Annotated in this window: 99 protein-coding genes, 2 tRNA genes and 2 pseudogenes; 56 read left to right on the forward strand and 47 right to left on the reverse strand. The window is 65.3% G+C overall.

Annotated features, from left to right (window positions below):
- Positions 1–604: 604 nt before the first annotated feature.
- Positions 605–1,684 carry an Mrp/NBP35 family ATP-binding protein gene (locus IE126_RS18015; protein ID WP_189381790.1) on the reverse strand — a complete coding sequence of 360 codons (1,080 nt, stop codon included), beginning with the start codon at positions 1,682–1,684 and terminating at the stop codon, positions 605–607.
- A 266-nt stretch (positions 1,685–1,950) separates the two neighbouring features.
- Between IE126_RS18015 and IE126_RS18020 the strand changes: the two genes are divergently transcribed.
- A complete protein-coding gene (locus tag IE126_RS18020) occupies positions 1,951–2,166 on the forward strand; it encodes a DUF1127 domain-containing protein (protein ID WP_054302233.1) in 216 nt (71 codons plus the stop codon).
- Between the two features lie 557 nt (positions 2,167–2,723).
- Positions 2,724–3,869, forward strand: a complete 1,146-nt coding sequence (locus IE126_RS18025) for a benzoate/H(+) symporter BenE family transporter (RefSeq protein WP_108129284.1) — start codon at positions 2,724–2,726, stop codon at positions 3,867–3,869.
- Positions 3,870–3,935: 66 nt separating this feature from the next.
- On the opposite strand, the gene IE126_RS18030 is transcribed toward IE126_RS18025, so the two are convergent.
- Positions 3,936–6,356 (reverse strand): ATP-dependent helicase, encoded by a 2,421-nt coding sequence (locus IE126_RS18030; RefSeq protein ID WP_054302283.1) that lies wholly within the window; start codon positions 6,354–6,356, stop codon positions 3,936–3,938.
- 219 nt (positions 6,357–6,575) lie between these two features.
- Here IE126_RS18030 and IE126_RS18035 point away from each other — a divergent pair, with 219 nt between their 5' ends.
- Positions 6,576–10,016, forward strand: coding sequence for a pyruvate carboxylase (locus tag IE126_RS18035; RefSeq protein WP_189381791.1), 3,441 nt, complete (start codon positions 6,576–6,578; stop codon positions 10,014–10,016).
- 63 nt (positions 10,017–10,079) lie between these two features.
- On the opposite strand, the gene IE126_RS18040 is transcribed toward IE126_RS18035, so the two are convergent.
- On the reverse strand, positions 10,080–10,280 hold the full coding sequence (locus IE126_RS18040; protein ID WP_054302236.1) for a CsbD family protein: 201 nt from the start codon (positions 10,278–10,280) through the stop codon (positions 10,080–10,082).
- A gap of 213 nt (positions 10,281–10,493) precedes the next feature.
- On the opposite strand from IE126_RS18040, the gene IE126_RS18045 reads away from it, so the two are divergent.
- The 5 genes from IE126_RS18045 to IE126_RS18065 all read left to right on the forward strand — a co-directional run bounded on the left by IE126_RS18045 (position 10,494) and on the right by IE126_RS18065 (position 13,027).
- Positions 10,494–10,568: transfer RNA gene (locus IE126_RS18045), tRNA-Gly, on the forward strand.
- 18 nt (positions 10,569–10,586) lie between these two features.
- A tRNA-Gly gene (locus IE126_RS18050) sits at positions 10,587–10,661 on the forward strand.
- A 131-nt stretch (positions 10,662–10,792) separates the two neighbouring features.
- Positions 10,793–11,380, forward strand: coding sequence for an imidazoleglycerol-phosphate dehydratase HisB (gene hisB, locus IE126_RS18055; protein WP_054302237.1), 588 nt, complete (start codon positions 10,793–10,795; stop codon positions 11,378–11,380).
- Positions 11,381–11,477: 97 nt separating this feature from the next.
- Positions 11,478–12,116, forward strand: coding sequence for an imidazole glycerol phosphate synthase subunit HisH (hisH, locus tag IE126_RS18060; RefSeq protein ID WP_189381792.1), 639 nt, complete (start codon positions 11,478–11,480; stop codon positions 12,114–12,116).
- Positions 12,113–13,027, forward strand: a complete 915-nt coding sequence (locus tag IE126_RS18065; protein ID WP_189381793.1) for a glutaminase — start codon at positions 12,113–12,115, stop codon at positions 13,025–13,027. Before hisH ends, IE126_RS18065 begins: the two co-directional genes overlap by 4 nt.
- On the opposite strand, the gene IE126_RS18070 is transcribed toward IE126_RS18065, so the two are convergent.
- Positions 13,024–13,875 carry a DMT family transporter gene (locus IE126_RS18070; protein WP_108129408.1) on the reverse strand — a complete coding sequence of 284 codons (852 nt, stop codon included), beginning with the start codon at positions 13,873–13,875 and terminating at the stop codon, positions 13,024–13,026. The two genes, IE126_RS18065 and IE126_RS18070, sit on opposite strands and share 4 nt — an antisense overlap.
- A 64-nt stretch (positions 13,876–13,939) precedes the next feature.
- The gene (locus tag IE126_RS18075; protein WP_189381794.1) at positions 13,940–14,323 is read right to left on the reverse strand and encodes a DUF2147 domain-containing protein; all 384 of its coding nucleotides are present in this window, start codon (positions 14,321–14,323) and stop codon (positions 13,940–13,942) included.
- A 148-nt stretch (positions 14,324–14,471) separates the two neighbouring features.
- On the opposite strand from IE126_RS18075, the gene hisA reads away from it, so the two are divergent.
- The 3 genes from hisA (at position 14,472) to IE126_RS18090 (ending at position 16,361) form a co-directional block, all read left to right on the forward strand.
- Positions 14,472–15,191, forward strand: coding sequence for a 1-(5-phosphoribosyl)-5-[(5-phosphoribosylamino)methylideneamino]imidazole-4-carboxamide isomerase (gene hisA / locus IE126_RS18080; protein WP_189381795.1), 720 nt, complete (start codon positions 14,472–14,474; stop codon positions 15,189–15,191).
- Between the two features lie 100 nt (positions 15,192–15,291).
- Positions 15,292–16,053, forward strand: a complete 762-nt coding sequence (gene hisF, locus IE126_RS18085) for an imidazole glycerol phosphate synthase subunit HisF (protein ID WP_189381796.1) — start codon at positions 15,292–15,294, stop codon at positions 16,051–16,053.
- Positions 16,050–16,361 (forward strand): phosphoribosyl-ATP diphosphatase, encoded by a 312-nt coding sequence (locus IE126_RS18090; RefSeq protein ID WP_189381797.1) that lies wholly within the window; start codon positions 16,050–16,052, stop codon positions 16,359–16,361. The genes hisF and IE126_RS18090 overlap by 4 nt, the downstream gene beginning before the upstream one ends.
- A gap of 4 nt (positions 16,362–16,365) precedes the next feature.
- Here the strand turns inward: IE126_RS18090 and IE126_RS18095 are convergent, their stop codons facing one another.
- Complete coding sequence (locus tag IE126_RS18095; protein ID WP_189381798.1) at positions 16,366–17,433, reverse strand: RluA family pseudouridine synthase; 1,068 nt, start codon at positions 17,431–17,433, stop codon at positions 16,366–16,368.
- On the opposite strand from IE126_RS18095, the gene IE126_RS18100 reads away from it, so the two are divergent.
- The 7 genes from IE126_RS18100 (at position 17,432) to IE126_RS18130 (ending at position 24,677) form a co-directional block, all read left to right on the forward strand.
- Positions 17,432–17,737 carry a DUF6476 family protein gene (locus IE126_RS18100; protein WP_189381799.1) on the forward strand — a complete coding sequence of 102 codons (306 nt, stop codon included), beginning with the start codon at positions 17,432–17,434 and terminating at the stop codon, positions 17,735–17,737. The genes IE126_RS18095 and IE126_RS18100 overlap by 2 nt on opposite strands.
- Positions 17,738–17,824: 87 nt before the next feature.
- Positions 17,825–19,276 carry an amidase gene (locus tag IE126_RS18105; protein ID WP_189381800.1) on the forward strand — a complete coding sequence of 484 codons (1,452 nt, stop codon included), beginning with the start codon at positions 17,825–17,827 and terminating at the stop codon, positions 19,274–19,276.
- A gap of 71 nt (positions 19,277–19,347) precedes the next feature.
- Positions 19,348–20,412 (forward strand): ABC transporter ATP-binding protein, encoded by a 1,065-nt coding sequence (locus IE126_RS18110; RefSeq protein ID WP_189381801.1) that lies wholly within the window; start codon positions 19,348–19,350, stop codon positions 20,410–20,412.
- A gap of 3 nt (positions 20,413–20,415) precedes the next feature.
- Entirely contained in the window at positions 20,416–21,324 is a 909-nt protein-coding gene (locus IE126_RS18115; protein WP_054302248.1) for an ABC transporter permease, read from the forward strand.
- Positions 21,317–22,120 carry an ABC transporter permease gene (locus tag IE126_RS18120; RefSeq protein WP_054302249.1) on the forward strand — a complete coding sequence of 268 codons (804 nt, stop codon included), beginning with the start codon at positions 21,317–21,319 and terminating at the stop codon, positions 22,118–22,120. The genes IE126_RS18115 and IE126_RS18120 overlap by 8 nt, the downstream gene beginning before the upstream one ends.
- Before the next feature lie 39 nt (positions 22,121–22,159).
- On the forward strand, positions 22,160–23,185 hold the full coding sequence (locus tag IE126_RS18125) for an ABC transporter substrate-binding protein (protein ID WP_054302250.1): 1,026 nt from the start codon (positions 22,160–22,162) through the stop codon (positions 23,183–23,185).
- Between the two features lie 67 nt (positions 23,186–23,252).
- Positions 23,253–24,677, forward strand: a complete 1,425-nt coding sequence (locus IE126_RS18130; RefSeq protein WP_229825639.1) for an amidase — start codon at positions 23,253–23,255, stop codon at positions 24,675–24,677.
- On the opposite strand, the gene IE126_RS18135 is transcribed toward IE126_RS18130, so the two are convergent.
- From IE126_RS18135 to IE126_RS18145, 3 genes are all read right to left on the reverse strand, one after another.
- Entirely contained in the window at positions 24,659–24,919 is a 261-nt protein-coding gene (locus IE126_RS18135; RefSeq protein ID WP_054302251.1) for a hypothetical protein, read from the reverse strand. The two genes, IE126_RS18130 and IE126_RS18135, sit on opposite strands and share 19 nt — an antisense overlap.
- Positions 24,903–25,391, reverse strand: coding sequence for a hypothetical protein (locus IE126_RS18140; protein WP_189381802.1), 489 nt, complete (start codon positions 25,389–25,391; stop codon positions 24,903–24,905). The genes IE126_RS18135 and IE126_RS18140 overlap by 17 nt, the downstream gene beginning before the upstream one ends.
- Before the next feature lie 135 nt (positions 25,392–25,526).
- Positions 25,527–26,564 (reverse strand): cytochrome-c peroxidase, encoded by a 1,038-nt coding sequence (locus IE126_RS18145; RefSeq protein WP_189381803.1) that lies wholly within the window; start codon positions 26,562–26,564, stop codon positions 25,527–25,529.
- 172 nt (positions 26,565–26,736) lie between these two features.
- Between IE126_RS18145 and IE126_RS18150 the strand changes: the two genes are divergently transcribed.
- Entirely contained in the window at positions 26,737–27,978 is a 1,242-nt protein-coding gene (locus IE126_RS18150) for a 3-deoxy-D-manno-octulosonic acid transferase (protein WP_189381804.1), read from the forward strand.
- On the opposite strand, the gene thpR is transcribed toward IE126_RS18150, so the two are convergent.
- The 3 genes from thpR to IE126_RS18165 are packed head-to-tail and all read right to left on the reverse strand — an operon-like array spanning position 27,945 to position 30,233.
- Entirely contained in the window at positions 27,945–28,508 is a 564-nt protein-coding gene (gene thpR, locus IE126_RS18155; RefSeq protein ID WP_189381805.1) for an RNA 2',3'-cyclic phosphodiesterase, read from the reverse strand. The genes IE126_RS18150 and thpR overlap by 34 nt on opposite strands.
- 55 nt (positions 28,509–28,563) lie before the next feature.
- Positions 28,564–29,697, reverse strand: a complete 1,134-nt coding sequence (locus IE126_RS18160; protein ID WP_229825641.1) for an arginase family protein — start codon at positions 29,695–29,697, stop codon at positions 28,564–28,566.
- The gene (locus IE126_RS18165) at positions 29,694–30,233 is read right to left on the reverse strand and encodes a glutathione peroxidase (protein WP_189381806.1); all 540 of its coding nucleotides are present in this window, start codon (positions 30,231–30,233) and stop codon (positions 29,694–29,696) included. Before IE126_RS18165 ends, IE126_RS18160 begins: the two co-directional genes overlap by 4 nt.
- Before the next feature lie 273 nt (positions 30,234–30,506).
- Here IE126_RS18165 and IE126_RS18170 point away from each other — a divergent pair, with 273 nt between their 5' ends.
- Genes IE126_RS18170 through IE126_RS18180 form a run of 3 tightly spaced genes read left to right on the forward strand, consistent with a single transcriptional unit; the run spans position 30,507 to position 32,121 of the window.
- Positions 30,507–30,983: an NUDIX hydrolase gene (locus IE126_RS18170; RefSeq protein WP_229825642.1), complete on the forward strand. Its 477-nt coding sequence runs from the start codon at positions 30,507–30,509 to the stop codon at positions 30,981–30,983.
- 53 nt (positions 30,984–31,036) lie between these two features.
- Positions 31,037–31,465 carry a DUF1178 family protein gene (locus tag IE126_RS18175; protein WP_108129274.1) on the forward strand — a complete coding sequence of 143 codons (429 nt, stop codon included), beginning with the start codon at positions 31,037–31,039 and terminating at the stop codon, positions 31,463–31,465.
- Positions 31,465–32,121 (forward strand): SDR family NAD(P)-dependent oxidoreductase, encoded by a 657-nt coding sequence (locus IE126_RS18180; protein WP_189381807.1) that lies wholly within the window; start codon positions 31,465–31,467, stop codon positions 32,119–32,121. Before IE126_RS18175 ends, IE126_RS18180 begins: the two co-directional genes overlap by 1 nt.
- Before the next feature lie 42 nt (positions 32,122–32,163).
- Here the strand turns inward: IE126_RS18180 and IE126_RS18185 are convergent, their stop codons facing one another.
- On the reverse strand, positions 32,164–32,487 hold the full coding sequence (locus IE126_RS18185; protein WP_054302260.1) for a 2Fe-2S iron-sulfur cluster-binding protein: 324 nt from the start codon (positions 32,485–32,487) through the stop codon (positions 32,164–32,166).
- Positions 32,488–32,645: 158 nt separating this feature from the next.
- Between IE126_RS18185 and IE126_RS18190 the strand changes: the two genes are divergently transcribed.
- Genes IE126_RS18190 through IE126_RS18200 form a run of 3 tightly spaced genes read left to right on the forward strand, consistent with a single transcriptional unit; the run spans position 32,646 to position 34,404 of the window.
- Entirely contained in the window at positions 32,646–33,215 is a 570-nt protein-coding gene (locus IE126_RS18190) for a peptidoglycan-binding domain-containing protein (protein ID WP_108129272.1), read from the forward strand.
- Positions 33,212–33,853, forward strand: coding sequence for an HD domain-containing protein (locus IE126_RS18195; protein WP_054302262.1), 642 nt, complete (start codon positions 33,212–33,214; stop codon positions 33,851–33,853). Before IE126_RS18190 ends, IE126_RS18195 begins: the two co-directional genes overlap by 4 nt.
- A 5-nt stretch (positions 33,854–33,858) precedes the next feature.
- Positions 33,859–34,404: a L,D-transpeptidase family protein gene (locus IE126_RS18200; RefSeq protein WP_108129271.1), complete on the forward strand. Its 546-nt coding sequence runs from the start codon at positions 33,859–33,861 to the stop codon at positions 34,402–34,404.
- On the opposite strand, the gene IE126_RS18205 is transcribed toward IE126_RS18200, so the two are convergent.
- The 9 genes from IE126_RS18205 to IE126_RS18245 form a co-directional block, all read right to left on the reverse strand.
- Entirely contained in the window at positions 34,401–34,808 is a 408-nt protein-coding gene (locus IE126_RS18205; RefSeq protein ID WP_054302264.1) for an acyl-CoA thioesterase, read from the reverse strand. The genes IE126_RS18200 and IE126_RS18205 overlap by 4 nt on opposite strands.
- 128 nt (positions 34,809–34,936) lie before the next feature.
- Positions 34,937–36,385 carry a DegQ family serine endoprotease gene (locus IE126_RS18210; protein ID WP_189381840.1) on the reverse strand — a complete coding sequence of 483 codons (1,449 nt, stop codon included), beginning with the start codon at positions 36,383–36,385 and terminating at the stop codon, positions 34,937–34,939.
- Positions 36,386–36,549: 164 nt separating this feature from the next.
- A complete protein-coding gene (locus IE126_RS18215; protein WP_189381808.1) occupies positions 36,550–36,759 on the reverse strand; it encodes a DUF2065 family protein in 210 nt (69 codons plus the stop codon).
- Between the two features lie 5 nt (positions 36,760–36,764).
- On the reverse strand, positions 36,765–37,640 hold the full coding sequence (gene hflC, locus IE126_RS18220; protein ID WP_054302267.1) for a protease modulator HflC: 876 nt from the start codon (positions 37,638–37,640) through the stop codon (positions 36,765–36,767).
- A gap of 1 nt (position 37,641) precedes the next feature.
- Complete coding sequence (gene hflK, locus IE126_RS18225) at positions 37,642–38,808, reverse strand: FtsH protease activity modulator HflK (RefSeq protein WP_054302268.1); 1,167 nt, start codon at positions 38,806–38,808, stop codon at positions 37,642–37,644.
- Positions 38,809–38,911: 103 nt separating this feature from the next.
- Entirely contained in the window at positions 38,912–40,270 is a 1,359-nt protein-coding gene (gor, locus tag IE126_RS18230; protein ID WP_189381809.1) for a glutathione-disulfide reductase, read from the reverse strand.
- A gap of 1 nt (position 40,271) precedes the next feature.
- Positions 40,272–41,060 (reverse strand): ribose-5-phosphate isomerase RpiA, encoded by a 789-nt coding sequence (gene rpiA / locus IE126_RS18235; RefSeq protein WP_108129266.1) that lies wholly within the window; start codon positions 41,058–41,060, stop codon positions 40,272–40,274.
- A 90-nt stretch (positions 41,061–41,150) separates the two neighbouring features.
- Entirely contained in the window at positions 41,151–43,478 is a 2,328-nt protein-coding gene (locus IE126_RS18240; RefSeq protein WP_189381810.1) for a calcium-binding protein, read from the reverse strand.
- A gap of 137 nt (positions 43,479–43,615) precedes the next feature.
- A complete protein-coding gene (locus IE126_RS18245) occupies positions 43,616–44,344 on the reverse strand; it encodes a DUF3108 domain-containing protein (RefSeq protein WP_229825644.1) in 729 nt (242 codons plus the stop codon).
- Between the two features lie 181 nt (positions 44,345–44,525).
- On the opposite strand from IE126_RS18245, the gene meaB reads away from it, so the two are divergent.
- Positions 44,526–45,500: a methylmalonyl Co-A mutase-associated GTPase MeaB gene (gene meaB, locus IE126_RS18250; protein ID WP_189381811.1), complete on the forward strand. Its 975-nt coding sequence runs from the start codon at positions 44,526–44,528 to the stop codon at positions 45,498–45,500.
- A gap of 42 nt (positions 45,501–45,542) precedes the next feature.
- On the opposite strand, the gene IE126_RS18255 is transcribed toward meaB, so the two are convergent.
- The 4 genes from IE126_RS18255 to argE form a co-directional block, all read right to left on the reverse strand.
- Positions 45,543–46,469 carry a DMT family transporter gene (locus tag IE126_RS18255; protein WP_229825647.1) on the reverse strand — a complete coding sequence of 309 codons (927 nt, stop codon included), beginning with the start codon at positions 46,467–46,469 and terminating at the stop codon, positions 45,543–45,545.
- A 143-nt stretch (positions 46,470–46,612) separates the two neighbouring features.
- Entirely contained in the window at positions 46,613–47,986 is a 1,374-nt protein-coding gene (locus IE126_RS18260; RefSeq protein WP_189381812.1) for an L-serine ammonia-lyase, read from the reverse strand.
- A gap of 134 nt (positions 47,987–48,120) precedes the next feature.
- A complete protein-coding gene (gene mnmH / locus IE126_RS18265) occupies positions 48,121–49,170 on the reverse strand; it encodes a tRNA 2-selenouridine(34) synthase MnmH (RefSeq protein ID WP_189381813.1) in 1,050 nt (349 codons plus the stop codon).
- A 42-nt stretch (positions 49,171–49,212) separates the two neighbouring features.
- Positions 49,213–50,391 carry an acetylornithine deacetylase gene (argE, locus tag IE126_RS18270; RefSeq protein WP_268245824.1) on the reverse strand — a complete coding sequence of 393 codons (1,179 nt, stop codon included), beginning with the start codon at positions 50,389–50,391 and terminating at the stop codon, positions 49,213–49,215.
- A 111-nt stretch (positions 50,392–50,502) separates the two neighbouring features.
- Between argE and IE126_RS18275 the strand changes: the two genes are divergently transcribed.
- Entirely contained in the window at positions 50,503–51,120 is a 618-nt protein-coding gene (locus IE126_RS18275) for a hypothetical protein (RefSeq protein ID WP_189381815.1), read from the forward strand.
- A 17-nt stretch (positions 51,121–51,137) separates the two neighbouring features.
- Here the strand turns inward: IE126_RS18275 and iolG are convergent, their stop codons facing one another.
- The 3 genes from iolG to IE126_RS18290 form a co-directional block, all read right to left on the reverse strand.
- A complete protein-coding gene (gene iolG, locus IE126_RS18280; RefSeq protein WP_189381816.1) occupies positions 51,138–52,139 on the reverse strand; it encodes an inositol 2-dehydrogenase in 1,002 nt (333 codons plus the stop codon).
- A gap of 72 nt (positions 52,140–52,211) precedes the next feature.
- Positions 52,212–54,722: an ABC transporter permease gene (locus tag IE126_RS18285; RefSeq protein WP_189381817.1), complete on the reverse strand. Its 2,511-nt coding sequence runs from the start codon at positions 54,720–54,722 to the stop codon at positions 52,212–52,214.
- Positions 54,719–55,405: an ABC transporter ATP-binding protein gene (locus IE126_RS18290; protein ID WP_054301238.1), complete on the reverse strand. Its 687-nt coding sequence runs from the start codon at positions 55,403–55,405 to the stop codon at positions 54,719–54,721. The genes IE126_RS18285 and IE126_RS18290 overlap by 4 nt, the downstream gene beginning before the upstream one ends.
- Before the next feature lie 94 nt (positions 55,406–55,499).
- Here IE126_RS18290 and IE126_RS18295 point away from each other — a divergent pair, with 94 nt between their 5' ends.
- Positions 55,500–56,099 (forward strand): arylesterase, encoded by a 600-nt coding sequence (locus IE126_RS18295; protein WP_189381818.1) that lies wholly within the window; start codon positions 55,500–55,502, stop codon positions 56,097–56,099.
- Here IE126_RS18295 and IE126_RS18300 read toward each other — a convergent pair.
- Positions 56,096–56,959: an RNA polymerase factor sigma-32 gene (locus IE126_RS18300; RefSeq protein ID WP_082400682.1), complete on the reverse strand. Its 864-nt coding sequence runs from the start codon at positions 56,957–56,959 to the stop codon at positions 56,096–56,098. The two genes, IE126_RS18295 and IE126_RS18300, sit on opposite strands and share 4 nt — an antisense overlap.
- A 113-nt stretch (positions 56,960–57,072) precedes the next feature.
- Between IE126_RS18300 and cobU the strand changes: the two genes are divergently transcribed.
- The 4 genes from cobU to IE126_RS18320 all read left to right on the forward strand — a co-directional run bounded on the left by cobU (position 57,073) and on the right by IE126_RS18320 (position 60,661).
- Positions 57,073–57,573 carry a bifunctional adenosylcobinamide kinase/adenosylcobinamide-phosphate guanylyltransferase gene (cobU, locus tag IE126_RS18305; RefSeq protein WP_229825648.1) on the forward strand — a complete coding sequence of 167 codons (501 nt, stop codon included), beginning with the start codon at positions 57,073–57,075 and terminating at the stop codon, positions 57,571–57,573.
- On the forward strand, positions 57,570–58,145 hold the full coding sequence (locus IE126_RS18310; protein ID WP_108129256.1) for a histidine phosphatase family protein: 576 nt from the start codon (positions 57,570–57,572) through the stop codon (positions 58,143–58,145). Before cobU ends, IE126_RS18310 begins: the two co-directional genes overlap by 4 nt.
- Before the next feature lie 73 nt (positions 58,146–58,218).
- The gene (locus tag IE126_RS18315) at positions 58,219–59,097 is read left to right on the forward strand and encodes a glutathione S-transferase (protein ID WP_189381819.1); all 879 of its coding nucleotides are present in this window, start codon (positions 58,219–58,221) and stop codon (positions 59,095–59,097) included.
- A gap of 43 nt (positions 59,098–59,140) precedes the next feature.
- Positions 59,141–60,661, forward strand: a complete 1,521-nt coding sequence (locus IE126_RS18320) for a YifB family Mg chelatase-like AAA ATPase (RefSeq protein WP_189381820.1) — start codon at positions 59,141–59,143, stop codon at positions 60,659–60,661.
- 11 nt (positions 60,662–60,672) lie between these two features.
- On the opposite strand, the gene gshB is transcribed toward IE126_RS18320, so the two are convergent.
- Genes gshB through rsmI form a run of 3 tightly spaced genes read right to left on the reverse strand, consistent with a single transcriptional unit; the run spans position 60,673 to position 62,923 of the window.
- The gene (gene gshB, locus IE126_RS18325; protein ID WP_189381821.1) at positions 60,673–61,617 is read right to left on the reverse strand and encodes a glutathione synthase; all 945 of its coding nucleotides are present in this window, start codon (positions 61,615–61,617) and stop codon (positions 60,673–60,675) included.
- Positions 61,618–61,670: 53 nt separating this feature from the next.
- A complete protein-coding gene (locus IE126_RS18330; protein ID WP_189381822.1) occupies positions 61,671–62,042 on the reverse strand; it encodes a YraN family protein in 372 nt (123 codons plus the stop codon).
- A gap of 2 nt (positions 62,043–62,044) precedes the next feature.
- On the reverse strand, positions 62,045–62,923 hold the full coding sequence (gene rsmI, locus IE126_RS18335) for a 16S rRNA (cytidine(1402)-2'-O)-methyltransferase (RefSeq protein ID WP_189381823.1): 879 nt from the start codon (positions 62,921–62,923) through the stop codon (positions 62,045–62,047).
- 85 nt (positions 62,924–63,008) lie between these two features.
- On the opposite strand from rsmI, the gene IE126_RS18340 reads away from it, so the two are divergent.
- Genes IE126_RS18340 through murJ form a run of 3 tightly spaced genes read left to right on the forward strand, consistent with a single transcriptional unit; the run spans position 63,009 to position 68,554 of the window.
- Positions 63,009–64,220 carry a penicillin-binding protein activator gene (locus IE126_RS18340; RefSeq protein ID WP_108129251.1) on the forward strand — a complete coding sequence of 404 codons (1,212 nt, stop codon included), beginning with the start codon at positions 63,009–63,011 and terminating at the stop codon, positions 64,218–64,220.
- A gap of 35 nt (positions 64,221–64,255) precedes the next feature.
- Positions 64,256–67,006: a [protein-PII] uridylyltransferase gene (locus IE126_RS18345; RefSeq protein WP_108129400.1), complete on the forward strand. Its 2,751-nt coding sequence runs from the start codon at positions 64,256–64,258 to the stop codon at positions 67,004–67,006.
- Positions 67,007–67,009: 3 nt separating this feature from the next.
- Positions 67,010–68,554: a murein biosynthesis integral membrane protein MurJ gene (murJ, locus tag IE126_RS18350; RefSeq protein WP_189381824.1), complete on the forward strand. Its 1,545-nt coding sequence runs from the start codon at positions 67,010–67,012 to the stop codon at positions 68,552–68,554.
- Here the strand turns inward: murJ and IE126_RS18355 are convergent.
- Positions 68,551–69,270 (reverse strand): rhomboid family intramembrane serine protease, encoded by a 720-nt coding sequence (locus tag IE126_RS18355; protein WP_229825649.1) that lies wholly within the window; start codon positions 69,268–69,270, stop codon positions 68,551–68,553. The two genes, murJ and IE126_RS18355, sit on opposite strands and share 4 nt — an antisense overlap.
- A gap of 60 nt (positions 69,271–69,330) precedes the next feature.
- Here IE126_RS18355 and trpS point away from each other — a divergent pair, with 60 nt between their 5' ends.
- Positions 69,331–70,374, forward strand: a complete 1,044-nt coding sequence (gene trpS / locus IE126_RS18360; protein WP_054300704.1) for a tryptophan--tRNA ligase — start codon at positions 69,331–69,333, stop codon at positions 70,372–70,374.
- 121 nt (positions 70,375–70,495) lie between these two features.
- On the opposite strand, the gene IE126_RS18365 is transcribed toward trpS, so the two are convergent.
- The 4 genes from IE126_RS18365 to IE126_RS18380 all read right to left on the reverse strand — a co-directional run bounded on the left by IE126_RS18365 (position 70,496) and on the right by IE126_RS18380 (position 73,524).
- Positions 70,496–70,951: a universal stress protein gene (locus IE126_RS18365; protein WP_054300702.1), complete on the reverse strand. Its 456-nt coding sequence runs from the start codon at positions 70,949–70,951 to the stop codon at positions 70,496–70,498.
- 82 nt (positions 70,952–71,033) lie between these two features.
- Positions 71,034–71,723, reverse strand: a complete 690-nt coding sequence (locus IE126_RS18370; RefSeq protein ID WP_108129248.1) for a site-2 protease family protein — start codon at positions 71,721–71,723, stop codon at positions 71,034–71,036.
- 10 nt (positions 71,724–71,733) lie between these two features.
- On the reverse strand, positions 71,734–72,609 hold the full coding sequence (locus IE126_RS18375; protein WP_189381825.1) for a branched-chain amino acid aminotransferase: 876 nt from the start codon (positions 72,607–72,609) through the stop codon (positions 71,734–71,736).
- Positions 72,610–72,675: 66 nt separating this feature from the next.
- Positions 72,676–73,524 (reverse strand): helix-turn-helix transcriptional regulator, encoded by an 849-nt coding sequence (locus IE126_RS18380; RefSeq protein WP_189381826.1) that lies wholly within the window; start codon positions 73,522–73,524, stop codon positions 72,676–72,678.
- Positions 73,525–73,626: 102 nt separating this feature from the next.
- Here IE126_RS18380 and IE126_RS18385 point away from each other — a divergent pair, with 102 nt between their 5' ends.
- Complete coding sequence (locus IE126_RS18385) at positions 73,627–74,520, forward strand: DMT family transporter (protein ID WP_108129245.1); 894 nt, start codon at positions 73,627–73,629, stop codon at positions 74,518–74,520.
- 3 nt (positions 74,521–74,523) lie between these two features.
- On the opposite strand, the gene IE126_RS18390 is transcribed toward IE126_RS18385, so the two are convergent.
- Positions 74,524–75,015 carry a VOC family protein gene (locus tag IE126_RS18390; protein WP_054301457.1) on the reverse strand — a complete coding sequence of 164 codons (492 nt, stop codon included), beginning with the start codon at positions 75,013–75,015 and terminating at the stop codon, positions 74,524–74,526.
- 123 nt (positions 75,016–75,138) lie between these two features.
- Positions 75,139–76,248, reverse strand: coding sequence for a hypothetical protein (locus IE126_RS18395; RefSeq protein ID WP_108129243.1), 1,110 nt, complete (start codon positions 76,246–76,248; stop codon positions 75,139–75,141).
- A 100-nt stretch (positions 76,249–76,348) separates the two neighbouring features.
- Between IE126_RS18395 and IE126_RS18400 the strand changes: the two genes are divergently transcribed.
- The 12 genes from IE126_RS18400 (at position 76,349) to IE126_RS18455 (ending at position 86,106) form a co-directional block, all read left to right on the forward strand.
- Positions 76,349–77,035 carry an aspartate/glutamate racemase family protein gene (locus IE126_RS18400; protein ID WP_189381827.1) on the forward strand — a complete coding sequence of 229 codons (687 nt, stop codon included), beginning with the start codon at positions 76,349–76,351 and terminating at the stop codon, positions 77,033–77,035.
- Positions 77,032–77,520: a DUF2867 domain-containing protein gene (locus IE126_RS18405; RefSeq protein WP_054301460.1), complete on the forward strand. Its 489-nt coding sequence runs from the start codon at positions 77,032–77,034 to the stop codon at positions 77,518–77,520. Before IE126_RS18400 ends, IE126_RS18405 begins: the two co-directional genes overlap by 4 nt.
- 109 nt (positions 77,521–77,629) lie before the next feature.
- A complete protein-coding gene (locus IE126_RS18410; protein WP_158640707.1) occupies positions 77,630–77,800 on the forward strand; it encodes a hypothetical protein in 171 nt (56 codons plus the stop codon).
- A gap of 85 nt (positions 77,801–77,885) precedes the next feature.
- Complete coding sequence (locus IE126_RS18415; protein ID WP_054301461.1) at positions 77,886–78,449, forward strand: NifU family protein; 564 nt, start codon at positions 77,886–77,888, stop codon at positions 78,447–78,449.
- Positions 78,439–79,047 (forward strand): tRNA (adenosine(37)-N6)-threonylcarbamoyltransferase complex dimerization subunit type 1 TsaB, encoded by a 609-nt coding sequence (gene tsaB / locus IE126_RS18420; protein WP_189381828.1) that lies wholly within the window; start codon positions 78,439–78,441, stop codon positions 79,045–79,047. The genes IE126_RS18415 and tsaB overlap by 11 nt, the downstream gene beginning before the upstream one ends.
- On the forward strand, positions 79,044–79,478 hold the full coding sequence (locus tag IE126_RS18425; protein ID WP_108129240.1) for a GNAT family N-acetyltransferase: 435 nt from the start codon (positions 79,044–79,046) through the stop codon (positions 79,476–79,478). Before tsaB ends, IE126_RS18425 begins: the two co-directional genes overlap by 4 nt.
- A gap of 160 nt (positions 79,479–79,638) precedes the next feature.
- Positions 79,639–80,634, forward strand: coding sequence for a BMP family lipoprotein (locus IE126_RS18430; RefSeq protein WP_054301464.1), 996 nt, complete (start codon positions 79,639–79,641; stop codon positions 80,632–80,634).
- Between the two features lie 5 nt (positions 80,635–80,639).
- The gene (locus IE126_RS18435; RefSeq protein ID WP_054301465.1) at positions 80,640–82,208 is read left to right on the forward strand and encodes an ABC transporter ATP-binding protein; all 1,569 of its coding nucleotides are present in this window, start codon (positions 80,640–80,642) and stop codon (positions 82,206–82,208) included.
- 1 nt (position 82,209) lies between these two features.
- Entirely contained in the window at positions 82,210–83,304 is a 1,095-nt protein-coding gene (locus IE126_RS18440; RefSeq protein WP_189381829.1) for an ABC transporter permease, read from the forward strand.
- On the forward strand, positions 83,301–84,269 hold the full coding sequence (locus IE126_RS18445) for an ABC transporter permease (protein WP_108129237.1): 969 nt from the start codon (positions 83,301–83,303) through the stop codon (positions 84,267–84,269). Before IE126_RS18440 ends, IE126_RS18445 begins: the two co-directional genes overlap by 4 nt.
- Positions 84,270–84,418: 149 nt before the next feature.
- A complete protein-coding gene (locus tag IE126_RS18450; protein WP_189381830.1) occupies positions 84,419–85,342 on the forward strand; it encodes a sulfite exporter TauE/SafE family protein in 924 nt (307 codons plus the stop codon).
- Positions 85,339–86,106 carry a TIGR02186 family protein gene (locus IE126_RS18455; protein WP_054301468.1) on the forward strand — a complete coding sequence of 256 codons (768 nt, stop codon included), beginning with the start codon at positions 85,339–85,341 and terminating at the stop codon, positions 86,104–86,106. The genes IE126_RS18450 and IE126_RS18455 overlap by 4 nt, the downstream gene beginning before the upstream one ends.
- Before the next feature lie 18 nt (positions 86,107–86,124).
- Here IE126_RS18455 and IE126_RS18460 read toward each other — a convergent pair whose 3' ends face one another.
- Genes IE126_RS18460 through IE126_RS18470 form a run of 3 tightly spaced genes read right to left on the reverse strand, consistent with a single transcriptional unit; the run spans position 86,125 to position 88,398 of the window.
- Positions 86,125–87,435, reverse strand: coding sequence for an MATE family efflux transporter (locus IE126_RS18460; RefSeq protein WP_189381831.1), 1,311 nt, complete (start codon positions 87,433–87,435; stop codon positions 86,125–86,127).
- A gap of 4 nt (positions 87,436–87,439) precedes the next feature.
- On the reverse strand, positions 87,440–87,952 hold the full coding sequence (locus tag IE126_RS18465; protein WP_054301470.1) for a PaaI family thioesterase: 513 nt from the start codon (positions 87,950–87,952) through the stop codon (positions 87,440–87,442).
- Positions 87,949–88,398, reverse strand: coding sequence for a PaaI family thioesterase (locus IE126_RS18470; protein WP_054301471.1), 450 nt, complete (start codon positions 88,396–88,398; stop codon positions 87,949–87,951). The genes IE126_RS18465 and IE126_RS18470 overlap by 4 nt, the downstream gene beginning before the upstream one ends.
- A gap of 143 nt (positions 88,399–88,541) precedes the next feature.
- Here IE126_RS18470 and IE126_RS18475 point away from each other — a divergent pair, with 143 nt between their 5' ends.
- The 4 genes from IE126_RS18475 to IE126_RS18490 all read left to right on the forward strand — a co-directional run bounded on the left by IE126_RS18475 (position 88,542) and on the right by IE126_RS18490 (position 91,601).
- A complete protein-coding gene (locus IE126_RS18475) occupies positions 88,542–88,916 on the forward strand; it encodes a MerR family transcriptional regulator (protein WP_189381832.1) in 375 nt (124 codons plus the stop codon).
- A gap of 171 nt (positions 88,917–89,087) precedes the next feature.
- A complete protein-coding gene (locus tag IE126_RS18480) occupies positions 89,088–89,507 on the forward strand; it encodes a MerR family transcriptional regulator (protein ID WP_054301473.1) in 420 nt (139 codons plus the stop codon).
- A 39-nt stretch (positions 89,508–89,546) separates the two neighbouring features.
- Positions 89,547–91,322 (forward strand): acyl-CoA dehydrogenase C-terminal domain-containing protein, encoded by a 1,776-nt coding sequence (locus IE126_RS18485; protein ID WP_189381833.1) that lies wholly within the window; start codon positions 89,547–89,549, stop codon positions 91,320–91,322.
- A 66-nt stretch (positions 91,323–91,388) separates the two neighbouring features.
- On the forward strand, positions 91,389–91,601 hold the full coding sequence (locus IE126_RS18490; RefSeq protein WP_054301475.1) for a hypothetical protein: 213 nt from the start codon (positions 91,389–91,391) through the stop codon (positions 91,599–91,601).
- A gap of 63 nt (positions 91,602–91,664) precedes the next feature.
- Here IE126_RS18490 and IE126_RS18495 read toward each other — a convergent pair whose 3' ends face one another.
- On the reverse strand, positions 91,665–93,089 hold the full coding sequence (locus tag IE126_RS18495; RefSeq protein WP_108129233.1) for a sensor histidine kinase: 1,425 nt from the start codon (positions 93,087–93,089) through the stop codon (positions 91,665–91,667).
- A 136-nt stretch (positions 93,090–93,225) separates the two neighbouring features.
- Here IE126_RS18495 and IE126_RS18500 point away from each other — a divergent pair, with 136 nt between their 5' ends.
- Positions 93,226–93,975: an acyl-homoserine-lactone synthase gene (locus IE126_RS18500; RefSeq protein WP_152968344.1), complete on the forward strand. Its 750-nt coding sequence runs from the start codon at positions 93,226–93,228 to the stop codon at positions 93,973–93,975.
- A 60-nt stretch (positions 93,976–94,035) separates the two neighbouring features.
- Here the strand turns inward: IE126_RS18500 and IE126_RS18505 are convergent, their stop codons facing one another.
- On the reverse strand, positions 94,036–94,431 hold the full coding sequence (locus IE126_RS18505; RefSeq protein ID WP_189381834.1) for a response regulator: 396 nt from the start codon (positions 94,429–94,431) through the stop codon (positions 94,036–94,038).
- A 535-nt stretch (positions 94,432–94,966) separates the two neighbouring features.
- A complete protein-coding gene (cls, locus tag IE126_RS18510; protein WP_308429993.1) occupies positions 94,967–96,397 on the reverse strand; it encodes a cardiolipin synthase in 1,431 nt (476 codons plus the stop codon).
- A 262-nt stretch (positions 96,398–96,659) separates the two neighbouring features.
- Here cls and IE126_RS18515 point away from each other — a divergent pair.
- Positions 96,660–96,937, forward strand: a pseudogene (locus IE126_RS18515) (transposase); the annotation flags it as partial.
- On the opposite strand, the pseudogene IE126_RS18520 reads toward IE126_RS18515, so the two are convergent.
- Positions 96,923–97,250: pseudogene (locus tag IE126_RS18520) on the reverse strand (transposase); the annotation flags it as partial. The pseudogenes IE126_RS18515 and IE126_RS18520 overlap by 15 nt on opposite strands.
- Positions 97,251–97,454: 204 nt before the next feature.
- Between IE126_RS18520 and IE126_RS18525 the strand changes: the two are divergent.
- Positions 97,455–99,524: a bifunctional DedA family/phosphatase PAP2 family protein gene (locus tag IE126_RS18525; protein ID WP_189381835.1), complete on the forward strand. Its 2,070-nt coding sequence runs from the start codon at positions 97,455–97,457 to the stop codon at positions 99,522–99,524.
- The last annotated feature ends 367 nt before the right edge of the window (positions 99,525–99,891 follow it).

Here is a 99,891-nt window from a genome sequence, read left to right on the forward strand (position 1 = left end):
TCGTATGGTCGAATGACGGAGGTGCCTGTATGAAACCTGCTTTTCGCCTTTGGGGTCTTGCTGCCCCGTGCTTTTTCATTTCCGCCGTCATTCGATAGCCAAGGGATGCCATGGGACTACATGGTAATCAATGGGATTTTTCGGGATGCAGCCGGAAGATGTTGAGACGCCGCGCTTTGCCGCACAGCATCTGGTAGGAAAGAGCGCGGATTTTCGGCTAATTGTGGCGAAACCTGCAACAAGCGCCCACTAGATATAGCGGCGTGTTTTTTTCGCCACGCACAGGGATCTTCCGCCTCATGGGATCGCATGGCACCGCCACAAATGACCCGAAAGGCACATTTCATCCCCGGAATCGCCCCATTCGCCCCCGACTCGGGGATGAATCACGCCTCAGTGATTCGTGACCACGCGCGATTCCGCGTGTGTCCCGGTTCGATCCCATGGGATTCCATAATTTCAGGAGGACCATTCCCATGATTTCCCGGCAGTACCATGCTTTCCCGCCCGTGCCCTGCCATGCTGGCCCGGAAAATCCCGCTCAGCCCGCGAAAACGAAAACGCCCGCCAAAAGGCGGGCGTTCGGGATCACATGGGAAAGCGCTCAGGCCATGCCGCCGTCGATCAGGCGGCGGGCAAGCCGGGCATAGGCCTCGGCCATCGGCCCCTGCCCGGTGGCGATCGGCCTGCCCGCATCTCCCGCCAGCCGCGTGTCCAGATCCAGCGGCAATTCTCCTAGGAAGGGCACGCCAAGCTTCGCGGCCTCGGCTGCCACGCCGCCATGACCGAACAGATGCGCCTCATGCCCGCAATTGGGGCAGACATAGGTGGACATGTTCTCGATCAGGCCCAGCACCGGCACTTTCAGCTTGCCGAACATGTCAAGCGCCTTGCGCGCATCCAGCATCGCCACATCCTGCGGGGTAGAGACCACGACCGCCCCGGTCAGCGCGAAACGCTGGCTCAGCGTCAGCTGGATATCCCCCGTTCCAGGCGGCAGGTCGATCAGCAGGATATCCAGATCGCCCCAGGCGACCTGCTCGATCAACTGTTGCAGCGCCCCCATCAGCATCGGGCCACGCCAAATCACCGCCTCGTCCTCTTTCAGCATGAAGCCGATGGACATGACGGTGACACCATGCGCCTGAAGCGGGATGATGGTTTTGCCGTCAGGGCTGGCGGGGCGCTTGTTCACCCCCATCATGCGCGGCTGACTGGGGCCATAGATATCAGCATCCAGCAGACCGACGCGCCGCCCCTGCCGGGCCAGCGCCACAGCAAGATTGGACGAGACGGTGGATTTCCCCACGCCACCCTTGCCCGAGCCGATGGCCACGATCCGGTCAATCCCGCTGACCCGCTTCGGCCCACCCTGATGCGGCGCGGCGTGGCCACCGATCTTGAGGCCCTGCGGCGGCGGCGCCTTGGGGGCGGCGGGACCATGGGCCGTCATCACCACCTGAACGGACCCCACCCCCGGTAGCGCCCGCAGAGCCGCCTCTGCCGCGGCCTGCACCGGCGCCAGCGCCTGCGCCTCGGCCGGGCTGGGCGCCTCGATCACGAAGGCCACGCTGTCGCCATCGACCCGCAGCGCCCGAATCAAATCCCGGCTCAGCAGATCGCCGCCACCGGGCAGCGCGACCCGCGCCAGAACGGCCTGAACCTCTTCGCGTGTAACCGCCATGCGGACCTCCTGTCTTGCGCGCAGAGCCTTGTTCACGTTACGTCAAAGTGCAAGACCCGTTTACCATTTGCTCAAAAAACTGGCGATGCGCTTGGAAATGATCAAGATTTTCCTCGCGTCAGCCATGCGGAAGCCGCATAGCTGCAATGCGGCGAAGCGGGATTGTGCAGTTGCAGCATTTGCCCCATCTTGGCTTCAACAGCGCAGAACACGGATCGACAGACCCGAAGATGTGAGCGCTAAACCGAGACTTGAGGCTGACTGAAATGGCTTATGTAAACACCACCCGCGTCGCACATATCAGCGTTGCCGACCGCATCATGGGTCTGGTGGACGGGTTCCGCAAGATGCAGGCGCGGCGGGCGATCTATCGCCAGACCCTGCGCGAGCTGAACGCCCTGTCGGGCCGTGAACTGGCCGATCTGGGCATCCATCGCTCGATGATCACCCGTCTGGCGCAGGAAGCTGCCTACGGCAAATAAGTTTCTTTGCCGGGTTCCACTTCCTCCCGGAACCTGATGCAAAAGCGGCGACATCGCTCCTCCTCCCTAGATGTCGCCGCCTCTCTCTACCGGAAGCCACGGCTTCCAGAGTTTGCGCGGCCCCTCCTCCTCCCTGGGCCAGTCGCAAGAGCGGCGATCCCCTCTCCTCCCTGGGATTGCCGCAAGCCATACGGGCCTTATATGCCCGGAACGGTTCCCTGGCCCCTCCTCCTCCCTGGGCCGTGGGATCGGCGACAGCCCCCTCCTCCTCCCTGGGGTTGTCGCAACTCTTTCGGGCCGAAAGGCCCAACAGGTTCCTGGCCCCTCCTCCTCCCTGGGCCATGGAAAATGCGGCGCCCCCTCCTCCTCCCTGGGGTGTCGCAACCATAGCAGCCGCCCCTCCTCCTCCCTGGGCGGATGTTGAAAACGGACGGCGACACCCCTCCTCCTCCCTGGGTGTCGCCGTTTCCGTTTTCGGGCCCCACCTCCCTGCGCCCTCTTGCATCGCCCCGCGCCCGCGCTCATGGTCCGGCGGATTGCCGCCAGAGGATGCGCCCTTGCCGATTTCCGTCTTTTCCGCCGCCCTTGTCGCCGCGCTGGTTGGCTATGGCTCTACCATCGCGCTGGTTCTGGCGGCCGCGGCGGCACTTGGTGCCACGCCCGCACAAACCGCAAGCTGGGTGCTGGCCATCTGCATTGGCAAGGCTGTCGGCTCCGCCTGGCTGAGCTGGTCGAATCGCATCCCCGTCGTGCTGGCCTGGTCCACCCCCGGCGCCGCGCTGATCGCCGCGACCGAGGGCATCGGCATGGCGCAGGCAGCGGGGGCCTTCGTGCTGGCCGGGCTTCTGGTGCTGGCAACCGGGTTGATCCAGCCGCTTGGCCGGCTGGCGCAGCGCATCCCCGACGGCATTGCCGGCGGGATGCTGGCGGGCGTGCTGCTGCCCTTTTGCATGAAACTGCCGGCGGCGGCGCAGGCGGTGCCTGTGCTGGTCTTGCCGGTGATCGCCGTCTTCGCGCTGGTGCGGCTGCGCAATCCGGCGCTTGCGGTGCTGGTGGCGCTGATTCTGGGCATCGGCGCGGCCTTCATCAGCGGCATCGCCAGCTTGCCCGCGCTGAGCCTGCCCCTGCCGAGCCTGACCTTCATCGCCCCCGCCTTCGATCCCGGCACCTTGATCGGGCTTGGCCTGCCGCTCTACCTGGTCACGATGGCCTCGCAGAACCTGCCTGGCTTCGCCACGCTGCGTGCCGCCGGATACGAGCCGCCGGTGCGCGCGGGGCTGGTGACAACGGGCGGGATATCCGCCGTGATCGGGCTGTTTGGCGCGCATACGATTTCCATGGCCGCAATCACCGCCGCAATCTGTCTGGGCGACGACGTGCATCCTGACCGCAATCGCCGCTGGATTGTCGGGCTGGTCTATGCCGGGTTCTGGGTGCTGCTGGGACTGCTGACCCAGCCGATTCTGTCGCTGCTGTCGGCACTGCCGACCGAGCTGATCACCGCCATCGTGGCGCTGGCGTTGCTGGGTCCGCTCATGGGCGCGGCGACCCATGCCTTCACACCGCCCGAAACCCGCTTCGCCGCCGCGATCACGCTGGCGGTCACCGCTTCGGGTGCAGCGGTGCTGGGGATCGGCGCTGCCTTCTGGGGTCTGATGGCAGGGCTGGCCTTTCATGCGCTGGAGCGGCTGAAACCGCGCTAGGGGGCGCTCGTGTCCCCTTGGCCTGCGGCCTACCCCCTGAGGATATTCAGGCCAGGATGAAAGGCGTCAGAACGGCAGGTCGCCAGCCTCGTGCGCGGGCGAGATAAAGCCCGCGACCACCTTCTTGGTGCCAGCCTTGTCGAATGCGACCTCCAGCTTGTCGCCCTCTATGCCGATGACGGTGCCGTAACCGAATTTCTGATGGAATACACGGTCTTGCAGGGCGTAGGCCGAAACTGCCTGAAGGTCGATGGTCATGTTTCGGCTTTCGCGCGGCTGCGACATCGGGCGCTGACCCGCGCGATCCTGCAGGCGCTTCCAGCCCGGCGAATTGTAGACATCGGCCCGTGTCGCGCGCTCCTCGATCCGCGAGCCGCCGAAGGCCGGCGCCGCCGCGCCGAAGCCGCCGCCGTAAAGGCCGGGCGGGGTCAGCACCTCGACATGGGCGCCGGGCAGTTCGTCGATGAAACGCGAAGGTAACTGGCTTTGCCACTGGCCATAGACCCTGCGATTGGCGGCAAAGCTGACGGTGCAGAGCCGTTCGGCGCGGGTGATCCCGACGTAAGCCAGACGGCGCTCCTCCTCCAGCCCCTTCTGGCCGCTTTCATCCATGCTGCGCTGGCTTGGGAACAACCCGTCCTCCCATCCGGGCAGATAGACCACCGGGAACTCCAGCCCCTTGGCGGCATGCAGCGTCATGATGGTGACCTTCTCGGCCGCCTCTTCAGTTTCATTATCCATGATCAGCGCGACGTGTTCGAGAAAGCCTTGCAGGCTGTCGAACTGTTCCAGCGCCTTCACCAGTTCCTTGAGGTTTTCCAGACGACCCGGTGCCTCGGGCGTCTTGTCGTTCTGCCACATCGAAACATAGCCGGATTCTTCAAGAATCACCTCGGCCAGCCGGACATGCGAATGATCGCGCGCGGGCGCCGTTTCGGGCAGCAGCGGCTCCAGCACCGCATCTGCAACCTCGGGGCGGCTGTTGACCACGGTGTCGTGCCAGCGGTCCACCCCATCGACGAAGGCACGCAACTGCCCGGCGCCCTTGCCGCCGATCCCGCCCCGCGCCAGCAACTCGCGCGCGCCTTCCAGCAGGCTGACACCATTTTCGCGGGCCGCCCGCTGGATTTCCTGCTGCGCCTTGTCGCCAAGGCCGCGTTTGGGGGTGTTCACCACCCGCTCGAACGCCAGATCGTCGTCGGGGCTGACGGCGAGCCGGAAATAGGCCATGGCGTCGCGAATTTCGAGCCGTTCATAGAATCGCGGGCCGCCAATGACGCGATAGGGCAGCCCGATGGTGAGGAAACGATCCTCGAAGGCACGCATCTGGTGGCTGGCGCGGACGAGAATCGCCTGATCGTTCAGCCCGAAAGGCCCGAGCCCGCGTGTGCCGCGTTGCAGCGCCTCGATCTCGTCGCCGATCCAGCGCGCCTCTTCCTCCCCGTCCCAATGGCCGATGAGGCGCAGTTTTTCGCCGCCCTCTGCCTCGGTCCAGAGTGTCTTGCCCAGACGCCCGGCATTGGAGGCGATCACACCCGAGGCGGCGGCGAGAATATGTTCGGTGGAGCGGTAGTTCTGTTCCAGGCGGATCACCTGCGCGCCCGGAAAATCCTTTTCAAACCGCAGGATATTGCCCACCTCGGCGCCGCGCCAACCGTAGATCGACTGGTCGTCATCGCCCACGCAGCAGATGTTGCGATGACCCTGGGCCAGCAGGCGCAGCCACAGATACTGCGCGACGTTGGTATCCTGATATTCGTCGACAAGGATATAGCGGAACCAGCGCTGGTACTGCGTCAGGATGTCGGCATGGGCCTGAAAGATGGTGACGCAATGCAGCAGCAGATCGCCGAAATCGCAGGCATTCAGGCTGCGCAGGCGCGCCTGATACTGATCATAAAGCTCGGTCCCGCGGTTGTTGAACCCGGCGGCTTCGGACGAGGGCACCTTTTCCGGCGTCCAGGCGCGGTTCTTCCAATGGTCGATCAACCCGGCCAGCTGCCGCGCGGGCCAGCGCTTTTCGTCCAGATTTGCCGCGACGATCAATTGCTTGAGCAGGCGAAGCTGGTCGTCCGTATCCAGAATGGTGAAGTTGGATTTCAGCCCCACCAGTTCGGCATGGCGGCGCAGGATCTTCACGCTGACGGAATGGAAAGTGCCCATCCAGGGCATGCCCTCCACCTGCCCCAGCATCCGGCCCACGCGGTCTTTCATCTCGCGCGCAGCCTTGTTGGTGAAGGTCACGGCCAGAATCTCATTCGGCCGCGCCTTGCCGGTGGCCAGCAGATGCACGATACGCGAGGTCAGCGCCTTGGTTTTGCCAGTTCCCGCCCCGGCCAGCATCAGGACAGGGCCATCCACCGCCAGCACGGCGGCGCGCTGTGCAGGGTTCAGATCGTCCAGATAGGGTGCGGGCCGCGCTGCCATGGCACGCTGCGACAGGGGAATGGCGGCTTCGAAAGCCTCTGAATCATCATATCCGCTCATATCCGCAAGATAGACGTGCAGGTCGGCCTTGGGAAGCCTGTGTTCCACCAATGTTCCGCCAATTCTGCATATTCCAGAATCTTTACGCCCCGAAGTTTGCAATTGCAAAGCCCTCCTGAATATTTCGCAAAACTTTGCATTGACGTCGGTTCCTGCCCTTGCGCTGCATCGCAGCACCCCTAAAGTGACCGCGCCGTGCAGAGCTTCGGGGAGGAACAGATGACCGAATTTCGCAAGATCCTGATCGCCAACCGAGGCGAAATCGCTATTCGCGTGATGCGCGCCGCGAACGAGATGGGCAAGAAGACGGTCGCCGTCTATGCCGAAGAGGACAAGCTGTCTCTGCACCGCTTCAAGGCCGATGAGGCCTATCTGATCGGTCAGGGCATGTCGCCGGTGGGCGCCTACCTGAGCATCCCGGAAATTATCCGCGTGGCCAAGCTTGCGGGCGCGGATGCCATCCATCCCGGCTACGGGCTTCTGTCGGAAAACCCCGATTTCGTCGAAGCCTGCGAAGCCAATGGCATCACCTTCATCGGCCCGCGCGCCGAAACCATGCGGGCGCTTGGCGACAAGGCCAGTGCCCGGCGCGTGGCTGTGGCCGCTGGTGTGCCGGTCATCCCGGCGACCGAGGTTCTGGGCAACGACTTTGACGCGATCCGTGCAGAGGCGGCAGAGATCGGCTTTCCGCTGATGCTCAAAGCCTCCTGGGGCGGCGGCGGGCGCGGCATGCGGCCGATCCTGAACGCCGAGGAACTGGAGGCCAAGGTCCTGGAGGGCCGCCGCGAGGCGGAGGCCGCCTTTGGCAATGGCGAGGGCTATCTGGAAAAGATGATCCAGCGCGCCCGCCACGTCGAGGTGCAGATCCTTGGCGACAAGCATGGCGAGATCTACCACCTCTACGAGCGTGACTGCACCGTGCAGCGCCGCAACCAGAAGGTCGTCGAACGCGCGCCCGCGCCGTATCTCAACGATGAGCAGCGCGCCGAGATCTGCGAACTGGGCCGCAAGATCTGCGCCCATGTGAATTACGAATGCGCCGGCACCGTCGAATTCCTGATGGATATGGACGAGGGCAAGTTCTACTTCATCGAGGTGAACCCCCGCGTGCAGGTGGAACACACCGTCACCGAAGAGGTCACGGGCATCGACATCGTGCAGGCGCAGATCCTGATCGCCGAGGGCAAGACGCTGGCGGAAGCCACCGGCGTGACCAGCCAGGACGGCGTGCGGCTGAACGGCCATGCGCTGCAATGCCGGGTGACCACCGAAGACCCGCAGAACAACTTCATCCCCGATTATGGCCGGATTACCGCCTACCGCAGCGCCACCGGCAACGGTATCCGTCTGGACGGTGGCACCGCCTATTCCGGCTCGGTCGTGACGCGCTATTACGATTCGCTGCTGGTGAAGGTGACGGCGCATGCGCAGACGCCCGACAAGGCGATTCACCGGATGGATCGTGCGCTGCGCGAGTTCCGTATCCGGGGCGTCAGCACGAATATCGAATTCGTCATCAACCTGCTGAAACACCCGGTGTTCCTGAACGATACCTACACGACGAAATTCATCGACACAACGCCGGATCTGTTCCAGTTCCGCAAACGCCGTGACCGGGCGACCAAGATCCTGACCTATATCGCCGACATCACGGTGAACGGGCATCCCGAAACCGCCGGACGCCCGAAACCGGCGGCTGAAGTGAAAACGCCGAAGGCCCCCGCCCCGCGCACGGAGCCCGCGATGGGCACCCGCAACATGCTGGAACAAAAGGGCCCGCAGGCCGTGGCGGACTGGATGCGCGCCCAGACCAAGGTGCTGATCACCGACACCACGATGCGTGACGGGCACCAGAGCCTGCTGGCCACCCGCATGCGCTCCATCGACATGATCCGCGTGGCACCCAGCTATGCCGCCAACCTGCCGCAGCTTTTCAGCGTGGAATGCTGGGGCGGCGCCACCTTCGACGTGGCTTACCGGTTCCTCCAGGAATGCCCGTGGCAGCGCCTGCGTGACCTGCGCGCCGCCATGCCGAACCTGATGACACAGATGCTGCTGCGCGCCTCCAACGGCGTGGGCTACACCAACTATCCCGACAATGTGGTGCAGGCCTTCGTCAGGCAGGCCGCCGAGACCGGGGTGGATGTGTTCCGCGTGTTCGACAGCCTGAACTGGGTCGAAAACATGCGCGTCGCCATGGATGCGGTGATCGAGGCGAACAAGGTCTGCGAAGGCACGATCTGCTATACCGGCGATCTGCTGGACCCGGCGCGCGCCAAATATGACCTGAAATACTATGTCGGCATGGCGAAGGAACTGAAGGCCGCAGGCGCGCATGTGCTGGGCCTGAAGGATATGGCGGGTCTTTTGAAGCCCGCTGCCGCCCGCGTTCTCGTCAAGACACTGAAGCAGGAGGTCGGCCTTCCGATCCACTTCCACACCCACGACACCAGCGGCGCGGCGGCGGCGACCATACTCGCCGCCTGCGATGCCGGCGTGGATGCGGTGGATGCGGCGATGGACGCCTTCTCGGGCGGCACCTCGCAGCCCTGCCTCGGGTCCATCGTCGAGGCGCTGCGCCATACCGAACGCGACACCGGGCTGGACATCAGTGCGATCCGCGACATCTCGAACTACTGGGAGCATGTGCGCGCGCAATATGCTGCCTTCGAAAGCGGCCTCGCCTCGCCCGCATCCGAGGTGTACCTGCACGAAATGCCCGGCGGGCAGTTCACCAACCTCAAGGCGCAGGCTCGCAGCCTCGGGCTGGAGGAACGCTGGCCCGAAGTGGCGCAGGCCTATGCTGATGCGAACCAGATGTTCGGCGATATCGTGAAGGTCACGCCCTCGTCCAAGGTCGTGGGCGACATGGCGCTGATGATGGTGGCGCAGGGCCTGTCGCGCGGTCAGGTCGAAGACCCGGCCGTTGATGTGGCCTTCCCCGATTCGGTCGTGGACATGATGAAGGGCAATCTGGGCCAACCGCATGGCGGCTGGCCTGCGGGTATCCAGAAGAAGGTTCTGAAGGGCGAAAAGCCGCAGACCGCGCGTCCCGGCCTTGGTATGGCGCCCGTGGATCTGGAAGAGACACGGGCGAAACTTTCGGCCGAACTGAACGGCTTCACCGTCGATGACGAGGATCTGAACGGCTATCTGATGTATCCGAAGGTCTTTCTGGATTACATGGGCCGCCACCGGCTTTACGGCCCGGTCCGCACCCTGCCGACCCAGACCTTCTTCTACGGCATGCAACCCGGAGACGAGATCACCGCCGAGATCGACCCCGGCAAGACGCTGGAAATCCGCCTGCAAGCCGTGGGCGAAACTGGCGAGGATGGCGAGGCGAAGGTGTTCTTCGAACTGAACGGCCAGCCCCGCGTGATCCGGGTGCCGAACCGCGCGGTGAAGGCGAAGACCGCCGCCAAACCCAAGGCGGATTCCGCTAATGCCAACCACATCGGTGCGCCGATGCCCGGCTCCATCGCCTCGGTTGCCGTCACGCCGGGCCAGAAGGTCCGGGCGGGTGATCTGCTGCTCACCATCGAGGCGATGAAGATGGAAACCGGCCTGCACGCCGACCGCGAGGCCACCGTGAAGGCGATCCACGTCACGCCTGGCAGTCAGATCGACGCCAAGGATCTGCTGATCGAACTGGAATGACAAAGGGGGCCGAAAGGCCCCCTTTTCCGTTCCGGCCGTGCTGTGGCCAGATCAGGCCCGGTGTCAGGCCCTGTCATCGAAGAAGCGGTTCACTTCCTTCTCGGCCTCTTCCTTCGAGCGCCCATAGCGCTCCTGCACAAGCCCGGCGAGCTTGTCCTTGTGGCCCTCGATGCGGTCCAGCTCGTCATCGGTGAGCTTGCCCCACATGATCTTGGCCTCGCCCTTCAGTTGCTTCCATTTGCCGGCAATCTGATCGCTGTTCATGGTGCAGTCCTTTCGGGTTTCGTACGGCAGGTCATCCACCGTCGCTGTGCCTGTACAACGGCAAGCCGCCGCATCCGGTTCCCGCCGACGCGCCGATACGCGGGCACCGGATCGCCACCCCGCTGCCCGCGCAGAAAATTTTCTGACCCCCGCGTTTTTCCCCTTGCGCCCTCCGCGCCCCCGGACTAAATCCGCCTCCACCGAACCGGCAGCGCGGGCGTAGCTCAGGGGTAGAGCATAACCTTGCCAAGGTTAGGGTCGTGAGTTCGAATCTCATCGCCCGCTCCAGTTCGGACCGATTGTTGCGCGGGCGTAGCTCAGGGGTAGAGCATAACCTTGCCAAGGTTAGGGTCGTGAGTTCGAATCTCATCGCCCGCTCCAATCGAAAAACGGGCCGCCTTAGGGCGGCCTTTTTCGTTTTCCACACCCAGCCGTCCTGCCCGGCCCGGAATCCCTTCCCCCATGCCCGCCCCCGTCCTATAAGGCCCCCGAAGCAAATGCCGGAGAGCCCCATGCGTAAGGCCGAAGTCACCCGCAGCACCTCGGAAACCGAGATCGCGCTGTCCATCAACCTCGACGGGACAGGCCGCTACGACATGCAGTCGGGTGTCGGGTTCTTCGATCACATGATGGATCAGCTTTCGCGCCATTCGCTGATCGACATGACCCTGCGCGCCAGGGGCGACCTGCATATCGACGACCACCACACGGTTGAGGATACCGGCATCGCGCTGGGTCAGGCGCTGGTGCAGGCACTGGGCGACAAGAAGGGCATCCGCCGCTATGGCGAATGCAGCCTGCCGATGGATGACGCGCAGGTGCATTGCGCGCTGGATCTCTCCGGCCGCCCCTTCCTCGTCTGGAATGTCACCTTCCCCAGCCAGAAGATCGGCACATTCGATACCGAACTGGTGCGCGAATTCTTTCAGGCGCTCGCCACGCATGGCGGCATCACCCTGCACATCGACATGCGCCACGGCGTGAACAGCCATCACATCGCCGAAGCCGCCTTCAAGGCCGTGGCCCGCGCCCTGCGCATGGCGGTGGAGACCGATCCGCGCAAGGCCGACGAAATCCCTTCTACCAAGGGAAAGCTGTAACCCCGCCTCACCGGAGTTCGGCTTTCATCTGTTCCTAAATATCCCCGCCGGAGGCTCCCGCCCCCTCCGCCCGCGCCTCAGCCGGAAAGGAAGCGCCATGCTCACCGTCCTCGTCGATTACGACAGCGGCAACCTGCATTCCGCCGAAAAGGCGTTTCAGCGCATGGCAGTAGAAACCGGCGCGGGCGAGGTCATCGTGACCTCGCGCCCCGAAGACGTCGCCCGGGCCGACCGGATCGTCCTGCCGGGGGATGGCGCCTTCCCGGCCTGCCGCCGCGCGTTGGGCGATCATGGCGGCCTCTTCGAGGCCATTGCCGAAGCCGTGCGCGTGAAGGGTCGTCCCTTCATGGGCATCTGCGTCGGCATGCAGATGATGGCGACCTGGGGCCGCGAATACGAAGACACCCCGGGTTTCGACTGGATCGGCGGCGAGGTCACCCGCATCACCCCCGCCGACCCGCATCTGAAAGTGCCGCATATGGGCTGGAACGATCTGGTGATCGACCATCCGCATCCGGTGCTCGATGGTATCGCCACCGGCGATCATGCGTATTTCGTGCACAGCTACGCCTTCCGCGTGGCCAACCTGGCGGAACGGCTGGCGCATGTCGACTACGCGGGCGACATCACCGCCATCATCGGCGCGGGCACCATGGTCGGCACCCAGTTCCACCCCGAGAAATCGCAGGCCGTGGGTCTGCGCATCATCGGCAACTTCCTGCGTTGGGCGCCATGAGCGATCTGGGCGCCATCCTCGACCGGATCGGCGCCGAAATGGCGGCGGCCCCTGACCGGGGCCGCGTCGCCGATTACATCCCCGAGCTTGCCCGCATCTCGGACTGCCACTTCGCCATGGCCGTCTGCACCGCCGACGGGCAGACCTTCACCACCGGCGAGGCTGACACACCCTTTTCCATCCAGTCGGTCAGCAAGGTCTTCACCCTTGCCATCGCGCTGGGGCGGCTGGGCGATCAGCTCTGGACACGGGTCGGGCGCGAGCCTTCGGGGCTCGCCTTCAATTCCATGGTCCAGTTGGAATATGAACGCGGCATCCCGCGCAATCCCTTCATCAACGCGGGCGCCATTGTCGTGACCGATGCGATCCTCGCCGGGCACAAGCCGCGGGAATTGCTGGGCGAGATCCTGCGCTTTCTGCGCGAGGCGGCGGGCGAGGACGACATCCACATCAACAAGGCCGTGGCGGCCTCGGAACAGGCGACCGGGCATCGCAACCTCGCACTTGCGCATTTCATGGCGGCACATGGCAATCTGCTGCATGCGCCAGAGCTGACCTGCGGCACCTATTTCCACCAATGCGCCATCGAGATGTCTGCACGGCAGCTTGCCCTCGCCGGGCGCTTCCTGATTGGCGCGCCGGACCTGCCGCGCATGCTGGCGCCCGGCCGCACCCGGCGCATCAACGCGCTGATGATGACCTGCGGCCATTACGACGGCTCAGGCGAATTCGCCTATCGCGTGGGCCTGCCCGGCAAATCCGGTGTGGGCGGCGGGATTCTGGTGGTGGCACCCGGCCGCGCCTCGATCGCCGTCTGGTCTCCGGGGCTGAACACGCAAGGAAATTCGCAGCTTGGCACGCTGGCGGTCGAACGGCTGGCGCGCGCGACCGGCTGGTCGGTCTTCGGCTAGGCGGGCCTCTTCGCCACCGCCCAAAGCCCCAGCGCGATCAACGCGAATCCGGCGAAATGCTGCGGACCCAGCCGCGTGCCCAGCACCAGCGCCCCCAACGCCGCCGCGCTGACCGGAATGAGGAAGGTCACCAGCATCAGGTTCACCGCCCCTGCCGTCACCAGCAGCCGGAAATAGAGCGCATAGGCCAGCGCGGTAGACAGAACCCCGATCCCCGCCACCGCCGCCCAGACCTGCGCGGGCGGCATCGCCAGCCGCCAGGGCGCATCGACTGCCAGCCAGACCGGCAACAGGATCACCGTCGCCGCCGTCACCTGCCCGAAGGCTGCCTGCAAGGGCGGCACACCCATCTCGCGGAACCGCCGCCCCCAAAGCCCGGCGAAGGCGTAGCTCAGCGCCGCCGCCAGACAGGCGATCATCGCAGGCAGCGCCCCCGCACCGCCCCCGGCCATCACCGCCACCCCCGCAATCCCCGCCGCCACGCCGCCGAGCCGCCGCGCCGTCAGCGGCTCGGCCCCGGCCAAATGGGCGACCACGACACCCCACAGCGGGGTCGTGGCGTTCAGGATGGCGGCCAGCGCGCCGCTGATCTCGCCCTGCGCGAAGGCGAACAGGCAAAAGGGCACCACATTGTTCAGAAAGCCCATGACGGCCAGCGCCCGCCACACCGCCCAGCCCCGCGGCAACCGCCCGCGGAGCATCACCGCCAGCGCCAGCGCGCCCAGCGCCACCCGGCCCCAGACCACCGAAAACGGCGGCAGCCCGGTCAGCGCGATTTCGACAAAGAAGAAAGACCCGCCCCACAGCACCGAAAGCGCAATCAGGCGGGCCCAGTCATCGGATTTCATGCCAAACTCCATGGTCTGGCCCGATGTCGCAGCACCGGGCCGCAAGGGGCGACCCGGTTCCTGCTCATTTCACGCGCTTCCAGTCCTGCGACTTGCACAGAAGCCCGCCCGCCACGCATCCGGCCAGCTTCATCGCATTGCCCGAGACATTCATCTTGCCCGAATAGACCTTGTTGTTCGACGGCCGCCAGACCTGGCCCTCGTATTTGCCGCCACCGACCGGCACCATGTCGATGACGATCTTCTTGCCGATATTCTCGGATTTGTATTCAGCGCCATCCTTGAAGGTCCGGCTGATCTTGCCGCAGAACGCATTGCCGCAAGGCGCGATGGTAACATGGGCATAGGCCCCGTCATCCACCTGCGTCTGCCACACCCCTTCCACCGGATCGGCGGATGCCGCACCGGCCAGCCCGACAACGGCCGCCGCCAAAAGATAAGTCCGCATGGGTTCCTCCTCCCCTTCGATGCCGCGATCATCGGCCCGGCACCACGATTCCCGCAAGCGTGACGCTACGGCCCCCGCTTCGCCCTTGCCGTCACGTCGCCCGCATGCCAAACCGCGCGCGACCCGCATCCCGCATACGGAGCCCGCCATGATCCTCTATCCCGCGATCGACCTGAAAGATGGCCAGTGCGTGCGCCTCCTGCGCGGCGAGATGTCGGCAGCGACGGTGTTCGGCGACGACCCGGCCGCACAGGCCGCGAAGTTCGAGGCCTCGGGCTGCGAATGGCTCCACCTCGTCGATCTGAACGGCGCCTTCGCCGGTCAGCCGGTCAATGCCGCGGCGGTGGAGGCGATCCTCGCCCGCTGCACCGTGCCCGCACAGCTCGGCGGCGGCATCCGCGATATGGCAACCATCGGCATGTGGCTGGAAAAGGGCCTGTCGCGCGTCATCCTCGGCACCGTGGCGGTGGAAAATCCGGCGCTGGTGCGCGAGGCCGCGCGCGCCTTCCCCGGCAAGGTTGCGGTCGGCATCGACGCGCGCAAGGGTTTTGTCGCCACCAAAGGCTGGGCTGAAGAGACTGACGTCCAGGCAACCGACCTCGCCCGCAGCTTTGAAGACGCCGGTGTCGCCGCCATCATCTACACCGACATCGACCGCGACGGCGCCATGCAGGGCCCGAATATCGAAGCGACCGAAGCCCTCGCGCGTGCTGTCACCATTCCCGTCATCGCCTCGGGCGGCGTCTCGCGCATGGAAGACCTGATCGCGCTGCGCGACACCGGCGTCATCGCCGGCGCCATCTCGGGCCGCGCGCTTTATGATGGCGCCATCGACCTCGCCACCGCTCTCACCGCCCTGAAAGCCTGATTTCATCTGTTCCGAAATATCCTCGGGGGGTGAGGCCGCAGGCCGAGGGGGGCAGACAGCCCCCCTTCCCACATCTCCCGCCCCGCGCTAAGGTCCGGCCATGCTGAAAACCCGCATCATCCCCTGCCTCGACGTTGCCGATGGCCGCGTGGTGAAAGGCGTGAATTTCGTCAACCTGATCGACGCAGGCGACCCGGTCGAGGCCGCGCGCGCCTATGACGCGGCGGGGGCGGACGAGCTTTGCTTCCTCGACATCCACGCCACGCATGAAAATCGCGGCACGATGTTCGATCTGGTCACCCGCACGGCCGAGCAATGCTTCATCCCGCTGACCGTAGGCGGCGGGGTGCGCAGCCATGCCGATGTGCGGGCGCTTCTGCTGGCGGGGGCCGACAAGGTGTCATTCAACTCCGCCGCCGTGGCCAACCCCGACGTGGTGGCCGAAGCGGCAGATCGTTTCGGCAGCCAGTGCATCGTCGTCGCCATCGACGCCAAGACCGTCGCGCCGGGCCGGTGGGAGATCTTCACCCATGGCGGGCGCAAATCCACCGGCATCGACGCGGTGGAATTTGCCAGCACGGTCGAAGCGAAGGGCGCGGGCGAGATCCTGCTGACTTCGATGGACCGCGACGGCACCAAGGGTGGCTACAACCTGCCGCTGACCCGCGCCATCGCCGATGCGGTGAACGTGCCGGTCATCGCCTCGGGCGGCGTCGGCAACTTGGACCATCTGGTCGAGGGCGTCACCAAAGGCGGCGCCAGCGCGGTGCTGGCTGCCTCGATCTTCCACTTCGGCGAATATACCATTGGCGAGGCCAAGGCCCATATGGCCGCTGCCGGTATCCCGGTGAGGCTGACATGAGCACGCTGCACGATCTTGCCGCCACCATCTTCTCCCGCAAGGGGGCCGACCCCGAAAGCTCGTGGACGGCGAAGCTGTTCGCCAAAGGCCCCGAGAAATGCGCCGAGAAATTCGGCGAGGAGGCGGTGGAGGCCATCATCGAGGCGGTGAAGGGCGACCGCGCCAGGCTGACCGCCGAGGCGGCGGATGTGCTTTATCACCTGCTGGTCATGCTTGCCGCCCGCGACGTCACACTGGCGGATGTGGAGGCTGAACTGGCCCGGCGCGAGGGCACCTCGGGCATCGCCGAGAAGGCCGCGCGCGGGTAAGGGCCTACGTCCCCGCCCCGCGCAGCGCCGCGACCAGCACGGCCATATCCTCGGGCAGCGGCGCCTCGAACTGCAATTCTTCGCCCGTCACCGGATGGATGAACCCCAGCGTCGCCGCATGCAGCGCCTGACGCGGGAAGCCATTGGCCAGATCGGCTGCCGCCTCGCCCACCGCCTTGGCCGCCACCCGGCGCTTGCCGCCATAGGTCTGGTCGCCGATGAGGCCATGCCCGGCATGGGCCATATGCACACGGATCTGATGTGTCCGCCCGGTTTCCAGCCAGCATTCCACCAAACTCGCCACTTCGGGCGTGCCATAGGCTTCCAGCACCCGCACGCGGGTCACCGCATGACGGCCCTCGTTCCACACCACTGCCTGCCGCTGCCGGTCGGTGCGGTGACGGGCCAGATGGGTGGCAATCTTCAGGATGCCGCCGGATTCGAAGCTGACGCCCCGCATCCCGCGCAGGCGCGGATCGGCGGCGGAAGGCGCGCCATTGACCACGGCGAGGTAATGGCGGTTCACCGTATGCTTTTCAAACTGCGCGGCCAGCCCGTGATGCGCCCGGTCGCTTTTGGCGACAACCAGCAGACCCGAGGTATCCTTGTCGATCCGGTGCACGATACCGGGACGGCGCTCGCCCCCCACGCCCGATAGCGTGTCACCGCAATGATGCAGCAACGCATTGACCAGCGTGCCGCTGTAAGACCCCGGCGCGGGGTGGACCACCATCCCCACTGGTTTGTTGATCACGATCAGGTCGGCATCTTCCCAGATGACCTCCAGCGGGATGTCCTCGGCCAGAGTATCCGCCTCGGCCACATGGCCCACCGCAAGGTCATAGGCCTCGCCCTCGGCCACCTTCGTCTTGGGATCGGTCACCGCCACACCGTCGCGCATGACATCGCCCGCCGCGATCATCTTCATCAGACGCGAGCGCGACAGGGCGGCTTCCTCTGGCACCTCGCGCGCCAGTGCCTTATCCAGTCGGTCAGGCGGGTTTTCCCCGATCACCACACGCAGCAGCCCGCCTTCGGGCGCGTCATCGTCATCTTCAAGGGGCCGGGACATGGATGATACCTCGGATAAGCTGGAACTGCCGCCCAGCCTGCGCTGGCTGAAATGGCTGGTGACGGCGCTGACCGTTACCCTGATCCTCGGCGTCATAACCATCGTGGGCCTGCTTGTCACCCGCCTGCCGCTGGGCGTGCCCCCGGTGGCCGACTTTCCGGCCAGCCTCGCCCTGCCCGCAGGCGCGAAACCCGAGGCCATCACCCGCGGACCCGGCTGGATCGGCGTTGTCACCACCGACGGGCGGATGTTCGTCTTTGCGCCCGACGGGGCGCTGAGACAGGAAATCACGATCCGCCGCTAAGGCAAAACCGACGTAGGCACGTCGCCGGGGGCATTGCCCCGCGGGCTGTCGCTGGTCCAGCATGATGAAAAACGACGGGGAGTCGACATGCTGGAAACCTTTGGCGCACAGGATGCCACCGATCTGGCCGCGCTGGTGGCGCGGCGCGAGGTCAGCCCGCAGGAATTGCTGGATGCCTCGGTCGCCGCTTCGGCGGCGCTGAACCCAAAGCTCAATGCCGTGGTTCTGCCGCAGATCGAGGTGGCGGAACGCCATATCGCCGGGGGGCTGCCGCGTGGTCCCTTCACCGGCGTGCCGTTCCTTCTGAAGGATCTGGGCTGCGAGGCGGTGGAGTTTCCCTCGCACAACGGCTCGCGCCTGCTGGCCGATACACGCTATGATCGCGACAGCGCGATCTATACCCGAATCCGTGCGACAGGCGTAGTAACCTGGGGCCGCACCACCAGCCCCGAGGGCGGCGTGGGCGCGGCGACCGAATCCGCCGTCTATGGCGGACCGACGCGGAACCCTTGGAACCCTGACCATACATCGGGCGGATCATCCGGAGGGGCCGGGGCGGCGGTGGCGGCCGGGATCGTGCCTTTCGCGCATGGGTCGGACGGCGGCGGGTCGGTGCGCATTCCCGCCTCCTCCTGCGGGCTGTTCGGGTTCAAGCCGACGCGGGCGCGGCTGCCCGATGGCCCCTATGTGGGTGAGGGCTGGGCCGGCATGGCGATTGACGGCTTCCTGACCCATTCGGTGCGCGACACGGCGCTGATGCTGGACGCCTGCGCCGGGCCGGACTCTGGTGCGCCCTATCACGCGCCGCCGCTGGCACGCAGCCATGCCGATGCGATCAGCCGCCCGCCGCGCCGGTTGCGGGTGATGCTGGTGGACACCACCTTTACCGGCACTGCGATTCACCCCGAGGTGCGCGAGGCCGTGCTGGCCGCCGCACGCCTGCTGGAAAGCCTTGGCCATGAGGTGACGCCGGGCCTGCCCGCTGCCGATGTGCCGATGATGATGCGCGCCTGGACCGACATCGTGGGCGTCGGCACCGCATTGGGCATCGCCAAGGCGCTGAAAGGCCGCCCCCTGACCCCCGATCTGGTCGAGGACGTCGGACGCGGCGCGTTGGCTCATGCCGAAACCCTGCACCCCACCCGCTATCTGGAGGCGGTGGGCCAGATTCACGCCTTCGGGCGGCAGATGGCAGCGGTCTTCGACCCCGAAACCGGACCGGGATATGACATCATCCTGTCGGCCACGCTGGCAGAACCGCCCGCCAGGGTTGGCCGCTTTGCGCATACAACTGAGGATTATGTGGGCTACCGCACCGGCCCCGGCGGCATCTTCGACTATTCCCCATTCTGCGCGGTGTTCAACGCTTCGGGCCAGCCCGCCGTCTCCGTCCCCTTGGGTATGACAAAGGGGGGATTGCCGGTCGGCATCCACCTCGCTGCCCGCTTTGGCGCGGATGAAGAACTGATTGCTTTGTGTGCAGAAGTCGAAAAAGCCGCCCCCTGGACAGGAAGAAAGCCCAAACTGCGGGCAAAATAGCTTGCGCCACGGGGATAACCCGGAAAATATGATCAAAACTCACGACGGAATCGGCAACGGGGGGTCCGCCAGTGACGGAATATGCAATCGAGGCCCGCAACGCGGTCAAGGCGTTCGGGCAGGGCGATGTGGCGGTCAGGGCGCTGGACGACGTTTCCATCCAGATCCGAAAGGGTGAGTTCTTCACCCTGCTTGGCCCCTCGGGCTGTGGCAAGACCACGTTATTGCGGCTGATCGCAGGGTTCGAAACCCCGACTTCGGGGCAGATCCTGCTGGACGGGCAGGACATCACCGCCCTGCCCCCGAACCGCCGCCCGGTGAATACGGTGTTCCAAAGCTATGCGCTGTTCCCGCATCTGACGGTGGCGCAGAACGTGGCCTTCGGGCTTCAGATGCTGGGCCGCCCCAGGGCCGAGGTTGACCGGACGGTCGAACGCATGCTGGCGCTGGTCAAGCTGGAGCCGATGGCGGGGCGCAAGACCTCGCAATTGTCGGGCGGGCAGCAACAACGCGTCGCACTGGCCCGCGCGCTGGCGCCCACGCCGAAGGTTCTGCTGCTGGATGAACCGCTTTCGGCGCTGGACCTGAAGCTGCGCAAGGAAATGCAGGTCGAACTCAAGCGCCTGCAAACCGAAACCGGCATCACCTTCGTCTTCGTCACCCACGATCAGGAAGAAGCCCTGACCATGAGTGACCGCATCGGGGTGATGAGCGCGGGCAAGCTGCAACAGGTGGGCGCCCCGCGCGAGATTTATACGACGCCGGTCAACCGCTTCGTCGCCAGCTTCATCGGCGAGACGAATTTCCTGCCCGCCGTGCTGGGTGCCACCGGGGCGGTGCTGGGCAGCGGTGATGTGCTGGCGCTGAGCACCGGCGGCAAGACCGGCCCCGCCACTTTGGCCGTCCGCCCCGAACAGGTGCGGCTGGTGCCTGCGGCCGAACCGGGCAGCCTGCCCGCCACCATCACTGGCTGGGTCTATTTCGGCACCGACACCCATGTGCATCTGGCGTTGCGCGACGGCACCGAGGTGGTGGCCCGCCTGCAAAGCGGCGCGACCGGCGACAGCGCCCTGACGAAGGGCGAGGCGGTGGGCCTGCGCTTCACCGATGGCGCGCTACAGATTCTGGGGGACTGAGCCATGAGCATGGAAAGCGAGGCCCGTTCCCGCCAGACCCGCCGCGCCTGGGCACTTTCGACACCGGCGCTGCTGCTGCTGTTCCTTGCCGCCGCCGGGCCGCTGCTGATCGTGCTGGTCTATTCCTTCCTGCTGCCGGGCAAATACGGCAATGTGGAATGGGGCTTCAGCCTTGATGGCTGGCGCGGCATCCTTTATTCCCGCGATATCTTCGACGGGTCACTGAAGCTCGCCGACGCGCATCTGACGATCTTCTGGCGCTCGGTCAAACTGTCGCTGCTGACCACGATCATCACCTTCGTCGTGGGCTTTCCGACGGCATGGTTCATCGCCACAAGGGCGCCGAAAGCGCGGGCCATGTGGCTGTTTCTCATAACCATTCCGTTCTGGACCAACCTGCTGATCCGCACCTTCGCGATCAACGAGGTTCTGCGCAACGAAGGTATCGTCAACACCGTGCTGACCAAGGCCGGGCTGATTGATGCTCCAATCCGCATGATCAACACCGATTTCGCGGTGCTGGTGGGCATGGCCTATGTCTATCTGCCGCTGATGGTGCTGCCGCTGTTTGCGGCGATCGACCGTTTCGACATGAAGCTGCTGGAGGCGGGCTATGATCTTTATGCCAGCCGCATGGCCGTGCTGCGCCGGGTGATCCTGCCCATCGTCAAACCGGGGATCGTGGCGGGCTCGATCCTCGTCTTCGTGCCCTCGCTGGGGGCCTATGTGACGCCGCGCGTGCTGGGCGGCGGCAAGAACATGATGATCGGCAACTTCATCGAACTGCAGTTCGGCCAGGGCCGCAACTGGCCGCTGGGTGCGGCACTGTCGATGGCGCTTCTGATGATCGTCATGGTGGCGCTGCTGGTCTATGTGCGCGCTGCGACGAAAGGGAGCAACCCGCATGGCTGACCGCAACTTTTCAGCCACCCGCATTCCGGGCTTTGCCACCATCGCCGTCGCCGCCTTTGTCGTGCTTTACCTGCCGATCTTCACGCTGGTGATCTATGCCTTCAACGCAGGGCAAAGCATCGCGGTGTGGGAAGGTATCTCGTTCCACTGGTTCGCAAAGGCCTGGGCCAACGAGGCGGTGAAATCTGCGACGCTGCGCTCGCTGATCATCGCGGTCTCGGCCTCGGCCATCGCCACCAGCGTGGCCACCATGGCCGCGCTTGGCACCACCCGCCGCCCGGCCTTTCGGGGGCAGACCTTCATCTATGTGATGATCAACCAGCCGCTGATGGTGCCGGAAATCGTGACCGCAGTTGCCTTGCTGATCTTCTTCGGGGTCATCAAGCAGGCGACCGGCTATCAGGGCCTCGGCTATCTGATCCTGGCCCATACGGCCTTCTGCATTCCCTTTGCCTATCTGCCGATCCGCGCCCGGCTGGAAGGGATGGACCTCAGCCTCGAAACTGCCGCCGCCGATCTTTACGCCTCGGACTGGCAGACCTTCCGCTTTGTCACCCTGCCCCTGCTGTTTCCGGGAATCATCGCGGGCGCGATGCTGGCCTTCGTCATCAGCCTTGACGATGTGGTCATCACCGAATTCGTCAAGGCGGGCGGGCAGGATACGCTGCCCACCTACATGCTGGGTCAGATGCGCCGCGCCATCACGCCCGAAGTCAATGCAATCTCCACAGGTCTGCTTGCGCTGACCGTGGTTCTTCTGACCGCGTTCTTTCTGCTGACCCGCAAGAAGGGCTGAAGCCCCGAACCCTAGCCACCACCAACAAGGAGAGAAGATATGAAGAAACTGCTTGGTGCCAGCGCCCTGCTGCTGGCCAGCACCAGCCTCGCCCATGCCGCGGGCGAACTGCAACTCTTCAACTGGGGCAATTACACCAGCCCCGAGCTGTTGGAGAAATTCGAGAAAGAGACCGGCATCAAGGTCACCGTCACCGACTACGACAGCAACGACACCGCGCTCGCCAAGGTCGAGGCAGGCGGGCATGGCTTTGACCTTGTGGTGCCTTCGGCCAACTATGTTCCGATCTGGGTGGAAAAAGGCCTGCTGACCGAACTCGACCGTTCCAAATTGCCGCATTTTGGCAATATCGCGCCGCAGTGGATCGACGTGGCCTGGGACAAGGGCCGCAAATATACTGTGCCGTGGCAATGGGGCTCGACCGGCATCGCCGTGAATACCTCGGTCTATGGCGGTGACATCAACACCTCTGCCGTCTTTCTGGACGTGCCGGAAGAGCTGAAGGGCAAGATCAACGTCGTGCCCGAGATGAACGACGTGGTGAACCTCGCGATCTGGTATGTGGGGGGTGAACCCTGCACCGAAGATACCGAGGTACTGAAAAAGGCGCGTGATGCGCTGCTGGCCGCCAAGCCTGACTGGCTGAGCATGGATTACGGCGCAACCGAAAAGCTGTCTAACAACGACTGGGCCGCCAGTGTGAACTGGAACGGCTCGACCATGCGGGCGCGTCTGGCCAATCCGGCGGTGAAATACGGCTATCCGAAGGAAGGCTATCCGCTGTTCATGGATTCGGTCGGTCTGCTGGCTGACGCCAAGAATGTCGAGGAAGCCTACAAGTTCATCGACTTCATCATGCTGCCGGAAAATGCGGCCATGCTGTCGGCCTTTGCCCGCTACGCCAATGGCATCACGGGTTCCGAGGAATTCATGCCCGAGGACATGAAGACCGCACCGGAAGTGGTGACCCCCGAAGAGTTTCAGGCGTCGGGCCACTTCCTGCCGACCTGTTCGCCCAAGGCGCAGGAATACATGACCGCGATCTGGACCGAGCTTCAGAAGTAAAAGCGGGCTCTGAGGTCAGGGCGGGGGGCTGTCTGCCCCCCGCACCCGCGAGGATATTTATGAACAGATGAAGGAGGAAAGCGTGGAGCTTTCCGGGTTGAGCGCTTCGGACCTGTCGCGGCTGATTGCCGCGCGCGAGGTGAAGCCGTCTGAGGTGATGGCGGCGCATCTTGACCGCATGGCGGCGGTGAACGGAGCGATGAATGCCGTGGTATCAGCACGCGATCCCGATGTGCTGATGGCCGAGGCGCGGGCAGCGGATGAGATGGCACCGCGCGGCTGGCTGCACGGGATGCCCCACGCGGTGAAGGATCTTGTGGCGGTGAAGGGGCTGCGCAGCACTTACGGCTCGCCGCTGTTTGCCGGTTTCGTGCCGGGGGCTGACGATCTGGTGGCGGCACGGCTGCGGGCCGCCGGCGCGATTTTCACCGGCAAGACCAATACGCCGGAATGGGGCCATGGCAGCCATTCCTTCAACCCGGTCTTTGGCGTCACGCGCAATCCCTATGACCTGTCGCGCACGGCGGGCGGCTCATCGGGCGGGGCGGCGGCGGCGCTGGCGGCGCGGCTGGTGCCGGTGGCGGATGGCAGTGACATGATGGGTTCGCTGCGCAATCCGGCCGCCTTCTGCAACATCTATGGGTTCCGCCCGACCTGGGGTCTGGTGCCTTCCGATGCGGTGGGCGACACGTTCATGGCAACGATGGCGACAGAGGGACCGATGGGCCGCACGGTCGAGGATGTGGCACGGCTGCTGGGCGTGCTGGCAGGCGAGAACCCCGAAGTACCGTTCGGCCGCGCAGTGGAACCCTATGCAGACCGGCTGGAGATCGACCTCCGAGGGCTGCGCATCGGCTGGCTGGGCCACTGGGGCGGCGCCTATGGTTGCGAGCCGGGGATTCTGGACCTGTGTCAGGCCGGATTGCGGGTGCTGGAGGATCAGGGCGCGCGGATCGAGCCCGTCGCCCCGCCCTTCCCGGCCGAAAAGCTGTGGCAGGCCTGGCTGACGCTGCGCGCCTTCCTGAATGCCGGAGCCAAAGGCGCAATGCGCGACGATCCGGCGAAATGGGACCAGCTCAAGCCCGAGACGCAATGGGAGATCGAACAGGGTCTGCGCGTCACCGCCGCCGAGGTGCATGAGGCGAGCGTCATCCGTTCACGCTGGTATGCCCGCGCAGCCAGACTGTTCCGGCAGTATGACGCGCTGGTGATGCCCACCGCGCAGGTCTGGCCCTTCCCCGCTGACTGGCGCTGGCCGCAGGACATCGCGGGGCGGAAGATGGACACCTATCACCGATGGATGGAGGTGGTGGTGCCCGTCAGCCTGATCGGCCTGCCATCGCTGGCCGTGCCCTGCGGATTCGGGCCGCAGGGTCTGCCGATGGGGATGCAGATATTTGGTCCGACCGGGGCAGATGCGAAGGTGCTGGCCATCGGCCAGCAATATCACCGCGCGACCGACTGGCCAGGGCGTCAGCCGCCGGTAGTTTGATCCGGCAGCGCGACAGGTTCGGGCGGGCTGTCGCCAGCCGGCGTAGCCAGCAGCAGAGCCGGATGGCGCAAGGCCTCGTCTCCGCTGTCAAAACGCAGGCGGCACAAGCCTTCTTCGTCGCCTGTCACGACTGCCAAGGCCTGACGGTCCGGCACGGTGACCAGCGCGCCCGGCTCGCAAACCGGCAGCGCCTGCGCAGGTGTCGCCAGCAGCAGGAAGGCGAGATCAAGCCTGCGGAACACAGGTCATCTCGGTGAACAGGCTCGAACCGCCCATCACAAAGCCCGTGCCCTCCACCCGCCCCGTCACGCCGTTCATGGTGCCTTGCGTGACCTCGAACACCCCCTCGCCCCGCCGGGTCCAGATGCTTTCGGCACCATAGTGGTCGCGCAGTTTGCCGCCTTCGAGGATCTCCAGCGGGAAGGGGTCAGCCACGCCACCCGGATCAGAGCAGGCATAGGCACCCGGCGTCAGCATGCCACCCGCGCCGCCGGTGTCGGCCAGCCGCAACAGTGCATCGGGCGGGGCGGCGGTCATGTTGCCATCTCCCATGGTGATCATGCAGATCGCGCCCATGTCCTGCGTAATCGTACCCGGCCCGCTGAAGCCCGGAACAGTGACGGTCTCGCCGACCTCGCAGCCCACCAGCGGGCCAGAGGTTTCGGCCTGGACGGCGGCAGGCAGGCACAGCAACAGGGCAGAGAACAGGCGCATAGGGAAACCTCGACAGAACAATCGCGCGCATCCTGCCAAAAGCACGCCGCAGGGGACAGAAAAAAATCCCCCGCCCGTTTGCGGGGCGGGGGCAGTGGGGCGCCTGTGGGCGGCGCCCGGACCGCTGACTGGGGATCAGCGGATATCCTGTGTCGGACGCGGGGTCGCGCCGGTTTCCGGCGGCAGTACAGGCACGGTGATCTGCGGGAGTGTGCCGGTCAGGCTGTCGAGGAAGGCCACAAGCTGCGCGGTTTCCTCGGGCTTCAGCGCCTCGCCCAGCTGGCTTTCGGCCATGATTTCCACCGCGACATCCAGATCCCAGACCTTGCCGGAATGGAAATAGGGCGCGGTCAGCGCAATGTTGCGCAAAGGCGCGGCGCGGAAGACATATTCGTCGTCCGCTGTCTCGGTCACGGCGAAGCGCCCCTTGTCACCGACAGGCAGCACATCGGCGCCGGGCTTTTCGACCAGACCGAAGGGGTAATAGCCATGGCCGCCGATATTGACGCCCGAGTGGCAGGACGAACAGCCCTTGTCCATGAACAGCTGCAACCCGGCCCGCGCCTCTGTCGACAAGGCGTTGTCATCGCCATTCAGCCAGGCGTCGAAGGGTGCGGGGGTGATCAGTGTCGCCTCGAACGCCTCGATCGCTCTGGCCATGTTGTCAAATGTCACAGGATCGGCCTCGCCGGGAAAGGCGGTGGCGAAGGCCTCGGCATAGGCGGGCATGGATTTCAGCGTCACCACCACATTTTCGGGCGTGTTCGCCATTTCCACCCCGGCCTGCACCGGCCCCTTGGCCTGGGCCTTAAGATCATCCGCGCGGCCATCCCAGAACTGCGCCTCGTTCAGCACGGCATTGAGTGCGGTCGGCGCGTTGCGCGGCCCCTTCTGCCAGCCATGACCGACTGAAGTCTCCATATTATCGTCACCGCCCGTCGCAAGATTGTGGCACGAGTAACAGGAGAACACGCCCGAGGCTGACAGTCGCGGATCGAAGAACAGCGACTTTCCAAGCGCGATCTTGTCCGGCGTCACCGGATTGTCCTTCACCGCCGGAATGGTGGAGGGCAAGGGCCTGAACACCTCCAGTGCGGCGTCGCGCAGGGCATCGGCCTGCGCCGCCCCTGTCATGAGCGTGGTGGCCAGTAGCAGGATGGTCAGCTTGCGCATCCCGGTCTCTCCTCGTCTCTTGCAGCGCGTCCGGACCCAGACTGCCCTGTCTGGGCGCTACCGACTTTGAGTTAGATCAATTCTAATTCTAGTATCTCAGATAGAACTTCCCGCGCTTGCCAGCCGCGCCTGTCCCGCCTAAGCACGGGGCAGACCTTCCTGTGGTGCGTGAATGTGGCTTTATCGCCTGATCCTGCGGTTTCTGTTCCCGGCCTTGCTGGGCGTGGCACTGTGGCAGCGACTGACCGGGCGCACCGGCGCCGGGGCGCTGGCCGAACGGATGGGGCTGGGCGGACAGCCGGTGGACCTGTGGCTGCATGGCGCCTCGAACGGCGAGCTTGCCTCGGCCCGCTGGCTGGTGGAGCGGGTCATCGCGGCCCGGCCAGGGCTGCGCATGGTGGTGACCTGCAATACCGGAACCGCGCGGGCGATGGTGGCAGGCTGGAGCCTGCCGGGGGTTGCAGCCCGTCTGGCCCCCTTTGACACTCCCGGTGCAGTCAGTCGTTTCATTGCAGGCTGGCAACCGCGCACGCTGATCCTGCTGGAAAACGAACTCTGGCCTGAACGGATTGCCCACATGGCCGGACGCGGCCCGGTGATCCTTCTGGGCGCGCGGATGTCCGAACGTTCGGCCCTGCGCTGGGGGCGCCGGGCGCCGGGTATCCTGCGGGCTGTTCTGGGCGGGGTGACACTGGCCTCGGCACAGGATGCGGCTTCAGAGGCGCGGCTGGTCACACTTGGCCTGCCCACCAGCAGCCTCGGTCCCCGGCTGATGCTGAAGGCACGCGCGGCGGCAGCCCCGCCCGTCGCCCTCCCCTTCTCTCCGCCGCATCCGCGCGCGCGCATCCTGCTGGCCGCTTCCACCCACGAAGGGGAAGAGGCCGTGGTGCTGGCGGCCTTTGCCGCGGCGCGGGCCACTTTTGATCTGCTGATCCTCGCCCCGCGCCACCCACGCCGCAGCGCCGCCATCGCGACGCTGATCGCGACGGGCGGTCTGCCCTATGCCACACGCTCGGCAGGCGAGACGCCGGGGCCGGAGGTGGCGGTCTACCTGGCCGATACGCTGGGCGAGATGCCGAACTGGTATGCGATGGCTGGGGCCACAGTGATCGGCGGCAGTTTCGCCGCCAGGGGAGGACATACGCCGTTTGAGCCTGCGGCCCATGGCTCGGCCATCCTGCACGGGCCTTCGGTGCATAACTTCACAGAGGTTTTCGCCTTGCTCGACAGCGGTGGCGGCGCGATTGCCACCGACGAGGCCAGTCTGGCCAGCGCCCTTACCGGCTGCAATGCGGCAACACAGGCGCGTCTGGCCGCCCGCGCCGCCGATCTGCTGACCGGCGAGGATGCCGCAGCCGCACTGCTGGGCGCGGTTCTGAATCACCTCCCCGACGCGCGTTCCGTCAGCGGGTAATCCGCCAGAAGATCATAGCGCGCGCCCTTGCGTGCCGGGTATGAGGCGTAAAGGCCGATGGCCTCGACCTGCCAGGACCCGGCGCGAAAACCATGAGCGGCCGCCACCGCCGCTTCCAGCCGGGCGCGCTGATCCGGCTCCAGCGCCCCGGCCCGGCCCAGCGTCACATGCGGGTTGAACCCCTGTGTCGCGACCGGAATGCCCGCCTGCACCGCCACCCGCGCTACACGCGCCTGCAGGTGCCGCAGCGACGCGCTTTCCGCCACACCCGCCCAGATCACCCGCGGCCGCACTCCGCCAAACAGCCCTGCCCCTTCCAGCGTCAGGCTGAACTGAGCCGCCGCAAGTCCCGACAGCCCGTCATGCAGCGCCTCCAGCACCGGCTCGGGCTGGTCGCCCAGAAACGCCAGCGTCAGGTGAAAATCCTCCGGCTCCAGCCGCCGGGGCAAAGGCAACAGGGCCTGTAGCATGGCCAGGTCGCGGCGGATGCCTTCGGGAAGTCCGATGGCGATGAAAGCACGGATCGTCATGCGGCCTCCTGCGGGTTCGGCCCATGCTGCCGCGCCCTGCGCGGCGCTGCAACCGTCAGCGCCGCGCCAGCACGGCCAGCCGGTCACGGATCTCAGGCCGGACCGGGCCGCCGCGCGGCGGGTCGAGCAGCGTGGTGTAGATCAGTTCTGACGGCAAGGCGCGCGCGCCGCCGTTCCAGCCCAGAGCACGCAACACCGCCTCGGCGCCGGGCGACAGGCGGTCGGGCATCTCCTGCCCCGACAAAAGCCCCCAGATCGCAGCCCAGGCCCGCCCCACCGTCCACGGATTGTAGCCTCCGCCGCCAGTGACAATCAGCCGGGGCGCCAGCGGCTGCAACGCCGAAACCGCCGCCAGATAGGCCCGGTTCGACAAGGCGAGCCGCGCCAGCGGGTCTTCGGCCAGACCGTCCACCCCGCATTGCAGCACGATGGCCTCGGGCCGGTGCGCCGCCACACGGGGCAACACCAGCCGGTCCATCACCAGCGCCAGTTCGTCATCGTGAAAACCGCGCGGCACCGGCAGGTTGAAGGCATTGCCACCCGCATCATCCTCCAGCCGCCCCGTGAAGGGCCAGCGGTTTTCCTCATGCACGGAAATCAGCAGGATCTCCGGCTGACCGGCAAAGGCCGCCTCCACCCCGTCGCCATGATGCGCGTCCAGATCGACATAGGCCACACGCGCCAGACCCGCCCGGCGCAGCGCCGCCACCCCCAGAGCCACATCGTTCAGATAGCAGAAGCCCGCAGCCCGCCCGGCAAGGCCATGATGCGTGCCCGCGCCCGGCACATGGATCACGCCGGATGGCACCGCTGCCAGGGTTTCCGCCGCCCAGAGCATCGCTCCCGCCCCGGTCGCCGGACGCCGGAACATTTCGGGGTAACAGGGGTTGGTCAGCGTGCCGAGACCGAAGCGCGGGCGCCAGTCATCGGGCAGCGGCTGCCCGGCGCGGGTCAGGCTTTCGGCCTGCACCAGCGCCTCCAGATAACCCGGATCGTGCAGCAGCGTCAGCGCGGCGGGTTTGGCGCGCGGGCTGGTGCGATAGGCCTGCGGCGTCAGCCATCCCAATGCCTGGCACAGATCCATGACCACCGGCACACGCGGCACGCGCAATGGATGCAGCACGCCGTAGGACGAACCACGATAGATTTCGGAGCCCAGAAACAGCGGCCCGACCGGCGCGGATGTCACGGCAGGACAGCCTCCACCGCCCCGGTGATCGCAGCCGACAGCGGGGTAACCGGCGCGCCCCAGGTGCCGCGCGGCAGGCCATCCGGCCCCAGCAGCACCTTGTTGAAATTCCAGCTGGGGGTGAAGCCGTGCTCCTCTGCCATCCAGCGATAGAACGGATGCGCCCCTGCCCCGCGCACATGGGTAATGCGGGTCATCGGCAGGGTCAGATCGAAGGTCAGCGCACAAAACTCCTTGACCGCCGCGTCGTCTTTCAGCTCCTGCGCAAAATCGTCGGAAGGCACCGCCAGAACCACCAGCCCACGCGGGCCGTAACGATCCTGCAAGGCTTGCAGGGCATCATATTGCGGCGTGAACCCACAAAGGGAGGCAGTATTGACCACAAGAACAGGACGCCCGCGCCAGTCCGATGTATCCAGCGTGCCGCCGTCAATGCCATCAAAGCGGAAAGCCGGAGCCGCGGCAGCAAGGGCAGGTCCAAAACCGGCAACCGCAAGGGCGGCGCCGATCAGCATGCGACGGTGAATGCGTTTCATCCCCTGTTCCTTTCCGGCCGCCTTCAGCGCGGGGCCGTTACGGGCAATGGCCAGTTTGCGGCCCCCCGCAATCAACGCTGAACCTGGCTTCCGGTTCCCGCAAGAAGGATCTCCCGTCGCAGAGGTTGGTCTTGCCGTCAGTCGAACCTATGTTCCATAATCAGGGTTCAGACAGACCCAAGATACAGAGAATCCCGCAAAGGAACATACCCGTTCTTGTGTAGCGGGCCGTAACAGGCAGGCAATGACGTGACGATTGAAATGAGGCCCGAGATGCCGCCCCCCGAACCGGCGGATACCCGCACACAATACGGTGCGCTGTGCTGGCGCGCCGGTCGTGAAGGGATCGAGGTGCTGTTGATCACCAGTCGCGATACCGGGCGCTGGGTGATCCCGAAGGGCTGGCCGATTGACGGGCTCAGCCCCGAAGCCTCTGCCGCCCGCGAGGCGTGGGAGGAAGCGGGGGTGGAAGGTCAGGCGGATACGCATTGTCTGGGGCTTTATTCCTACGACAAGGGGCTGGGGCGCGGCGAGGGGCCGAAACGCCAGACGGTCCCCTGTGTCGTGGCAGTCTACCCGCTGCAGGTGTCGGCCCTTGCTGGCAGCTTCCCCGAGGAAAAACAGCGCCGCCGCAAGTGGTTCCGCCCCCGCAAGGCGGCCCGCAAGGTGGCCGAGCCCGAGTTGCAGGCCCTGCTGGCCAACCTTGACAGCCGGGCGGTGTTTCCGGGCAAGACCGCTGGCGGTGCTTGATTTCCGTCGCCGGGCGGGCCATCTGTGACAGATACTCAACCCCGGAAAAGGCCATGATCCGCTATTCGCTGCACTGCGCCGAAGGACATGATTTCGAAAGCTGGTTCGCCTCGGCCACTGCTTTCGACGATCTGAAGGCCCGCGGGCTGGTGAGCTGTGCGCTTTGCGGTGGCAACCGGGTGGAGAAGGCACTGATGGCCCCGGCAGTCGCAGCCAAAGCGGCGGAGCCAGCGGCCCGGCCCGATCTGAAAGCGCCTGCCTCTGAAATTGAAACCGCGCTGGCGGCGCTGCGCCGCGAAGTCGAGGCAAACTCCGAATATGTCGGGATGAACTTCGTTTCCGAGGCACGGCGCATGCATGCGGGCGACAGCCCCGAACGCGCAATCCATGGCGAGGCCCGGCCTGACGAAGCGCGCAAGCTGATCGAGGAAGGCGTGCCCGTCGCACCGCTGCCCTTCCTGCCCGTACGAAAGGCCAACTGATGCCGCATCTCCTGATCACCGGCGCCGGGCGTGGCATCGGCCGCGCGCTGGCCACCACTGCGGATGCGCGGGGCTGGCAGGTGACCGGCACGACCCGCGGCACCCCGCCCGAGACGCCTGCAATCCGCTGGGAGCGGCTGGATGTGACCGATCCGGCGTCGCAGACAGCCCTCGCCGCGCAGCTGGGTCCGCTGGATGCGGTGATCTGCAATGCAGGGGTGCTGCTGGATCGCGGGCAGCGGCTGGAGGATGGCTATGCGCCGGAGCTTTGGGCCGAAAGCTTTGCCACCAACGTCACAGGCGTCTTTCTGACGGTGCAGGCCGTGCTGCCCCTGTTGCGGGCCAGTCGCGGGCGCATCGTCATCCTGTCATCGCAGATGGGCTCTACCCAGCGTGCGCCGGGCGGCAGCTATGCCTATCGGGCCTCCAAGGCGGCGGTGTTGAATCTCGGGCGCAATCTCGCCACCGATCTGGCACCCGAAGGCATTGCCGTCTCGATCCTGCATCCCGGCTGGGTGCAGACCGACATGGGCGGAAGTGGCGCCGAAATCACGCCCGAGGCCGCCGCCGAAGGCATTCTGGACCGGCTGGACGCGCTGGACGTTGCCACGACCGGCAGGTTTGAAACCTGGGACGGCCGTGCCCATCCGTTCTGACCCCGGCCGACCCGGCCCTGACGGACCGGGCCTGCCGTCAGATCAGATCTGTTTCTCCGGCAGATTGACCACCAGACCGTCCAGCGCATCGCTGACCTTCAGCTGGCAGGTCAGACGCGAGCGTACCGGATCGGGCTGCCACGCGAAATCCAGCATATCCTCTTCCATCGCGTCCTTCTTGGGCAGGCGGTCCACCCATTCCGTCGCGACATAGACGTGGCAGGTGGAACAGGCACAAGCGCCGCCACAATCGGCCTCGATCCCCGGCACGCCATTGTCGCGCGCGCCTTCCATCACCGTCAGGCCGGTCGCGACCTCGATGACATGCTGGGTTCCGTTATGCTCCACATAGGTGATCTTCGCCATTTCGCCGGGCCTTTGTTCACAGGTTGCGGCAAAGACATAGGCGAAATCGGCGCGGGCTTCCAGCCCGGCGGCGACAGGTCTTGCCCCCCTTTCGCCGCACGGATTTTGCCGTTACTCTGCCCCGGCCTGAAGGCAGAACGAGCAGCAACAGAGACCCGATGATCCGATCCCGCGCCCTCCTGCGCCCCGCGCCGGTCGCCCTTTTCCTTGCGCTGATCGCTCTGGCAGGCTGCCAGCCCGGCACCGGAACGCAGGGCCCGGCGACCGCCGATCTGGCCGCAGACGTGATCCGCCCGCCCTCGCCCTTTGACCCGCTGCCCAAGGGTGGCCCCGGTGAATGCTGGGCCGCCGATGTCACCCCCGCCGTGTTCGAGACGGTGACCGAACAGGTGCTGGTGACCGAAGCGCAGCGCGATGCCGCCGGAAACCTGATCGCCCCGCCGGTCTACAGCAGCGAGGCGCATCAGCGTGTGGTGAAGGAACGCGAAGCGGTACATTTCCGCACCCCCTGCCCCGACCAGATGACCGTGGCTTTCGTGGCAACGCTTCAACGGGCGCTGAAGGCGCGGGGCTATTACATGGCGCCGGTCAGCGGCACGATGGATGCCGCCACGGCGGAATCGATCCGTCGCTTTCAGGAGCCGCTGGGCCTTGACAGCCCCACGCTGTCCCTGCGCGCGGCGCGGGCGCTGGGGATCGTCACAACAGATCTGGACGAGATACAATGACCCTGACCCAAAGACAGGCTGCCTACGAGGCTGAAGTGCTGCGCCGCTGGCAGGACCAGAGCGATGGCGCGCATGATCTGGGCCACCTGCGCCGGGTCTGGCGCAACTGCCAGACCATCGCACTGGCCGAGGGCGGCGCCGATACCGAGGTTCTGCTGGCCGCCGCCTTCTTTCACGATCTGGTCAATCTGCCGAAGAACCACCCCGAACGGGCACAGGCGTCGCGCCTTTCCGCACGCGCGGCGGTCGACTGGCTGGCAACACAGGGGTTTCCGGCGGAAAAACTGCCCGCTGTCGAACATGCCATCGCGGCCCACAGCTTTTCCGCCGCCATCCCACCCGAAACGACAGAGGCGCGCATCCTTCAGGATGCCGACCGGCTGGAGGCGCTGGGCGCGCTGGGGATAGCCCGGATGTTCTATGTCGCAGGTGCGATGGGCGGCGCGCTGTTCGATGCCGACGACCCTTTGGCCAGCCACCGCCCGCTGGATGACCGGGCCTTCGCGCTGGACCATATCGAGGTAAAGCTGCTGCCGCTGGTGCACGCCATGCAGACCACCGAGGGCCGCCGCATGGCCGAGGAAGGCGCCGACTGGCTCATGTCCTTCCGGTCACGCCTGCTGCGCGAGATCGGCTGAACCGGATGCAGCGGCGGTTGATCCTTGCGGCGCTTATCGTCGCCCTGCCCGGCGCCTGGGTTTATACCAAGGCCATGGCGCGCCTTGCGCCCGGTGATCCGCCGGTTATGGCTGCCCCGGCAGAACAGGCCGATCTGATCCGAGTGGACAAGGCCGACCGGAAGATGGAGCTTTGGCAGGGCGAAAGGTTGCTGCGCAGCTATGCCATCGTGCTGGGCGCGGCGGCAGATGACGGCCACAAGCGTCACGAAGGCGACGAGCGCACGCCCGAGGGCCGCTATGTCATCGACTGGCGCAACCCCCGGTCCTCGGCCTATCTGAGCCTGCACATTTCCTATCCCGACGCCAGCGACCGCGCGGCGGCCCATGCCGCAGGCCAGGACCCCGGTGGTAATATCATGATCCACGGCCTGCCGAACGGCTGGGGCTGGCTTGCACCGCTGCACCGGCTGCGTGACTGGACCGATGGCTGCATCGGCGTCACCAATGCCGAGATGCATGAGATCTGGGCCCTGGTCCCCGATGGCACACCCATCGAGATCCGCCCCTAGCCCTGCGACAGCTGCTCTTTCGGGATTGGCCGGGAGTGGCCGGTTTCGTCGATGGCGACAAAGGTGAAGGTCGCATCGGTCACCTTGATGTTTTCGGTGTCATAGCGATGGCGGCGCCAGGCCTCGACATGGATGCGCATGGAACTGCGGCCGGTGCTTTCCAGATCGGCGTAGATCGAAACCACATCCCCCACCTTCACGGGCTTGAGGAAGGTCATCCCGTCCACCGCGATGGTGACCGACCGGCCACGGGCGATACGGGCGGCAAGGTTGCCTGCGGCAAGGTCCATCTGCGCCATCAGCCAGCCGCCAAAGATGTCACCCGCCGGGTTCGTATCGGCGGGCATGGCAATAGTGCGGATCACCGGCTCGTGGTCGGGCGGGGTTGCAGTTGTGTCTGGCATGGCGGCGGCTCCTGTTTACAAGGCAAGAATGCCGCGATGCGGCACAGGGGGGAAGCCCCGGCTGCGCTCCGGACAAACAAAAAGGGCGGCGGGTTGCCCCGCCGCCCTTTCCTGTATTTGCGCCTCGCTTACTCGACCGACAGTGCCACGAAACGCGGGTCTCCATCGCGGCGGATCAGCAGCAGGATGGATTTGCGGCCCGCATCCTTGGCTTCCGTCAGGCGGTCTTTCAGATCCTCGATACGGCTGACCTTCTGCTGGCCAGCCTCGGTGACCAGATCGCCTTCGCGCAGGCCCTTGGTGAAGGCTTCCGACGTGCCGTCGACCTTGGTGACCACCAGGCCTTCGGTGCCGTCGGGCAGGTTCATCTGCGCCGCCAGTTCCTCGGTCACCGGCGACAGGGTCAGACCCAGAAGCTCTTGCCGGGCGGGCGCGGTGTCGCCTTTCTTGGCAGCGGTGTTTTCAACCTTCTCGGCATCTTCCCGGCGGCCCAGCGTCACGCTCAGCGTTTCGGACTTGCCTTCGCGCAGAACCAGAACCTTTACCGCCTCGCCAACCGGGGCATCGGCCACACGACGAGTCAGATCACGCACATCCCGGATTTCATTGCCCGCGAAGCTGACGATCACGTCGCCCGCCAGAATGCCGCCATCCTTGGCCGGGCCATCCGGCACATCCGTGACCAGCGCCCCCTTGGAACCCTTGGCAAGGCCCATCGCCTCGGCCACGTCCGGGGTTACGTCCTGAATGCGCACGCCCAGCCAGCCACGGCGGGTTTCACCGAACTGGCGCAGCTGATCCACGACCTTGTTGACCACATTCGACGCCATCGAGAAGCCGATGCCGATGGAGCCGCCGTTGGGCGACAGGATCGCGGTATTCACGCCGATCACCTGCCCGTCCATGTTGAACAGAGGGCCACCCGAGTTGCCTTTGTTGATGGCGGCATCGGTTTGCAGATAATCGTCATAGGTGCCGGTCAGCGCGCGGTTCCGGGCCGAAACGATGCCCGCCGAAACCGAGAAGCCCTGACCCAGCGGGTTGCCCATGGCCACCACCCAATCGCCCACGCGCATCAGATCGCTGTCACCGAAGTTGACGAAGGGCAGCGGCTTGTCGCTTTCCACTTTCAGCAGCGCGATATCGGTCTTGGGGTCGGTTCCCACCAGTTTCGCGGGCAGACGGTCCCCCGAGAAGAACTCGATCTCGATCTGGTCGGCGCCTTCGATGACGTGGTTATTGGTGACGATATAACCGTCCTCGGAAATCACGAAGCCCGAACCCAGCGCCTCGGACCGGCGCGGCTCGCCGTTCGGGTTCTGGAACTGGTCGAAGAAATCCTTGAAGGGCGAGCCGTCGGGCAGTTGCGGCATGTCCTCGGTCGAGGTTTCGACCACGGCAGAAGTGGTGATGTTCACCACCGCAGGGCTGATCTGTTGCGCCAGATCGGCAAAGCTTTCGGGGGCGCCGCGCGCTTCCGCGCGCGTGATCGGCCCCATGGCCACCGCGAGGCCCAGAAGCATCGCGCCCGCCAGGCGGATCAAGCCGACGCGGGGCGGGGCCGATGCGATTTCCATGGAAATGGCTCTGGATTGCACCGCTCTCTCCTTTCGGTTGCAAGTTCCGTCCCGGAACCTGTCCGGGTATGGCGCTATAGACAACAGTAAGCCGGTTTCGACGCAATGCAAACCAAGTCGCGCCGCGTCAACTGGGTGTGAGATACTGTTTCAACCCGCCAGCTTCAGCCGGAGGAGGGGCCGAAGCCGAGGCTGCGGGCCATCCACAGCAGCGCCACACCTGCAGCCAGCGCCGCCAGACCCGCCATGCGGCGCTGTGATACGGTCATCGCCGCAATCAGCGCCAGAAGCTGCGGAATACGCGAAGGGGCCAGCGCAAGCACCAGCCCCTCGATCACGCAGGCAGCGCCGATCAGCCAGAAGATCAGCGCCATGCCCGTTACTGCTGCCTGCCCTGCGCATCCCGCAGGTAATCGAAGAATTCGCTGTCGGGCGTCAGCACGATCGACGAATTTCCAGATTTCAGCGCCCGCTCATAGGCAGTCAGCGAGCGGGTGAAGGCAAAGAACTCCGGGTCGCGCCCGAAAGCCTCGGCATAGATTGCGTTCCGCTTGGCATCGGCCTCACCACGGATCACCTCGGCCTGGCGCCGTGCGTCCGAAGTCACCTCGACCACACTGCGGTCAGCGGCGGCGCGTACGCGGCTTGCGGCCTCGTTACCGCGCGCGATCTCGTCTGCCGCCTCACGCTGCCGTTCGGCCCGCATCCGGGCGAAGGTCGCGGCAAGGTTCTGATCCGGCAGGTCCGTGCGGGTCAGCCGCAGGTCGATCACCTCGACACCGAGGCTCTGCGCCTCGCGCTTGGCGATATCGCGGATGCGGTTCATCAGCGCTGTCCGGTCGTTCGAGGTCACGGCATTCAGCGGCACCGAGCCCAGAACCTCGCGGATCGCGGCGGAAACCACCGGGCCAAGCCGTGCCTGCGCCGCCTCGACACCACCGGGGCCGACGGCCTCGCGGAAGTCGATCAGGTTGTCGATGCGCCAGCGGGCGAAGGCATCGACAATCAGGCGACGGTTGTCGCTGAGCGTGACCTCCAGCGGCTGCGTTTGCAGACCCAGAATCCGGTCCTCATAGCTGACGACGTCCTGAATGAACGGCAGTTTGAAGCCCAGGCCCGGCTCGGTCACCTCTTGCTTGACCTGACCGAATTGCAGGATCAGCACCTGATCGCGCTCATCGACGATGAAGATCGAGGACAGGCCGGTGACGACGGCGATGAAAGCGGCGCCAAGGAAGAAGGGGGCTTTCGACATGTCAGTTGCTCCCCTGCGGCTTGGGCTGTTCGGCCGGACGGACCAGTTCGTTCAGCGGCAGATACGGCACGACGCCCGAACTGCCCTGATCCTTCTCGTCCAGAATGACCTTGTTCATGCCACCAAGAACATTTTCCATGGTTTCCAGATACATCCGCTTGCGCGTCACATCCGGCGCCTTGACATATTCCTGATAGACGGCGCCGAAGCGGCTCGCCTCGCCCTCTGCGGCGTTGGTCACCTGGGCGCGATAGGCCTCGGCGTCCTGGGTGATGCGCGCGGCTTCCCCCCGTGCGCCCGCGGTCACGCGGTTGGCATAGGCATCGGCCTCTTTCTCCAGCCGGTCGCGTTCCTGCTGCGCGGCCTGCACCTCACGGAAGGCATCGCGCACCTCATCCGGCGGATCGGCGCGGTTGAAGTTCACCCGCACGACATTGATGCCGGCCTGATAGCTGTTAAGCGTGTTCTGCACCGCCTCACGCAGCTCGGCGGCAATCGGGCCACGGCCGGTGTTCAGCACCGGGATCAGTTCGGACCTGGCAATGATGTCGCGCATGGCCGAGGCCGAAACCGCGCGGATCGTATCGGCGGGGTCCGCCAGATTGAACAGATAGTCGGCCGGGTTCGACACGTTCCAGACCACCTGGAAGTCAATGTCCACGATGTTCTGGTCACGGGTCAGCATCAGCCCGCCATCCATCTCGCCGTTGCGGCCAGTGCCGATATCGGTCGTCCGTTCGCCGGTCACCTGCACCACTTCGGCGGTGACAAAGGGCCAGGGCGCGAAGTTCAGGCCGGGGTTCCCCACCGCGCTGAACTTGCCCAGAAACAGTTCAACCGAGCGTTCCTCGGGCTTCACTGTATAGAACGAGGCATAAGACCACAGGCCCGCCAGCACCAGCGCGGCCAGCGCGATGCCGGGCTTCGACAGGATCGGCCCAACGGGTGAGCCGCCATTGCCACCGCCGCCACCCGAACCGCCGGGGCGCCCACGCCCCCCCATCAGCACGCGAAGCTGTTCCTGTCCCTTTTTCACGATCTCGTCGATCTCGGGAATCTGGGGTCCATCGTTTCCGGGCCTGCGCGGCCCGCCACGCCCGTTGTCGCGGCCGTCGCGGTCGTCACCGCCTCCACCGCCGCCACCGCCCCACGGTCCTCCATTCGACATCGACTTTTCCCTAACTGTTTTCGTTTCCAGCTAACTGGTCATTCCGGCGTGAAAATCAACCCTGAATCCCCGCGGTTGAGAGCTTTGGTCGCAGACTGGCGCCCTACCCCCGGCGCACCGGATTGCGCATCGTCACCAATTCCTCGGAAATGGTCGGATGCACGGCCACGGTACGGTCGAAATCTTCCTTCGTCGCCCCCATTTTCACCGCGATGGCGGCAAGCTGGATCATCTCGCCCGCGCCGGGGCCGACGATATGGCAGCCGAGCACCTTGCGGCTGGACTGGCTGACCACCAGCTTCATCAGCACGCGGTCCTGCCGCCCTGCGAACAGCGACTGCATCGGACGGAAGCTGGCCGCATAGACCTCGACCGGCTCCTGATCGCGGGCCGCCTCTTCGGTCATCCCGACAGTGCCAAGCTCCGGCTGGGTAAAGACGGCAGAGGCGACCAGTTCGTGATCTGCCTTGCGCGGTTTGCCCACGAACACCGTATCCGCAAAGGCATGGCCCTCGCGGATCGCGACCGGGGTCAGGTTGATCCGGTTGGTGACATCGCCCACAGCATAGATCGAGGGCACGGAACTCTGGCTCCAGTCATCCACCTTCACCTCGCCATTGCGACCCAGTTCGACGCCCAGAGTCTCCAGCCCCAGACCGGAGGTATTGGGTTTGCGGCCAGTGGCATAAAGCACCAGATCGAATTCGCGCTCGGTGCCATCCGTTGCCACAGCGCGGATGCCGCCATGCGTCTTCTCCAGCCGCAGCACATCAGTGCCGCAATGGATGGTGACACCTGACGCCTGCATGGCGGTTGCCACATGACCCCGCGCCTCGTCATCGAAGCCGCGCAGAATTTGCGCCCCGCGATAATACTGGCAGACATTGACGCCCAGACCGTTGAGGATGCAGGCAAACTCTGACGCAATAAAGCCGCCGCCCACCACCAGCGCCCGCTTGGGCAGCTTTTCCAGACGGAACATCTCGTTCGAGGTAACGGCCAGTTCGGCGCCGGGCACATCCGGCACGAAGGGACGCCCGCCGGTGGCGATCAGGATATGTTTCGCGGTGAGACGCTGGCCCTCGGCCAGTTCTACCGTATGCGCATCAACCACCGTGGCACGCTGGTCGAAGATTTGCACCCCCGCGCCGGTCAGGCCGCCCCGATAGGCCGCCTCCAGCCGGTTCAGCTCTGCCTCAAGCTGCACGCGGAAATGGCCCCAGTTGAAGGCGCCCGCCTCGACCTTCCAGCCGTAGGCGCGGGCATCCTCGATCAGGCCCGGATATTCACTGGCATAGACCATCAGCTTCTTGGGCACGCAGCCACGAATGACGCAGGTGCCGCCCATGCGGTATTCTTCGGCCAGCGCGACCCTGGCCCCGCCCTCGGAGGCGGCGATCCGCGCCGCGCGCACGCCACCAGAACCGCCACCGATAACGAACAGATCGTAGTCGTATGCCATCTCAGTCGTCCGCATCGGTGAAGATGTTGTCGCTCGGCGCCAGATCAATATGGCCGTCCTCGACCTCGCCCGAGTTGATGTCACGCACCGTCACACGGCCGTCGCCATGGCCCACCACCACGATATCGCAGATGTCGATGAACAGCCCGTTTTCCACCACACCCGGGATCTGGTTCAGCACCAGCGAAAGCTGACGCGGATTGCCGATGCGTTTCAGATGCAGGTCAACGATGTAATTCGCCTCGTCCGTCACCAGAGGCGCGTCGCCATTCATGCGCAAAGTGCAGTCGCGGCTCAGCACATCAAGGCTGACCAGCGTTTCCTCGATCAGCGCCTTGGTGGTCTGCCATCCGAAGGGGATCACCTCGACCGGCAGCGGGAAGGCGCCAAGCTGCGCCACCTCTTTCGCGGCATCGGCAATGACGATCATCTGGTCGCTGGCCGTCGCCACGATCTTTTCCTGCAACAGCGCCGCGCCGCCGCCCTTGATAAGGTTCAGCTGGCTGTCGATTTCATCGGCGCCGTCAATGGTGAGATCCAGCCATTTCGCATCATCCAGCGACACAACCGGCACGCCGAGGCTGCGGGCCAGTTCGGCGGTGCGGCTGGAGGTTGGCACGCCCTTGACCTTCAGCCCCTCCTCGCGGATGCGTTCTGCCAGACAGCGCACCATCCATGCAGCGGTGGAGCCGGTGCCAAGGCCCAGCTTCATGCCCGATTCCACATAATCCACCGCGCGTTTGGCGGCGACGAACTTGGCCTTGTCGATGGGCGAAAGATCGGCGGGCATGGCAACTCCTCGGCTTTTGCTGCGCAGCCTTATAGGATGTTACCGCCCATAGTGCGAGAGGCCATCGCCGCCGCCCCGATCACGGCCCGGTCACAGGAAGTCGAAGTTATGCGGCTTCAGCTGCTCGAAACTGATGCCCTGCAGGGTCAGGCTGCTGCCCCCGACAGTGATCGTCAGATTACCCCGGCTTTCAGAGACCGCCGCCCCCAGATCCTCCAGATTGCGGAAGCGGGCAAGGCTGTCGCCACCCGCGACGTCGATCACATCCTCTTTCAGATTAAAGTTGCGGATCGTGTCGCGCCCCTTCGAGAAGATGAACAGATCCGCGCCGCCGCCGCCGTTCAGGATATCATTGCCGTCGCCGCCGTTCAGCGTATCGGCCCCGGCACCACCGAACAGGTTGTCCGCGCCACCGCCCCCGAGGATGAGATCGTCGCCCTCGTCCCCGAACAGCGTATCGCGCCCGGTGCCGACCGACCTGCCGGTGGTTTCAAATTCGGCATCACCGTCGATCCGGTCGTTCCCCGCACCACCCTCGATCTTGTCATGCCCGGCGCCGCCCAGCAGCGTATCATTGCCGCCCCCGCCGTCGATCAGGTCTTTCCTGTCGAAGCCATAAAGGCGGTTGCCCTTGGCATCGCCCACCATACGATCCGCAAAATCGGTGCCAAAGACATTCTCGATGGCTTTCAGCGTATTGGCCCCCAGCCCCTTCGCGCTGAGCGTCCCTGCACCCAGGTCAAGCCGCAGCCCGCCCGTCGCCTCCGCAGTATTGAGGTAATCCTTGCCGCTGCCGCCATCATAGCTGTCAGCCCCGTCACCCGCGACAATGCGGTCACTTCCGCCACCCGCCTTGACCACATCAGCGCCATCGCCCCCGGTCAGGCTGTCGCCGCCCGCCCCACCGATGAGCGTATCGGCCCCGGCGCCGCCTTCCAGCGTGTCATCGCCCTTTGAGCCATCGAGGCTGTCATTGTCGTCGCCACCGTCCAGCGCATCCTCGCCCTTCCCGCCCAGCAGCGTATCGTCCCCCGCGTGACCACGCAGGCGGTCATTGTCAGCCCCGCCATCCAGCCGGTCATTGCCGTCCTCGCCGTCGAGCAGATCATCGCCGGCATCGCCCGACAGATCGTCGTCATCGGCGCCGCCCCAGATCTTGTCGCCCTCGGCCCCGCCTTCCACGCTGTCGGCACCAGCCCCGCCATAAAGCGCGTCCAGCCCGGCGCCACCATAGATGACGTCTGCCCCGCCAAGCCCTTCCAGCCTGTTGCGACCATCGTCCCCGGCCAGGGTATCGTCATTATGGCTGCCCTGAACATTCTCGACCCCGCTCAGGCTGTCGGTATTGCCCCATTCATCGGTGGCGCTGCCGTCGTCCAGATCGACATTCACCCCTGTGACCGGACGGAAGCTCAGACCCAGCGCACGCCCTGCATTTGGCAAGACATCCATGTTATAGACGACGGTATCGACCCCGCCGCCGCCCTCGATCGTGTCATCGCCTGCACGGCCGTTGAAGGTATTGGCACGCCCGTCGCCCCGCAGCACGTCTGCGGCGGTTGAGCCATAGAGCCCCTCGATCCCGATCAGGATCGTTGTACCCCCGCCGCTCTGGCTGCCGTCCTCATAGACCTTCAGGTTGATCTCGGCCTTGCGGGCCGAAAGGTCGGCGACCACACCGTTATAATTGGTGGCGAAGCTGGCGATGTCCTGGCCCTTGCCACCGTTGATCCGGTCGTTGCCCGGCCCCGTGCCGCCGCCGGTATCGAAAAACTCTGTTACATCCTTGCGGTCAGTTCCGGTCAGGCGGTCAGCATAGATCGAGCCGATAACCGCCTCAAACCCCACGAGGCTGTGCGAAAACCGCCCGACACCCGAGGCGGTGCCCGAACCATATACATGCCCGGTAGAGGAGCTGTAATGCTCCACCTTCACCGTGCCGCCGTCAAACGTGGCCAGCCCCAGCCCGAGGTCGACAGTCACGCCTTTCGGAAACGAGGTGGTGATACGGCGTGCCATGTAATAGACCACGCCCGTGCCGGACCCGATAGACCACGAGCTGTAATCCAGCAGGTCATAACCCGACCCGCCGTCATAACTGTCATTGCCGCCGCTGGCCTGAATGGCGTCGTTGCCAGAGCCTGCATTGATGATGTCCGTGCCCGCTGGAATGATTTTCTCGGTATAGGGGCCAGAGTAATTCTCGGCGGTGAAATTGAATTCCTCGGTCTCGCCGGTGATGCCGCGCGTGATCACATCATCACCGGCACCGCCGAAGATCGTATCGTTGTCGCGGCTGTTTTCCAGCGTGTCGTTACCCGCCAGCCCTTCGATCCGGTTTGCCGTTTCCCGACGGGTATAATCGGGATCGCTATCACCAAGATTGTCGTTGCCGGAAGTTCCCCTGATCAACACCATTGCATGCCCCCGCAGGCTGTCTGGTCAAATGACTTTGGCCCGACCCAAAATGCGATCCGGGCATCAACGACCCGAGGGTAGCGTGATTCGGAGTGGCGGCGGGACGGAAAATCCCGCCGCCTCCCCTGAACGGGGGATCAGCGGCGCACCAGACGGGCCTTGCCGTAAAGCGTGTCTGTCGCCACCTCCACGACCCGCATCATCCCGTTACCCGCCGGTTCATAGGTCAGGGTAAAGGGGAAACGGGTCTTTTCTGCCATATCCTCCGGCGAGAAACCGGCGACACGGCGGTATTCGCCCGCGCAGGTCACCTTGTCGCCATTGGCTTTCGGGGCCGAAAGGCTCAGCCGGCTGGCGCGGCGCCCGTCAAACATGTTGACGCTGACGCGGCATTCCTCGCCCACCTTCACATCGCGCAGCGTGGCGAACATCGCCGTCAGCGGATCGACAGACCCCTTCTGCGCCGCCGGGTCGATGTCATAGGGGCGCGGAGTGCGCGGCGGGTTGTAGGTCTTGATGGTCGGGATACCGCTGGCCCAGGTCATCACAACCTGCGACTGGCGCCGTCCGGTATCGGCATCCTCGGTATAGGATTGCGGCTGATAGCTGCCCTTGGCGGTGATGCGGCCACGCGATTTCGCGTCATAGCGCACCTTCTTCAGCAGCGCCGCGAGGCCGGTGGTCTGCAACCGCCCCGCCACCGCATAGCCGCCACCGGGCAGGCCCTCACCGCTCCAGGTCAGGCTGCCTGCGGTAATGCCTTTCAACACGAAGTCGAACTGCGCCTGCTCAGCCCGTGCCGGGGCCGCCATCACAGCGGCGGCCATGAGCCCGGCGCACAGCGCCCGCGAAATTCCTGCTTTCACCCTACCACTCCATTCCTGCGCACGGCGCCGGGGCGGCTGCCGCCGCCAATCCGTCGCCTTCGGCACTGGAATATATCGGATCAAACGGGCATTACATCCCGACAAGCCCGTGATCGGCCCCTCCTTGCCGAGACCGGCGCCCCGACCGCCCCTGATCGCCTTCAGACGCCCGGAACAGACGATGGATGTAACAATTCTTGCCGAAGCCGTGAAATCCGGCGACCGCCGCGCCCTTGCCCGTGCCATCACACTGGTGGAAAGCGCGCGCGAGGATCACCGCGCGCAGGCCCGCGCGCTGGTGGCCGAGGTCGCCCGTGCCGGACGGCAGGCGCTGCGCATCGGGCTGTCGGGCACGCCCGGCGTCGGCAAATCGACCTTCATCGAAAGTTTCGGCTGTTTCCTGACCGCGCAAGGCTTGCGCGTCGCGGTTCTGGCGGTCGATCCGTCCTCTGCCCGCTCAGGCGGGTCGATCCTTGGCGACAAGACCCGGATGGAACGGCTGAGCCGCGATCCCATGGCCTTCATCCGCCCCTCCCCCAGCCAGACCCACCTTGGCGGCGTCGCGCGCCGCACCCGCGAGGCCGTCGCCCTGTGCGAGGCCGCGGGCTATGACGTGGTGCTGATCGAAACCGTCGGTGTCGGACAGTCCGAAACCATGGTGGCCGAGATGTGCGACCTGTTTCTTCTGCTGCTCGCCCCGGCGGGGGGCGACGAATTGCAGGGCGTCAAGCGCGGCATCATGGAAATGGCGGACCTCATCCTCGTGAACAAGGCCGATGGCGACCTGAAACCCGCCGCGATGCGGACGCAGGCCGATTACGCAGGCGCCCTGCGCCTGTTGCGCCGCCGCCCGCAGGACCCCGAGGGCTTTCCCAAGGCGCTGACCGTTTCGGCGCTGGAGGAAAATGGGCTGGCGCAGGCCTGGGAGGAGATGCAGACCCTGGCCGCATGGCGCCGCGACCATGGCCATTGGGACAGCCGCCGCGCCGCACAGGCCCGCCACTGGTTCGAGGAAGAGGTGCGTCAGGGCCTCCTTGCCCGCCTGACCCGCGAACCGATGCGCGGCGTTTTGCACGCGCTGGGTGCGCAGGTCGCCGAAGGCCGCCGCACCCCGGACGAGGCGGCGGCGGAACTGCTGGGGCAACTCGGCGCCTGATCCTGCAAGGCTGGCGTCCGCAGGATTGGCACTCTAACCCGCCTAGAAGCTCGCATCCGTCAGGCTGCGGGTGGCGCGGGCCTTGGCCCCCAGCCGCTCGCGCCAGATGACATAAAGCCCCGATCCGGTGATGACCACGATCCCCGCCCAGGTCATCGCATTCGGGAAATCGCCGAACACCAGATAGCCCAGCGCCACCGCCACCACGATTTCAAAATAGTGCAGCGGCGCCAGCGTAGCCGAAGGCGCGAATTTCAGCGCATAGGTCATGCACATATGGCTGACCCCGGCCCAGAAGCCGACCCCGAAGAGCCAGAGCCATGCCAGCCCCTCGGGCCAGACCGGATCAAGGCCGGCGATGCCCGTCCCCTCGGCCCAGAGGATCACCGGCAGGCACAGGACGATCCCCGCCAGCGAGGTATGAAGCTGCATCGCGACCGGGTGCATCCCCGTCGACATCGCCCTGGTCACCAGCATGTAAAAGGCGAACAGAAACGCCGTACCCAGCGGATAAAGCGTGACCGCGCCGAAGGTGGCGAAGGCAGGCTGGATCACCAGCAGCGCGCCGCCAAACCCCACGACCGAGGCCGCGATACGGCGCGGCCCGACCTCATCGCCGAACAGCAAACGGCCAAGGAACAGCAGGATGAACGGCTCCACAAAGACGATGGCCAGCGCATCGGCAATCGGCATGATCGCAATGGCCGCGATGAAGCAATAGGTAGAGAGCACCAGAAACAGCGCGCGCAGCATGACCAGCCCCGCCATCCGTGCGCTCATCCGCCAGGCACTGCCAAGGGCGAGTGCGATGGGCAGCATCAGGGCCCCCTGCACGACGAAACGGGCCAGCGTCACCTGCCCCACCGGGATGGTCGCGGTCGCCAGTTTCGAGGCCACATCCAGAAGCGGCGCAAGCACACAGAAGGCGATCATCAGCAGAACGCCGGGGAGGATACGATCTTGTGTCATGGTCCCTGTCTAGCCCGGCCCGGCAGGCAGGTCCAAGCCGGAAGCGACCACCGCAGGGGTCAGGCGCGGCAAATTCGTTCCAAACGAATTTGCAAATTTCTTGCGCAAGAAATTTGCGCCCGGCCCCGGCAGCGGTGCGGGGATCAGCAGTTCGGCACGTTGACGGCCAGACCGCCCAGCGAGGTTTCCTTGTATTTCTCGTGCATGTCATGGCCGGTCTGGCGCATGGTCTCGATACAGACGTCAAGGCTGACAAGATGCTGGCCATCGCCGCGCAGGGACAGGCTCGCGGCAGAAACCGCCTTGATCGCGCCCAGCCCGTTCCGTTCGATGCAAGGCACCTGCACCAGCCCCTTCACCGGGTCGCAGGTCATGCCGAGGTGATGCTCCAGCGCAATTTCAGCAGCGTTTTCCACCTGTTCCGGCGTTCCGCCCATCACGGCGCAAAGCCCCGCCGCCGCCATGGCCGCGGCACTGCCGACCTCGGCCTGACAGCCGCATTCGGCCCCCGAGATGCTGGCATTATGCTTGCACAAGCCCCCGATGGCCGAAGCCGTCAGCAGGAAATCAGGGATCTTCGACGTGGTCGCCCCCGGCACATGGTCAAGGTAATAGCGCAACACGGCGGGCAGCACGCCGGCCGCCCCGTTGGTCGGCGCGGTCACCACCTGACCACCAGCGGCGTTTTCCTCGTTCACCGCCATGGCATAAAGCGACATCCAGTCGTTGATCGTATGCGGCGCGGTCATGTTCAGACCGCGTTCGGCCTCCAGCGCCTCATGGATCCCCTTGGCCCGGCGGCGCACCTTCAGACCGCCGGGCAGGATGCCCTCGCCCGCCATGCCGCGGGTGATGCAGTTGTTCATCACCTCCCACAGCCGGGCGATGCCAGCCCTGATCTCGGCCTCGCTGCGGAAGCAAAGTTCGTTCTTCATCTTCATCTGCGCGATGCTGAGGCCCGACTCGCGCGCCATTTCCAGCATCTGCGCGGCACTTTCGAACGGGTAAGGGCAGCTTGCCTTCGGTTTTGCCGCCTCGCCCGCCGTCAGTTCCGCAGCGGTCAGCACGAAGCCGCCGCCGATGGAATAATAGGTTTCCTCAAGGATCACATCGCCCTGCGCATCGGTCGCGCGCAGGATCATACCATTGGCATGGCCGGGCAGCGAGGGGCCGTAGTCAAACACCATGTCGGTTTTCGGGTCAAAGACCAGCGTGCCAAGACCGGGAGGCGAGATGGTCCGCGTCTCATGGATTGCGGCCAGCGTGGCCTCGGCCTTGTCATGGTCGTAGCTGGCGGGTTCAAACCCGGCGAGGCCAAGAATGGTGGCACGGTCGGTCGCGTGACCGACGCCGGTGAAGGCCAGCGAGCCATGCAGCGAGGCGCGCAGCCCATGGGCATGGAACGGGCTGTCACGCAGGGTTTGCAAGAACCGCGCGGCAGCGACCATCGGCCCCATCGTATGCGAGGAGGACGGCCCGATGCCGACCTTGAACATGTCGAAAACCGAAAGGAACATCAGTCGGCCGCCCGCATACGGAGCAAAGTCATCGGTGTCATCTGCGTCTCCCTGTTCGCGCCAGCATGCCACGGCGGCAGGCAATGGCGAGCGGAAATGCGACAGGTTGCATTGCAAACCTGACGGGGTGGGGGTCAGAAGGTGCCCAGCCGGGCGAGGATCGCCCCGGCCAGAACGGGCAGCGCCCCGGGGCGGAGGCTTTCCGCCTCCACCACCTGGCGCGGCACCTCCATTCGGGCGCGGTGCTTGGCATAGCGCGGATCGTAATGATGCGCCATCAGGCTGTGGGCCAGCGCCTCATGCGCGCCCGTCGCGGCCAGTTCCTGCCAGCTTTCAACGCGCTCGGCCGCGTGCAGCGGCCGCAGCAGCGCCAGCGTGGCGGACAGCCGCGCGGGATCGGCGCTCAGGTCGGCATAGGCGCGGGCCAGATAGGCGGCGCGTTCGGCGCGCGGTGCCGCGATCTCGATCCGGGGGGCTGCCACCATGGCACGCCACAGGCGCGGTGGCAGGCGGCATTGACCGACTTTGGCGCTTTCGGCCTCCACCAGCACCGGGCGCGCAGGGTCGAGCCGCGCGAGTTCCAGCGCCAGCGCGCCCTCGAAAGCCTTCTGCGAAGGCTGCCCGCCCGGCATGGCGCCGAACAGCGAGCCGCGATGCCGCGCCAGCCCTTCAAGGTCGATCACCTGCGCGCCCCGCGCCTTCAGCAGCGCCAGAAGCTCGGTCTTGGCAGACCCGGTATTGCCGTCGAGCAGCACCACCGGGCTGGCGACCGGGCGGTCATAGACCTGTTCCACCACCAGCCGCCGCCAGCTGCGATAGCCGCCCTCCACCACATCCGCCCGCCAGCCCACGCTTTTGAGGATGGTGGCGAAAGAGCCTGACCGCATGCCGCCGCGCCAGCAATAGACCAGCGGACGCCAGCCGCCAGCCTTGTCGGCCAGCGGGCCTTCCAGATGCGCCGCGGCATTGCGCGCCACCAGCGCGCCGCCGATCTTGCGCGCCCTGAACGGGCTTTCCTGCTTGTAGATCGTGCCGACGATGGCGCGCTCGGCATTGCTCAGCACCGGCAGGCTGATGGCGCCGGGGATGTGATCCTCGGCCCATTCGGCAGGCGAGCGCACGTCGATGATCGTATCGAACCCGAGCGCCGCCAGATCGGTCAGGGAAGAAAGCGTAATGGCCATGGGCGCGACACTAGGGCTGCGCGGGGCACGGCGCAACGGGGGTCAGAAACCCGTTTCCAGCCTCATCAGCAGCGCCTCCAGCATCGCTTGCCCACGTTCCATCTGTTCCACCGTAACGAACTCGTCGGGCTTGTGGCCCTGCGCCATCGAGCCGGGGCCGCAGATCACTGTCGGCACCGCCACATCGCGCGAGAACAGCCCGCCTTCTGTGCCGAAGGCCACCTTGATCGTGCCGTTTGCCCCGGTCAGGCCCTTGACGAAATTCACCACCTCCGCATCGGAGGGCGTGCCAAGGCCCGGATAATCCCACAGCCGCTCCACCGTTATCGCAGCTTCGGGAAATTCGGCGCGCAAAGGAGCCACGATACGTTCGGCGCCTGCGCGCAATTCGACGATCAGGGTTTCGGGGTCGTCGCCCGCAAGGCTGCGGATTTCGAAATCCAGCGTGGCCCGGTTGGGCACGATATTGACCTGCACGCCGCCCTGCATCTTGCCGACATGGATCGTGGTATAAGGCACGTCATAGTCACCGTCGCGCAACCCGCTGGCCGCAACGCGGGCCTGAAGTGCGCGCACCTCACCCAGAAAATCTGCCGCCAGATGCAGGGCATTCAGCGCCAGCGGTGCCAGCGCCGAATGCCCCTCGCGCCCCGTGCAGGTCGCGCGCAATGCCACCTTGCCCTTGTGGCCGGTGGCCACCTGCATCGCCGTCGGTTCGCCCACGATACAGAAGCGCGGCTTGACCGGCGCCTGGGCCAGCATCTCGACCATAGACCGCACGCCCATGCAGCCGATTTCCTCGTCGTAAGACAGCGCCAGATGCAGCGGCACCTTCAGCGGGCGGGTCGCGGCCTTCAGCATCGCCTCGATGGCCAGCGCGCAGAAGCCCTTCATGTCCGCCGCGCCCCGACCGTAGAAACGGCCGTCCTCCTCGGTCAGGTGAAAAGGCGGTTTGGTCCAGGCCTGCCCTTCCACCGGCACCACATCGGTATGGCCTGAAAGCATCACGCCGCCCATGCCCTCTGGCCCGACCGAGGCGAACAGATTGGCCTTGCCGCCGCCCGCGTCAGGGATCAGCACCGCCTCGATCCCCGCGCCGGCCAGCAGATCGCGCACATAATGCATCAGCGCGATATTCGGCTTGGCGCTTGTGGTGTCGAATCCCATCAGCCGGGCAAAGATGTCACGCATTGCGGGCTCCCTTTCATTTTGTATGCACAAATAACCGGCCCGGCGGCGGTGCGAAAGCCCGGATCAGCGAAGCGCCGCTTCGGGCTTTTCTTCGCCGGGGCTTGCTGGCAGTGTCGCGCAGGTCGCTTTCCCGAGGTTCCGATGCGCCTGTTCCTTGCCCCTGCCCTGCTGAGCCTTCTGGCCACACCCGCCGCCGCCGATGCGGTGGCCCAGATGGTGACCGCTTACCGGCTGTTCGATCTGGGCGAGGCGGCGCAGGATGGCCTCAGCCAGATCGCGGCAGCGCGGCTGGCCGCGGGGGTCGAGATGCAGGTGGTTGATCGCAAGCCGGAGGCCACGGGCGGCAAGGATGGCGGCACTGACAGCCGCCCGGCGCCGCGCGACCCGGCCGCACTGATGGAACTCGCCCGTGTCGCGGTCGAGGCGGACGAAACACTGGCCATCCTGTTGCAGGAAACCGCCGCGATGGCGGACCTGCTCCCCAAGGTCACGCTGCGACAAAGCGCGGCCATGCTGCGGACGGGCGAGGTGCACAGCTATCGCCTGCCGCTGGATGGCGGCACCCCGACCGAGATCGGGGTGATCGGCGACGGTGACAGTCGCCTGTTGCTGGAGATCGGCACAGAGGCGGGGCCGCTGTGCCTGCAAAGCGGCATATCCGCCACATGTGCGGTCAGCCTGCCCGAAAGCGGGTTTGTCACCGTGACCCTGCGCAACCTCGGCGAAGGGGTGAGCGGCTACTGGCTGTTGACCGAATAGCCCCCACCCCTGCCGGATCAGATCACTTCGCTGACCAGAACGGTGCGTTTCTCGGCCACCGATTTCAGCGCCGCATCGGCCAGCGCCAGCGCGATCAACCCATCCTCGCCGGTGGGCACCGCTGCCGTGCCGCTGGCCAGAGCCTGGATGAAGGCCGCAATTTCCGCTGCATAGGCCTCGGTATAGCGGGTCATGAAGAAATCATGCAGCGGCGGGCGGATATAACCCCGGCCATTCGCCAGTTCGATGGAAACCGGCCGCTGGTTTTCGGCTGAAACCATGCCGTCCGAGCCATGCACCTCGATCCGTTGGTCATAGCCATAGGTCGCACGGCGCGAGTTGGAGATCATCGCCTGCCTGCCGCTTGCGGTTTTCAGCAGCACCTGCACCGAATCATAATCCCCTGCCGCGCCGATCGCCGGATCGACCAGCACGGCGGCGGAGGCCGCGACCTCGGTCACCTCCTCTCCCAGAAGGAAACGCGCCATGTCGAAATCATGGATTGTCATGTCACGGAAGATGCCGCCCGAGCGTTTGATATAATCGACAGGCGGGGCGCCGGGGTCGCGGCTGGTGATCACCACCATTTCAACCGCGCCAATCGCGCCCGCGTCGATCTGCGCCCGGACAGCGCGGAAATGGGGATCGAAACGACGGTTGAAGCCAACCATCAGTCGGCCGTTATGCTGACGCACCACCTCAAGGCATTGTTTCACGCGCCCGAGGCTCAGATCGACGGGTTTTTCGCAGAACACTGCCTTCCCGGCTTTCACAAAGCGCTCGATCAGATCGGCATGGGTGTCGGTGGGGGTGCAGATCACCACCGCGTCGATATCCCCGGCTTGTTCGATGGCGTCGATGCCGCGCACCTCACAGCCGTATTGATCCGCAATAGCCTGCGCCGCCCCGGGCATCGCATCAGCCACGGCAACAAGCCGCGCCTGCGGATCGCCGGTCACGGCCTTCGCATGGACCTTGCCGATGCGACCTGCGCCCAAAAGTCCGAATTTGACAGTCATCTGGTCCTCATACTGGCTGACGGAAGGCCCTGACCTGCCGCCTGTGTTCGATTTATATCAGCCTCGCGCGGCTCAGTCTCCGGTCCTCAGCACCCGTGCGGGTCGCACGCCCAGGGGCCGCAGCGCAAAGGCAAGCCCCGCGAGCAACGTCAGGCCCACGCCCCCGGCCACGATGGCCAGCGCCGACCACGGCTCGAAGGCGAAGGGCGCATCCATCACGAAGCGCATCACCGCCCAGCCCGCGACACCGCCCGCGAAGATGGCGACCAGACCCGCCGCCGCCCCGGTCAGCCCGGCGCGCAAAGCAAAGCTGAGAAGGATGCGCCCGCGCGTGGCGCCCAGCACCTTGAGCACCGCCGCCTCGTAAACCCGCGCGCGTTCGCCTGCCGCCGCCGCACCGATCAGCACGACAAAGCCGGTGGCCAGCACCGCCGCCGCCGCCCATGCAGTGGCAGTGGCGATGGCATCCAGCGCCTCGGTGACACGGGCGATGGCATCCCGCACCCGGATCGCGGTGATATTCGGCCATGTGCCCGCCAGATCGCGCAGGATGCGCGCCTCGTCCTGCGGCGGGGTGTAGATCGTGGCAATATGGGTATGCGGCGCCCCCGCCAGCGCGCCGGGGTTCATCGTCATCACAAACCCCATGCCTCCGGTGGCGAAATCCACCGCGCGCAGGCTGGTGACGGTGGCGGTGATATCGCGGCCCAGCACGTTGACGGTGATGCTGTCGCCCAGTTTCAGTCCGATCTCGGCGGCCTCCTCGGCCGAAAAGCTGATCTGCGGCGGACCGTCATAGCCCTTGGGCCACCACTCACCCGCAACGACCTTGGTGCCCTCGGGCGGGGTTTCGGCATAGGTCAGCCCACGGTCACCGCGCACCACCCAGTGATCACCCGCGACCTCCTTGGCCGGACGGCCGTTGATCTGGGTGATCACGCCCCGCAGCATCGGCGCGCTTTCAACGCGGCTGATGGCCGGATCGCTGTTCACACGATCAAGAAACGGGCCGATCTGGTCGGGCTGGATGTCCACGAAGAAATAAGCCGGCGCGCGGGTCGGCAGATCGCGGTCGATGGCGGCGCGCAGATTTGCGTCGATCTGCCCGACGGCGGCCAGCACCGAAAGGCCAAGGCCCAGCGACAACACCACCGGCAGCGCCTCGCCGCGCGGGGCGGCGATGGCGCCCAGCGCCGCGCGCAGGGCCACGCGGCCCCGCATCCGTCGCGCAAGCCCACGCGCAAGGCGCCGCAGCGCCAGCCCCGCCAGCGCCAGCACGCCCAGCGCCATCGCCACGCCGCCCGCCGTGCCCAGCGCGAGGCCCCACATGCCGGACAACCAGACCGCCGCTCCGATCAGCACGGCCGCCAGCGCCACAATGGTCAGAATGCGGCCCGGTGCAGGCCAGCCCCCCCGGCCGGCCCCGCGATACAGCGCCGCCGCGCGCACATGTTCCACCTGCGCCAGTGGCCAGAGCGTGAACAGAAGCGCGGTGATCAGGCCATAGAAGGCCGCCTCGACCAAGGGGCCGGGATAGACGGCAAATTCCACCGGAAACGGCAGAGCACCTGCGATCAGCGGCCCGGCCAGCACCGGCACCAGCGCACCCAGCGCCAGCCCGATGACCACCCCCACCACCGCCAATACGCCTGCCTGCACCAGAAACAGCCGGAAGATCAGCCCGCTTTCAGCGCCCAGCGTCTTCAGCGTGGCGATGACCGGCACCTTTTCCTCGGCCCAGGCTCGCACAGCAGCGGAAACACCAACGCCGCCTACGGCCAGCCCGGCCAGCCCCACCAGTACGAGAAAGGCGCCGATGCGATCCACGAAACGCTCCACCCCCGGCGCGGCGCGCCGACTGTCCCGCCAGCGCAAGCCCTTGTCGGTGAACCGCGACTCGGCCGCCGCCTGCACAGCATCCAGATCGGTGCCCGGCGGCAGGTCCAGCCGGTATTTCGTTTCGAACAGCGCACCGGGCACCAGCAGGCCCGAATTTGCAAGATCGGCGCTGCGCACCAGCGTTGGCGGGCCAAGACCAAAGCCTCCCGTTGCGCTGTCGGGCTGACGGATCAGGGCCGCCGCAACGCGAAAGGCCTGTGTACCCAGTTTGACGGTGGCGCCGGGTGCAAGGCCCAGCCGGTCCATCAGAACCGGGTCGATCACCGCGCCGGGCAAACCATCACGCGGGGTCAGCGCCTCTGCCAGCGGCATCGGCGGGTCCAGCAGAACCTCACCTTTCAGCGGGTAAAGATCGTCCACTGCCGTGATCTGCGTCAGCCCGCGCTCCTCGCCCGCGACCAGCATGGAACGGAAATCCACCACCTCGGACACCCGGTCGGCCGCCCCGGCCATGAAGGCGCGTTCGTCTTCATCAGCGTAGCGATAGGTAAATTCCATCTGCGCATCGCCGCCCAGCAGAACCGCGCCCTGCGCGTCCAGTCCGGCATGGATGGCGCCGCGCAACTCGCCCACTGCCGCGATGGCGGCGACACCCAGCGCGATACAGGCGAGGAAGATGCGGAAGCCCCGGATGCCGCCGCGCAATTCACGCCGCGCCAGCCGGATCGCCAGAGGCCAGCTCATGCCGCCACCTGCCCATCCGCGACTTTACCATCCACCAGCCGCACCACCCGGTCACAGCGCGCGGCCAGCTCCGGCGCATGGGTCACCAGAACCAGCGTAGCGCCATGGCGGTCGCGCAGGCCGAACAGCATGTCCATGATGGCGGCGCCATTCACCCCGTCCAGATTGCCGGTCGGCTCATCTGCCAGCAGGATTGCCGGACGCGGTGCAGCAGCGCGCGCCAGCGCCACGCGCTGCTGCTCGCCCCCCGACATCTGGGCCGGGTAGTGATCCAGCCGGTGGCCAAGGCCCACGGCGCGCAGCTCGGCCTCCGCCCGGTCAAAAGCGTCACGGGCGCCGGCAAGCTCCAGCGGCACGGCCACGTTTTCCAGCGCGGTCATGGTCGGGATCAGGTGAAAGCTCTGGAACACCACACCCATGTTACCCCGGCGAAAGCGCGCCAGCGCGTCTTCGTCCATCGCGCCCAGATCCTGCCCCAGCGCACTGACCTGCCCTTGCGTTGCGCGCTCCAGCCCCCCCATCAGCATCAGAAGCGAGGATTTTCCCGAGCCGGAGGGGCCGATCAGACCCAGCGTCTCACCCCGATCAACCGTCAGTGAGATGCCCTTGAGAATCTCGACCGCGCCCGCATTTCCGTTCAGGGTAAGACCCGCCCCTTGCAACACCAGAATGGGATCGCCCATGCCGCTGACCGTCATCCGCTTCGCCTCTTGCCTGTCTGCCTCGGTTGGATATGGGACGGTGGCGCGATTTTGCAAAGCCTTGCCGATAGTTGCGATGACGGTTCTGCCCGCAGGTGCCGAACCTGTGACCGTGGTTGCGCTGGGGGACAGCCTGACCGCAGGCTATGGCCTGCCGGAGGGCGAGGGGCTGGTGCCGCAATTGCAGGGCTGGCTCAGGGCACAGGGCAGCGATGCGGTGGTGGTGAACGCGGGCGTGTCGGGCGATACGACGGCGGGCGGGCTGGCGCGGCTCGACTGGTCGCTGACGCCGGAAACTGATGCGCTGATCGTGACGCTGGGGGGAAATGATCTGCTGCGCGGTCTGGACCCGGCGACGACACGGGCGAATCTGGACGCGATTCTTGCCAAAGCGCAGGCGCGCAATCTGCCCGTCCTTCTGATCGGCTTGCCGGGCCCTGCGAATTTCGGCCCCGAATGGAAGGCCGAATTCGATGCGATCTATCCTGATCTGGCGGCGAAATACGACACGCTTCTGGTGCCGGATTTCATGGCCGGGCTGGGCAGCCATGATCCGGCGGCACTGCGCGGGCTGATGCAGGGGGACGGGATTCACCCTAATGCCGAAGGAGTGGGCAAGATCGTCGCGACGCTGGGGCCAGAGGTTCTGGCCCTGATTGCCCGCGCCAAACCCTAAAGCAGATCAGCAATCCCCGGCGCCCCGGTTTCCAGCGCGACCCGCAGCTTGCCATGGGCCGCTGCCTCGATCTGGCGCACACGTTCTTTCGACAGGCCAAGTTCCTGCCCCAGGCTTTCCAGTGTGCGCCCCGGTGCGCGCAATTGCCGTTCTGTCACGATCAGCCGCTCGCGCGGGGACAGGCCATTCAGCGCATCCGACAGCCAGCCGCGCAGGATTTCAAGATCATGGGCCGCTTCAACGGTTTCAGCAGGACGGGGCGCATCATCTTCCAGCAGGTCCACCCATTCGCGGCCCTCGCCCTCGCCCGCCTGCACGGCATTCAGCGAGAAATCGCCCCCCGACAGGCGGGCCTCCATCATCTCCACATCGCCGAGCGAGACGCCAAGTTCTGCCGCCACCGCCGCACGCAGCGCGACGGGGCCGGGCTGCCCCAGTTCGCGGTCCAGCCGCGACCGCACGCGCGCAAGATTGAAGAACAGCGTCTTCTGCCCCGAGGTGGAGCCGGTGCGCACCAGCGACCAGTCGCGCATCACATGCTCCTGCAATTCCGCTTTGACCCACCACACGGCATAGGTTGAAAAGCGCACGCCGCGATCCGGGTCGAATTTGTCGGCCGCCTTCATCAGGCCCAGCGATGCCGTCTGGATCAGATCGTTCATCGGCGTACCATACCGACGGAACTTCGCCGCCATGGAAATCGCGAGCCTCATGTAAGCGTGGATGAGCCGGTTCAGCGCGGCCTGATCGCGTTCATCGCGCCAGGCCCGTGCCAGCTGCGATTCTGTCTCTGCGTCCAACAGCTCTGCCCGCATCGCTTGGCGGGACAAGCGTTGATGTGTATATCCGTCAAGCGCCATGACATTCCCCCGTCGGTGCCCGGTGTGATCGGTTTCGCCGGATACCAGGGATACGAGGCAAGCCGGTGATCGGATCACAAACAAAACAACTATCCCTGCCACAACTTTCGATCGTGCTGGGCGGTTCCCGTTCCGGCAAGTCACGATTTGCGGAGCGGCTGGTCCGGCAGACCGGCCTTCCCCGCACCTATATCGCCACGGCGCAGGCCTGGGATGACGAGATGCGCGACCGCATCGCCACGCACCGCCTTGACCGCGGCGCGGACTGGCACACCGTCGAGGCGCCGCATGATCTGCCCGAGGCGGTGGCGGCGGTGGCGGCAGGATCGGTCGTGCTCGTCGATTGCGCGACCCTCTGGCTGAGCAACCGCATGCTGGCGGAGGCTGATCTGGCGGCAGAGGCCGCACGGTTGCTGGCCGCACTGACCGCCTGCGCGGCGCCGGTCGTCGTTGTCAGCAACGAGGTCGGCTGGTCCATCGTGCCGGAAAACGCGCTGGCGCGGCGCTTTCGCGATGAACAGGGGCGCCTGAACCAGCGGCTCGCCGAGGCGGCCGGTCTGGCCGTTGCCGTCATCGCCGGGCTGCCGGTGGTGCTGAAGGGACAACTGCCATGAAGCGGCTTTGGTGGGTCCGGCACGGACCGACGCATGAGCGCGCCTTCTGCGGCTGGCGGGATGTGCCCGCCGATCTGTCGGATATCGCAGCCATTGCCCGGCTGGACGCCTATCTGCCAGCGGCGGCGCCGGTCGTGTCGTCAACCCTGCTGCGCGCCCGCGCCACGGCAGATGCGCTGGCGGGGTCCCGCCCCCGCCTGCCTGCCCGCGACGACCTGCGCGAGCTGCATTTCGGCGAATGGGAGGGCTTGCGGTTTGATGAGGTTTCGGCCCGCGACCCGGACCTGTCCCGCGCCTATTGGGAGGATCCCGGCGATATCGCGCCCCCAGGCGGTGAAAGCTGGAACGCCGCCGCGCAGCGAATTGACGGCGCGGTGCAGGCCCTGATGTCGGCGGCCATGCCCGATCTTGTCATCGTGGCGCATATGGGGGTCATCCTGACCCGGCTGGCACTGGCGCTGGACGAGGCGCCTTCCGAAGCATTGGGACACCGGATTGACCCTTTATCTGTGACCTGCCTCAGCTTCGACAACCGGCGCTGGCGGGCCGAGACGATCAATCACATTCCGTGATGTATCTCCCGACAGAGTTTCGTTTCCCCGCCTGACCTTCGCGCGCTAGGCTCTGGAAAACACGGAGCATTTCATGACCGCCCCCTATGATCTTGCCATTGGCGACCGCGCCTATTCCAGTTGGTCGCTCCGCGGCTGGCTGTTGTTCGAGGCGTTCGGCCTGCCCTGCAACCTGCACCGCGCCCGGCTTTATACCGATGAATTTCCGGCGCTTCTGGCGCAATTCGCCCCTGCCCGCACCGTGCCCGCCGTGCGCATGCCCGAGGGGGTGGTCGTGGCCGAAAGCCTTGCCATCGCCGAAGAACTCGCCAGCCGGCATCCCGAAGCCGGGCACTGGCCTGCGGACCCTCGCGCCCGCGCCGTGGCACGCGCGCTTGCAGCCGAGATGCACGCAGGTTTCACCGCCCTGCGCGGCCATTGTCCGATGAACCTGCGCATCTCCTACGAGACCTGCGAACCACCGCCCGAGGTTCTGGCCGATCTGGAGCGGCTGCAACAGATCTGGGCCTGGGCGCGGCGGGAAACCGGCGCAACAGGCGACTGGCTTTGCGGCAATTATTCGGCGGCGGACGTCTTCTTTGCACCTGTCGCCACCCGCATTGCCACCTATAACCTGCCGGTCGGCGCACAGGCGTCTGCCTATGTCGCCGCGCATCTGGCCCACCCCGCCTTCCGCCGCTGGCGCGCGATGGGTATGGTGGACGGGGCCGATCAGCCCTTCTACCGCCGCGACTGGCCACAACGCGCCTGGCCCGGCCCGGCTGTGTTGCCTGCCCGCGCGGTCGAGGGAGCCACCGCCGAAAACACCACCTGCCCCTATTCCGGCAAGCCGGTGACCCATGCGCTTGAACTGGAGGGACGGCGTTTTGGCTTCTGCAATGTCTTCTGCCGCGACAAGACCGCGGCAGACCCGGAGGCCTGGCCCGCCTTCATGGCCATTTACCGTTCGTAAACCATTCGCCTCTACCCGTTAACGAAGCTGAACGGGGCAGAGCATGGTTGCGCGCACCTTTACCGTCGCCTTCGAAGGGATCGAGGCCCGCATGGTCGAGGTGCAATGCGCCGTGGCGGCGGGCTTGCCCTCGTTCTCTGTGGTCGGCCTGCCCGACAAGGCGGTTTCCGAGGCGAAGGAACGGGTGCGTGCGGCCCTTGCCACCATGTCCATCGCGCTGCCGTCCAAGCGGATCACCGTAAACCTGTCGCCTGCCGATCTGCCCAAGGAGGGTTCGCATTTCGACCTGCCCATCGCGGTCGCCCTGCTGGCCGCGCTGGAGATCCTGCCGCGTGACGAGGTGGAACAGGTGGTCTCGCTGGGGGAGCTTTCGCTCGACGGGCGGCTGGTGCCGGTCGTCGGCGCCCTGCCTGCCGCAATGGCCGCAGCCGAAGCCGACCGCAAGCTGATCTGCCCCCGCGCCTGCGGCGCCGAGGCCGCCTGGGTCGGCGCCACGCAGGTTCTGGGCGCAGGGGCGCTCGATCAGGTGGTACGGCATTTCACCGGGCAGAGCGCCATCACCCCCTCCGAGGCAGGCGAGGTTGCCCGCCCTGCGCAAACCCGTGACCTGCGCGATGTGAAGGGGCAGGAACGGGCGAAGCGGGCGCTGGAAATCGCCGCCGCCGGGCGGCATCACATGATGATGGTTGGCGCGCCGGGGTCCGGCAAATCCATGCTGGCCGCCCGGATGCCCGGCATCCTGCCACCGCTTTCCGCCGCCGAGGCGCTGGAAACCTCGATGATCCACTCGCTTGCGGGACTGCTGGGCGATGGCGGCATCTCGCGCGAACGCCCGTTCCGCGAGCCGCATCACACCGCCTCCATGGCAGCCATCGTCGGTGGCGGGCGCGGCGCCAAGCCCGGCGAAATCAGTCTCGCGCACAACGGCGTGCTGTTTCTGGACGAGTTGCCCGAATTTCCCCGCACCGTGCTGGAAACCCTGCGCCAGCCCATCGAAACCGGCGATGTGGTTGTGGCTCGCGCCAATGCGCATATCCGTTACCCCAGCCGTTTCCTGCTGGTCGCGGCCGCCAACCCCTGCAAATGCGGCTATCTCAGCGACCCGGCGCGCGCCTGTGCCCGTGTTCCCGGTTGCGGCGAGGATTATCTTGGCCGCATATCCGGCCCGTTGATGGACAGGTTCGACCTGCGGGTCGACGTGCCCCCTGTGGCTTTCACAGACCTCGACCTGCCGGCCTCGGGGGATGATTCGGCGACGGTAGCCGCGCGGGTGGCCGCGGCCCGCGCCCTACAAACGCGCCGCTTTGCCAGCCATCCGGGCCTGCGGGTGAATGCCGATGCAGAGGGCCGCCTGCTGGAGGAAATCGCCACGCCCGATGCCGAGGGTCGCGCGCTGCTGAACCGCGTCGCCGAGCGTTTCGGCCTGTCAGCGCGCGCCTATCACCGCATTCTGCGGGTGGCGCGCACCATTGCCGATCTGGCGGAAGAGCCGCAAGTCCGCACCCCCCATGTGGCAGAGGCGGTCAGCTTCCGGCTCTCATTGGCCAACCGCACATCCGCCTGACGCACCTGCGATTACGCCCCGCGTTTCGCTTCGATCACTTCCCAGATGCGGGCAGCGGCATTGGTGCCGTCAAACCGCTCCAGTTCCTGAATGCCGGTGGGCGAGGTCACGTTGATCTCTGTCAGCCAGTCGCCGATCACATCAATGCCCACGAAAACCTGCCCCTTTTCCTTCAGGACCGGGCCGATGGTGCGACAGATCTCCAGATCGCGTTCTGTCAGGCCCACCTTCTCGGGGCGACCGCCGACATGCATGTTGGACCGCGTCTCCCCGGCCTGCGGCACCCGGTTGATCGCGCCCACCGGCTCGCCATCGACCAGAATCACCCGCTTGTCGCCCCGGGAGACGGCAGGCAGGAATTTCTGCACGATCATCGGCTCGCGGCTCATCGAAGTGAACAGCTCGTGCAGCGAAGCAAGATTGCGGTCATTCGGGTCAAGCCGGAACACGCCCGCCCCTCCGTTGCCGTAAAGTGGCTTCAGGATGATGTCGCCATGCTTTTCCTTGAAGGCACGGATCGTCCGCAGATCGCGCGCAATGGCGGTCGGCGGCGTCAATTCAGGGAAACGCAAAACCAAAAGCTTCTCGGGGCTGTTGCGCACCCAGAACGGATCATTCACCACCAGAGTTTTCGGATGGATCATCTCCAGCAGATGCGTGGTGGTTATATAGCCCATGTCGAACGGCGGATCTTGCCGTAACCAGATCACATCGAAATCAGCAAGATCAACCTCGGTTTCCGCGCCGTAGCTGACGTGATTGCCGAGTTCACGCCGCAATTCGATGGGGAAGCCGCGCGCCATCACCCGCCCCTCGACGAAGGCGAGATTGTCTGGCGTGTAGAAAAACAGCTCGTGTCCGCGAGCCTGCGCTTCCAGCGCAATACGGAACGAACTGTCCGCGTCGATGTTCACCGACCCGATCGGGTCCATCTGAAACGCGACCTTGAGACGCATGGGCAATCCTCCTGCTGACGCCCCTTCCTGCCGCAAGGTGCAGGCCGATGCAATCAGGCCGCGAAAGCGTTTTCCAGAATCTCGATACGCCCCGCCCCGTCGACCAGCGCGACATCGAAGCGCACCGGCGTCAACTGCCCCAGCGGTTCCTGCGCCAGATATTCAGAAGCGGCGGTACAGATGCGTGCCATCTGGCGGGGTCCGAGATGTTCGGCGGCCTGTGCATGGGTAGCGCTTTGCTTCACCTCGATGAAGATGATTTCAGCGCCATCACGCGCCACAAGATCAATCTCACCCCCCTGCCCGCGCCAGCGCCGTGAAACGATCTGACGGCCACCGCGTTCATACAGACGCTCGACCGAACCTTCTGCCGCCGCACCGGCCTGCCAGGCCCTTGCCCCGCGATCCGCGCGCTGTTTTTGCATCCTCACTCTCCGATCAATTGCAATGCCCGCTGGTAAACCTCTCGCCGGGACAGCCCCAACGCCTCCGCCACCATCGCTGCGGCTTCCTTCACACGGTGATCGCGCAGCGCCTGGCGCAGCGCGGTTTCAAGATCTTCCGCGCGGGCCGTTTCTGCAGGGGCACGGTCAATTAGCACAACGATTTCCCCCTTCGGATCCTGATCGCCGATCCGGTCGCGCAGTTCCTGCGCCGTCCCGCGCAGCACCTCCTCGAATCGCTTGGTCAATTCCCGGCAGATAACGATCTGTCTTTCGCCTCCTGTATGTTCCGGCAATTCATCTAACAATTTCCTAACGCGTTTCGGGCTTTCATAGAGGATCGCCGTCGCATCGCTGCGGGCGATGCCAGCCAGGAACTTGCGGCGCGCCTCGCCGGACTGAGGCGGGAACCCGGCGAAAAGGAACCTGTCCGACGGCAGGCCTGACACGGTCAGCGCCGCAATGGCGGCCGAGGGGCCGGGGGCGGTATGCACCGCATATCCGGCGGCGATGGCGGCGCGGCCAAGCTGATAGCCCGGATCGGCCACCAGCGGGGTCCCGGCCTCGGAAGTATAGGCCACGCTGCGTCCTGCCGCCAGCGCCGCCAGCAGCCGGGGCCTCGCCTGTTCGCCGTTATGATCATGGTAAGCGACCAGTGGCCGGTCGCCCAGCGGGACGCCATGAATTTCCATCAGATGCCGCAGGGTACGGGTATCCTCGGCGGCCAAAACATCTGCGGTCGCCAGAAGATCCAGCGCACGCAGCGTGATGTCGCGGGCCGCGCCTATGGGGGTTGCCACGAAATACAGGCCCGGCGCGGGTTTCGGCGGCGGTCTGCCGGTGGCTGGGCGCGGATGGGTCATGGGCTGCGGCCTCCAAGTTTACTTCGGCGACGGTGGCGCGTATTCTCGCCGGCGACCGCTACGCCCTGACAGTGAGGAAGTCCGCATGTTCCCCGTTTTCCGTCTGGCCCGCAAGTCGCTGGCCCGAATGGTGCCCCTGCGCGCCGCCGCCGCCCGTGCGACCGCCGTTGCAGGTGCGGCCGTTCTTGCCGCCTGCGTGCCCGTCGGCGGGCCGGGCGGGGGCAGCGGCCAGCAGATCGACCCCGGCGCGCCGGTGCCAGTGGCGCTGCTGATTCCCTCGGGCTCCGGGCAGGCGAGTGACGAGTTGCTGGCCCGCAGCCTTCAGAATGCGGCGCGGCTGGCAATCTCCGATCTGGGAGGCGTGAAGATCGACCTCCGGGTCTATCCGACCGCCGGCCAGCCGGGCCGGGCGCAGGCGCAGGCCATCAAGGCCGTCGACGAAGGTGCGAAGATCATCCTCGGCCCGGTCTATGCGCAGGAAGCCAATGCCGCCGGGGTTGCCGTGGCAGGCCGGGGCGTCAATGTCCTGTCCTTCTCCAACAACACCGATATCGCGGGGGGCAATGTCTTTGTCCTCGGCCCGACCTTCCAGAACACGGCCGACCGCCTGGGCCGGTTCGCCGTCCGCTCCGGCAAGAGCCGCGTGATGGTGGTGCATGACCGCAACATCCAGGGCGAGGTCGGCCGCACGGCGATCCAGCGCGGCGTCACCGCAGCGGGTGGTTCGGTGGTCGGTGTCCAGTCCTATGAATTCTCGCAGAACGGCATCCTGTCCGCCGCCCCGGCAATTGCGGCGGCCACCCGCAACACCGGGGCGCAGGCTGTCTTTCTGACCGCCGACACCGCCGGCGCGCTGCCGCTGATCAGCCAGACCCTGCGTGACAATGGCGTCAGCCCGCCCGCAACCGCACTGATCGGCCTGACGCGCTGGGACATTCCGGCCGCGACCCTGAACCTGCCGGGCATTCAGGGAGGCTGGTTCGCGCTCCCCGATCCCACGCTCTACAACCAGTTCCAGAACCGCTATCAGGCGGCCTATGGCGAGCCGCCGCTGCCGATCTCGGGGCTGGCCTATGACGGCGTTGCCGCCATCGGGGCGCTGGTGAAACAGGGGAACCGCAATGCGCTGACCAGTTCGGGCCTGACCCAGGGGTCCGGGTTCGTGGGCGTGAACGGGATCTTCCGCCTGCGGAGTGACGGCACCAATGAACGCGGTCTGGCCGTGGCCACCATCCAGAACGGCCAGATCTCCGTCCTTGATCCCGCGCCGCGCAGCTTTGCCGGTGCCGGGTTCTGAGACCGGGGACAAGCTTGCACCGCGCCGCCCTGACGATGCAGGACATGCTGCTGCCGGGGGTCGAGATCATCGACCCCCGCGCGCTTTCCGCAACCATTTCCAGCGCCATCGCGGGCGAGACTGATCCGCGTGAGGCCCGCGCCGTCGCGGTGCGCCATCTGACCGAAGCCAAGGCCGCCGCCAACGCGGCCCTTGCCACCGCCTTCGCGGAACGCCCTCTGGAAGCCCGCGCCCTGACGCGGGCGCAAAGCCATCTGACCGACGGGCTGGTCAGCACGGCGTTCGACCTCGCCTGCCACCATTTTCATCCACTGCCGACACCGACCGAGGCAGAGCGGCTGTCGGTGCTGGCGGTAGGGGGCTATGGCCGTGCCGAAATGGCGCCGTTTTCCGATGTCGACCTGCTGTTCCTGACCCCCTGGAAGATGACCCCCTGGGCGGAAAGCGTGATCGAGACCATGCTTTACATCCTCTGGGATCTGAAGCTGAAGGTCGGTCATTCTTCGCGCACGGTGAAGGATTGCATCCGTCTGGGGCGCGAGGACATCACCATTCGCACCGCCCTGCTGGAACATCGCCAGATCACCGGCGACACCGCGCTGGCGCAGGAACTGGATAATGCCCTCTGGGCCGAGCTTTTCCGCAACTCCGGCCCCGAATTCATCGAAGCAAAGCTTGCAGAACGCGCCGAACGGCACAAGCGGCAGGGTGGCCAGCGCTATGTGCTGGAACCCAATGTGAAAGAGGGCAAGGGCGGGTTACGCGACCTGCAAACGCTTTACTGGATCGGGAAATACCTCAACCGTGTGCCGGATGCGGCGGGGCTGGTGCAGGCGGGTCTTCTGACGCAGGACGAATACGAGACCTTCAACCGGGCCGAGAACTTTCTCTGGGCTGTGCGCTGCCACCTGCACTACATCTGCAAGCGCGCCATGGACCAGCTGACCTTCGACATGCAGGTCGAGGTGGCGGCGCGCATGGGTTATCACGACAGCGGCGGGCGCCGCGCGGTCGAGGTGTTCATGCAGGATTACTTCCGCCATGCGACGCGGGTGGGCGAACTGACCCGCGTGTTCCTGACCCAGCTTGAAGCCCGCCACGCCAAGCCCGAGGCCGGTATCATGGGCCTGTTCCGCCGCCGCAAATCGGTACGCGCGGGCTTTCGTCTGGTGCAGGGCCGCATCGACGCCGCCGACCCGCGCAGCTTTCTGGCCGACAAGCTGAACCTGCTGCGGGTTTTCGAAGAAGGTTTGCGCACCGGCTATCTTCTGCATCCCAACATCATGCGGCTGATCGCGGCGAACCTGCGGCTGATCGACGACGAGATGCGCGAAGACCCGGAAGCCCAGCGCATCTTTCTCGACCTGCTGCTGAAACATGGCAACCCGGAGCGATCCCTGCGGCGGATGAATGAACTGGGCGTGCTGGGCGCCTTCATCCCCGAGTTCGAGCCGATCGTCGCGATGATGCAGTTCAACGTCTACCACCATTACACGGTGGATGAACACATCATCCAGTGTATCTCGACCCTTGCGCAGATCGAACGCGGCGAGCTGGTCGAGGAGCTGCCGCTGTCGTCCGACATCCTTGAAAAAGGCGTCAGCCGACGGGTGCTTTATGTTGCCCTGCTGCTGCACGACATCGGTAAGGGCCGCCCCGAGGATCATTCGATCCTTGGCGCCCAGATCGCCCGCCGCGTGGCGCCACGTCTGGGGCTGAATGACGAGGAATGCGAAACTGTCGAATGGCTGGTGCGCTATCACCTGCTGATGTCCGACATGGCGCAGAAACGCGACATCGGCGATCCGCGCACGGTGCGCGATTTCGCCAAGGCAGTGAAAACCCGCAAGCGGCTGGATCTGCTGACCGTGCTGACGGTCTGTGACATTCGCGGCGTCGGCCCCGGCACCTGGAACAACTGGAAGGCCATGTTGCTGCGTCGCCTTCACAGCGAAACCGCCGAGGCGCTGGAAAACGGGCTGGAAAACGTCAACCGCGAGCGGCGCGAGAACGAGGCGAAACGCCAGTTGCGCGAGGTTCTGGCCGACTGGGATGCCAAGGATCTGCGGGCCGAACTCGCGCGGCACTACGCCCCCTACTGGCAGGGGCTGCTGACGGAAACACAGGCGGTCTTCGCCCGCCTGCTGCGTGATCTGGACGATACCGAGATCCGCATCGACCTGCACCCCGACCCCGCCCGCGACGCAACGCGGGCCTGCTTCGCGCTGGCCGATCATCCTGGCATCTTCTCGCGGCTCGCCGGGGCGCTGGCACTGGTAGGCGCGAATGTTGTGGATGCGCGGACCTATACGTCAAAGGACGGCTATGCCACCGCGGTGTTCTGGATACAGGATACCGACGGCCACCCCTACGAAGTCAGCCGCCTGCCCCGCCTGCGTCAGATGATCGAAAAGACCCTGCGCGGCGAGGTCGTCCCGCGCGAGGCACTGGCCGACCGCGACAAGGTAAAGAAGCGCGAGCGCGAGTTCCGCTTTCCGACCCATATCACCTTCGACAACGAAGGGTCCGAAATCTACACGATCATCGAGGTCGATACCCGCGACCGGCCGGGGCTGCTTTATGACCTGACCCGCACGCTGGCGGCGAACAACGTCTACATCGCCTCGGCCGTGATCGCCACTTTCGGCGCGCAGGTGGTGGACAGCTTCTATGTGAAAGACATGTTCGGCCTGAAACTGCATCAGAAACACCGGCAGGAGGCGCTGGACAAGAAGCTGCGCCAGGCCATTGCCGAGGGGGCCAAACGGGCGCAGGCCCAAGGGTAGCACATGACGAAAAGCCTGATCCGCAATGTCGTCACCCTCGGCGGGTGGACGCTTCTGTCGCGTGGTGCGGGGTTTGCCCGCGACATCCTGATGGCGAACTATCTTGGCGCAGGCGCGGTGTCCGACGCCTTCTTCGTGGCGCAGTCGCTGCCCAACATGTTCCGCCGTTTCTTTGCCGAAGGCGCCTTCAATCAGGCTTTCGTGCCGATGTTCGCCAAGAAGGTCGAGGCGGGTGAGGATGCGCAGGGCTTTGCGCAAGAAGCGTTCAACGGCATGGCCTGGCTGCTGGTGGTGTTCACCATCCTCGGAACGGTTGCGATGCCCTCGCTGGTCTGGGCCATGGCTTCGGGCTTTGCAGGCGACGAACGCTTCGACCTTGCGGTGATCTATGGCCGGATCGGGTTCTCCTACATCCTGTTCATCAGCCTCGTCGCGCTGGTCTCCGGCGTGCTGGTCACCAAGGGCCGGTTCACCGAAGCGGGCTTTGTGCCTGTTCTGATGAACCTCGCCTTCATCGCTGCCATGTGGCTGGCCGACTGGCAGGGCTGGAACATGGGGATGACGCTGGCCTGGACGCTGCCGCTGACCGGGGTCATGCAATTCGGCTTCGTCTGGTTTTCGGCCCGCGCCGCCGGGCATACCTTCACCCTCGGCTGGCCGCGCTGGAGCGCGGATCTGAAGCGGCTGGCGATCATCGCAGGCCCCGCGATCCTTGCGGGCGGGGTGGTGCAGATCAACCTTCTGGTCGGCCGTCAGGTCGCCTCGCATACCGAGGGCGCAGTGACATGGCTGTCCTTTGCCGACCGGCTTTACCAATTGCCGCTGGGCGTGGTGGGCATTGCGATCGGCACGGCGCTGCTGCCGGACCTCAGCCGCCGCCTGCGCGCGGGCGATGCAGAAGGCGGACGCGCGAGCCTCAACCGCGGCGCCGAATTCGCGCTGGCGCTGACCATTCCCGCCGCCGTGGCGCTGGTCGTGATCGCCCTTCCGCTGGTGCAGGTGCTGTTCCAGCGCGGCGCCTTCGGATCGGACGATGCTGCCAATACCGCGCTGGCGCTGGCAGCCTATGGCCTTGGCCTGCCCGCCTTCGTGCTGCACAAGGTGTTCCAGCCGCTCTATTATGCGCGCGAAGACACCCGCAGCCCGTTCCGCTATGCGCTGTGGTCGATGGTGGTGAACCTCGCCTTTGCCGTGGGCATGATGCCGGTGATCGGATTCATGGCGGCAGCGCTCGCCACAACCGTTTCCGGCTGGGTCATGGTCTGGCAGCTCTGGCGCGGTTCGCGCACCATGGGACCGGAGGCGCATTTCGACGCCCGTTTCCGCGCCCGGATCTGGCGCATCGTCGCCGCCGCGCTGGTGATGGGCTTCGTGCTTTGGGCGGCTGCGCTGCTGCTTGGGCCCGCGCTGGATGCCGCGCGCTGGCGCTGGCTGGCACTGGGGGCGCTGGTCGCCAGCGGCATCATCAGCTACTTCGGGTTCGGCACGCTGATCGGCGCCTTCCGTCTGGCCGAATTCAGATCAGCGCTGCGCCGGAAACGCGCCTAGCGTTCCCGCAACCGCGCCCGCACGCGGGCAAAACCACCGGGGCTGACCACGAAGCTCAGCACAAAGCCGGTGGCGAAGCCCGCGATGTCGGCCACCCATTCGGTGCCGCCGCCAAAGAACACACCGAACAGCAGTTGCGCAAACAGCAGGAAGCCGATCAGCGTGAAGGCGCGGTACTGGTTCGCCCCCTCCCCGGCCAGCCGCACCCACAACAGGAAGGTGAAGGCCCCGATCAGCCCGTAGATCGCCGGATACCCGCCGACCAGCGGCTGCACCAGCCCCGGCACAGCGGTATAGACCCCCGCCGCGACCATGGCTGCGCCGAAGAACACCACCAGCACCGCCCACCAGCGAAAGATCTCGCCCACCATCTTGCCCAGCGCCAGCAGCATCACCACGACAAACACCGCATGGGTAAAGCTCGTGTGCACGAAAGGATAGCTGACCAGCCGGATCAGCCCGTCCAGCGGCCAGACATGATTTTCCGCCATCCAGCGCAGAAGATCGGGTGAAAAGGCAAAGCGTTCCATCGCGTCCAGCCGCCAGCCAACGGCATGTGCGCCACCGACCAGCCCGCGCTGACCAAGGCTCACCACCACCTCCATCGCCACGATGGGCAGAACCAGCGCCCAGACGACCCAGGGCAAGGGGTTCAACGGCGGTTCGGTCAAATCGTCCTGATGCTGCATCTTCGCCTCATGTTGCAGGGCCTTCATTGACGCCCCTTGCCACCAAAGGTAAGCCGAAGCACCAGCCATTTCCAGACGGAGAACATCATGTCCGAGCCGGTCCAAACGCCTCAGACTTTCACCCCCCGCGTGTTTTCGGGCATCCAGCCTTCGGGCGGCCTGACCCTCGGCAACTATCTCGGCGCGCTGAAGCGCTTTGTCGAAAAGCAGGACGAGGGCGGCGAGACGATCTATTGCCTTGTCGACATGCATGCGATCACCGTCTGGCAGGACCCGGCTAAACTGCGCCACCAGACGCGCGAGATGGCGGCGGGTTTCATCGCGGCGGGCATCGACCCGGCGCGCTCGATCCTGTTCAATCAAAGCCAGGTGACGGCGCATGTCGAACTGGCCTGGATCTTCAACTGCGTCGCGCGGATGGGCTGGATGGGCCGCATGACCCAGTGGAAAGACAAGGCCGGCAAGAACAGCGAGAACGCCTCGCTGGGGCTGTTCGCCTATCCGGCGCTGATGGCGGCCGACATCCTGGCCTACAAGGCCACCCATGTGCCGGTGGGCGAGGATCAGAAACAGCATCTGGAGCTGACCCGCGACATCGCCGCCAAGTTCAACAACGATTATGGCGTGACCTTCTTCCCGATGACCGAGCCGGTGATCGAGGGTGCGGCCACCCGCGTCATGTCGCTGCGCGACGGATCAAAGAAGATGTCGAAATCCGATCCCTCGGATCAAAGCCGCATCAACCTGACCGATGATGCCGATTCCATCGCTGCCAAGATCCGCAAGGCCAAGACCGACCCCGAGCCGCTGCCCGACACGCTCGACGGGCTGAAGGACCGGCCTGAGGCGCGCAATCTGGTGAACATCTACGCCGCCCTCGCCGGGATGAGCGCCGCGGATGTAGTGGCAGAATATGCGGGCGCGCAATTCGGCAGCTTCAAACCGAAGCTGGCGGAGCTTGCCGTGGCGAAACTCTCGCCAATCACGACCGAGATGAATCGCCTGATGCAGGACCCGGCCGAAATTGATCGCATCCTCGGCCGCGGTGCCGCACAGGCCGAAGCCATCGCCCGCCCGATCCTCAACGAGGTCTATGACATCGTGGGGATGATCCGCTCGCGCGAAGTCTGACCCCTCTTGGTGCGTCCGGCCTCCGGGCGCACCACATCTGCATTTTCTGTCCTTAAATATCCCGGGGGGCGCCGCAGGCGCGGGGGCAGAGCCCCCTCCGCACCCTGCGCCGCTCTGGCCGTCAGGTAATGGCCTCCAGCCGTTCCTTCGACATATCCCCCGGCACGATGGTGACCGGGATCGGCAGAGTACCCGAGCTTCGGCTGAGCGTGGTGACCAGCGGACCGGGGCCGCTTTTCTCGGTGCCGGCGCCAAGCACCAGGACGCCGATCTGCGCGTCCTCCCGCACCTGCGCCAGGATCTCGGTCGCGGGGTCACCCTCGCGGATCACCAGTTCCGGGTTCACCCCCTGCTTGTCGCGCATCCATTTGGCGAAGACCTCGAAATGCGCCTCGATCCGCTCGCGCGCCTCGGCGCGCATCAGGTCGGCCACGCCCATCCAGTGCTGAAACTCTTCCGGCGGGATGATCGACAGGATTTGCACCCCTGCCCCGGTGTGCGCTGCCCGCAGCGCGGCATAGCGCATGGCGTTGAGGCATTCGCGGCTGTCGTCCAGCACGACCAGAAACTTGCGCATCGTTCTCTCCTGCCCGGCGGTATCCCGGTGCGGGCATAGTGGCGGCGCGGGGCGGCCTTGGCAAGCGCAGCCCGCACCGGGGTCAGTAATGCGCCTCGCCCCGCGCCATGGCCAGATGCAGCGCCAGCGACGGGATGAAGAACAGAAGCCAGCCGGTGCTGAGGAACACCCAGATCAGCATGGGGAACCACAGGATGCAGAAAACTACCCCGATAGCGCCTGCGATGCGGATGGCCTGCGCCGGCGGCCAGAACCGCCGCAGACCGATCTGCAACAGCCGCCCGCCGTCCAGCGGCAGCACAGGCACCATGTTGTAGAAGAACAGGAACAGATTCATCGTGGCGGCAAGGCCCAGCCAGGGCACGATGGCAATACCGAACCGCACCCATGCCGGATCGGAAATGGCAAGCTGATACACCGCGTCCTGCGCCAGCCCCAGCACGGCCCAGAGCGCGAGATTGACCAGCGGCCCCATGGCGACGATCAGCTCATCCTGCTTAAAGCTGCTGCGGCGGTGCTCGCAGAAGCCGCCGCCCCCGTGCAGCACGATCCGGTTGACCGTCAGACCCTGCACGCGCGCGCCCCAGGCGTGGCCCAGCTCGTGCAGATAGACCGAAGCGATGAGGATGCACAGGAAAATGGCGGTGATGACAAGGCTGCCGCCCCGCATCAGCGAAAACCCTGCCATCATCAGCGCCAGAATAGCGACCGACTGGCGCACCTCGACCGGCACGCCGAACAGGCCACGGAAGCTGAAGACCGTCTGCTCCAAGATCGTGCCGTCAGGCCGCGCGGGCCGGGGCGCTGTGCGCCCAGTCCATGTAAAGGCCGCGGATGCGGTCGGTCATGGTGCGGCTGCGGTATTCGGTGTCGTCGAAGCGGGCAACCGAGGTCACCTTGGCGAAGTTGCCCGACAGGAACACCTCGTCCGCCGCCTCGAAATCGGCGAAGGTCAGCACGGTTTCCTGCACCTCGATCCCCTCGGCCCGCATATTGGCGATATGGCGCGCGCGGGTGATACCCGACAGGAAGGTGCCATTGGCGATGGGGGTGAAGACCGCACCATCTTTCACCATGAAAACATTGGCCGTGGCGGTTTCGGCCACATTGCCCATGGCATCCGCCACCAGCGCATTGCCGAAGCCCTTCTGCTTGGCCTCGACCAGCATCCGGGCATTGTTGGGGTAAAGGCAGCCCGCCTTCGCATTGCAGACCGCATCTTCCAGCACCGGGCGGCGGAAGCGCGTGCGGGTCAGCGTGGTTTGCCCGGTGGCGGGCGGCATCGGCACTTCCTCAAGGCAGAGCGCGAAGCCGGTCGAGTTTTCCGCCGGTGCAACACCCAGGTCCGAGCCGTCGATGGCCCAGTACATCGGGCGGATATAAACCGCCTGATCGGGGCCATAGGCGCGCAGGCCTTCGCGCGCGATTTCCAGCATGTCCTCCACCGCCATCGTCGGCGTGATCATCAGCGCCTCGGCCGAACGGTTCACCCGCGCCAGATGGCGGTCAAGGTCGGGCGCGATGCCATCGAACCAGCGCGCGCCATCAAAGACGGATGAGCCTTGCCAGATGCCATGATCGGCAGCGCGCATCACGGAAACGTCGCCGTCATGCCATTTGCCTTCGAAAAAGGTGCGGATGTTCTTGCCGAATGCCATGGGAGGACTCCTTTCCCCGGCACTAAAGCACCGGGGCCGGGCAAGGTCCAGCTTGAGGATGTGCGGTTACAATCCCGCACGCCAGACCGAGGGTGCCACACCATGCGCCTTGCGGAAGGCGCGGGTCAGATGGGCATGATGGGCAAAGCCGCAGGCGGCAGCCACCTCGGCCAGTGGCTGCCCTTCCGCGATCAGCGCCTCGGCCCGCGCCATCCGGCGGCGTTCGACCCAGGCGCGCGGGCTGAGGCCGGTGCTGGCGCGGAAGGCGCGCTGGAAATGGAACTCCGACAATCCGGCGGTGGCGGCCAGATCAGCAAGACGCAGGGGCTGGTCCAGTTCCTCCTCGATCCGGGCGCGCAGACGCCGCAGCGTCGCCGCGGCCAGCCCGCCGCGCCGGGGGGCGGACGCCGCCTGCCCCCAGCCCGGCGCTGTCAGCAGGTGGTGCAGAAGCTCGACCTGTATCCCCCGGCTGGCCAGCACGCCTTCGGCCCGCGCCAGTTGCCCCAGCAGCCCCGCCAGAACCGGGTCATCCGCAAAAGTCACCTCGGGCAGCGCCACGGCGGCGGGTGGGCGGTCCAGCGTTTCGGCCGCGAAGGCGCGCAGCTCCGCATCAGGGATATAAAGATGCACGAAGCGAAAGTGTCCGTCGATCTGCCATTCCGAGCTTGCGCCCTGCGGCATCAGCGACAGCGCGCCGGGGTGCCCGGCGGCAGCCTGCCGGTCCACCCGGCGGCTTTTGGTGCCATCCTCGGTATAAAGGCTCAGGACGTGATGGCGTGTTTCTTCATAGCGTACCCGATCCTGCGCATTTTCCCATGCCGCCAGCCCGAAGCCCGCACCAAGATCGCGCGCAGCCAGCAGCCGCGCGTTGGAGCGGCTGAGACGTTGGAACACAGAGGCGGCGAGCGTTGTCATGCTGCCAGACTAGCAGCCCGGCCCGATGGCCGGAACAGGCACTGCCGTGAAAACAGCAAGATCGTGCAAGCGTGACCAGCCGCGCCGTGGCAGGAAGGCGGCATGACAAACATCGCCCTCTTCGCCGCCACCGTCCTGATCTGGGGAACCACCTGGATCGCCATTGCCTTCCAGATCGGCCCCGTCCCGGTGCTGACCTCGGTCTTTTACCGCTTCGCGCTGGCAGCCCTGCTGATGCTGCCCGTGCTGGCGCTGTTCCGGCGGCTGACGCCGGTGCCCCTGCGTGCGCATCGCTTCATCCTGCTGCAAGGGGTGTTTTTGTTCTCGGTCAACTTCCTGTGCTTCTACAATGCGACCCGGTTCATCCCCTCGGGCCTTGTATCCGTTGTCTTCTCGCTGGCGACGATCTTCAATGCAGTGAATGCGCGGCTGATCTTTGGCGACCGTATCCGCCCGCGCGCCCTGCTGGCGACGGCGCTGGGGGCGGCGGGGCTGGCGCTGCTGTTCGCGCCCGATCTCTGGGGTCATGCCGTCGATGTGGATACGCTGAAGGGGCTGGCTCTGGCGGCGGGCGGCACGCTGAGCTTTTCGCTGGGCAACATGGTATCGCGCCGGAATTCGGCGGCGGGCATCCCGCCTCTGACCGCAAATGCCTGGGGCATGGGCTATGGTGCGCTGATGCTGCTGGCGGCGATGGCCTTCAGCGGGACACCGATGGTGGTGCCGCACGAGCCGCGCTATCTGGCGGCGCTGGCCTATCTGTCCATCATCGGCTCCATCGTCGGCTTCACCACCTACCTGATGCTGGTGGCGCGTATCGGCACCGGGCGCGCGGCCTATGCGACCGTGCTGTTCCCGGTGATCGCGCTGATGGCCTCGGCGGTGTGGGAAGGCTTTGTCTGGACACCGCTGGCCGTGGCGGGGCTGGCGCTGACGCTGGCGGGGAATGCGGTGATGTTCGCTCCCGCCCGCCGCGCCAGCGCGCAACCTGCCTGAGGCTCAATCCGCCTCGGACAGCAGCTTGCGCAGGTCCAGACGCGCATTGGACATGGCCAGATTGCCCGAAGCATCGCGCGGCCAGTCGGCCTGATCCCGGTCGCGGTACAACTCTACCCCGTTGCCATCGGGATCGCGCAGATAAATCGCCTCGCTGACCCCGTGATCGGCAGCGCCATCCAGCTGGATACCGGCCTCGACCACGCGCTTGAGCACATTGGCCAGCGCCTTGCGGTCGGGGTAGAGGAAGGCCGTATGGTAAAGCCCGGTCGTGCCCGGCGCGGGCGGCTGCCCGCCTTTCGATTCCCAGGTATTCAGGCCGATATGGTGGTGATAGCCGCCCGCCCCCAGAAAGGCCGCATCGCGGCCATAGCGTTGGGTCAGCGGGAAGCCGAGGATGTCGGAATAGAAGGCCAGCGCCCGGTCGAGGTCGGATACCTTCAGGTGAACATGGCCGATGCGGGTGTCGGGCGGTGCGATATGCGGGGTGGTCATCGGAAACTCCTGTGCTTTGCCCCAAGGTAAGGCCGGACGGTCCCTGCGATAAGGCGCAGACGGGCACAGGGTCTGTGCAGAACTGTGCCTGCACCGATACGATGCCATCGCAACGCAAAGCGCCTAGCGCGCTGCCCGGCGCAGGATGCGCAGCGCGAGGCTCTGGCCCAGATGCCCGGCAAGACCCGCCAACGCGGCAGTCAGGCCCGCGAGGCTTGCCCCCAGCAGAAGCCCGGTCTTGCTGATCCGCAGCCCCAGCCGCAGGAACCGGGTCTTGCCCAGCACCTCCACCGCGCCAAGCGTGCGCGGACCCAGCGCCTCGGCACCGCGAGCCAGCCGCGCCGCATCGGCGGCCGTGTCGACATGCGGCATAAGACGCAGGGCCGTGGTGGTATCGGTGGCCCCCTGCATCCGCACCATGCCCGTCGCGAGGCCGGTGATCTCGGCCCGCGCGGCCGGGCGGATCGCGGCACCCAGGTCATCAAGGCTGCGCGCGGCACGCAGGGCGGCAGGGTTCACCGCCTCGTCGGCGATGCGGACAAGCCGCGCGGTGAGACGCGGGTTCAGCAGCCGCATCCCCCTGGCCAGCCTTAGTCCCGAGGCGCCCGCCTTTATCGGAACGCTTGCCCCGGAGGAGGTGCCGACCGAGGCGATGGTGATGGCCGTTGCCCCCAGCCCCACCGCTGAAAGCGTCAGATCCAGCCGGTCCACCTCGGCCCCTGCCCACCAGTTGCCGGATTGCCGGGCAAGGCCCAACATGTCCCCCACGGGCGAAAGCGTGACCGGCGCGTTACAGATCAGCCCCTGCGACAGCGAACAGTTTCCCATGTCCCAGGCACAGGCGGCACAATCGGCCGCCAGTCGCAGCGGCGCGGTATCCTCGGCCCAGGCCTCTTCGATCCGGGCCACCAAGGTGGGATGCAACGGCAGGCCACGTTCGGCCGCCACCCGTTCGACCGCGCGCAGCGCCACCCAGTCACGCGGGCTGGCGGCCAGATAGCCCGACAACAGGCCCGCCACCCGCCCCTCCGTCGCCCGCAGGGCCAAAGCCGCATCAACCGCGGCGCGATATTCGGCGGCGCCACGTTCAGCCAGCAGATGCAGTGCAGGGTCACGCGCCAGCGCACGCAGGCTGAGGAAGCTGCCCGCCACCGACGCGATCAACAGCACTGCCAGCGCCAGTCGCATCAGACGGCGGATCGGCGTGACAGAACGGGGCTGGCGGCGCATCATGCGGGCAATCTGGGACGGCGTGCGGCAAAAGGCAAATCGTCGCGCCACCTTGTGCATCGCCCTGCCCTGCGGCAGGTTTGCCCTGCAACCGGAGGCAGACATGAAAACCATTGGCATTCTGGGGGGCATGTCCGCCGCATCGACCCAGACCTATTACCGCCAGCTTTGCGACCTGACCCGCGCGCGGCTGGGCGGGCTTCATTCCCCTCAGCTTCTGATCCGCAGTCTGGATTTCGCGTCCGTTGCGGATGCGCAGGCGGCGGGCGACTGGGCCACCCTGGGCCGGTTGCTGAACACCGAAGCGCGGGCATTGGAGGCAGGCGGGGCGCAGATCCTGCTGCTGGCCACCAATACGATGCACAAACTGGCGGACGAGATGATGCAGGGCGTCGGCATTCCGCTTCTGCATATCGCCGATGCCACGGCACAGGCGCTGCGGTCCGCAGGGCTGATGCGGCCCGGCCTGATGGCAACGGCCTTCACGATGGAACAGGAGTTCTACACCGGCCGCCTGCGCGCTGCAGGGCTGGATCCGCTGATCCCCGGGGCCGGGGACCGCGCCACCCTCCATCGGATTATCTATGAGGAGTTGTGTCAGGACCTGGTAACGGACGCTTCGCGCCGCATTTTCGAGGCGATAGCCGCCCGGCTGAAGGCTGATGGCGCGGACAGCCTGATCCTTGGCTGTACCGAGGTCGGGATGCTGCTGTCCGGGTCCAACAGCCCCTTGCCGGTGTTCGACACCGTGGCAATTCACTGTGCCGCCGCAGTTGAGGCCGCGCTGTGACCCCGGCTGTTCCCGCCCCGGTTGTTCCTGCCCTCGTCGCGGCGCGCGATCAACTGGCCTATTTCGCCAGCCAAAGCGTCACCCTGCCCCTCACGATTGGTCCGCTTGAGGTCTGGAACCGCATGATGGCCGCACCGCTGCCGGGCATGGCGCTGGCCTTCCGCATCCGCGACGCGATTTCCGCCCGCTTCGGGGTAGAACGGATCGGCGGGTTCAGTGGGCGCCCTGCGGGCCAGCCCCGGCCCGGCGACCGGCTGGATTTCTTCACCGTCGAGGCCATCAGCCCGGACCAGCTTGTGCTGACCGCCCGCGACCGCCATCTGGATGTGATGATCTCCACCGATTGCAACGGTCCGCAAGTCACGGTCACCGCCTCTGTCGTGACGCATAATCTGTTCGGCCGGGCCTACATGCTGCCCGTCGGCCCGGCGCACAGGCTGATTGTCCGGCTCATGCTCAACCGGCTCCGCCGCAGCCTGACCTGACGTCCTGCCGTAACGGAACTTCGCAATTGCAGCATCAAGACTCGCATTTTGCCGCAATGCAGCATATATTGGGATCAGGGAGGACGGACACTAAGGATAAGGTTCCGCCATGTTCATGCGCCTCCGCAAATCGCCCGCTGTCGCGGTCAATCCCGCGCCGCAGCCTGCCACCGATCACCCCGAAGACGCGCTGGTCTATTTCTCGCATCAGGCCGATACGCGCCCGTTGCGACCGATGACCGCGCTGGAGCAGATGTACGCTTATTACACCGACGAATGAGCCTCTGCCAAAATTTAGAACCGTTCCAAACTTGACTTGAAGCCGCCCCGGGCGCATATCCGATGAATACCGTCGGAGATATCCCATGTTCATCCAGACCGAATCGACCCCGAACCCCGCGACGCTGAAATTCCTGCCCGGCCGCGCCGTGCTCGATGTCGGCACCGCCGATTTTCCCAGCGCCGAGGCCGCCTCGAAAAGCCCGCTGGCCAGCCGGATCTTCACTGTTCCGGGCGTGACGGGGGTGTTCTTCGGATCGGATTTCGTCACTGTCACCAAGGCCGAAACGAGCCTGTGGGACCATATCAAGCCCGCGATCCTGGGCGCGATCATGGAGCATTACCAATCCGGCGCGCCGGTGATGCAGGGCGAGGCCACAAGTGGTGGCCATGCCAGCAATCATGCGGCGGAAGACGATGACATCGTGCGCCAGATCAAGGAACTGCTGGATACCCGCGTGCGTCCGGCGGTGGCACAGGATGGCGGCGATATCACCTTCCATGGCTTTGATCGCGGCGTGGTGTATCTGCACATGCAGGGCGCCTGCGCGGGCTGCCCGTCCTCGACCCTGACGCTGAAAATGGGCATCGAGAACCTGCTGCGCCACTACATCCCCGAGGTCACCGAGGTGCGCCCCGTTGCCGCCTGAAACGGTTCTGGCCTTCGACACATCGGCCGCGCATTGCGCGGCCGCTTTGCTTTTGCCAGATGGTCGCGTGCTGAACCGGCTGGAACCGATGGAAAAGGGCCAGGCGGAGCATCTGATGCCGCTGCTGGAAGAGTTGCTGGCAGAGGGGGGTATCGGCTGGGGCGATCTGACGCGGCTGGGCGTGGGCACCGGCCCCGGCAATTTCACCGGCGTGCGGATCAGCGTGGCGGCGGCGCGCGGGTTGGCGCTGGGCTTGGGGATTCCGGCTATCGGCGTCACCCGGCTTGAGGCGCTGGCCCATGGCCTGCCCCGTCCGCTGCTGGTGGCCGAGGACGCCCGGCGAGGCGAGGCCTATGTGCAGGGTTTCGGCCTGCCGGGGCTGGAGACTGCACGGCTGATGTCTGCCAGCGCGCTGCCTGACGCCCCGCATGTCACCGGAAGCGCCCTGCCCGATGCGCTGCCCCCGGCGCTTCCGCTGGCCGAGGCGATTGCGCGCATCGCCGCCAGTCGCAGCCCTGGCGCGCGCCCTGCCCCTTTCTATCTGCGTGGCGCCGATGCTGCCCCGCCCTCTGACCCAGCCCCGGTCATCCTGCCATGACCCCCGAGGCCATGGCCGATCTGCACGCGCGGTGTTTCACCACACCCGCGCCCTGGTCGGCGCGGGATATGGCTGCGCTGACAGAAGACCCGCTGTGTTTCGTTCTGACGACCGAGCAGGGTTTTCTGCTGGGCCGTGCGGTGGCCGGTGAGGCAGAACTGCTGACCCTTGCCGTGGCGCCGGAAGCGCGTCGACAGGGCATCGCCTCGCATCTGGTTCGTGCCTTTCTGGACGAAGCGCGCGCGCGCAGCGCGGAAACGGCCTTTCTGGAAGTTTCGGCCAAAAATGCTGCGGCTCTGGCGCTTTATCTCCGGCATGGATTCGCGCAGGCCGGTCTTCGGCGCGGATATTACGCAACGTCAGACGGCCAGCGCATCGACGCGCTGGTGTTGTCACACCCGCTGTCGCCCGCCGCGGAAAGCAGCAAATGAAGGCATTTTGACCGGAGGATCAAATCCGGCAGCCGCTTCCCGCGATTCCATCTTGACCGATCCCGGCATAGCCGCCCTACAATGCTCGCCACAGATCCCCGATCTGCCCGGCGACCGGGTGCAGGGGGCAAGTCAGTGTAACGACAACCGGGAGTATTCCATGACCCTGATGAAAACCCTGCTGGGCGCGGCGGCAACGCTGGCGCTGTCATCGGCAGTGGCGGCAGCCGATCCGGCGATCATCTTCGATCTGGGCGGCAAATTCGACAAATCCTTCAACGAGGCCGCGTTCAACGGGGCCGAGAAATGGGCCAAGGAAACCGGCGGTTCCTACAAGGAACTTGAAATGCAGTCGGAAGCCCAGCGTGAACAGGCACTGCGTCGCCTTGCCGAATCCGGCGCCAACCCGGTGGTGATGACCGGCTTCGCCTTCGGCGATGTGCTGAACACCGTCGCCCCGGATTTCCCCGACACCAAATTTGCCATCATCGACATGGTGGTCGAACAGCCGAACGTGAAATCGGTGGTCTTCTCGGAACATGAGGGGTCGTATCTGGTTGGCATGATGGCCGCACTGGCCTCGAAAACCGGCACCGTCGGCTTCATCGGCGGCATGGATATCCCGCTGATCCGCAAATTCGGCTGTGGCTACGCGCAGGGCGCCAAGGCGGCGAACCCGAATGCGACCGTCATCCTCAACATGACCGGCACCACCCCCGCTGCGTGGAACGACCCGGTGAAGGGCGCGGAGCTTGCCAAGGCGCAGAAATCGCAGGGGGCCGACGTGATCTATGCGGCGGCTGGCGGCACCGGCATCGGCGTGCTTCAGGCTGCGGCTGATGAAGGCATCCTGTCCATCGGCGTCGACAGCAATCAGAACCATCTGCATCCGGGCAAGGTGCTGACCTCGATGCTGAAGCGCGTCGATGTCGCGGTCTACGAGGCGTTCAAGGAAGGCACCGACCTCAAGCCGGGCATCAACGTGCTGGGCCTGAAGGAAGACGGCGTGGGCTATGCGCTGGATGAAAACAACGCGCCCCTCGTCACCGACGAGATGAAAGCCGCTGTGGATGCCGCTGCCGAGAAGATCAAATCGGGCGAACTGGTCGTGCATGACTACATGTCGGACGACACCTGTCCGGCGGCCAATTTCTGATCCGCATGGGCGGCGCAGACATTTCGGGGCGGCAGTCATCTGCCGCCCCCTTCGCAATCGAGCTGCGGGGCATCTCGAAAGCGTTCGGGCCGGTTCAGGCCAACAAGGATATTTCAATCCAGGTCGCCAAGGGCTCGATCCACGGCATCATCGGCGAGAACGGCGCCGGGAAATCGACGCTGATGTCGATCCTGTACGGTTTCTACAAGGCTGATGCAGGCGAGATCGTCATTGACGGCAAGGTCACCCCCATCCCAGACAGCCAGAGCGCCATCCGCGCCGGGATCGGGATGGTGTTCCAGCATTTCAAGCTGGTGCAGAATTTCACGGTTCTGGAGAATGTGATCCTCGGCGCCGAAGAGGGTGGGATTCTTGCCAGATCGCTGGCCAGGGCCCGCAAGGTGCTGGCTGATCTGGCCCGCGAATACGAGCTGGACGTGGACCCCGACGCGCTGATCGAGGATCTGAGCGTGGGCCACCAGCAGCGCGTCGAAATCCTCAAGGCCTTGTATCGGCAGGCCGACATCCTCATTCTGGATGAACCGACCGGGGTGCTGACACCCGCCGAAGCGGATCACCTGTTCCGCATCCTCAAGGGCCTGCGCGATCAGGGCAAGACCATCATCCTGATCACCCACAAGCTGCGCGAGATCATGGAAACCACCGATACCGTCAGCGTCATGCGGCGCGGCACCATGGTGGCGACGGTGCGCACATCTGAAACCAGCCCCGAGGAACTGGCCGAACTGATGGTGGGCCGCAAGGTGCTGTTGCAGGTGGAAAAGGCCCCCGCCACCCCCGGCAAGACGGTGCTGGAGGTCGAAAACCTGCGCGTGCGCGATACGCAGGGGGTCGAACGGCTGAAAGGCATAAACCTGACCATCCGCGCGGGCGAGATTCTGGGCATCGCGGGCGTCGCCGGCAACGGCCAGTCGGAACTGCTGGAGGTGCTGGGCGGCATCGCGCGCGGCACCGGCACCATCCGGCTGAACGGACGCGAACTGGATCTGACCGGCCGCCATTCCGATGGGCAAAGCCGCCGCGCCGATGGCATCGCCCATGTGCCCGAGGACCGGCAGGTTCTGGGCCTGATCATGGATTTCACCGCATGGGAGAATGTGGCCTTCGGCTATCACCATGCGCCGGAATATCAGAAATCGGCACTGTTGATGGACAATGATGCCATCCGCGCCGATTGCGAGAAAAAGATGGCGACCTTCGACGTGCGCCCGCCGATCCCGACGCTGGCCGCCAAGAATTTCTCGGGCGGCAACCAGCAGAAGATCGTCGTCGCGCGCGAGATCGAGCGCAATCCCGACCTGCTGCTGGTGGGGCAGCCAACGCGCGGCGTGGACATCGGCGCGATCGAGTTCATTCACAAGCAGATCGTCGCCCTGCGAGATGCGGGCAAGGCGGTGCTGCTGGTCTCGGTCGAGCTGGACGAGATCATGTCGCTCGCCGACCGGATCGCAGTGATGTTCGATGGCCGGATCATGGGCGAGCGCCTGCCTGACCAGACGAACGAACGGGAACTGGGCCTGTTGATGGCCGGTGTCAGCGGGGAGGCCGCGTAACATGGGCCGGATGCCGAAATGGGCCGACGCGGTGCTGGTGCCGCTGTTAAGCCTGATCATTGCCTTCGTGATTTCGGGTCTCGTGATCCTCGCCATCGGCGAAGATCCGGTCGAGGCGCTGAAGATCATGGTCACCGGGGCGCTGGGGTCGACCTATGGCTGGGGCTATACGCTCTATTATGCCACCAACTTCATCTTAACCGGGCTTGCGGTGGCCATCGCCTTCCATGCCGGATTGTTCAACATCGGGGGCGAGGGACAGGCGACGCTGGGCGGTCTTGGCGTGGCCATCGCCTGTCTGATGCTGCCCTGGCCACACTGGAGCCTTGCGCTCCTGGCCTCGGTCGTGCTGTCGGCGGCCTTTGGCGCGGCCTGGGCGGCGGCGCCCGCCTGGCTGCAGGCGAAACGCGGCAGCCATATCGTGATCACCACGATCATGTTCAACTTCATCGCGGCGGCGCTGCTGAACTATCTGCTGGTCAATGTCATGCGGCCGCGCGGCCAGATGGACCCGGCATCGGCCCGTTTTCCGGCAGAAACCAATCTGCCGGATCTGCATCAGATGCTGGGCTGGTTTGGCATTCCCTTCGCCAAGGGCACCCCCGCCAATGTGAGCCTGTTCGTCGCGCTGATCGCCTGCGTGGCGGTCTGGGCAATCATCTGGCGCACGCGGCTGGGCTATGAAATCCGGTCTTTCGGCAAATCGGAAAAGGCCGCGATCTATGCCGGCATCTCGCCCGTGCGTATCACCATGTATGCCATGCTCATTTCCGGCGCACTGTCTGGTCTGATGGCGGTGAACACCGTGCAGGGCGAGGCGAACCGGTTGCTGCTGAACAGCGTCGAGGGCGCGGGCTTCATCGGCATCGCTGTGGCGCTGATGGGGCGCAGCCATCCTGTCGGTGTGTTCTTCGCAGCCCTGTTGTTCGGCTTTCTGTATCAGGGCGGCGCAGAACTGGCGCTGTGGACCAAGATCCCGCGCGAGTTGATCACCGTCATTCAGGCGCTGGTCATCCTGTTCACCGGCGCGTTGGACGATATGGTGCGGGCGCCGTTGAAGCGGCTGTTCCTCGCCTCGGGTCGTGGGGGACAATGATGGATTTCGCAACAATCATCCAGATCCTCGATTCCACCGTCCGGCTGGCCACGCCCTTGCTTCTGGCCTGTTTGGCGGGGCTTTATTCCGAACGCTCCGGCGTGTTCGACATCGGGCTGGAAGGCAAGATGCTGATTGCGGCCTTCGCCTCGGCGGCGGCGGCTGCCGCAACGGGCTCGGTCTGGCTGGGGCTGCTGGCGGGCATCTTTGCCTCGCTGATGCTGGCGGGGCTTCATGGTCTGGCCTCGATCACCTTCCGGGGGAACCAGCTGATTTCCGGCGTGGCAATCAACTTCCTCGCCTCTGGCCTGACTGTGCTGCTGGGACAGAAGTGGTTCGGGCTGGGCGGGCGTACGCCCTCGCTGGAAGGTGCGGCGCGGTTCGAGCCGATCACCCTGCCCTTTGCGGGCAGCATCGCCCCCGTGCCGGTGCTGGGGCCGATCTATTCCGAGCTGATCTCGGGCCATTCAATCCTCGTCTATGTCGCCATCGCGCTGGTTCCGGCCTCGGCCTGGCTGCTCTATCGCACCCGCTTTGGGCTGCGGCTGCGTGCGGTCGGCGAAAACCCGGCGGCGGTTGATACGGCGGGCGTGTCGGTCACCGGCATCCGTTATGCAGCGGTGGCGATTACCGGCATTCTTTGCGGTCTGGCAGGCGCCTATCTGTCCACCGCGCTGGCCGCAGGCTTCGGACGCGAGATGACGGCGGGCAAGGGGTTCATCGCTCTGGCCGCGCTGATCTTCGCCAAATGGCGACCGTGGTATGCGCTGGCGGCCTGTATGCTGTTCGGTCTGCTGGAGGCGGTGTCGATCCGTTATCAGAGCATCGACCTCGGCTTCGTGATGATCCCGGTGCAATTCACCCAGGCGCTGCCTTACATTCTGACCGTGGTCATTCTGGCGGGCTTCATCGGCAAGGCTGTTCCGCCCCGCGCGGGCGGCGAGCCCTATGTAAAAGAGCGCTGATCGCGCCGCAGCGCGGCAGGGATGCAACGTGCGACGGTCCGGTGCAACCATTGCGCCGGACAAGCGTTTGACAACGCAGGCGGAAGAACGCAAGTCTTGGGGACGGGCCTGCCCGTGTCCTCAAGACCCCCCGCTGTGTGGACCCGCCCATGACGCTGTTCCTCCCTATCGCCGAGGTCTCTGTCAACGCTTTCGCGCTGATCGGGATCGGTGCGATCGTCGGCTTTCTGTCAGGGTTGTTCGGGGTCGGCGGCGGCTTCCTGATCACGCCGCTTCTGTTCTTCATCGGCATTCCGCCCGCCGTGGCTGTGGCCACCGGCGCCAATCAGGTGGTGGCTTCGTCGATTTCCGGCGTTCTGGCACAGTTGAAGCGCAAGGCGGTAGATTTCCGCATGGGGGTCGTGCTGCTGGTCGGCGGCTTCATCGGCTCGGCCCTCGGCATCTGGGTCTTCTCGCTGCTCAGCGCCGCGGGGCAGGTCGATCTGTTCGTGCAACTGTCCTATGTGCTGTTTCTGGGCCTCGTCGGATTGATGATGTTTCAGGAAAGCCTGCGGGCCATCCTGCGCGCCCGCAAGGCGGGCAAGGTGGAGGTGCGCCGCGCGCATGTCCATACCTGGGTGCACCGGCTGCCGCTGAAGATGAAGTTCCGCGCCTCGGGGCTTTACATCAGCGTGCTGCCCCCGCTGGGTGTGGGCGCCATTGTGGGCTTCCTGTCAGCGGTGATGGGCGTGGGTGGCGGCTTCATCATGGTGCCCGCCATGATCTACCTGCTGGGGATGCCCACCAAGGTGGTGATCGGAACGTCGCTGTTTCAGATCATCTTCGTCACGGCCTTCACCACCGTCATGCATGCGGTGTCGAGCCAGACCGTCGATATCCTTCTGGCGCTGACGCTGATCGGCGGCGGCGTGATCGGCGCGCAGATCGGTGCGCGGGTGGGGGTGAAGCTGCGGGCCGATCAGATGCGCATTCTTCTGGCGCTTCTGGTGCTGGCCGTCTGCTTCCGCGTCGGGCTGGACCTGCTGCTGAGGCCGGAAGAGTTCTATTCCATCACACCGGGGCGGCTGCCATGAAGCGGCTGATCCTCGCCCTCCTGCTGGCGGCCTCCCCTGCCCTTGCCAATGATCCCGGCGAAGAGATCGTCGCGGGGCTGAGCCAGTCATCCGTGTCGATCACCGCCGATTATGCCGGGGCAGAAATCCTGATCTATGGCGCGGTCAAGCGCGAAGCCCCGCCACCGAAAGGGGGCACCGTACAGGTGATCGTGACGGTCGAGGGACCGGAAGGCCCGGTTTCCGTGCGGCGCAAGGACCGGATCTGGGGTATCTGGCAGAACAATGCAGCGGTGGAGATCGACCGTGCGCCCAGCTTCTATGCCGTCGTCACCTCCGGCCCGCTGTCGCGTGTCCTGTCGGAAACCGACGATCTGCGTCATCGCATCACCATCCCCCGCGCCATCCGGTCGGTCGGGATTGCCTCGGATGCTGATGAATCCCCCGCTTTCGTCAATGCGCTGCAACGTATCCGCACCGAAGAGGGTAAGTATTCGCTGCGCGAAGGCGGCGTGCAACTGACCGAACAGACCCTGTTCCGCACCGATGTCGGCCTGCCCGCCGCGCTGGTCGAGGGGGATTACACAGTCCGCATCTTCCTGACCCGTGAGGGGCGGGTGATCGACACGATCAAGCGGCGGATCTGGGTGCGCAAGGCCGGGCTGGAACGCTTCATGTATCAAAGCGCCCATGACTGGCCCCTGCTTTATGGTCTGGCCTCGCTGCTGATCGCCGCACTTGCGGGCTGGGCTGCCTCGGCCCTGTTCGCCCGGTTCCGGCCCTGATGATCCGGCGCAGGCTGGTCAGACGACCGCCAGTCGCGCTTCCAGCCTGGGCCAGCGCCAGCCGAGTGTCAGGCCGCGCACTGCATTCAGGACCATGAGCGAAGCCCAGAGCCCGTGATTACCCCAAAGCGGCAACAGCACAGCCAGGATAGCGGCGTAGATTGCGACACACAGGATCATGGCGTTGCGCATTTCGCGGGTCGCTGTGGCGCCGATGTAGATGCCGTCATACATCCAGCTTGCGGTGCCGATCAGCGGCGCGGCGATCATCCAGGGCAGGAAGGCGCGTGCCTCGGCCCGCACCTCGGGCGAGGTGGTCATCAGGTCGATGATGGCCCCGCCCGCCAGCGCGAAGCCCGCCGCCATCAGCGCGGCCCCGGCCAGCCCCCAGAGGAATGGCAGCCGCACGGATTGCCGCAGCACGCTGCGCGAGCGTGCACCGACGGCCTGCCCCACCAGCGTTTCGGCCGCAAAGGCGAAACCGTCCAGCGCATAGGCGGTGATTTCCAGAAACTGCAACAGCACCTGATTGGCGGCCAGCGTCACATCGCCCTGCCCTGCCCCAAGGAACAGGAAGGTCGTGAAGGCGCCTTGCAGCAGGATGGACCGCACCATGATGTCCCCGTTGACCGAGGCCATGCGGCGCAGGGCGGTGCTGTCGAACAGGCGTGCGCGCGCAGCGGCCAGCGCAGGGCCAAATGCATCGCGGCAGAGCCAGAGACCCAGCGCCAGCCCCGACCATTCGGCGATCAGCGTCGCCCCGGCCACCCCCCGCACCCCCCAGCCGAGCCCCAGCACGAACCAAAGATCAAGCAGGATGTTCAGACCGTTCATCCAAAGCTGCAACACCAGCACGCCACGCGTGCGCTCCAGCGCGATCAGCCAGCCGGTGACGGCGTAAAGCGCGATGGTTGCCGGGGCGCCCCAGATGCGCAGGGACAGGTATTGCCGCGCCAGCGCCTCGACCTCGGGGGAGGCGGGCGCCACGCGAAACGCCGCCCAGAACAGCGCGCCTTGCGCGAGGACCAGGGTGGCACCGGCCGCGAAACCGATCATCAGCGCCCGCATCAGCACCGCCGTGCGTTCCGGCGCATCACCCGCGCCATGCGCCTGTGCCGCAAGGCCGCTGGTGCCCATCCGCAGGAAGCCGAAGATCCAGTAGAAGGTCGCCAGCACAATGGCGCTGATGCCCACCGCCCCGATGGGTGCCGCCGCCCCCATCTGCCCGACCACCCCGGTATCCACCGCCCCCAGCAGAGGCACCGTGGCATTCGACAACACGATGGGCGCCGCGATATGCAGGACGCGGCGATGCGTCACCGGGGTCACGGGCTCAGTCCTCACGGTCCGGCATCAGGAAATGCCCGGTCGCCTGTGCGAACAGCCGCGAACGGTTGTCCTGCCACGCCTCGACATGCACACTGGCATAGCGGCGGCCCGAACGGTTGACCCGCGCCCGCGCATATGCATCGCGCGGCAGGCCCGAACGCAGATAGTCCACGGTGAAATCAATCGTCTTGGGCAGGCGCGGCAGATGGGTCGCGTCGATGGTGGCGGGATCGAGACTGCCCTTCTCCATCTCCTCCCACAGCATCGACCAGCTCAGTTCGATGATCGCCGTCACCTCCAGAAACGCCGCCGTGGCGCCGCCGTGCAGGGCGGGCAGCAGGGGGTTGCCAATCAACTCGTCCTTGAAGGGCAGGATTGCGGTCAACTCGTCGCCACGCCGGTCAAACTGGATCCCGAGGAAGCTGATATAGGGCACCCCCTCGACCAGACGGCGCAGCGCGCCGTCACGACGCTGTTTGAGCACCTGGACCGGCTCGGGCTTCTGACGCGGGCTCATTTGCCGCCCTCCGCCGGGGTGCCGGGACCGGGTTCCATGGTGAAGGCGCCGGTGGCCGAGGCGACGGGGCGGCTTTCGTCATCGTCCAGCGCAGTCGCCCGCACGAAGGCCACGCTGCGGGTAACGTGATAGCATTCGGCACGGGCGCGGATCGTCTGGCCGGGCGTCGCCGCGCGCATGTAATCAATGCGCAGGTCGATGGTGGCGGTGCCCGCCGGGGCAAGGCCATGCGCCATCACTGCCGCGCCGCTGGCCGTATCCATCAGCGCCGAAACCGCGCCACCATGGATCACCCCCGTCGCCGGATCACCGATGAACCGCGGATCATAGGCCATGGCGATCACCGCACGGGCATCGCCAAATTCCTCCAGCCGCATGCCCAGCGCCCGCGCGTGGGGCAGCGCCTCGATGAACTTGCGAGCGATGTCGCGCCTGTCGTTGCTCATGGCCTGCCTCTTGTGCCGGAACCTGCCGCGCCATGTGACATCTTGCGCGCCTCCGCCGCAACCCCCGCCGCGGCCTTCGCACCAAGCCCGATTGCAACCGGAGGCGATTTGCCCTTAGGTTGGGCAGGCAAGGAGGACCGTGGATGACCGATACCCGCCTGACATTCAAGGAAATGTGCGCCCGGTTTGACGTCACGCCCCGGACCTTGCGCTATTACGAGTATATAGAGCTTCTGGCCCCCGAACGCGAAGGCCGCGCCCGGTTCTATGGCCCGCGCGAGATTGCCCGGATGACGCTGATCCTGCGCGGCCGCCGCTTCGGTTTTTCGCTGGAGGAATTGCGCCAGTGGCTTCTGATCTATCAGCAACAGGGCACCCGGCCGCAACTGGAAGCCTGGATCGGCCTCGCTGACCGGCAACTGGCCGAACTGGCCCGCCAGCGTAACGAACTGGATGTGACCATCGCGGATTTGCAGGCCCTGCGCGAAACGGCGGTGAAAGAGCTGGGCGAAAGCTGACCTGCGCTTGCCGCAGGGTCAGAAAATTACCCTGACCCTGCGTCAGATTTCAGGACATTACGTCACCGAAAAACTGACGTGACGTTATGTTTACGTCAACTTCAATCCCTCTGGTATCAACAGGTCAGACCCCGCATCTCTGACGCAGAGTAACTCTGCACGAGACCCCGTATGACCCGTTTGACACAGACCGACCTGTCGGACACCCTGTCGATCCGCGAAATGTGCGACGCCTTCGAGGTGACGCCGCGGACGCTGCGCTTCTATGAGCAGAAGGAACTGCTGTTCCCGATCCGTCAGGGTACGCGCCGCCTGTTCACCCGCCGCGACCGCGCGCGGCTGAAGCTGATCCTGCGCGGCAAGCGCTTCGGATTTTCGCTGGAGGATATCCGGCAGCTTCTGGACATGTACGACCACGATCCCAGCCAGCAGGAGGCGCAGCTGAAGCGCACCTATGAGCTGGCGCAAGAGCGGCTGCACGCCATGGAGGCGCAGCGCGACGAACTGAACGAGGCAATCGCCGAGCTCAAGACCCAGATGGCCTGGGGCGAAGAGATGATGGCGAGCCTCAGAAACCGCGGCGGCGCCTGACCGGCACCCGCCCAGAGCAAGACCCGAAGGGAGAGAGACATGCCCACCTATACCGCCCCCGTGAAAGACATGCAGTTCCTGCTGCAAGATGTGCTGCGCGTCACCGAAACCGGCGTGCCCGGATATGAGGATCTGGACGCGAGCTTCACCTCGGCCGTGCTGGAAGAGGCGGGCAAGGTTGCCTCCGAAGTGCTGGCGCCGCTGAATGCGGTGGGCGATGCGCAGGGCTGTGTTCTGGAAAATGGCGTGGTGCGGACGCCCGAAGGCTTCAAGGCCGCGTTCGAGGCCATGAAGGAAGGTGGCTGGACCGCGCTGGACTGCGACCCGGAATATGGCGGTCAGGGCCTGCCCTATCTGATGGGCACCGCCGTGGGCGAGATCTTCGTTTCCGCCAATATGGCCTTCAACATGTATCAGGGCCTGACCCATGGCGCCTATTCTGCGATCCACGCGCATGGCACCGACGAACAGAAGGCGACGTATCTGCCAAAGATGGTGTCCTGCGACTGGACCGGCACGATGAACCTGACCGAGCCGCACTGCGGCACCGATCTGGGGATGCTGCGCACCAAAGCCGAACCGCAGGCGGATGGCAGCTACAAAATCACCGGGCAGAAAATCTTCATTTCGGCTGGTGAGCATGACATGGCCGAAAACATCATCCATCTGGTGCTGGCCAAGGCGCCGGGCGGTGGCGAGGGCACCAAGGGCATTTCGCTGTTCATCGTGCCGAAGTTCATGGTCAAGGAGGATGGCAGCCTGGGCGACCGCAATGCGGTTTCCGTCGGCAAGATCGAAGAGAAGATGGGCATTCACGGCAATGCCACCTGCGTCCTGAACTACGACGGCGCGACCGGCTTCCTGCTGGGCGAGTTGCACAAGGGCATGCGTGCCATGTTCACCATGATGAACGAGGCGCGTCTGGGCGTGGGCCTGCAAGGCTATGCGGTGGCGGAAGCCGCCTATCAGAACGCCGTCGCCTATGCGAAGGACCGCCTGCAAGGCCGCGATGTGACCGGGGCCAAGAATCCCGCCGGGGCCGCCGATCCGCTGATTGTACATCCCGACATCCGCCGCAGCCTGATGGACCAGAAATCCTTCGTGGAAGGCGCCCGCGCGCTGACCTTCTGGGGCGCCTCGCTCATCGACCGTCACCACCGCCAGAACGACGCGGCGGCCGACGGGCTCGTGGGTCTGCTGACCCCCGTCATCAAGGGCTTCCAGACCGACAAGGGCTTCGAGATGGCGGTGCAGGCCCAGCAGGTTTACGGCGGGCATGGCTATATCGAGGAACAGGGCATGTCGCAGTTCGTGCGCGACGCCCGGATCGCCATGATCTATGAAGGCGCGAACGGGGTGCAGGCGCTGGACCTCGTGGGGCGCAAGCTGGCGGCGGATGGCGGCAAGCATGTCATGGCCTTCTTCGACATGGTGAAGGCCGAATGCAAGGCGCATGATGGCGATGCCCGCATGGTCCCCTTTACCGAGGCGCTGAAAGCTGCGTCAAAGCAGATGCAGGCGGCTGGCATGTTCTTCATGCAGAACGGAATGAAGAACCCCAATGCCGCGCTGGCCGGATCTTACGACTTCATGCATCTGATGGGGCATGTCTGTCTTGGCCTGATGTGGACCCGCATGGCGAAGGCTGCCTATGCGGCGCTGGATGCAGGCGCCGCGGATACGACCTTCTACGAGACCAAGATCACGACCGGCCGCTATTACATGGCGCGACAGCTTCCTGCCTGTGCCACGCATCTGGCACGCATCGAAAGCGGCGCCGATCCGGTTATGGCGCTGGCGGCCGAGGCGTTCTAAGCTGCGGGCGACATCGGGCAAAATCCTTGCAGAAAGGATTTTGCCCCAGCCCGACCGGAGACGCCCATGCCCCGCCGCTTTCGCCTGACCCGCCGCTTTCCCGTTGCCATGACCGAGGACGGCTATCGCCGCCTGCGCAAATTCGCGCAGGAGGCCGGGTTGGACGAGGGAGAAGCGCTGTCTTTCCTGTTTGAGAACTGGACCAGCGTGATCGACAACGAGAACCTGACCCACCGTCTGCGGCTGTTCAACGCCGAGTTGGACGACCGTAAACGCTGACCCTGTGCGACGCAGGCTGAAGCTGCCCTGCCCGCAGCCATGGAGCGGCGCGGCACAGGCAGATCAGACGCCGCCCGCTTCGGTTTTCAGCGGCAGTGTGACGGAAAAGATGGTTCCACGCACAGGGCTCCGGCGATAGTCGATGTGGCCGCCATGCGCCTCGACGATCTGCTTGGTGATGCTGAGGCCAAGCCCCGTTCCCCCGGCCTTCCGCCCATCCCCCGAATCGAGCTGGGTGAAGGGCTCGAACACCTCGTCCTTTCGGGCCTCGTCCAGCCCCTCGCCCTGATCGCGCACCTCGATCAGGGCAGCGCCATCGTGAACGCCGATGCTGACCTCGATATTGCTGTCCGGCGGCGAGAATTTCGCGGCATTGGACAGGATATTGCTGAGCGCCTGCTTGATCCTTTGAGAATCGACCGTAGCCGTCAGGGTCTCCTCCGGCCGGACGAACTCGATCACGCAGCCCAGCCGGCCAGCATAGGGCTGGTTCACATCGACCGATTCCTGCACCAGCGCCACAAGATCCGTCTGATGAAGTTCCAGCGTCAGCTTGCCGGCACTGGCCTTCTGAAGATCAAGCACCTCGTCGATCAGCGATTTCAGCGTCTTGGAGTTGCGTTGTGCGATTTCGAGCACCTTGCGCGGTGCGGGATCGACCGCCCCGAGGTTGCCTGACAAAGCAAGGTCCAGCGAGGCGCTGATCGAGGTCAGCGGCGTTCTGAGTTCGTGACTCATCGTCGACAGGAAGGCCGATTTGGCCGCCAGCGCCGCCTCGATCTTGCGATTCTGCACCTCAAGCTCGATCAGACGCTCCATATTGGTGCGATACATCGCCAGAAAGATGCGCGAACAGTCGATGATGAAATAGGCTACGAACAGGCTGGAGAGGAACTGCACCCACAGGTCAGAACCAATTCCGCCCACGGCCAGCACAATATCGCGAATCGGAATCGCGAAGAAGGTCACGCCGTAAATCCCGAGCCGCAGGGCAAGGATCGACAGCAGGTGATGATTGTTCATCGCGGCAAAGACCCCTGCCGCGAAGAGGAAGAACATCGGCATGAAATGCGAGCCCTGCCCTTGCAGGATCGAGATCCAGACCGCAAAGAAGCTGATGGCGCCCGAACTCATGATCGTGCCGAGCACGATACTCCAGTAATGACGGCGCCCCGGTTGCTGGCCGCGCGCCCTGGCCCGCGCGATGCTGATGAACACGCGGTAGTCATAGGTTTCGCAGATGGCGACCATGACGAGGTTCAGCACGGCCAGCGGCAGGCTGTAGAAGAAGCCCGCCAGCAGAAGCGCTACGCCGAAGATCATCTGACGTTGCCAGAAAAGCCTTTGACCGACCTCTGCATAGTCCAGAAGCTGCCGTTTCAGGCGATCCTCATCGGTCTGTCCGGCCCGCAGGCGTGTCCAGAGCGTCCCAAGCTGGCCCGACACGCGGCTTTCGGCGCGGATACCGTTGGATCTGTAGGCCGACACTTCGCTCAAGACACCACTCCAAGAAGATACATTTTAACAGATGGTGAATCATTGTCGCGAAAAAGAGGAAAAACTGTGGCCATTTTCGCCACAAGCGTGCATACCAGAGAGAAGGACACGAAACGTTGAGGTAGGCATGGAAGGCATGAAACCGGCTAGGGTGCGTTCAGCTCGGTTGTTCTTTCCAGTAATCAGTCCGCAAGTACTTCCCGAGGCAACCACCCGTGAACGCATCCTCCTGAAGGAGGCCGCAGAACAACCACAGGACAGCAGGACCGACCCGCTTTTGGGCGGTGCGCTCAAAGCGACAACCCTGACCTTTACAAACATCCACAAGCACGGCGACCTCTTCGTCGACTTCATGCGCATGCGGCATAAGGTGTTTATCGAAGGCAAGGGATGGGATCTACCGGAAACTGACGGAATCGAGTTCGATCAATACGATACGGCCCAGGCCCGCATGATCGCGATTCACAGTTACGGCGAGGTTCTTGCCGGCATCCGGCTGTTGCCAACCACCTCCAGGGTTGGCCTGCACAGTTATATGCTGCGCGATGCCCAGCTTGGATTGCTGGACAGTCTGCCGCGGGACATCCTCTTTTTCGAGGCCCCCGTTTCGCCGCTGATCTGGGAGGCGACGCGATTGTTCATCAAGCCTGACGTGCCCGCGAAGCTGCGGGCGCAGGTTCAGGTGCAGCTGATGACCGAGATGGCGAAGGTCGCGCGCGAGGCTGGCGCAACCCATGTCATCGGGATTGTTCCCGCCGTGTTCCGGCGATGGATGGCCCGTATCGGCATGTCCGCCTCGCCCGTGGGGGCGCCGCTGGTTATTGATGGCGACAAGGTCTGTGCCGCGCTGTTCCCGGTGATCGAATTCGTGAACTGACGGCAGCACCAGACCGCAGACAGAACGGGCGTGACCGTGAAAACCGGCGCGGTCCCCCATTCAAGCCACCCGCCCGAGCAGGCTGGCTTCCCAGAGTTTGCGCACCTGCTGCCCCAGTTGCAGCGCGTCGAAGGGCTTGGTGATCGTGCCCAACACGCCGGGACCGTTCAGGTCTTTCAGCTCGCGCTCCGTCGCTTTCGCCGTCAGGAAGATGGCGGGAGTCGATGCGAATTTCGGCATGGCGCGCAGCAGCCGGAATGCCTGCGGCCCCGACAGGCCCGGCATCATGACATCCAGCAAAAACAGATCCGCCTCGATGGTATCAGCAAAACGCACCACCTGATCGCCGCTTTCGAACTGCACCAGCGGCAGCCCGGCGACCATCTCCAGCGCAATCTGGACCAGGACCCTGATATCCGGGCAATCATCGACGTGTACGATTCTGGGATCTGACATCGCTTTCGTCCCCACGATTCCCCCGGCCGCGCTGCTTCTGTTCCTGCACGACGGGGCACGCACCTGCTGCATACGATTGTTGTGCCCGCCCATTGTGGCGACAACATGGCCCTGAGGCTGCATTAATAAGGCCGCCCAAGGCCGGGCGGCGGCCGGACAACAAGAGACTGTCGGGCAGCACTCACGGTGATTTGCCACGGCAGCCCTCCCCCAAACACAGCAAATCAGGGCTGACACCCGAAACCGGATCATCCGGGTAGGTCTTTGAAAAGATGGGATCACCGGACCGCGGTGATGCGCCATCGGCCGAATTTACCGGCCTCGGTTCTCTGCCTTCTCCGCTGCCGCCGGTTGGCCAGAAGACAGAGACGTTCGTGAACCATCAGGAATATGGCGGATCGTCAGGTGCGTTGGCGGATATGCCGGAAAACCTGTCACCACGAGATGCAGGGTGGCCGGGCGAATCCGCAGCCTCTCCCCTACCGCAACCGGCGCATTCCCTGTTCTGCCCGTCCCGCATTCAGCTCGCGCAAGGTCAAAGGATCGGTCCAACGATTGCCAGGGCGTTGTTCCACAGCCTGCGTCCCGGTCCCCAGGCCTGAACCTCTTCGAACGGGACAAGTCTGCTTTGCGCAAGATACTCTTCCTGCCGCGCCCGCATCGCGGTGGTGGTGTCTGCGTCCTGAAGCAGGATGTTGTTTTCATAATTCAGATCGAAACTGCGGCGATCCATGTTGGCGGAGCCGATCAGCGTGATCTGGCCATCCATGGTCAGGGACTTGGTATGGAGAAGCCCATGCTGGAACTCATAGATCTTCACGCCTGCTTCCAGAAGGCTTTCGTAGTAGCTTCGGCTGGTGGCGCCGACAGCAAAATCGTCATTGCGGGCCGGGAGGATGATCCTCGTATCGACGCCGCGCGCGGGACAGGCGCAAAGCGCCTGCTGGAGCGCGGGTGTCGGCACATAGTAGGGCGTCGTGATAAACACGGACCGGCGCGCGGCGAAGATCAGCGAAGTGAACATTTCGGGCATCGCCAGCGTCCGGAATGTCGGGCCGGTTCCGACCACCTGCGCAGCAAATCCCGCCTGTGCAGGCGGCAGCGGCGCGGTCAGCAGGACAGAGATGTCGTCGCCACCATTGCTCATCCAGTCGCTTGCGAAAAGGTGCTGGTTCTCGCGCACGACCGGCCCGGTGAACCGCATCACCGCATCCACCCATGGCCCATACCGGGCCTTTGGAAGGAAAGCGGGGTCCGCACAATTCTGGCTGCCGCAGAAGGTTACGGCATTGTCGATCACAACGATCTTTCGGTGATTGCGAAGGTCGATCCGGCCATTGAAGATGCGCAACAGCGGATTGCCAACGCGCAGGGCCGAGCGGGTGCGAACCCCGGCGGCCCCCATCCGCCGCCAAAGCCCGGATTTCAGCAGCGCGCGCGACCCGAGGTCGTCGACCATCGCACGGCAAGCCACGCCCCGGCCTGACGCGCGCATCAGGGCCTCGGCAACCTTCTGCCCGTTGTGATCATCGAGCCAGATATAGAACAGCAGATGGACATGATCGCGCGCCCCGTCGATGGCCGCCACCATCTCGTCAATGGCAGCATCAGAGTTTTCCATCAACCGTGCGGTGTTGCCGCCCACCGCCGGGTAGCCAGAAATGGATTGCCCGACACGAAACAGCGGTGCAAATTCCGGATGCAGATCCGGGGCGTTTTCAGGCGCAGCCCAGCCATCGGCATCTTCGGGACGCGGCAGGCCGCTGAACTCGGACTTCAGCCTTGCAACACGCTTGCGCCCGACGCTGGTCTGGCCCAGCAGCAGATAGGCCAGGGCCCCCAGATATGGCAGGACCATTACGACAAGCAGCCATGCCATACGGGATTCCGGCTGCCGATGGCGGCGCAGCAGAATGTGCACCGCGCAAACCCCGACAACCATAACATGCAGAACGAGATAGAACAGAGTGCTGCCTCCGCTGCAATCGGACGAAACGGCTGACGACCTGCCGCGCCCTCAGGCTTGCGGGGCGGGTCTGCCTGGCGGAATGATGCGGCTGTGCGGCCTCCGGTTTCAAGGCCTGAACGGCAGAGCGTGAGCGCGGGCAGCCCTTTCCGGCCAATGACCGCGCAGCCAGAACGGCCTTGGCAACAGGCCCTGGGTCGTGTTGCCAAAACGGATTCCCCTCCGCGGTCGTCTGTGCTTCAAGATCATCTCTGCGTGGGAGGTGAGCTTGGCACGCAACCTGATGTCCGTCGACGAATGGGCATTCTTCGAGGGCTTCATCCGGGCAGTCCGGCATCCGAACGGGCGCAAGCCGGCGGCTATCGGCTTGTTCTGGATGGCATTTTCTGGATCGCGCGGACCAGTGCGCCGTGGCGGGACGTGCCAGAGGAGTCTGGCAAGTGGTCATCTGTCTGCCGGCAGTTGCGGCGCAGGACGCTCGCCGGGCTGTGGGAGGACGTTCTGGATGGCTTGAACCACGCGGGGCTGGCTGCGCGAAAGGCTGCCGCGAAAGCTCGCAATGAACTGAAACTTCACGGCTTTTGAGCCACAAAGAACTGAGCCGTTTTTAGCACCGCCCTCTCCTCCCTGAGAATGCGGTTCTCTTTGCGCAAGCGCTCATTCTCGCGAAGAAGATCAGCACCATGTTCCGGTGCCTTCGCCGCATCGGAAATCGACCCTATCCATTTGCCGAGCGTGGAAAGCCCAATCCCAAGATCAGACGCAACCTGCCGCCGTGTCAGACCGCTGGTGAGCGCGATGCGAACCGCATCCCGGCATCCTGTTTGAAATCGTCGCTGTGTGCCCTTGCCATATCCTGTCTCCTTTGGTGAGGGCATCGCTCTCGGAAGACCGGAACGGAACCGGTGCAGGTCCAGAGTGCAGCCTCACGCAGAAGTTCCGGCCGGTGGGGCGGCTGCGTGACTTGACTGCACCGCCCGATGTCTTGTCCATGGGGGCGATGCGCGGCACGGCCCTGTCGGGTTGGCTCCGCACGGCCCTATCATGAAGCAGCCTGATGTTCCCGACACTTGACCAGATTCTCCCCTCGCTCCAGTCACTCGGTATCCTCGGGTACTGGCTGGTCGGCGGAGCCTCGATGCTGGAGGCCTACTTTCTTACCGGCATCGTCATTCCGGGCACATTGATTGTCGATGCGGGCGGCATTCTTGTACAGCGTGGCCTTCTGGATTTCCTCGATCTGGTCTGGTTCGTGGCTGTCGGGTCCATCCTCGGCTCGGAGATGAGTTACTGGACCGGCCGTCTGGCGAAAGATCGTCTGCCCGGCCGCAGGCGCATCGAGAACTCTGCCGCCTTCGCGCGGGCGACCCGGCTTTTTGCCAGACACGGAGGAGTGGCGTTGGTGATCGGGCGCTTTCTGGGGCCGGTTGCAGGCCTGGTGCCGCTTGCCGCGGCGCTGGCTGGTATGGAGCGTCGGCGGTTTCTGATCTGGAACATCATCGGCAGCGTGCCCTACGCATTTGTGCATGTCGCGATCGGTTATGCGCTTGGCGGTGCGCTTGGGCAGATCGGCGGGTCGGTGACCCGTGTGGCGGTTCTGATCGGGGCAATCCTTCTGCTGCTGGCCGTGCTTTGGGGGCTGCTCTACAGTCTGCTGCGGCTTCTGCCGTTTGCGGGCATGGTCCTGGCGGCGGCACTGCGCGGGATTGCCGAAATTCCCCTGGTGGCGAAGGCACTGAAGCGCCATCCAAAAACGGTTCACCGGGTCGTGGCACGGTTTGACCGCAGCACCTTCACCGGGCTGCCGCTGACATTTCTGTCTCTTCTGATCATCTATATCGGCGTGGTCTGGATCGACACGGCCATGGATTTCGCTCTGGATGCGTCGATGGCTGCGCTGGACATGCGGCTTGCCGAACTGATCCATCAATTCTGGTCGCCTGCGCCCATCCGCATCGCCTCGTGGATCACCATACCGGGGGGCGTGCGGGTGGTGGCGCCGCTGGTCGCCGCAACCTTGATCTGGCTCGTGCTGGCGGGGCAGAGGCCGCTGGCCACAGGCCTGACTGTATCGGTTATGGGTAATACGCTGACGGTCTCATTGCTCAAGCACGCTTTCGGCAGGTCACGTTCACCGCTGGGATATTTTGTGGAAACCTCTGGCAGCTTTCCCTCCGGCCATGCCGCAGTTTCGGTCGCGGCCTATGGGATGCTGACCTATGTACTGTGGCGGACAAGGGTCTTGCGGGCAGAGTCGGCGCTGCTGCTGGCGGGTCTTGTCGCCTTCGCCATTGGCGTCAGCCGGATCTACCTGATCGAGCATTACCTCAGCGATGTGCTGAACGGCTGGCTCGTGGGGGCGCTGTGGCTGACAATCGGAATTGCGGTGGCCGAATGGCTTTCATCGCGCAGCTTTGCGTACCGCCCGGTTCGGGGCAGGACAAGGATTGCGGGCCAGATGGCGATGATTGCCATTGCCGGGTTTGCGACGGTTGGACTCTGGCGTCACGAGCCCGCCCGCAATGCACCTGCACACATCGCGGATGTGACGGTTTCCGGCCCGCTGGCCCTTTCCGGCCCGGATCTGCCCGTGATGACCGAGTCGCTGATCGGCACGCCGGTCGATGCAATCTCTCTGGTTGTGTTTACGCGGGATGAGCGGACCCTGTCGAACGACATGGAGGCCTCCGGCTGGACCCCGGCGCCGCCGCCCTCGCCGGGACGCATCCTTGATGCGATTTCGGCCGCGATCATCGGGAATGAAGACCCGACTGTTCAGATGGTGACGCATTTCTGGCGTGGGATGCCGGGCGATCTGACATTTTCGGCCCCTTCGGGCGGCACAGCGACACTATCGGTGCGCCACCCTCATGCCCGCTTCTGGCGCACCGAATATGTAACCCCTGACGGGTTCCGCGCCTGGGTCGGCGCAGTGGGGCTTGATGACGATGCAGACCGCGCGCCGGACCAGGAAATTTCCGCCGATCAGGGTTTGAATGACAGCCTCGTACAGGCTTTGATCGGGCAAGGCGCGACCGCGCGGGGCAGGATTTCCTTACCGCTCGAAGGCAGTTCCGGCCCGGCGTCGATGGCTGCCGATATCACCGTTCTGGTCACAGGGCACTGAATCCGACGTCAAGCCGTGTGACCAAGACAGGAAAGGGCGGCGCAGATTCGTGATCTGCCACGCTGCTTTGCGCGCCCCGACGCCAGCGCAGGAGGCAGGGGACGGTCGCATTCAAGGGGTCATCTGTGATTGGGGTCAAATTACGGGGAGGATGACGTTCGCACGGGGCTGCACTGCTTGACCCTGTCTTCATTCCTGAGGAAGGTGGCACTCCACCATCTGCATCGCCGGGCCGCGTATCTGTCAGGCGCGAGAGGCCATGATTGTTGATTTCCACTGAGAAGTGACCCGTGTAGGCGCATAATTTCCACTGAGATTTGACCCATGTGACCCTCCCCCAAGCGAAGAGCGAGGGGGTCAAAGGAGT

Origin of the sequence: Gemmobacter nanjingensis (genome assembly GCF_014652195.1) — a bacterium.
GTDB lineage: Bacteria > Pseudomonadota > Alphaproteobacteria > Rhodobacterales > Rhodobacteraceae > Gemmobacter > Gemmobacter caeni.

Bases quoted from the DNA above. Each gene is read 5' to 3' on its own strand.
- IE126_RS18015 (WP_189381790.1), bottom strand. From the start codon at position 1,684: ATGGCGGTTACACGCGAAGAGGTTCAGGCCGTTCTGGCGCGGGTCGCG.
- IE126_RS18020 (WP_054302233.1), top strand. From the start codon at position 1,951: ATGGCTTATGTAAACACCACCCGCGTCGCACATATCAGCGTTGCCGAC.
- IE126_RS18030 (WP_054302283.1), bottom strand. From the start codon at position 6,356: ATGAGCGGATATGATGATTCAGAGGCTTTCGAAGCCGCCATTCCCCTG.
- IE126_RS18035 (WP_189381791.1), top strand. From the start codon at position 6,576: ATGACCGAATTTCGCAAGATCCTGATCGCCAACCGAGGCGAAATCGCT.
- IE126_RS18040 (WP_054302236.1), bottom strand. From the start codon at position 10,280: ATGAACAGCGATCAGATTGCCGGCAAATGGAAGCAACTGAAGGGCGAG.
- hisB (WP_054302237.1), top strand. From the start codon at position 10,793: ATGCGTAAGGCCGAAGTCACCCGCAGCACCTCGGAAACCGAGATCGCG.
- hisH (WP_189381792.1), top strand. From the start codon at position 11,478: ATGCTCACCGTCCTCGTCGATTACGACAGCGGCAACCTGCATTCCGCC.
- IE126_RS18065 (WP_189381793.1), top strand. From the start codon at position 12,113: ATGAGCGATCTGGGCGCCATCCTCGACCGGATCGGCGCCGAAATGGCG.
- IE126_RS18070 (WP_108129408.1), bottom strand. From the start codon at position 13,875: ATGAAATCCGATGACTGGGCCCGCCTGATTGCGCTTTCGGTGCTGTGG.
- IE126_RS18075 (WP_189381794.1), bottom strand. From the start codon at position 14,323: ATGCGGACTTATCTTTTGGCGGCGGCCGTTGTCGGGCTGGCCGGTGCG.
- hisA (WP_189381795.1), top strand. From the start codon at position 14,472: ATGATCCTCTATCCCGCGATCGACCTGAAAGATGGCCAGTGCGTGCGC.
- hisF (WP_189381796.1), top strand. From the start codon at position 15,292: ATGCTGAAAACCCGCATCATCCCCTGCCTCGACGTTGCCGATGGCCGC.
- IE126_RS18090 (WP_189381797.1), top strand. From the start codon at position 16,050: ATGAGCACGCTGCACGATCTTGCCGCCACCATCTTCTCCCGCAAGGGG.
- IE126_RS18100 (WP_189381799.1), top strand. From the start codon at position 17,432: ATGGATGATACCTCGGATAAGCTGGAACTGCCGCCCAGCCTGCGCTGG.
- IE126_RS18095 (WP_189381798.1), bottom strand. From the start codon at position 17,433: ATGTCCCGGCCCCTTGAAGATGACGATGACGCGCCCGAAGGCGGGCTG.
- IE126_RS18105 (WP_189381800.1), top strand. From the start codon at position 17,825: ATGCTGGAAACCTTTGGCGCACAGGATGCCACCGATCTGGCCGCGCTG.
- IE126_RS18115 (WP_054302248.1), top strand. From the start codon at position 20,416: ATGAGCATGGAAAGCGAGGCCCGTTCCCGCCAGACCCGCCGCGCCTGG.
- IE126_RS18120 (WP_054302249.1), top strand. From the start codon at position 21,317: ATGGCTGACCGCAACTTTTCAGCCACCCGCATTCCGGGCTTTGCCACC.
- IE126_RS18125 (WP_054302250.1), top strand. From the start codon at position 22,160: ATGAAGAAACTGCTTGGTGCCAGCGCCCTGCTGCTGGCCAGCACCAGC.
- IE126_RS18130 (WP_229825639.1), top strand. From the start codon at position 23,253: ATGAAGGAGGAAAGCGTGGAGCTTTCCGGGTTGAGCGCTTCGGACCTG.
- IE126_RS18140 (WP_189381802.1), bottom strand. From the start codon at position 25,391: ATGCGCCTGTTCTCTGCCCTGTTGCTGTGCCTGCCTGCCGCCGTCCAG.
- IE126_RS18145 (WP_189381803.1), bottom strand. From the start codon at position 26,564: ATGCGCAAGCTGACCATCCTGCTACTGGCCACCACGCTCATGACAGGG.
- IE126_RS18150 (WP_189381804.1), top strand. From the start codon at position 26,737: ATGTGGCTTTATCGCCTGATCCTGCGGTTTCTGTTCCCGGCCTTGCTG.
- thpR (WP_189381805.1), bottom strand. From the start codon at position 28,508: ATGACGATCCGTGCTTTCATCGCCATCGGACTTCCCGAAGGCATCCGC.
- IE126_RS18165 (WP_189381806.1), bottom strand. From the start codon at position 30,233: ATGAAACGCATTCACCGTCGCATGCTGATCGGCGCCGCCCTTGCGGTT.
- IE126_RS18170 (WP_229825642.1), top strand. From the start codon at position 30,507: ATGCCGCCCCCCGAACCGGCGGATACCCGCACACAATACGGTGCGCTG.
- IE126_RS18175 (WP_108129274.1), top strand. From the start codon at position 31,037: ATGATCCGCTATTCGCTGCACTGCGCCGAAGGACATGATTTCGAAAGC.
- IE126_RS18180 (WP_189381807.1), top strand. From the start codon at position 31,465: ATGCCGCATCTCCTGATCACCGGCGCCGGGCGTGGCATCGGCCGCGCG.
- IE126_RS18185 (WP_054302260.1), bottom strand. From the start codon at position 32,487: ATGGCGAAGATCACCTATGTGGAGCATAACGGAACCCAGCATGTCATC.
- IE126_RS18190 (WP_108129272.1), top strand. From the start codon at position 32,646: ATGATCCGATCCCGCGCCCTCCTGCGCCCCGCGCCGGTCGCCCTTTTC.
- IE126_RS18195 (WP_054302262.1), top strand. From the start codon at position 33,212: ATGACCCTGACCCAAAGACAGGCTGCCTACGAGGCTGAAGTGCTGCGC.
- IE126_RS18200 (WP_108129271.1), top strand. From the start codon at position 33,859: ATGCAGCGGCGGTTGATCCTTGCGGCGCTTATCGTCGCCCTGCCCGGC.
- IE126_RS18205 (WP_054302264.1), bottom strand. From the start codon at position 34,808: ATGCCAGACACAACTGCAACCCCGCCCGACCACGAGCCGGTGATCCGC.
- IE126_RS18210 (WP_189381840.1), bottom strand. From the start codon at position 36,385: ATGGAAATCGCATCGGCCCCGCCCCGCGTCGGCTTGATCCGCCTGGCG.
- IE126_RS18215 (WP_189381808.1), bottom strand. From the start codon at position 36,759: ATGGCGCTGATCTTCTGGCTGATCGGCGCTGCCTGCGTGATCGAGGGG.
- hflC (WP_054302267.1), bottom strand. From the start codon at position 37,640: ATGTCGAAAGCCCCCTTCTTCCTTGGCGCCGCTTTCATCGCCGTCGTC.
- hflK (WP_054302268.1), bottom strand. From the start codon at position 38,808: ATGTCGAATGGAGGACCGTGGGGCGGTGGCGGCGGTGGAGGCGGTGAC.
- gor (WP_189381809.1), bottom strand. From the start codon at position 40,270: ATGGCATACGACTACGATCTGTTCGTTATCGGTGGCGGTTCTGGTGGC.
- rpiA (WP_108129266.1), bottom strand. From the start codon at position 41,060: ATGCCCGCCGATCTTTCGCCCATCGACAAGGCCAAGTTCGTCGCCGCC.
- IE126_RS18240 (WP_189381810.1), bottom strand. From the start codon at position 43,478: ATGGTGTTGATCAGGGGAACTTCCGGCAACGACAATCTTGGTGATAGC.
- meaB (WP_189381811.1), top strand. From the start codon at position 44,526: ATGGATGTAACAATTCTTGCCGAAGCCGTGAAATCCGGCGACCGCCGC.
- IE126_RS18255 (WP_229825647.1), bottom strand. From the start codon at position 46,469: ATGACACAAGATCGTATCCTCCCCGGCGTTCTGCTGATGATCGCCTTC.
- IE126_RS18260 (WP_189381812.1), bottom strand. From the start codon at position 47,986: ATGTTCCTTTCGGTTTTCGACATGTTCAAGGTCGGCATCGGGCCGTCC.
- mnmH (WP_189381813.1), bottom strand. From the start codon at position 49,170: ATGGCCATTACGCTTTCTTCCCTGACCGATCTGGCGGCGCTCGGGTTC.
- IE126_RS18275 (WP_189381815.1), top strand. From the start codon at position 50,503: ATGCGCCTGTTCCTTGCCCCTGCCCTGCTGAGCCTTCTGGCCACACCC.
- iolG (WP_189381816.1), bottom strand. From the start codon at position 52,139: ATGACTGTCAAATTCGGACTTTTGGGCGCAGGTCGCATCGGCAAGGTC.
- IE126_RS18285 (WP_189381817.1), bottom strand. From the start codon at position 54,722: ATGAGCTGGCCTCTGGCGATCCGGCTGGCGCGGCGTGAATTGCGCGGC.
- IE126_RS18290 (WP_054301238.1), bottom strand. From the start codon at position 55,405: ATGGGCGATCCCATTCTGGTGTTGCAAGGGGCGGGTCTTACCCTGAAC.
- IE126_RS18295 (WP_189381818.1), top strand. From the start codon at position 55,500: ATGACGGTTCTGCCCGCAGGTGCCGAACCTGTGACCGTGGTTGCGCTG.
- IE126_RS18300 (WP_082400682.1), bottom strand. From the start codon at position 56,959: ATGGCGCTTGACGGATATACACATCAACGCTTGTCCCGCCAAGCGATG.
- IE126_RS18310 (WP_108129256.1), top strand. From the start codon at position 57,570: ATGAAGCGGCTTTGGTGGGTCCGGCACGGACCGACGCATGAGCGCGCC.
- IE126_RS18315 (WP_189381819.1), top strand. From the start codon at position 58,219: ATGACCGCCCCCTATGATCTTGCCATTGGCGACCGCGCCTATTCCAGT.
- IE126_RS18320 (WP_189381820.1), top strand. From the start codon at position 59,141: ATGGTTGCGCGCACCTTTACCGTCGCCTTCGAAGGGATCGAGGCCCGC.
- gshB (WP_189381821.1), bottom strand. From the start codon at position 61,617: ATGCGTCTCAAGGTCGCGTTTCAGATGGACCCGATCGGGTCGGTGAAC.
- IE126_RS18330 (WP_189381822.1), bottom strand. From the start codon at position 62,042: ATGCAAAAACAGCGCGCGGATCGCGGGGCAAGGGCCTGGCAGGCCGGT.
- rsmI (WP_189381823.1), bottom strand. From the start codon at position 62,923: ATGACCCATCCGCGCCCAGCCACCGGCAGACCGCCGCCGAAACCCGCG.
- IE126_RS18340 (WP_108129251.1), top strand. From the start codon at position 63,009: ATGTTCCCCGTTTTCCGTCTGGCCCGCAAGTCGCTGGCCCGAATGGTG.
- IE126_RS18345 (WP_108129400.1), top strand. From the start codon at position 64,256: ATGCAGGACATGCTGCTGCCGGGGGTCGAGATCATCGACCCCCGCGCG.
- murJ (WP_189381824.1), top strand. From the start codon at position 67,010: ATGACGAAAAGCCTGATCCGCAATGTCGTCACCCTCGGCGGGTGGACG.
- IE126_RS18355 (WP_229825649.1), bottom strand. From the start codon at position 69,270: ATGAAGGCCCTGCAACATGAGGCGAAGATGCAGCATCAGGACGATTTG.
- trpS (WP_054300704.1), top strand. From the start codon at position 69,331: ATGTCCGAGCCGGTCCAAACGCCTCAGACTTTCACCCCCCGCGTGTTT.
- IE126_RS18365 (WP_054300702.1), bottom strand. From the start codon at position 70,951: ATGCGCAAGTTTCTGGTCGTGCTGGACGACAGCCGCGAATGCCTCAAC.
- IE126_RS18375 (WP_189381825.1), bottom strand. From the start codon at position 72,609: ATGGCATTCGGCAAGAACATCCGCACCTTTTTCGAAGGCAAATGGCAT.
- IE126_RS18380 (WP_189381826.1), bottom strand. From the start codon at position 73,524: ATGACAACGCTCGCCGCCTCTGTGTTCCAACGTCTCAGCCGCTCCAAC.
- IE126_RS18385 (WP_108129245.1), top strand. From the start codon at position 73,627: ATGACAAACATCGCCCTCTTCGCCGCCACCGTCCTGATCTGGGGAACC.
- IE126_RS18390 (WP_054301457.1), bottom strand. From the start codon at position 75,015: ATGACCACCCCGCATATCGCACCGCCCGACACCCGCATCGGCCATGTT.
- IE126_RS18395 (WP_108129243.1), bottom strand. From the start codon at position 76,248: ATGATGCGCCGCCAGCCCCGTTCTGTCACGCCGATCCGCCGTCTGATG.
- IE126_RS18400 (WP_189381827.1), top strand. From the start codon at position 76,349: ATGAAAACCATTGGCATTCTGGGGGGCATGTCCGCCGCATCGACCCAG.
- IE126_RS18410 (WP_158640707.1), top strand. From the start codon at position 77,630: ATGTTCATGCGCCTCCGCAAATCGCCCGCTGTCGCGGTCAATCCCGCG.
- IE126_RS18415 (WP_054301461.1), top strand. From the start codon at position 77,886: ATGTTCATCCAGACCGAATCGACCCCGAACCCCGCGACGCTGAAATTC.
- IE126_RS18425 (WP_108129240.1), top strand. From the start codon at position 79,044: ATGACCCCCGAGGCCATGGCCGATCTGCACGCGCGGTGTTTCACCACA.
- IE126_RS18430 (WP_054301464.1), top strand. From the start codon at position 79,639: ATGACCCTGATGAAAACCCTGCTGGGCGCGGCGGCAACGCTGGCGCTG.
- IE126_RS18435 (WP_054301465.1), top strand. From the start codon at position 80,640: ATGGGCGGCGCAGACATTTCGGGGCGGCAGTCATCTGCCGCCCCCTTC.
- IE126_RS18440 (WP_189381829.1), top strand. From the start codon at position 82,210: ATGGGCCGGATGCCGAAATGGGCCGACGCGGTGCTGGTGCCGCTGTTA.
- IE126_RS18445 (WP_108129237.1), top strand. From the start codon at position 83,301: ATGATGGATTTCGCAACAATCATCCAGATCCTCGATTCCACCGTCCGG.
- IE126_RS18450 (WP_189381830.1), top strand. From the start codon at position 84,419: ATGACGCTGTTCCTCCCTATCGCCGAGGTCTCTGTCAACGCTTTCGCG.
- IE126_RS18455 (WP_054301468.1), top strand. From the start codon at position 85,339: ATGAAGCGGCTGATCCTCGCCCTCCTGCTGGCGGCCTCCCCTGCCCTT.
- IE126_RS18465 (WP_054301470.1), bottom strand. From the start codon at position 87,952: ATGAGCCCGCGTCAGAAGCCCGAGCCGGTCCAGGTGCTCAAACAGCGT.
- IE126_RS18470 (WP_054301471.1), bottom strand. From the start codon at position 88,398: ATGAGCAACGACAGGCGCGACATCGCTCGCAAGTTCATCGAGGCGCTG.
- IE126_RS18475 (WP_189381832.1), top strand. From the start codon at position 88,542: ATGACCGATACCCGCCTGACATTCAAGGAAATGTGCGCCCGGTTTGAC.
- IE126_RS18480 (WP_054301473.1), top strand. From the start codon at position 89,088: ATGACCCGTTTGACACAGACCGACCTGTCGGACACCCTGTCGATCCGC.
- IE126_RS18485 (WP_189381833.1), top strand. From the start codon at position 89,547: ATGCCCACCTATACCGCCCCCGTGAAAGACATGCAGTTCCTGCTGCAA.
- IE126_RS18490 (WP_054301475.1), top strand. From the start codon at position 91,389: ATGCCCCGCCGCTTTCGCCTGACCCGCCGCTTTCCCGTTGCCATGACC.
- IE126_RS18500 (WP_152968344.1), top strand. From the start codon at position 93,226: ATGGAAGGCATGAAACCGGCTAGGGTGCGTTCAGCTCGGTTGTTCTTT.
- IE126_RS18505 (WP_189381834.1), bottom strand. From the start codon at position 94,431: ATGTCAGATCCCAGAATCGTACACGTCGATGATTGCCCGGATATCAGG.
- IE126_RS18525 (WP_189381835.1), top strand. From the start codon at position 97,455: ATGTTCCCGACACTTGACCAGATTCTCCCCTCGCTCCAGTCACTCGGT.